Origin of the sequence: Salinicola avicenniae, from assembly GCF_023736115.1 — a bacterium.
GTDB lineage: Bacteria > Pseudomonadota > Gammaproteobacteria > Pseudomonadales > Halomonadaceae > Salinicola > Salinicola avicenniae.
Map to the genome: position 1 here is coordinate 459,365 of NZ_JAKQZC010000005.1, position 115,168 is coordinate 574,532.

The 115,168-nt window shown below is 63.7% G+C and carries 88 protein-coding genes and 4 tRNA genes (1 of these 92 only partly in view); 53 read left to right on the plus strand and 39 right to left on the minus strand.

The window, feature by feature from the left end; all coding sequences use genetic code 11:
• From MC381_RS14145 to MC381_RS14155, 3 genes are all read left to right on the plus strand, one after another.
• Window positions 1–54, plus strand: partial view of an ABC transporter permease gene (locus MC381_RS14145; protein ID WP_251978391.1) — the final stretch only. 1,062 nt of this gene lie to the left of the window's left edge; only the last 54 of its 1,116 coding nucleotides appear in the window; its start codon lies beyond the left edge, outside the window; the stop codon is at window positions 52–54.
• Window positions 55–264: 210 nt separating this feature from the next.
• A complete protein-coding gene (locus MC381_RS14150; protein WP_251978392.1) occupies window positions 265–870 on the plus strand; it encodes a TetR/AcrR family transcriptional regulator in 606 nt (201 codons plus the stop codon).
• A gap of 91 nt (window positions 871–961) precedes the next feature.
• Window positions 962–1,648 (plus strand): type 1 glutamine amidotransferase domain-containing protein, encoded by a 687-nt coding sequence (locus MC381_RS14155; RefSeq protein ID WP_251978393.1) that lies wholly within the window; start codon window positions 962–964, stop codon window positions 1,646–1,648.
• Between the two features lie 435 nt (window positions 1,649–2,083).
• Here the strand turns inward: MC381_RS14155 and MC381_RS14160 are convergent, their stop codons facing one another.
• From MC381_RS14160 to MC381_RS14210, 11 genes are all read right to left on the minus strand, one after another.
• Window positions 2,084–2,800, minus strand: coding sequence for an IucA/IucC family C-terminal-domain containing protein (locus MC381_RS14160; RefSeq protein ID WP_251978394.1), 717 nt, complete (start codon window positions 2,798–2,800; stop codon window positions 2,084–2,086).
• 71 nt (window positions 2,801–2,871) lie between these two features.
• Window positions 2,872–3,663 (minus strand): ABC transporter ATP-binding protein, encoded by a 792-nt coding sequence (locus tag MC381_RS14165; protein WP_251978395.1) that lies wholly within the window; start codon window positions 3,661–3,663, stop codon window positions 2,872–2,874.
• 3 nt (window positions 3,664–3,666) lie between these two features.
• The gene (locus MC381_RS14170) at window positions 3,667–4,695 is read right to left on the minus strand and encodes a FecCD family ABC transporter permease (protein ID WP_251978396.1); all 1,029 of its coding nucleotides are present in this window, start codon (window positions 4,693–4,695) and stop codon (window positions 3,667–3,669) included.
• Window positions 4,688–5,686: a FecCD family ABC transporter permease gene (locus MC381_RS14175; protein ID WP_251978397.1), complete on the minus strand. Its 999-nt coding sequence runs from the start codon at window positions 5,684–5,686 to the stop codon at window positions 4,688–4,690. The genes MC381_RS14170 and MC381_RS14175 overlap by 8 nt, the downstream gene beginning before the upstream one ends.
• Window positions 5,683–6,630, minus strand: a complete 948-nt coding sequence (locus MC381_RS14180) for an ABC transporter substrate-binding protein (RefSeq protein WP_251978398.1) — start codon at window positions 6,628–6,630, stop codon at window positions 5,683–5,685. The genes MC381_RS14175 and MC381_RS14180 overlap by 4 nt, the downstream gene beginning before the upstream one ends.
• 3 nt (window positions 6,631–6,633) lie before the next feature.
• Window positions 6,634–8,769 (minus strand): TonB-dependent receptor, encoded by a 2,136-nt coding sequence (locus MC381_RS14185; RefSeq protein ID WP_251978399.1) that lies wholly within the window; start codon window positions 8,767–8,769, stop codon window positions 6,634–6,636.
• A 407-nt stretch (window positions 8,770–9,176) separates the two neighbouring features.
• Window positions 9,177–9,252 (minus strand) — tRNA-Asn (locus tag MC381_RS14190).
• Between the two features lie 28 nt (window positions 9,253–9,280).
• Window positions 9,281–9,356: transfer RNA gene (locus MC381_RS14195), tRNA-Asn, on the minus strand.
• Between the two features lie 31 nt (window positions 9,357–9,387).
• Window positions 9,388–9,463: transfer RNA gene (locus tag MC381_RS14200), tRNA-Asn, on the minus strand.
• A 322-nt stretch (window positions 9,464–9,785) separates the two neighbouring features.
• Window positions 9,786–9,862, minus strand: a tRNA-Met gene (locus MC381_RS14205).
• Between the two features lie 175 nt (window positions 9,863–10,037).
• Window positions 10,038–10,982 carry a choline ABC transporter substrate-binding protein gene (locus tag MC381_RS14210; protein WP_374708177.1) on the minus strand — a complete coding sequence of 315 codons (945 nt, stop codon included), beginning with the start codon at window positions 10,980–10,982 and terminating at the stop codon, window positions 10,038–10,040.
• A 331-nt stretch (window positions 10,983–11,313) separates the two neighbouring features.
• Here MC381_RS14210 and betI point away from each other — a divergent pair, with 331 nt between their 5' ends.
• From betI to MC381_RS14240, 6 genes are all read left to right on the plus strand, one after another.
• On the plus strand, window positions 11,314–11,937 hold the full coding sequence (betI, locus tag MC381_RS14215) for a transcriptional regulator BetI (protein WP_251978400.1): 624 nt from the start codon (window positions 11,314–11,316) through the stop codon (window positions 11,935–11,937).
• A 56-nt stretch (window positions 11,938–11,993) separates the two neighbouring features.
• The gene (gene betB, locus MC381_RS14220; protein WP_251978401.1) at window positions 11,994–13,463 is read left to right on the plus strand and encodes a betaine-aldehyde dehydrogenase; all 1,470 of its coding nucleotides are present in this window, start codon (window positions 11,994–11,996) and stop codon (window positions 13,461–13,463) included.
• Window positions 13,464–13,660: 197 nt separating this feature from the next.
• On the plus strand, window positions 13,661–15,349 hold the full coding sequence (gene betA / locus MC381_RS14225) for a choline dehydrogenase (RefSeq protein ID WP_251978402.1): 1,689 nt from the start codon (window positions 13,661–13,663) through the stop codon (window positions 15,347–15,349).
• 411 nt (window positions 15,350–15,760) lie between these two features.
• Window positions 15,761–17,020 (plus strand): efflux RND transporter periplasmic adaptor subunit, encoded by a 1,260-nt coding sequence (locus MC381_RS14230; RefSeq protein ID WP_251978403.1) that lies wholly within the window; start codon window positions 15,761–15,763, stop codon window positions 17,018–17,020.
• Window positions 17,017–20,130: a multidrug efflux RND transporter permease subunit gene (locus tag MC381_RS14235; RefSeq protein ID WP_251978404.1), complete on the plus strand. Its 3,114-nt coding sequence runs from the start codon at window positions 17,017–17,019 to the stop codon at window positions 20,128–20,130. Before MC381_RS14230 ends, MC381_RS14235 begins: the two co-directional genes overlap by 4 nt.
• A complete protein-coding gene (locus tag MC381_RS14240) occupies window positions 20,127–23,240 on the plus strand; it encodes an efflux RND transporter permease subunit (RefSeq protein WP_251978405.1) in 3,114 nt (1,037 codons plus the stop codon). Before MC381_RS14235 ends, MC381_RS14240 begins: the two co-directional genes overlap by 4 nt.
• Window positions 23,241–23,355: 115 nt before the next feature.
• Here MC381_RS14240 and grxD read toward each other — a convergent pair whose 3' ends face one another.
• Entirely contained in the window at window positions 23,356–23,697 is a 342-nt protein-coding gene (gene grxD, locus MC381_RS14245; RefSeq protein WP_251978406.1) for a Grx4 family monothiol glutaredoxin, read from the minus strand.
• Window positions 23,698–24,121: 424 nt separating this feature from the next.
• Here grxD and argF point away from each other — a divergent pair, with 424 nt between their 5' ends.
• Complete coding sequence (gene argF, locus MC381_RS14250; protein WP_251978407.1) at window positions 24,122–25,039, plus strand: ornithine carbamoyltransferase; 918 nt, start codon at window positions 24,122–24,124, stop codon at window positions 25,037–25,039.
• 91 nt (window positions 25,040–25,130) lie between these two features.
• Here argF and MC381_RS14255 read toward each other — a convergent pair whose 3' ends face one another.
• From MC381_RS14255 to MC381_RS14265, 3 genes are all read right to left on the minus strand, one after another.
• Window positions 25,131–25,667: a TVP38/TMEM64 family protein gene (locus tag MC381_RS14255; protein ID WP_251978408.1), complete on the minus strand. Its 537-nt coding sequence runs from the start codon at window positions 25,665–25,667 to the stop codon at window positions 25,131–25,133.
• A gap of 329 nt (window positions 25,668–25,996) precedes the next feature.
• Window positions 25,997–27,496 carry an anthranilate synthase component I gene (gene trpE, locus MC381_RS14260; protein WP_251978409.1) on the minus strand — a complete coding sequence of 500 codons (1,500 nt, stop codon included), beginning with the start codon at window positions 27,494–27,496 and terminating at the stop codon, window positions 25,997–25,999.
• Between the two features lie 222 nt (window positions 27,497–27,718).
• Window positions 27,719–28,384 (minus strand): phosphoglycolate phosphatase, encoded by a 666-nt coding sequence (locus tag MC381_RS14265; RefSeq protein WP_251978410.1) that lies wholly within the window; start codon window positions 28,382–28,384, stop codon window positions 27,719–27,721.
• A gap of 421 nt (window positions 28,385–28,805) precedes the next feature.
• Between MC381_RS14265 and MC381_RS14270 the strand changes: the two genes are divergently transcribed.
• Both MC381_RS14270 and MC381_RS14275 read left to right on the plus strand, forming a co-directional pair.
• On the plus strand, window positions 28,806–30,104 hold the full coding sequence (locus MC381_RS14270; protein ID WP_251978411.1) for an NAD(P)/FAD-dependent oxidoreductase: 1,299 nt from the start codon (window positions 28,806–28,808) through the stop codon (window positions 30,102–30,104).
• Window positions 30,105–30,147: 43 nt separating this feature from the next.
• The gene (locus MC381_RS14275) at window positions 30,148–31,800 is read left to right on the plus strand and encodes a dihydroxyacetone kinase subunit DhaK (protein WP_251978412.1); all 1,653 of its coding nucleotides are present in this window, start codon (window positions 30,148–30,150) and stop codon (window positions 31,798–31,800) included.
• 88 nt (window positions 31,801–31,888) lie between these two features.
• Here the strand turns inward: MC381_RS14275 and MC381_RS14280 are convergent, their stop codons facing one another.
• From MC381_RS14280 to MC381_RS14315, 8 genes are all read right to left on the minus strand, one after another.
• Window positions 31,889–34,186 (minus strand): ATP-dependent DNA helicase, encoded by a 2,298-nt coding sequence (locus tag MC381_RS14280; RefSeq protein WP_251978413.1) that lies wholly within the window; start codon window positions 34,184–34,186, stop codon window positions 31,889–31,891.
• Complete coding sequence (locus tag MC381_RS14285) at window positions 34,183–35,889, minus strand: VRR-NUC domain-containing protein (protein WP_251978414.1); 1,707 nt, start codon at window positions 35,887–35,889, stop codon at window positions 34,183–34,185. The genes MC381_RS14280 and MC381_RS14285 overlap by 4 nt, the downstream gene beginning before the upstream one ends.
• 98 nt (window positions 35,890–35,987) lie before the next feature.
• Window positions 35,988–36,740 (minus strand): ParA family protein, encoded by a 753-nt coding sequence (locus MC381_RS14290; RefSeq protein ID WP_251978415.1) that lies wholly within the window; start codon window positions 36,738–36,740, stop codon window positions 35,988–35,990.
• A 37-nt stretch (window positions 36,741–36,777) separates the two neighbouring features.
• Entirely contained in the window at window positions 36,778–37,176 is a 399-nt protein-coding gene (locus MC381_RS14295; protein ID WP_374708178.1) for a GIY-YIG nuclease family protein, read from the minus strand.
• A 43-nt stretch (window positions 37,177–37,219) separates the two neighbouring features.
• Window positions 37,220–37,906 (minus strand): ribulose-phosphate 3-epimerase, encoded by a 687-nt coding sequence (gene rpe / locus MC381_RS14300; RefSeq protein WP_251978416.1) that lies wholly within the window; start codon window positions 37,904–37,906, stop codon window positions 37,220–37,222.
• Window positions 37,907–38,049: 143 nt separating this feature from the next.
• Window positions 38,050–39,384 carry a c-type cytochrome gene (locus MC381_RS14305; protein WP_251978417.1) on the minus strand — a complete coding sequence of 445 codons (1,335 nt, stop codon included), beginning with the start codon at window positions 39,382–39,384 and terminating at the stop codon, window positions 38,050–38,052.
• An 11-nt stretch (window positions 39,385–39,395) separates the two neighbouring features.
• Window positions 39,396–41,168 carry a GMC family oxidoreductase gene (locus MC381_RS14310; protein WP_251978418.1) on the minus strand — a complete coding sequence of 591 codons (1,773 nt, stop codon included), beginning with the start codon at window positions 41,166–41,168 and terminating at the stop codon, window positions 39,396–39,398.
• Between the two features lie 3 nt (window positions 41,169–41,171).
• Window positions 41,172–41,882, minus strand: a complete 711-nt coding sequence (locus MC381_RS14315) for a gluconate 2-dehydrogenase subunit 3 family protein (protein WP_251978419.1) — start codon at window positions 41,880–41,882, stop codon at window positions 41,172–41,174.
• A gap of 585 nt (window positions 41,883–42,467) precedes the next feature.
• Between MC381_RS14315 and ggt the strand changes: the two genes are divergently transcribed.
• The 8 genes from ggt (at window position 42,468) to MC381_RS14355 (ending at window position 51,134) form a co-directional block, all read left to right on the plus strand.
• Window positions 42,468–44,165 carry a gamma-glutamyltransferase gene (gene ggt / locus MC381_RS14320; RefSeq protein WP_251978492.1) on the plus strand — a complete coding sequence of 566 codons (1,698 nt, stop codon included), beginning with the start codon at window positions 42,468–42,470 and terminating at the stop codon, window positions 44,163–44,165.
• Between the two features lie 39 nt (window positions 44,166–44,204).
• Window positions 44,205–45,191 carry an SH3 domain-containing protein gene (locus MC381_RS14325; RefSeq protein ID WP_251978420.1) on the plus strand — a complete coding sequence of 329 codons (987 nt, stop codon included), beginning with the start codon at window positions 44,205–44,207 and terminating at the stop codon, window positions 45,189–45,191.
• Between the two features lie 87 nt (window positions 45,192–45,278).
• Entirely contained in the window at window positions 45,279–46,448 is a 1,170-nt protein-coding gene (locus tag MC381_RS14330) for an MFS transporter (protein ID WP_251978421.1), read from the plus strand.
• Window positions 46,449–46,707: 259 nt separating this feature from the next.
• The gene (gene cysP, locus MC381_RS14335; RefSeq protein ID WP_251978493.1) at window positions 46,708–47,676 is read left to right on the plus strand and encodes a thiosulfate ABC transporter substrate-binding protein CysP; all 969 of its coding nucleotides are present in this window, start codon (window positions 46,708–46,710) and stop codon (window positions 47,674–47,676) included.
• The gene (gene cysT, locus MC381_RS14340) at window positions 47,673–48,527 is read left to right on the plus strand and encodes a sulfate/thiosulfate ABC transporter permease CysT (protein ID WP_251978422.1); all 855 of its coding nucleotides are present in this window, start codon (window positions 47,673–47,675) and stop codon (window positions 48,525–48,527) included. Before cysP ends, cysT begins: the two co-directional genes overlap by 4 nt.
• Entirely contained in the window at window positions 48,527–49,354 is an 828-nt protein-coding gene (cysW, locus tag MC381_RS14345; RefSeq protein ID WP_251978423.1) for a sulfate ABC transporter permease subunit CysW, read from the plus strand. The genes cysT and cysW overlap by 1 nt, the downstream gene beginning before the upstream one ends.
• On the plus strand, window positions 49,351–50,451 hold the full coding sequence (locus tag MC381_RS14350; protein WP_251978424.1) for a sulfate/molybdate ABC transporter ATP-binding protein: 1,101 nt from the start codon (window positions 49,351–49,353) through the stop codon (window positions 50,449–50,451). Before cysW ends, MC381_RS14350 begins: the two co-directional genes overlap by 4 nt.
• Window positions 50,452–50,540: 89 nt before the next feature.
• Entirely contained in the window at window positions 50,541–51,134 is a 594-nt protein-coding gene (locus MC381_RS14355) for a YajG family lipoprotein (RefSeq protein ID WP_251978425.1), read from the plus strand.
• Between the two features lie 125 nt (window positions 51,135–51,259).
• Here the strand turns inward: MC381_RS14355 and MC381_RS14360 are convergent, their stop codons facing one another.
• From MC381_RS14360 to MC381_RS14370, 3 genes are all read right to left on the minus strand, one after another.
• A complete protein-coding gene (locus MC381_RS14360; protein WP_251978426.1) occupies window positions 51,260–51,907 on the minus strand; it encodes a class I SAM-dependent methyltransferase in 648 nt (215 codons plus the stop codon).
• Window positions 51,908–51,947: 40 nt separating this feature from the next.
• Window positions 51,948–52,565 (minus strand): TIGR04211 family SH3 domain-containing protein, encoded by a 618-nt coding sequence (locus MC381_RS14365; RefSeq protein ID WP_251978427.1) that lies wholly within the window; start codon window positions 52,563–52,565, stop codon window positions 51,948–51,950.
• A gap of 237 nt (window positions 52,566–52,802) precedes the next feature.
• Entirely contained in the window at window positions 52,803–53,132 is a 330-nt protein-coding gene (locus tag MC381_RS14370; protein ID WP_251978428.1) for a DUF1820 family protein, read from the minus strand.
• A 251-nt stretch (window positions 53,133–53,383) separates the two neighbouring features.
• Between MC381_RS14370 and miaB the strand changes: the two genes are divergently transcribed.
• From miaB to MC381_RS14405, 7 genes are all read left to right on the plus strand, one after another.
• A complete protein-coding gene (miaB, locus tag MC381_RS14375) occupies window positions 53,384–54,733 on the plus strand; it encodes a tRNA (N6-isopentenyl adenosine(37)-C2)-methylthiotransferase MiaB (protein WP_251978494.1) in 1,350 nt (449 codons plus the stop codon).
• A 192-nt stretch (window positions 54,734–54,925) separates the two neighbouring features.
• Entirely contained in the window at window positions 54,926–55,963 is a 1,038-nt protein-coding gene (locus MC381_RS14380; RefSeq protein WP_251978429.1) for a PhoH family protein, read from the plus strand.
• Window positions 55,960–56,439: an rRNA maturation RNase YbeY gene (gene ybeY / locus MC381_RS14385; protein ID WP_251978430.1), complete on the plus strand. Its 480-nt coding sequence runs from the start codon at window positions 55,960–55,962 to the stop codon at window positions 56,437–56,439. The genes MC381_RS14380 and ybeY overlap by 4 nt, the downstream gene beginning before the upstream one ends.
• A 288-nt stretch (window positions 56,440–56,727) precedes the next feature.
• Window positions 56,728–57,621 carry a CorC family transporter gene (locus MC381_RS14390; protein ID WP_251978431.1) on the plus strand — a complete coding sequence of 298 codons (894 nt, stop codon included), beginning with the start codon at window positions 56,728–56,730 and terminating at the stop codon, window positions 57,619–57,621.
• Window positions 57,622–57,689: 68 nt separating this feature from the next.
• Window positions 57,690–59,168 (plus strand): apolipoprotein N-acyltransferase, encoded by a 1,479-nt coding sequence (gene lnt / locus MC381_RS14395; RefSeq protein WP_251978432.1) that lies wholly within the window; start codon window positions 57,690–57,692, stop codon window positions 59,166–59,168.
• Between the two features lie 214 nt (window positions 59,169–59,382).
• Window positions 59,383–60,801, plus strand: coding sequence for a 2-oxoadipate dioxygenase/decarboxylase HglS (hglS, locus tag MC381_RS14400; protein ID WP_251978433.1), 1,419 nt, complete (start codon window positions 59,383–59,385; stop codon window positions 60,799–60,801).
• Window positions 60,802–60,941: 140 nt separating this feature from the next.
• Complete coding sequence (locus MC381_RS14405; RefSeq protein ID WP_251978434.1) at window positions 60,942–62,315, plus strand: MFS transporter; 1,374 nt, start codon at window positions 60,942–60,944, stop codon at window positions 62,313–62,315.
• A gap of 18 nt (window positions 62,316–62,333) precedes the next feature.
• On the opposite strand, the gene MC381_RS14410 is transcribed toward MC381_RS14405, so the two are convergent.
• Both MC381_RS14410 and MC381_RS14415 read right to left on the minus strand, forming a co-directional pair.
• Window positions 62,334–63,731: an alpha/beta hydrolase family protein gene (locus tag MC381_RS14410; RefSeq protein WP_251978435.1), complete on the minus strand. Its 1,398-nt coding sequence runs from the start codon at window positions 63,729–63,731 to the stop codon at window positions 62,334–62,336.
• Window positions 63,732–63,854: 123 nt separating this feature from the next.
• On the minus strand, window positions 63,855–64,403 hold the full coding sequence (locus MC381_RS14415) for a zinc ribbon-containing protein (protein WP_251978436.1): 549 nt from the start codon (window positions 64,401–64,403) through the stop codon (window positions 63,855–63,857).
• 212 nt (window positions 64,404–64,615) lie between these two features.
• Between MC381_RS14415 and leuS the strand changes: the two genes are divergently transcribed.
• The 4 genes from leuS (at window position 64,616) to MC381_RS14435 (ending at window position 70,142) form a co-directional block, all read left to right on the plus strand.
• Entirely contained in the window at window positions 64,616–67,186 is a 2,571-nt protein-coding gene (leuS, locus tag MC381_RS14420; protein WP_251978495.1) for a leucine--tRNA ligase, read from the plus strand.
• A gap of 106 nt (window positions 67,187–67,292) precedes the next feature.
• A complete protein-coding gene (locus MC381_RS14425; RefSeq protein WP_251978437.1) occupies window positions 67,293–67,781 on the plus strand; it encodes an LPS-assembly lipoprotein LptE in 489 nt (162 codons plus the stop codon).
• Window positions 67,778–68,836 (plus strand): DNA polymerase III subunit delta, encoded by a 1,059-nt coding sequence (gene holA / locus MC381_RS14430; protein ID WP_251978438.1) that lies wholly within the window; start codon window positions 67,778–67,780, stop codon window positions 68,834–68,836. Before MC381_RS14425 ends, holA begins: the two co-directional genes overlap by 4 nt.
• A 109-nt stretch (window positions 68,837–68,945) precedes the next feature.
• A complete protein-coding gene (locus tag MC381_RS14435) occupies window positions 68,946–70,142 on the plus strand; it encodes a multidrug effflux MFS transporter (protein WP_251978439.1) in 1,197 nt (398 codons plus the stop codon).
• 63 nt (window positions 70,143–70,205) lie between these two features.
• On the opposite strand, the gene MC381_RS14440 is transcribed toward MC381_RS14435, so the two are convergent.
• Window positions 70,206–77,750 (minus strand): carbohydrate-binding protein, encoded by a 7,545-nt coding sequence (locus MC381_RS14440; protein WP_251978440.1) that lies wholly within the window; start codon window positions 77,748–77,750, stop codon window positions 70,206–70,208.
• A 668-nt stretch (window positions 77,751–78,418) separates the two neighbouring features.
• Here MC381_RS14440 and MC381_RS14445 point away from each other — a divergent pair.
• The 5 genes from MC381_RS14445 to MC381_RS14465 all read left to right on the plus strand — a co-directional run bounded on the left by MC381_RS14445 (window position 78,419) and on the right by MC381_RS14465 (window position 86,134).
• Window positions 78,419–80,203 (plus strand): type I secretion system permease/ATPase, encoded by a 1,785-nt coding sequence (locus MC381_RS14445; protein ID WP_251978441.1) that lies wholly within the window; start codon window positions 78,419–78,421, stop codon window positions 80,201–80,203.
• Window positions 80,200–81,552, plus strand: coding sequence for an HlyD family type I secretion periplasmic adaptor subunit (locus tag MC381_RS14450; protein WP_251978442.1), 1,353 nt, complete (start codon window positions 80,200–80,202; stop codon window positions 81,550–81,552). Before MC381_RS14445 ends, MC381_RS14450 begins: the two co-directional genes overlap by 4 nt.
• A complete protein-coding gene (locus MC381_RS14455; RefSeq protein WP_251978443.1) occupies window positions 81,552–82,985 on the plus strand; it encodes a TolC family protein in 1,434 nt (477 codons plus the stop codon). The genes MC381_RS14450 and MC381_RS14455 overlap by 1 nt, the downstream gene beginning before the upstream one ends.
• Window positions 82,986–83,116: 131 nt before the next feature.
• Window positions 83,117–84,019, plus strand: a complete 903-nt coding sequence (locus MC381_RS14460) for a glycine betaine ABC transporter substrate-binding protein (RefSeq protein ID WP_251978444.1) — start codon at window positions 83,117–83,119, stop codon at window positions 84,017–84,019.
• Window positions 84,020–84,097: 78 nt separating this feature from the next.
• Window positions 84,098–86,134: a CocE/NonD family hydrolase gene (locus tag MC381_RS14465; RefSeq protein ID WP_251978445.1), complete on the plus strand. Its 2,037-nt coding sequence runs from the start codon at window positions 84,098–84,100 to the stop codon at window positions 86,132–86,134.
• A 105-nt stretch (window positions 86,135–86,239) separates the two neighbouring features.
• Here MC381_RS14465 and MC381_RS14470 read toward each other — a convergent pair whose 3' ends face one another.
• Window positions 86,240–87,109 carry a nitrilase-related carbon-nitrogen hydrolase gene (locus MC381_RS14470; protein ID WP_251978446.1) on the minus strand — a complete coding sequence of 290 codons (870 nt, stop codon included), beginning with the start codon at window positions 87,107–87,109 and terminating at the stop codon, window positions 86,240–86,242.
• Window positions 87,110–87,381: 272 nt separating this feature from the next.
• On the opposite strand from MC381_RS14470, the gene MC381_RS14475 reads away from it, so the two are divergent.
• The 8 genes from MC381_RS14475 (at window position 87,382) to MC381_RS14510 (ending at window position 95,981) form a co-directional block, all read left to right on the plus strand.
• Window positions 87,382–88,047, plus strand: a complete 666-nt coding sequence (locus MC381_RS14475) for an ABC transporter permease (protein ID WP_251978447.1) — start codon at window positions 87,382–87,384, stop codon at window positions 88,045–88,047.
• 100 nt (window positions 88,048–88,147) lie between these two features.
• Window positions 88,148–89,305: an ABC transporter ATP-binding protein gene (locus MC381_RS14480; protein WP_251978448.1), complete on the plus strand. Its 1,158-nt coding sequence runs from the start codon at window positions 88,148–88,150 to the stop codon at window positions 89,303–89,305.
• Window positions 89,306–89,308: 3 nt separating this feature from the next.
• Window positions 89,309–90,043, plus strand: coding sequence for an ABC transporter permease (locus tag MC381_RS14485; RefSeq protein ID WP_251978449.1), 735 nt, complete (start codon window positions 89,309–89,311; stop codon window positions 90,041–90,043).
• A gap of 109 nt (window positions 90,044–90,152) precedes the next feature.
• Window positions 90,153–91,028, plus strand: coding sequence for a glycine betaine ABC transporter substrate-binding protein (locus tag MC381_RS14490; RefSeq protein WP_251978450.1), 876 nt, complete (start codon window positions 90,153–90,155; stop codon window positions 91,026–91,028).
• Between the two features lie 99 nt (window positions 91,029–91,127).
• Window positions 91,128–91,964 carry a nitrilase-related carbon-nitrogen hydrolase gene (locus tag MC381_RS14495; RefSeq protein WP_251978451.1) on the plus strand — a complete coding sequence of 279 codons (837 nt, stop codon included), beginning with the start codon at window positions 91,128–91,130 and terminating at the stop codon, window positions 91,962–91,964.
• Window positions 91,965–92,020: 56 nt separating this feature from the next.
• Entirely contained in the window at window positions 92,021–93,322 is a 1,302-nt protein-coding gene (locus MC381_RS14500; RefSeq protein ID WP_251978452.1) for an MmgE/PrpD family protein, read from the plus strand.
• Window positions 93,323–93,363: 41 nt separating this feature from the next.
• A complete protein-coding gene (locus MC381_RS14505; protein WP_251978453.1) occupies window positions 93,364–93,750 on the plus strand; it encodes an MAPEG family protein in 387 nt (128 codons plus the stop codon).
• Window positions 93,751–93,875: 125 nt separating this feature from the next.
• The gene (locus MC381_RS14510) at window positions 93,876–95,981 is read left to right on the plus strand and encodes a putative bifunctional diguanylate cyclase/phosphodiesterase (protein ID WP_251978454.1); all 2,106 of its coding nucleotides are present in this window, start codon (window positions 93,876–93,878) and stop codon (window positions 95,979–95,981) included.
• 94 nt (window positions 95,982–96,075) lie between these two features.
• On the opposite strand, the gene MC381_RS14515 is transcribed toward MC381_RS14510, so the two are convergent.
• Together MC381_RS14515 and MC381_RS14520 are read right to left on the minus strand one after the other, a co-directional pair.
• Entirely contained in the window at window positions 96,076–97,359 is a 1,284-nt protein-coding gene (locus tag MC381_RS14515; RefSeq protein ID WP_251978455.1) for a M24 family metallopeptidase, read from the minus strand.
• A gap of 108 nt (window positions 97,360–97,467) precedes the next feature.
• A complete protein-coding gene (locus tag MC381_RS14520) occupies window positions 97,468–98,352 on the minus strand; it encodes a HalD/BesD family halogenase (RefSeq protein WP_251978456.1) in 885 nt (294 codons plus the stop codon).
• Window positions 98,353–98,461: 109 nt separating this feature from the next.
• Between MC381_RS14520 and MC381_RS14525 the strand changes: the two genes are divergently transcribed.
• Entirely contained in the window at window positions 98,462–99,355 is an 894-nt protein-coding gene (locus tag MC381_RS14525; protein WP_251978457.1) for a LysR family transcriptional regulator, read from the plus strand.
• Window positions 99,356–99,403: 48 nt separating this feature from the next.
• Entirely contained in the window at window positions 99,404–100,285 is an 882-nt protein-coding gene (locus MC381_RS14530) for a S66 peptidase family protein (RefSeq protein ID WP_251978458.1), read from the plus strand.
• 191 nt (window positions 100,286–100,476) lie between these two features.
• Here MC381_RS14530 and fadA read toward each other — a convergent pair whose 3' ends face one another.
• Window positions 100,477–101,652, minus strand: coding sequence for an acetyl-CoA C-acyltransferase FadA (fadA, locus tag MC381_RS14535; RefSeq protein WP_251978459.1), 1,176 nt, complete (start codon window positions 101,650–101,652; stop codon window positions 100,477–100,479).
• A 40-nt stretch (window positions 101,653–101,692) separates the two neighbouring features.
• Window positions 101,693–103,876, minus strand: coding sequence for a fatty acid oxidation complex subunit alpha FadB (gene fadB, locus MC381_RS14540; protein ID WP_251978460.1), 2,184 nt, complete (start codon window positions 103,874–103,876; stop codon window positions 101,693–101,695).
• 310 nt (window positions 103,877–104,186) lie between these two features.
• Here fadB and MC381_RS14545 point away from each other — a divergent pair, with 310 nt between their 5' ends.
• Both MC381_RS14545 and slyA read left to right on the plus strand, forming a co-directional pair.
• Entirely contained in the window at window positions 104,187–105,314 is a 1,128-nt protein-coding gene (locus MC381_RS14545) for a DUF5924 family protein (RefSeq protein WP_251978461.1), read from the plus strand.
• 77 nt (window positions 105,315–105,391) lie between these two features.
• On the plus strand, window positions 105,392–105,844 hold the full coding sequence (gene slyA / locus MC381_RS14550; protein WP_251978462.1) for a transcriptional regulator SlyA: 453 nt from the start codon (window positions 105,392–105,394) through the stop codon (window positions 105,842–105,844).
• Window positions 105,845–105,903: 59 nt separating this feature from the next.
• On the opposite strand, the gene MC381_RS14555 is transcribed toward slyA, so the two are convergent.
• On the minus strand, window positions 105,904–106,428 hold the full coding sequence (locus tag MC381_RS14555) for a preprotein translocase subunit YajC (protein ID WP_251978463.1): 525 nt from the start codon (window positions 106,426–106,428) through the stop codon (window positions 105,904–105,906).
• A gap of 190 nt (window positions 106,429–106,618) precedes the next feature.
• Between MC381_RS14555 and MC381_RS14560 the strand changes: the two genes are divergently transcribed.
• The gene (locus tag MC381_RS14560) at window positions 106,619–107,074 is read left to right on the plus strand and encodes a universal stress protein (RefSeq protein ID WP_251978464.1); all 456 of its coding nucleotides are present in this window, start codon (window positions 106,619–106,621) and stop codon (window positions 107,072–107,074) included.
• Window positions 107,075–107,119: 45 nt separating this feature from the next.
• Here MC381_RS14560 and MC381_RS14565 read toward each other — a convergent pair whose 3' ends face one another.
• Window positions 107,120–109,057 (minus strand): ATP-binding cassette domain-containing protein, encoded by a 1,938-nt coding sequence (locus MC381_RS14565; protein ID WP_251978465.1) that lies wholly within the window; start codon window positions 109,055–109,057, stop codon window positions 107,120–107,122.
• Between the two features lie 126 nt (window positions 109,058–109,183).
• Here MC381_RS14565 and MC381_RS14570 point away from each other — a divergent pair, with 126 nt between their 5' ends.
• Both MC381_RS14570 and MC381_RS14575 read left to right on the plus strand, forming a co-directional pair.
• Window positions 109,184–110,083: a TatD family hydrolase gene (locus tag MC381_RS14570; RefSeq protein WP_374708179.1), complete on the plus strand. Its 900-nt coding sequence runs from the start codon at window positions 109,184–109,186 to the stop codon at window positions 110,081–110,083.
• Window positions 110,080–110,562 carry a hypothetical protein gene (locus MC381_RS14575; RefSeq protein WP_251978467.1) on the plus strand — a complete coding sequence of 161 codons (483 nt, stop codon included), beginning with the start codon at window positions 110,080–110,082 and terminating at the stop codon, window positions 110,560–110,562. Before MC381_RS14570 ends, MC381_RS14575 begins: the two co-directional genes overlap by 4 nt.
• Here the strand turns inward: MC381_RS14575 and MC381_RS14580 are convergent.
• Window positions 110,559–111,137, minus strand: coding sequence for an elongation factor P hydroxylase (locus MC381_RS14580; RefSeq protein WP_251978468.1), 579 nt, complete (start codon window positions 111,135–111,137; stop codon window positions 110,559–110,561). The genes MC381_RS14575 and MC381_RS14580 overlap by 4 nt on opposite strands.
• Before the next feature lie 110 nt (window positions 111,138–111,247).
• Here MC381_RS14580 and MC381_RS14585 point away from each other — a divergent pair, with 110 nt between their 5' ends.
• Both MC381_RS14585 and MC381_RS14590 read left to right on the plus strand, forming a co-directional pair.
• Window positions 111,248–112,714 carry an MATE family efflux transporter gene (locus MC381_RS14585; RefSeq protein WP_251978469.1) on the plus strand — a complete coding sequence of 489 codons (1,467 nt, stop codon included), beginning with the start codon at window positions 111,248–111,250 and terminating at the stop codon, window positions 112,712–112,714.
• A gap of 71 nt (window positions 112,715–112,785) precedes the next feature.
• Window positions 112,786–113,484 carry a hypothetical protein gene (locus MC381_RS14590; RefSeq protein WP_251978470.1) on the plus strand — a complete coding sequence of 233 codons (699 nt, stop codon included), beginning with the start codon at window positions 112,786–112,788 and terminating at the stop codon, window positions 113,482–113,484.
• A gap of 59 nt (window positions 113,485–113,543) precedes the next feature.
• Here the strand turns inward: MC381_RS14590 and tusA are convergent, their stop codons facing one another.
• Together tusA and rlmM are read right to left on the minus strand one after the other, a co-directional pair.
• Complete coding sequence (gene tusA, locus MC381_RS14595) at window positions 113,544–113,789, minus strand: sulfurtransferase TusA (protein WP_251978471.1); 246 nt, start codon at window positions 113,787–113,789, stop codon at window positions 113,544–113,546.
• A gap of 23 nt (window positions 113,790–113,812) precedes the next feature.
• The gene (gene rlmM / locus MC381_RS14600) at window positions 113,813–114,886 is read right to left on the minus strand and encodes a 23S rRNA (cytidine(2498)-2'-O)-methyltransferase RlmM (protein WP_251978472.1); all 1,074 of its coding nucleotides are present in this window, start codon (window positions 114,884–114,886) and stop codon (window positions 113,813–113,815) included.
• Window positions 114,887–115,168 lie beyond the last annotated feature (282 nt).

The window sequence follows — 115,168 nt, forward strand, 5'->3', positions numbered from 1 at the left end:
GGCAGCGTCTTTTTCACCTTCGCGCTCTTCCGGCTCCGACAGTCGATGGTCTAGGCGCGCTCGGTGCATGGCATCGTACTTGCCCTATCGCAACTCGCCAGCCCTGATGTTAGGCATGCTCTCTCCCATCGCACTGTTCCATTCGACGCGGGTATTGGCGCCTGTTCTGTCGCCCACGGAGAAAAGCGGTGGCCCGGGAGACGATAGAAACCATTGCGCAGGAGGGACTAGACGACCGGTCTATTGGTGTCTATCATAAGATGAATGAATACTTCACACCCTCCTAAAACCACAGATGTTCGAGAGAGCATTCTTGCCGAAGGCCAGCGAATCGTTGCCGGCAAGGGCTTCTCAGCAGTGGGCATCAACGAGGTCCTAGCCGCCGCTGGTGTGCCGAAGGGATCGTTCTACCATTATTTCGGTTCCAAGGACGCCTTCGGCGAAGCGCTACTGGATCAGTACTTTGTGGAGTATCTGGCCGACATCGACACCATTCTGCGTACACCGGGTATGGATATGGCCCAGCGCCTGATGCGCTACTGGCAGTCTTGGCAGGACAACCAGTCGTTCCAAGACTGCCAAGGCAAGTGCTTGGCGGTGAAGCTCGGAGCCGAGGTGGCCGATTTGTCTGAGGCCATGCGCCTGGCGCTCAAACGCGGCACGGCAGCGATCATCGAGAAGCTATCACGCGCAATCGAGGCCGGCTCAAAGGAAGGTTCGCTGTCGATCGACGGCACGCCCCGTGATGCCGCAGAAAGCCTGTACCAATTGTGGCTGGGAGCCAGCGTGATGGTGAAGATCGTGCGCGATGTCGGCCCATTCGAGACAGCCCTAAAGCGCACGTACCAGACGCTACACCTGTCGTCGTGACGGCAGAGGCATTCCCGCACGCCCGCTGGGCGTGCGAATTCTACGGTCAAATTATAGACGACCGGTCTAATCGCAATACGGAGACGTAAACATGAAGGTTCTCATCGTTCTGACTTCGCACGATCAACTTGGCAACACCGGCCACAAGACCGGCTTCTGGCTGGAAGAGCTGGCTGCGCCCTATTACGTGTTCAAGGATGCTGGCACCGAAATCGTGCTGGCTTCTCCCAAAGGGGGGCAGCCGCCGCTCGATCCCAAGAGCAACGAGCCGGGCTTCCAGACCGACGACACCCGTCGTTTTGAAGCCGATCCGCAGGCCCAGGCGCAACTGGCATCCACTGTGCGTCTGGACAGCGTGGACCAGGCCAATTTCGACACGGTGTTCTACCCCGGTGGCCATGGCCCGATGTGGGATCTGGCTGAGGACCGCGACTCGATCGCTCTGATCGAAGCCTTCCAGGCCGCCGGCAAGCCGATCGCACTGGTATGCCATGCACCGGGAGTTCTGCGCCATGCGAAGACGCCCGAAGGCCATCCGCTGGTGGAAGGCAAGCAGGTCACCGGTTTCACCAACACCGAAGAAGACGCCGTGCAACTGACCGACGTGGTGCCGTTCCTAGTCGAAGACGAACTTAAAGCCAAGGGTGGCGAGTTCACAAGCGGCGCGGACTGGGGGCCCTACGTGGTGGAGGATGGTCTGCTGATTACCGGCCAAAACCCGGCTTCTTCGGCACCGGCTGCAGAATTGCTGATCAAGCGGTTGGGCAGCGCCAGCTGAACGGCACACCGAACTCCTCAAGCCGACCATCGGTCGGCTATACCGGGATACGGTATCCGGTGCGATTTCGACCCGCTGACCCTGCTCGAAAATTGGCAGAACAGTGGCGACGCCCCCGAAAGCATGCCCGCCTCGGCGCCTTCGATGCCGGGGCACGAGATGCCGATCTGCACCTATCCTGCCTATGCCGAATACACCGGCGGCGATGAAACCCGCGCGGAGAACTTCCGCTGCACACAACCTTGATGTTGCTCAGGCCGCCGATTCAAGCAATCGGCGGCCCCTGCCTCTCGCGGCTCGACGGGGCGAAGATGGACCTCGATAACGCCCCGGCGGCATCCTTGGCGCCATGGCAACCGGGGTAGTGGAAAACCTGGACTCGGCCGATGCCTCACGCAATCGGACACGGACAAACACCTCACGACCTGACCGCGCTCACTCCCGTGGTCCGCGATGTTTCAATAGAGGGCATGTCTCGCAATATCGTCCGGGATATTTCGTCTTGTAGTAAAGACAACACGTCCGCCGATAACGGATGCTGCTACCGTCTGGCAGGGCCGTCCGATCGAACAGAAAACGCCCCAACGGATTGAAATCGAGACCAAACAGGTCGGGCTCGGCCGCAAGCAGCCAACGGAAGTCTTCATCGCATTGGCGTATCACCCCTGGATCGTCAAGCGCTGACAGGCGTCGCTCGTAGAGCGAGTAGACGCGCACGGCGAGGTTTTCCCACAGAATTCTGGGGGCGACACCGCCTTCCGACTGCAGAACGCCCCAGAGCGGCGAGATCAACTCGGCAAACAGCTGGCGGATCGACTCGCGTCGCGCCTCTCTACGCACCGATGGCGACATAGGCGTGCCGGCCAAGGAATGAAGCGGCAGCGACGAACGCCACGATTCGCCGTCGTGAGTGAATTCGATCAGGCAGTTCACCGGCGAGACATCAAGCCTTCGGTCACAGACCGACAGCGCGTACAGCGGAGCACCGGTCAGCAAAAAAGCCAGCCGCTTCGACAGCAGCGAAGCGGTGGTGCGACGGTCGCTGGCGCCAATGGTCGGACCGAGCTCGTCCAGCAGTTCGCGACAGCGCGAAGCCTTCAGGAACTCGGCCACCGTCAGAGCCGCGGGATCAGCAGCCTCGGCGGACTTCAATCTCAGATTCTGGCTCAGGTAGCGCCAGTGTGTCGCCGGAAAGCCAGTCGAGACGGTTCGCGTGCCCGGCATTATTCCGGCGCCTCCCGGCCAAAGGGGATACAGAGCGGCACCTGAAAAAAGGGGTCCTCGATCACTCGACACTCGAGCTGAAAGACAGCCTTGACCTGCTCGCGGGTAATCACCTCGTGTGGCGTCCCCTGCGCATGCAGGCTGCCGTTTCGAACGGCCACGATGTGGTCCGCGTAGCGACAGGCCAGGTTGAGGTCATGCAGAACCATGATGATGGTCCTGCCGGACTCCACGTTGAGTCGCTTGAGCAGGTCCAGTACCTCCATCTGATGCGCCATATCGAGAAACGACGTGGGCTCGTCGAGCAGCATCAACGGCGTATCCTGCGCCACGGCCATGGCGATCCACGCGCGTTGGCGTTGCCCCCCGGACAGCGTTTCGACACGGCGCTCGGCCATGTCGGTCAGGTCGGTAAGCGCTAGCGCGTGCTCGACCACCGCCTCGTCTCTCTCGGACCACTGGGAAAGCCAACTTTGATGCGGATGCCGGCCCAGGCGAACGAGCCCCCGCACGCTGATCCCCTCCGGCGCCACCGGGTGCTGCGGTAGCAACGACAGCGTCCTGGCCACGTGCCGGGTGGGTTGCCGGTCGATGTCCTTGCCATCCAGGAGGACACGTCCCTGCCAAGGTGCCAACAGCCGAGCCATCGCTTTCAGGAGCGTGCTCTTGCCACACCCATTGCTGCCCACCAGTACTGACATTTTTCCCTCAGGCAACGAGAGCGACAGCTCGCGGAGGATGATCTGGCGCTGATATCCCAGCGTCAGTCGATCAGCGGAAATTCTCGCCATGCGCTAGCTCGCCTGTCGGATAAGAAGAGTCAGAAAGAAAGGCGCACCCACCGCCGCCACGAAGATACCCGCCGGCAGATCCAGCGGCGAGAACAGGGTTCGACCGGCCAGGTCTGCCATCATGACCATGATGGCGCCAACCAGAACCGCCATGACCGGCTGAGCAGCCCCCGGATCGCGAATCAGACGCCGCGCCAGGTGCGGTGCCACGAGGCCGACAAATGCCATGGCGCCTCCCCACGCCACCGCGATACCGGCAAGCCCCGCGGCCAACAGCGTCAACAACGCTCTCGTTAACTGGACACGCACGCCAATGCCGGTGGCAAGCGCGTCATCCAACGGTGCCAACAACGCGAAACGTAGCAGCGGTACGATGGCGATGCCGCCGAGGAAACAGCAGAGCGCCATCCGCGAGACATCGGACCAGTTGCCACCATAGACACTACCGGTCAGCCAGACATAGGCCGATAGTGTCGTCGAGAGCGGACTGGAGGCGAGAACAAAAGTGGTGATAGCCGCCATCAGAACCGACAGCCCGATTCCGGTCAATATCAGCCGCACCGGCGTCGCCCCCTGCTGCCAGGCCATCAAGTAGACGATAGCCACCGCGACGATGGCGCCTGAGGCAGCAGCCAGGGGCACGCCCCCGGTGCCGAAATCTGCGGCCAGGAACGCAAAATAACTCACCGCCGCGGCACTGGCGCCACTGGTCACCCCCAGCGTATCGGGCGACGCCAGAGCATTGCGCATGATCTGCTGCAACAGCCAGCCGGAGAGTGCCAAAGCCCCTCCTACCAAGGCTCCCAGCAGCGTCCGGGGCAACCGGAGCTGCCACACGATCAGGCCGAGATCACTCGTCGGGGCAATCAGCGCCGCTGTCAGCTTGCCGGGCGACAACGGCACGCTTCCCCAGCCGAGACAGATCATCAGGACGAGAGCCGCGACCATCCAAGCGAGGATCACCCACCACCAGGAGCGCCAGACGATGGCCCGAGACCACCCGATCAACCGTATCGCTCGCCATTCACCCACCGCGACTTCCTTCTCGCCGAATCAATCCTATGAAGAACGGCACGCCGATCAGCGCCGTCATGACGCCGATAGGCACTTCCCGAGGGGCGATCAATGTTCGCGCAGCCACATCGGCCAGGATCAGCAGTGTCGCACCGATCAGCCCGGCCATCGGCAACCAGCGTCGGTGGTCGGCGCCTGCCAGGCGACGGGCCAGATGGGGCACGATCAGCCCCACGAAAGCGATATTGCCCGCCATCGCGACCGCGGCCCCTGCCAGCGACACGACCAACAGGATCGACACCCCCTGCAGCCGTCTGATCGCGACACCGGCACCCACCGCCACCGCCTCGCCCGCTGCGAGTACGTTCCATTGCCGCAGACAAGGCCCGCACCCCAGTACCGCGGCCACGATCAGCAGCATCAATGGCCAGGTCTGCGCCAGCGGTCTGGCGCTTACCGACCCCGCAAGCCAGAAAAGCACAGAGTCGAGCCCTTGCTGATCGATCACCAACAGCGCCTGGCTGAACGCATTAAACAGTGCCGTTAGCGCTGCCCCGGCCAGGATCAAACGCAGGGGACCAGCCTCATCCCGCCGACGCATGGCAATCCCCCACACGACAGCTGCCGCGACAGCCGCACCACCGATGGCGCCGAAGCTGCCGACCCAGCCCGGCAAGCTGCCGGCTAGCGTCGTCAGCGACACCACCACGAACAATCCGCCCGCGTTGATGCCCAGCAAGCCTGGAGATGCCAGCGAATTGCGCGTCAGAGTCTGCATGATGCCCCCTGCCACACCCAGGCTGGCGCCGACAGCCATTGCCGTCAGCGCTCGTGGCAGACGCGTGGTCCGAATCAGCAACTCATTGATGTCACCCGGTGACGACGACCAGAGCGCATGCCAGACCGTAAGCGGGCCAGACCATTGAGGGCCCGCCATCAGGCTGATCCCGAACGCGACCAGCAGTCCGAACAACCAGACAAGTACCGGCCAGAATCGATAGGGTGTCATCTCGGCTCAGCAACCTCGTCCAGCCAGGTATCGATCGCTTCGAGCATATCGAAAACGCCGAGCATGCCACCGGAGAGGCTCCAAGCCACCGGGTCCACGGTTCGCACCGCTCCATGACGCACTGCCGTCAGCTGCTGCCATAAGGGGTGCGTGCGCAATCGCCGATAATGATCTCGTGCCACCTGACTGCGTTGGCGCAGTACGAATAGCACGTCCGCGTCGATCACCGGCACGCTCTCGACGCCACCCAGTTGCAGCATGGCCCCATTCGCTTCACGGGATTGTCGATTCCAGACGAAGCCGAGCGACGCCAGCACGGAACCGCCGAAACTCGGCGCCAGGTAGCTACGAATCTCGTCGGCACGGACGTCTACCAGCGACACCGTCAGCGGCCACCGGTTACCGAACTGTCGGCGCAGACGCAGGCGAAGTGCGCTCGTGCGTGCAGTCAGCGCCCAATGCAGTCGGGCCGCGTGAGCCTCGCGCCCCAAGGCGCCGGCCATGACGTCCAGGGTTTGTCGATAGCGATAGATATCGTCGAGCATCAGCACCGGCGCGAGCGCAGACAGCAGTGGCTGAATACGCTGGTGACGAAACCGCGACGCGACGATCAGGTCCGGCTTGAGCAAGGCGATCGTCTCGAGGTCTGGTTGCGTTTCCAGTCCCACCAGCGTGACGTCGGCAAGCGCGCTCCGCAGATAGGGATAGATCGGCTTGTCCTGCCATGACTCCACACAACCGATTGGCACGACGCCGAGCGCGACCGCCGTATCGGTAGCGCCCTGGAAGAGGGTGACGACTCTCCCTGGCGAATTGACCTGCCGCCGCGTATCGGCCCAGCCCAACGCGGGCAGCAGACTCAGCGACAGCAACAAACCCGCCATCGTGCGCCGTGACAGGCCATGAGGATCGGCGGCAGTGCGCCTCGTAGTCAGTCGCTGCACGCCTCAGAAATCCAGGCTGTAGCCGAGCGTCAACGTCCGCCCACGCCCGGCGAAGTATCGCTCGTTCATGTACGTGGCGTTCGGGCTATCCAGCGCGCTTTGGGAATAATAGGTGATGTACTGTTTGTCGAAGAGATTGGCCACGGCCACGCTAAGTTCACCTATCGGCAACTGATAGCCGACGGCCGCATCAACCAGCGTATATCCCTCGAAGTCGGTCTCCCAGCCGTTCGCACTGTCGTCGAAACCCTTGTCGAAGGCATGATTGACCTGCACGAAAGACGACCAGCTCGGCGACCATTGCGCGCTCCAGCTCGCGACAAGGCGGTCCGGGGCGACGTTGAGGCCATTGAGCCTGGCATCCAGCGTACCGTTGTTGTCGCTGTCGTAACGTCCCCGCATGTGCGAGTAGGCAAGGCGTCCGGCGTGGCGTTCGGTGAAGTCGTAGCTGGCCGACGCCTCGATACCCTCGATCTCGGTTTCTTCACGCTGCATGACGAACGCATCGTCGCGGGTGGTCAGGCGCGTACCGAAATCGGAAGACGATACGTAGTAGCTCAGCTCGGCATTCAGACGACCATTTTCATAGCGTACGCCGGTCTCGATATTGTCGGTCACGATGGGGCGAAGATTTTCAAAGTTATCGACGGATTGGCCCGATTCATCGATGCCTCTCAGTACGCGCCCCACATCCGGAATCGAGAACCCTTCGGAATAATTGGCGAACAGGCTCCAGTTGGTCACCGGCCGCCAGACCAGCCCGGCATTGTAGAGCGTCTCGTTGAAATCGGGAGAGCCTCCCTCCACGTCGACGCCATTGTTGGCGGCCACCGTCTGGTAGCCATCGATATCGAGCTTGGCATACTCGTAGCGTGCCCCGGCCGAGAATGTCAGCGACTCGACGGGCGTAAAATCCACCTGCAGGTAAGGTGAAAGGTCGAGATATTCGACCTTCGGCACGTAAGTGCGGTTGGTGCGCCACAGATACTGCTCGGTGTCGTCACGCATGACATCGAAGCCGAAGGTCAGCTTGAGGCGGTCATTCCATAGACCATCCTTGGTCAGTGACGTCTTGACGCCGTACTTTCGGGTCTCCGCCATTGTCTGATCGTAGAGTTCGCCGTCGGGTGCGATCTCGGGATCCTGAAAAGTCCCTGAATTGGTAGCGCCGAACAACGACTCGTAATCCTGGTAGAACCCGAGGACATTGAGGTGCATACCGGCAAGATCGTAGTCATCCCAGGTGACCCCGGTCGTCCAGACCTCATTGTAGGGTGCGGCCCCCTCAGGATCGCGTCGCTCAGAACGAGTAGGAACGCCTGCGGCGCGGTCACCCAGCACATCGGCATAATGGTCCTGCCCTTTCAGCCGGTAGTGATTGAGGCTGAACTGCAGCCGCCGATCGTCGTCCAGCCAGTAGGTGACCTTGCCGAAAACGTCGTACGCCCGGGAATCCATTAGATCGCCTTGGGTATTGTCGACCCCCACGGGATCGTCATCGCCATCGAGGAACAATCCCTGGTCCTCGTAGCTCAGCGAAAAGAGATAGTCGACCTGGCCCTGATTTCCACTAACGCCGTAATTGGCGCGATAGCTAAGCGTCTCGTCGTCCAGCTCGGATGTCGGCGTAGTGATCTGGGCATCGACATGCTGATTGAATGATCCTGGATCAGGCCGTTTGGTAATCAGGTTGATGACGCCACCGGCTGCGCCAAGGCCATTGGTGGCGTTGGCCCCTTTGATCACCTCGATATGGTCGATCATCGAAAAGTCGATGGTGTGTAGTTCACGCCCCGTCGGGCGCAGCGGGTTGGATTGAGGAATACCGTCGATCATGACCAGCGGTGCCCGGCCGCGCAGAGTTTCGCCGCTACCGCTCATTTTCTGTCGTGACGGTGAATAGCTGGGCAACAGGTTGCTCAGTATCTCGGAAGAATCAGACGTGATATGCCGCTGCTGGTCGAGCTCTTCCCGCGTGATGACGCGAACCACCTGGGGCGTCCCTTGTGGTTCCGCTCCCGTTCTCGTGGCAGTGATGACCATCGGCTCGGCGACGCTACTTTCCTGCGCCTGAGCCAGCCCCCCTTGCATGGCCAGACCTACCCCTATCAGGACCCCCACTTCATTTGCCTTGCGCATGCCCCGCCTCGCTAACGTCATTTTTTTAATAGCAGCACGCCGGAATCGATCCGGTCGAACAGGCGGGGATTCTTGCAAATAAAAATCAAAAACGCTAGCAAATGTGAATTATTATCATATAAAGAGCGGTTTGGCCGGAGGATATCAGCGGTGCCTTGTTCCGCAGACACCACCTCGAGAACAAGAGCACGAGACGAACACCGGCTAGACAGACACGTACTAGACAGACATGTATTAGATAAGAACGAACTAACGGATAGGGAGAGGATTCAGCGATCCAATAGAGAACCGGGGGGAAGCGCGAACGGATCAGCGCAACAGGCTCACATCAACAATTTGCTGTCGAGATGGATGACGAAACAGAGATCGGGCAAAACGCGGGACTTCGGATTACTGGCGGTAATCGCTGGCTCCCCGAACAGGACTCGAACCTGTGACCCAATGATTAACAGTCATTTGCTCTACCAACTGAGCTATCGGGGATCGATGCAGCGACAAATTGTGGCGGTGATGGCTCCCCGAACAGGACTCGAACCTGTGACCCAATGATTAACAGTCATTTGCTCTACCAACTGAGCTATCGGGGATCGGATTGTCACCGCGTGCTGTGATGGCTGTTGGCTCCCCGAACAGGACTCGAACCTGTGACCCAATGATTAACAGTCATTTGCTCTACCAACTGAGCTATCGGGGACCATCCTTAAGCACGCGGCGTAGTATACCCGCTGAGACTTTTGCGTCAAGCCAAGCATGCCAGGAATTTCAAAATCGCCGCGAGAAATTCTTTCGAACAATCAAAGTGCTGCGATCAGCGGAGCTGTAAGGTACACCAGCCGGGGCGTACCATGCCAAGCTTCCGGCAACGAGGCTCTGTCAACGACGAGATGATGACTCGCACCCGCCAGGCATCCGGACAGAAAAGACGGAAAAGACGGAAAAGCCAACAGACAAATCTTGGCGATAGGCGTTGGAATAAATAGACAGGAAAATCAAAAGAAGGACCACCGAATCGGTGGTGGTGGCTACGCCCTGATTCGAACAGGGGACCCCATCATTATGAGTGATGTGCTCTAACCAGCTGAGCTACGTAGCCATAAGACGTGCATTGCCATGCGGCAACGGAGGCGCACTATACCCGCGCCTTTGTCGGAGGGCAACCCCTGTAAGGGCATTCTCACCTTCCACCAGGGCAGGACCTCGGACCCTGCCCTGTTCGCGGCGCTGCCGGCGCGCGCCATGCCGCCGGGCAGCGCGGACAACCCTTATTGTCAGACGCCCAGGCCGGCCTTCACCGCCGCCAGTCCAGGCTCTCCGTCAGCGGTCTGGACACCCTCCAGCCACGCATCGAGGGTTTCGGGATGTGCCTGTAGCCAGTCACGCGCGGCCGCCTTGGCATCTTCGCCGTCATCCATGATGCTGCCCATGACTTCGTTCTCCATGTCGAGCGTGAAGACAAGATTCTCGAGCAGTTGGCCCACGTTGCCGCATTCATCGACATAGCCGGCGCGGGTATTGGTATAGACCGTCGCACCGCCGAAATCGGGACCGAAATAATCGTCCGCGCCTGACAGATAACCGATGTCGAAGTTGGTATTCATCGGGTGCGGTGCCCAGCCGAGAAACACCATCCACTCGTCGTTTCGGCTGCGTGCGCGTACCTCGGCGAGCATGCCGGCTTCGCTCGAGTCGACCAACGTCCAGTCACCCAGACCGAAGGCATCGTCATCGATCATTTGCTGGATGATCATGTTGCCGTCGTTGCCGGCCTCGATACCGAACAGGTTGTGGCCGAACTGGTCAGCGTGCGCATCGAGATCGGCCACCGAGGTGACGCCGGCGTCGATGACGTACTGCGGCACCGCCAGCGTGTACTTGGCGCCCTCCAGGTTGGCGCGCGGCCGATCGACCTGCCCTTTCTCGATATACGGATCGCTGATCGACTGCATCGACGGCATCCAGTTGCCAAGAAAGACGTCGAAGTCCCCGTTGGTCATGCCGGCATAGGCGACCGGCACGGATACCGTGTCGGAGGTCGCTTCATAGCCGAGTTCCTCGAGCACCACGCTGACCAGCGCGGTGGTAGCCTGGATATCGGTCCAGCCCACTTCCGCGAAATGTACGCGCTGGCAGCTCTCGGACGACTGCGCTTGTGCCAGCGGCGCCACGATCAGGCCCATGCCGGCCAGTGTCCATAGCAGCGAATGATGTTTCATGATGCTTGAACTCCCTCTTGCTGTTGTACGTTGTGTCTAGAGGCTTCGTCTGTGAATGCATCGTGTGACGTTGCGTCGAGCGGAAGCCTCGACCCAGGGTCCTCGTGTGATCGACCACCCACGATAACTCTGAGTTATTGAATATCGAACGTTTCATTCGACACCACAATAGACTAATTTTTATTGATTGACCGTTCAATAAAAAATATCCATACTGCTCTCATTGACCGGGTCGTGAACCAATCAAAGCGGGCCTTTCCCCGCCAACCAATGGTAAAAAAACCATCAGTAAAGATTTTCACGATCTCAGTCTCGATTAGGAGGAAAGTCCGTGCCGAAACTTGGTATGCAGCCCATTCGTCGTCGCCAACTGATTCAGGCGACACTGGAAGCGATCGACGAACTCGGTCTGGCGGATGCCACGATCGCGCGCATCGCCAAACGAGCGGGAGTTTCCACGGGCATCATCAGCCACTATTTCAACGGCAAGGACGGGTTGCTGGAAGCCACGATGCGTCAGGTCCTGGCCGATCTCGGAAAAGCGGTGCAGGAACGACGCAGTGCTCTGGGCGATGCACCGGCAAAGGCTCACCTGCACGCCATCATCGATGGCAACTTCGACCGCAGTCAGACCAGTCGCTCGGTCATGAAGACCTGGCTGGCGTTCTGGGCCAGCAGCATGCATCACGCGCCGCTACAACGACTGCAGCGGGTCAATGACCGCCGGCTCTACTCCAACCTGAGCAGCCAATTCCGACGCGTTCTGCCCAAGCGGCAGGCGCGGGATGCCGCGCGAGGCCTGGCCGCCATGATCGATGGCCTCTGGCTGCGCGGCGCTCTGGCCCCGGAAGGGTTGAACGTCGACCGCGCTCGTCAACTCGCCTACGACTACGTTCGCGAGCAGCTGGAAGGCGGAACCCAGCGTCATCAGCCCCGGGCCAGCGACTACGCCTGATCGCCACCGGCTTGCCGAATCTGACATTTCATTCGCCATTCGAGGGAGAGCGCACCATGGCAGTACGCGATACACAGACACTCTACATCGACGGCCGCCACGTTCCGGCAAGCGGCGAGCAGACCTTCGATGCCATCAATCCGGCTAACGGCGAACGCCTGGCCAGCGTACAGCAGGCGACGCAGGCGGATGTCGACAAGGCGGTCGAAAGCGCCCGGCGTGCCCAGCGTGAATGGGCGGCCCTGAGCGGTATGGAACGCTCACGCATTCTGCTGAAAGCCGTCGCCCTGCTGCGCGAGCGCAATGACGCACTGGCCGAGCTCGAGACGCTCAACACCGGCAAGCCGATCAGCGAAACCGCCAGCGTCGACGTCGTGACCGGCGCGGATGCGCTCGAATACTTCGCGGGCCTGGCCCCCGCCGTCGAGGGCACGCAGATCCCGCTGCGCGAAGACTCCTTCGTCTATACCCGCCGCGAGCCGCTGGGAGTGATCGGCGCCATCGGTGCCTGGAACTATCCGATTCAGATCGCCTGCTGGAAAGCGGCACCGGCACTGGCAGCGGGCAACGCCGTCGTCTTCAAGCCGAGCGAGGTCACGCCGCTGACCGCCATGAAGCTGGCGGAAATCTTTACCGAGGCCGGACTACCCGACGGGCTGTTCAATGTCGTCCACGGCGACGGCAGCGTCGGCGCGATGCTGACCGAACACCCGGGGCTGGCCAAGATCAGCTTCACCGGCGAGGTCGGTACCGGCAAGAAAGTGATGTCGGCCGCCGCCGGCTCCACGCTGAAGGAAGTCACAATGGAACTCGGCGGCAAGTCACCGCTGATCGTGTTCGACGACGCCGATCTCGACCGCGCCGCCGATGGCGCGATGATGGCCAACTTCTACTCCAGCGGCCAGGTCTGCACCAACGGGACGCGCGTTTTCGTGCATCGTTCGGTCAAGGAGGCGTTCGAGGCAAAGATCGTCGAACGCGTCGCGCGTATCCAGGCCGGCGACCCGCTCGCCCCGGCAACCAACTTCGGTCCGCTGGTCAGCTTCGAGCATCTCGACAAGGTCACAAGCTACCTGGAGATCGCCAAGCAGGACGGCGCGCGGCTGCTCGCCGGCGGTCATCGCCTGACCGACGGCGACTTCGCTAAAGGCGCCTGGGTCGCACCGACCGTCTATACCGACTGCCGGGATGACATGCGCATCGTCAGGGAAGAGATCTTCGGCCCGGTGATGTCGATTCTGGTCTTCGATGACGAAGAGGAGGTGGTGCGCCGCGCCAACGACACCGAATACGGCCTGGCCGCCGGACTGTTCACCGAAGGCCTGAATCGCGCTCATCGCGTGATCCATCAGCTCGAAGCCGGTATCTGCTGGATCAATACCTGGGGCGACTCCCCCGCCGAAATGCCGGTGGGCGGCTACAAGCAGTCCGGGATCGGCCGCGAAAACGGGATGGAAACGCTCGCACACTACACCCAGACGAAATCGGTGCAGATCGAAATGGGGCCGTTCGCCTCGGTGTTCTGACGACACCGGACCCGCATGCCATCGCGTCGGCGTCGTGCAGCGATCCGGTTACAGGCTGCAATGACCGGCAGCCGAGACGCCACCAGCGCAGGGAGATTCACTCTCCCTGCGGGATGCCGGCCTCCATATGTCGTCGACCGGGCCCTCCGCCCGCCTTTTGATCTGCCCTTTTCCTTTCGTCTCAACCAGGAGCGTGTATGCAACAGGCTCGCGAATTCGATTACATCATCATCGGTGCCGGGTCTGCCGGTAACGTACTGGCAACCCGCCTGACCGAAGATCTCGATGTCAGCGTTCTGCTGCTGGAGGCCGGCGGCCCGGACTACCGTGCCGACTTCCGTACGCAAATGCCGGCGGCGCTGGCCTATCCGCTACAGGGCAAGCGCTACAACTGGGCGTTCGAGACCGATCCCGAACCGCACATGGACAATCGCCGCATGGAGTGCGGGCGCGGCAAGGGGCTCGGCGGCTCCTCGCTGATCAACGGCATGTGCTACATCCGTGGCAACGCCATGGATCTCGACAACTGGGCCAGCCAGCCCGGACTCGAGACCTGGCGCTATGTCGACTGCCTGCCCTACTACAAGAAGGCCGAGACTCGCGACATCGGGCCGAACGATTACCACGGCGGCGACGGTCCCCTGAGCGTCGCCACGCCCAAGGCCGATAACAACCCGCTCTACCAGGCCTTCATCGACGCCGGTGTCGAGGCGGGCTATCCGCGCACCGAGGATCTCAACGGCTACCAGCAGGAAGGGTTCGGACCGATGGACCGGACCACGACCCCCAACGGCCGACGTGCCGCCACGGGCCGTGGCTATCTGGATATCGCCAAGCAGCGCGACAACCTGACGATCGTCACCCACGCGACCACCGACCGGATTCTGTTTGAAGATCAACGGGCGGTCGGCGTCAACTACCTGCACAAGCAACTGCCGAGGCAAGCGCTGGCGCGGCGTGAGGTGCTGCTATGCGGCGGCGCCATTGCCTCGCCGCAGATCCTGCAGCGCTCAGGCGTGGGCGACCCGGCACTGCTCGAGTCCCTCGACATCCCGCTGGTGCATGCGCTCAAGGGGGTCGGGCAGAACCTGCAGGATCACCTAGAGATGTACATCCAGTACGAGTGCAAGACGCCGATTTCACTCTATCCGGCGCTCAAGTGGTACAACCAGCCGAAGATCGGCGCCGAGTGGATGCTGCTTGGCAAAGGGATCGGTGCCAGCAACCAGTTCGAGGCCGGTGGCTTCATCCGCACCGATGACCGCGAGCCCTGGCCCAATCTGCAATACCACTTTCTGCCGATCGCGATCAGCTATAACGGCAAGAGCGCCGTGCAGGCGCACGGTTTTCAGGCTCATGTCGGCTCGATGCGCTCGGAGAGCCGTGGCCGAGTGCAGCTCAAGGATCGCAATCCGCGCAGCGCGCCCAGCATCCTGTTCAACTACATGTCGACCGAGCGTGACTGGCAGGAGTTTCGTGCCGCGATTCGACTGACGCGCGAGATCATCCAGCAGCCGGCGATGGACGCCTATCGTGGCCGCGAGATCTCCCCCGGCGCTGAGGTACAGTCCGACGCGGAACTCGATGCTTTCGTGCGCGAGCATGCCGAGACCGCGTACCACCCCTGCGGCACCTGTCGAATGGGCACCGACGAGGACGCCGTGGTCGACAGCGAAGGCCGCGTGCACGGTATCGAAGCCCTGCGCGTGATCGACGCCTCGATCATGCCGCAGATCGTCACCGGGAATCTCAATGCGACCACGATCATGATCGCCGAAAAGCTGGCCGACCGGGTCCGCGGGCGCGAGCCATTGGCACCCGCCGAGGTCGACTATTTTTGCGCCAACGGCGCCTCCGCCCGCACGGCGCCTGCGCGTTCGGCGTAAGCCTGTTGCCGCGCCCGGTACCGGGCGCGGCCCCCTCGCGGCGATGTTCCGCGCCCGCTTCCACAAGTTGGTCGTCTTTCCGCCCGGCGGTCGGCGGCTATCCGAGGCATCGTGGCCAATTCCTCCGAAAACCCCTGCGCCTGTTATCCTGCCGGCTAACATTTGCGTGCTAATTGCGCATTCCGCGAACGCTGTTCCGTTACACTGCAATCGCGTCTACGCTGTGGCGACCCAAGTCGTTCCTCTCTCGTGCCGAGCGCAATAACGCCGCGACTCCGGCGTATTGCGGCCCGAGTGGCCGAGCCTCCCGCAGACGCGAGGCGCTGCCGGTTCGGCATTTTGTCACGACCGCGTTACATCGCGACGTTATTGAGTCACGTTACCTAGACACTACAGGGAAAGTTTACCGCCATGCCTGCTGCCCCGTCTCCGAATCGCTCCCGTCGCACCACCAGATGGGTGTGGCTGCTGTTGCTGATTGTCGTCGCGGGCGGCGCGGCCTACTACTTTTTGGCCGACGACAACTCGGCAAGCGAAGAGGAAGTTGGCACCTCGGAAAGCGCCGGCGGCCAGGCCGGCATGCCAGCCACGGCCGTGGCCGCCATCGCCGCCAGCCAGGGCGACCTGCCGCTGGAGCTGACCGCCCTGGGAACGGTAAGGCCACTGCAGAGCGTCGCCGTGCGCCCCCGCGTCGAGGGCGAGCTGCTCAGCGTCAACTTCGAGGAGGGCGAGGAGGTCCAACAGGGGCAACGGCTCGCGCGTATCGACCCGCGCGACTACCAGGCACAGCTCGACCAGGCGCAGGGACAGCTAGCACAGGACCAGGCCCAGCTAGCCTCCGCGCGTGAGGATCTGGCCCGCTACGAGAAACTGATCGAGACCAACTATGTCTCGCGTCAGGAGTTGGAGCAGCAGCGCCAACTGGTACGGCAGTACGAAGGCACCGTCGCCAGCGATCGCGCCAGCGTGCAGAGCGCCCAGGTGCAGCTCGACTATACCGATATCAGCGCGCCGATCAGCGGCATCGTGGGTATTCGCAACGTCGATCCCGGCAACATCGTACAGCTCGGTGACGACGACCCGATCGTCACGATCACCCAGCTCGACCCCATTTCCGTCATCTTTTCCCTGCCCAGCCGCTACGTCGACACCGTGCGCCAGCGGCTTACCAACGGTGACCGTCCCAGCGTCAGAGTGACCGGCACCGACGGCGAGACCTACCGCGGCCAGCTCTCCAGCATCGATAGCAACATCAATAGCGGCACCGGCACGATTCGCCTTCGCGCCACGCTGGAGAATCCCGACGGCGGGCTCTATCCCAACGCCTATGTCGACGTCAGCCTGGTCTCGCAGATTCTGCGTGATCGCGTCATCGTGCCGGAGCCCGCGGTGCAGACCGGTCAGGACGGCAACTACGTCTATGTCGTCGGCGATGACGATACGGTGAGCCGCCGTGACGTCACGCTGGAAGCGACTCAGGATGGCCGCAGCGCACTCACCAGCGGGGTCGAAGCGGGCGAACGCGTCGTCGTCGATGGGGTCGACAACCTGCGCGAGGGCGCCAGCGTGCGCGTGGTCAGCGACGCGCTCCCGGGCGAGTCGAGTGACGCGGTCGCCGACGAAAACGACGCGATCGCCGACGAGCGTGACGGGGACGACGCGGCGTCATGAACCCCTCCCGCCTCTTCATCCTGCGTCCGGTCGCGACCTCGCTGGTCATGCTGGCGATCCTGATCGCTGGCGCCATGGCCTATCGCCTGCTGACGATCTCCTCGCTGCCGGAAGTCGATTTCCCGACCATTCAGGTCACCACGCTCTACCCCGGCGCCGGGCCGGACGTGATGCTGTCCCACGTTACCTCGCCGCTCGAAGACGAGCTGGGCGAGATCTCCGGGCTCGAGGACATGAGCTCGACCAGCACCGGTGGCGCTTCGTTGATCACCTTGCGCTTCTCGCTCGACTCCGACCTGGGCGTAGCAGAGCAGGAGGTGCAGGCCGCGCTGAACCAGGCCGAGACGCTGCTGCCGGACGATCTGCCTCGCCCGCCCAGCTACAGCAAGGTCAATCCCGCGGACACCCCGATCATGACGCTCGCCGTCAGTTCGGACACGCTCCCGCTGACCGATGTTTACGATCTGGTCGATACCCGCATGGCGCAGAAGATCGCGCAGATCAGCGGGGTCGGTCAGGTCAAGCTCGCCGGTGGCCATGAACCGGCGGTGCGCATCCGCGCGGACTCGCGCCAGCTGGCGGCTTATGGGCTCGATCTCGCCGCCGTGCGCAGCGCCGTGGCCGCGGCCAACGTCAATCAGGCCAAGGGCACGCTCTATGGGCCCTATCGTGCCTATACCATCGACGCCAACGATCAGCTGCTGTCGGCAGCGGCCTATCGGGATCTGATTCTCAAGCACGACAACGGTAGCGTGCTCCGCCTCTCGGATGTCGCCACCATCGAGGACGGCGCCGAGAACGCCTACCTCTCGGCCTGGGCCAATCGCGATGGCGCGATTCTGATCGACGTCCTGCGCCAGCCCGGCGCCAACGTGGTCGGGGTCGCCGACAGTATCAAACGCAGCCTGCCGAATCTGCAAAACACGCTGCCGGCAGCCGTGAATGTCGAGGTGCTCACCGACCGCACAACTACTATCCGCGCCGCGGTCGAAGACGTGCAGTTCGAACTGGTATTGGCGATCGGGCTGGTGATCCTGGTCACCTTCCTGTTCCTGCGCAATCTTCCGGCCACGCTGATTCCCAGCCTGGCCGTGCCACTCTCGCTGGTGGGTACCTTCGGCGCCATGTACCTGGCCGGCTTCAGCCTCAACAACCTGACCCTGATGGCGCTGACCATCGCCACGGGCTTCGTCATCGACGACGCCATTGTCGTGCTCGAGAACATCACTCGCTTCATCGAGAAAGGCGAGAAGCCTCTCGCGGCGGCACTCAAGGGTTCGCGACAGATCGGCTTCACCATCGTCTCGCTGACGGTCTCGCTGCTGGCGGTGCTGATACCGCTGGTCTTCATGAGCGGCGTGGTCGGCGTGCTTTTCCGTGAATTCGCCCTCACGTTGGCGATCTCCATCCTGATATCCGCCTTCGTCTCGCTGACGCTAACGCCAATGCTCTGCGCACGCTGGCTGAAGCACCGCCCGCAGGCCACCGAGGAGAGCGACGATGAAGCGTTGGTGCGCGGCCGCAGCGGCCTATTCGGCCGCGTCACGCGCGGCTACGAGCACGCGCTGAATGCCGTGCTGCGCCACCAGACGCTGACCCTGCTGGTCGCCGTGGCGACCCTTGGCGTCACCGCCCTGCTGTTCCTGGCCACGCCCAAGGGGCTTTTTCCTGTGCAGGACACCGGCGTCATCCGTGGCATGACCACCGCCACGCAGTCGACGTCGTTCGCGGCCATGAGCGCCCGCCAGCAGCAGCTGGTCGATCGCCTGCTGAAAGATCCCGCGGTGGAAAGCCTGTCCTCCAGCATCGGCATCGACGGCACCAACACCACGCTCAACAGCGGGCGCCTGCAGATCAACCTGGCGCCGCTGGCGGAGCGCGATGGCCTGGATCAGGTATTGAACCGACTCCGCGGCCTGGATGACGATATTCCCGGCCTCTCCCTCGCGCTGCAGCCGGTTCAGGACCTGACACTCGAAGACACCATCAGCCGCTATCCCTATCAATTCTCGCTCACCCAGGGTGACCGCCAGCGCCTGAATGACGATGTCGAGCGCCTACTTGAGCGTCTACGCCAGTCGCCGGCGATCGCCAACGTCGCAAGCGACGTACAGAACCAGGGTCGCAAGCTGGCCGTGACCATCGACCGGGCCCGCGCCGGCCGCCTGGGCATCAGCGTCGCCGACATCGACGACGCGCTCTACGACGCGTTCGGCCAGCGCCTGATCTCGACCATTTTCACCCAGGCAAGCCAGTACCGAGTGGTGCTCTCCGCCAACGATACCGACAGCGCCGGCCCCGACGCGCTCTCTCGTCTCTATGTCACCAGCGAGGATGACGAGCTCGTACCACTATCGACGCTGGTCACGCTGGCCGAGCGCACCACGCCACTCTCGCTGCAGCGCCAGAACCAGTTTCCCTCGGCGCTGCTGTCGTTCGCGGTCGCCGACGGCCACTCCCTGTCGGACGCCTTTGCCGCCGTGGACGCAGCCGCCAAGGAAACGCTCAGCGCGCAGACCCAGCTCGACTACCGCGGCTCGGCCCTGGCCTACACCAACTCGACCAGCGATACCCTGTGGCTGATTCTCGCGGCCATCGTCACCATGTACATCGTGCTCGGGGTGCTCTACGAGAGCTATATCCATCCGCTGACGATCCTCTCGACCCTGCCTTCGGCCGCCATCGGCGCCCTGCTCGCCCTGCAGATCAGTGGCTATTCGCTGGGGCTCGTGGCGGTCATCGGCATCATTCTGCTGATCGGCATCGTCAAGAAGAACGCCATCATGATGATCGACTTCGCCCTCGAGGCGCAGCGGGAGCGCGGTATGCCGGCCACCCAGGCGATCCATACCGCCGCCCTGCTGCGTTTCCGGCCGATCATGATGACCACCTTTGCCGCGCTGCTCGGCGCCATGCCGCTGATGTTCGCCAGCGGCCACGGCGCCGAGCTGCGCCAGCCGCTCGGACTGACGATGGTCGGCGGCCTGCTCTTCAGCCAGCTGCTGACGCTGTTCACCACGCCAGTGGTCTATCTGTTCTTCGATCGCTTGGCCGCGCGCTGGCGGCGTGATGATCAGACGGTGAACGCGGCCGACGAGGTGACGCCGTGAGTCTGTCGGCGCCCTTTGTCCGACGTCCCGTCGCCACCGTGCTGTTGGCAATGGCGATCGTGCTCCTCGGCTCGCTGGCCTACGACCGCCTGCCGGTCGCGCCGCTGCCCAACGTCTCCTTTCCGACGATTCTCGTCAGCGCCAGCCTGAGCGGCGCCAACCCGGAGACCATGGCCTCGACCGTCGCTACGCCGCTGGAGCGCTCCCTCGGACGAATTCCCGGCATCACCCAGATGACCTCGACCAGCTCGGACAGCTCGACCAGCGTCATCATCCAGTTCGATCTCGAGAAGGATATCAACGTCGCGGCGCAGGAGGTCCAGGCCGCGATCAACGACGCCCAACCGCTGCTGCCCAGCGCCATGACCAGCCGGCCGCGCTATCGCAAACTGAATCCGGCATCGGCGCCGGTGATGATTCTCTCGCTCACCTCCGACACCGTCCCCACCAGCGAACTCTATCGGCTGGCCGACAGCCAGATTGCGCCGCCTATCGCGCAGGTGCCCGGCGTCGGCGACGTCAACGTCGGCGGCAGCTCCTCCCCCGCGGTGCGCGTCTCGCTCGACCCGCGCAAGCTCAACCATGCGGGCATCACGCTGGATGCCGTGGCCGGCGCGCTACGCACCGCGACGACCCAGTCTCCCACCGGCTTCGTCCAGAACGTCGAGCACCGCTGGGAGGTCGACAGCGACTCCCAGCTGCTCGAGGCGAGCGACTACAGCCAGATCGTCATCGCCCGAGGCGACAACGGCTCGCTGATGCGACTCGGCGACGTCGCCACGGTCTTCGACGGCGTCGAGGATCGCTACAACGTCGGCTTCCAGAACGACCTGCCGGCGGTGCTGCTGGTCATCAGCAGCGCCAGCGGGGCCAACATCATCGACACCATCGGCGGCATCCGCGATCGCCTGAGCGAAATCGAGAGCCTGCTGCCGCGCAACGTCAACCTCAGCGTACAGCTCGACCGTGCCCCCGGCATCCAGGCGTCGCTGCACGAGACCCAACTCACGCTGATCCTGGCCATCGTGCTCGTGGTCCTGGTCGTCTTTCTGTTCCTGCGCAACCTGCGGGCCACCATCATCCCCAGCGTCGCGATCCCGGTCTCGCTGGTCGGCACCTTCGCCATGATGTGGGCGTTCGGTTTCTCGCTGGATACGCTGTCGCTGATGGCGTTGATCGTCTCGATCGGCTTCCTGGTCGACGACGCCATCGTCGTGGTCGAGAACATCGCACGCCATATCGAGCGCGGCGAGAAGCCCTTTGCCGCCGCGCTGCAGGGCGCCCGCGAAGTCGGCTTCACGGTCACCTCGATGAGCGTATCGCTGGTCGCCGTGTTCATTCCGCTACTGCTGCTCGGCGGCTTCATCGGCCGCATGTTTCACGAGTTCGCGGTCACGCTCTCGCTCGCCATCGGCGTCTCTCTGCTGGTCTCGCTGACCCTGACGCCGATGCTCTGCGCGCGCTGGCTCAAACCGCATGCGCCACGCCAGCGGCAGCCACGCTGGGAGCGTGCGCTGGTCGCCTTCGGCCGCGGCTGTCTGGACGTTTACGCCAAGACACTGGACATTGCGCTCAAGCATCGGCGCCTCACGCTGCTGTCGCTGATTGCGGTCATCGTGCTCAACGGCTATCTCTACACCGCCGTCGACAAGGGCTTCATCCCGGATCAGGACACCGGCCGACTGCTCGGCACCATGCGCGGCGACCAGTCGCTGTCGTTCGATGCCGTGTCGGACAAGCTGCGCCAGGTACGGGAACGACTTACCGCGGACCCGGCGGTCGACAGTGTGCTCGGCTTCATGGGCAGCGGCGGGCCAGGGCGAGGCGGCTCGTCGGCAACGCTCTTTATCACGCTCAAGGCCGATCGCGAGGGCTCGACACAGGCGATCGGCAATCGCCTCACGGCCAAGCTGGGCGATCTCACCGGCGTCAGCACCTTCATGTTTCCGCTGCAGGACATTCGTGTCGGCGGCCGCTCGAGCAGCGGCTCCCAGTATGAAATCACGCTCAAGAGCGACAGCCTGGCGCTGCTGGGCGAGTGGTCGCGCAAGGTGCAGCAGGCCATGGAACAGGTCGATGGCATCACGGGTGTCGACAGCGACAACCGCGGCGAGGGGCTATCGGCGATGCTGGTGGTTGACCGCGATACCGCCTCGCGCCTCGGCGTCGACATGACCACAGTGGATACCGCCCTCGGCAATGCCTTTGCCCAGAGCCGAGTCACCAGCCTTTACGACGCCGATGAGCAGCGCTACGTGGTCATGGAAGTCAAGGCGCCCTACCGTCAGGCGCCGGAAGCGATCGGCAACCTCTACGTCAGCGGTCGCGACGGCGAGATGGTGCCGATCTCGGCGTTCAGCCATATCGAGCGCAGCACGACGCCGGTCACGGTCAACCACCAGGGCCAGTTCGCCGCCTCCACGGTCTCGTTCAATCTCGAGGATGGCGTGTCGCTCGGCGAGGCAACGGCGCGGATTCGCCAGGCGGTCGACGAACTGCATTTACCGACCGCCGTTCAGGTCGATTTCGAAGGCAGCGCGGGCACCTTCCAGAGCGGTGTCGAAGCCATGCCATGGCTGATCCTGGCCGCGTTGATCACCGTCTATCTGGTCCTGGGAATCCTCTACGAGAGCTACATCCACCCGCTGACCATTCTGTCGACCCTCCCCTCGGCCGGGGTGGGCGCACTGCTGGCGCTGATGGCACTGGATACGCCGTTCACGCTGATCGCCTTGATCGGCATCATTCTGCTGATCGGCGTCGTCAAGAAGAACGCCATCATGCTGGTGGACTTCGCCGTCATCTGCGAGCGCGATCAGGGAATGACACCGATGGAGGCGATTCGCCAGGCCGCGCTGGTCCGCTTCCGGCCGATCATGATGACCACGCTGGCCGCCCTGCTGGGCGCTGTCCCGTTGCTGCTGGGCACCGACGAGAACGCCGCCCTGCGCGCGCCGCTGGGGATCACGATCATCGGCGGCCTGATCGTCAGCCAGCTGCTGACGCTCTACACCACGCCGGTCGTCTATCTCTATCTCGATCGCCTTCACCGCCGCCTGCGCCCGCGTCATCTGACGCGAGATGACGCCGCGGAAACCAGCGCCGGCTGAGCGGGTCGACATAACGACGTGAGCCGGCACCGCCAACCTCCCAGACAGCAAAAGGCCCGAACCCCGCCAACGGGATTCGGGCCTTCGAGCCTGCGGGCGCCGATGCGCCCGAGAATCAGCTGTCGCTGGAAGTCTCGGCCTTGGCCGCAGCTTCCTTGATCATCGGCTCCAGCTCACCGTTCTGGTACATCTCGACGATGATGTCGCAGCCGCCGACCAGCTCACCGTTGACCCACAACTGCGGGAACGTCGGCCAGCTGGCGTACTTCGGCAGTTCGGCGCGAATATCCGGGTTATCCAGAATATTGACGAACGCGAAGCGTTCGCCACAGGCCATCAGTGCCTGAACCGCCTGCGCGGAGAATCCGCACTGCGGCAGCTGCGGAGAGCCCTTCATGTAAAGCAGGATCGTGTTGTCGCTGATCTGCTGCTTGATCGCTTCGATGGTATCGCTCATGAGACGTCCTTTGACGGGAGGGCGCGGTCGACCACCGTCGAGACCGGAAGCCGCCGCCCTCGCGTGCGCGCGAAGAAAAATTAACAGAATGACCGTACCGCCATTCTACTGATGACGTGGCCTGAAAACACCCCCGCGGTCATGCCACCCTGTCGCCCGTTGCACCGCCTGCCGGCGCTGGTTAGGATAATTGGCTTTCGCACGGACCGGTCGACCCTGAAGGGGGCTTTCGAGAACGGTCACGGCGCCGCGCACCGGATGCCTCCAGGCCTGTCCGGCGCACGGCGCTTTTTTGCTTTTCAGGTATGGCTGCATCGTTTTCACGTCGGTCCCGATAGCGGGCAACCGACAAGACCTTACTGGCCGCGCGGCGCGTGCACTCTGCCGCAGGCTTTGGCTTCGACGTCACGACAGGAACTCGCTCATGAGCGCACGCCACTTTCTGACCCTGCTGGATCTCTCCGCCGACGAACTGTCCTATCTGATCCAGCGCGGCATCACCATCAAGAACCGGCTGAAAACGCACGGCCCGACCTACACGCCCTTCTCGAATCGCACCTTGGCGATGATCTTCGAGAAGTCATCGACGCGCACACGCGTGTCGTTCGAGACGGCCATGGCGCAGTTCGGCGGGCATGCGCTCTTCCTCTCCCCGCGCGATACCCAGCTCGGCCGCGGTGAGCCGATCGGCGACACGGCTCGCGTGCTTTCCGAAATGGTCGACGCGGTGATGATCCGTACGTTCTCCCACGAGGGACTGGAAACCTTCGCTGCCGCCAGCAGCGTACCGGTGATCAATGCGCTGACGGACGACTATCATCCCTGTCAGCTGCTGGCCGACGTGATGACCTGGACCGAGCAGCGCGGCCCGGTACAGGGCAAGACCGCGGTGTGGATCGGCGACGGCAATAACATGTGCCACTCGTGGATCAACGCCGCCCGCCAGTTCGATTTCAACCTGCGCGTCTGCTGCCCGGAAGGCTACGACCCGCGAGCGGATATTCTTGAAGCGGCGGGCGATCGCGTCAGCATCGTGCGCGACCCGGCCGACGCTTGCACCGGCGCCGACCTGATCACGACCGATGTCTGGGCCTCCATGGGGCAGGAAGAAGAGCAGGCCAAGCGCGAGCAGGCATTTGCCGGCTTCCAGGTCACCGAAGCGCTGCTCGACCTCGCATCCAAGGACGCCATCTTCCTGCATTGCCTGCCGGCGCACCGGGGCGAGGAGATCAGCACCACGCTGCTCGACGACCCGCGTGCCGTGGTCTGGCAGGAAGCCGGCAACCGACTGCACGCGCAGAAGGCGCTGATCGAGTTCCTGCTGCTCGGCCAGGTCGAGTAACCCCAGCGGGCGCGCCGTCGCGGCGGCGCGCCCTAGCAACGATCGCAAAGATCGGCCTCAAGGCGCGCTATCGAAATCCTGCCACCCGACGCTATCGTTGCGCGCGATTGCGGCGCCAGAACGTGGTCGCGAGTAGCGCCAGCAGCAGCAGGCTCGCCGCCATCAACGCCTGCCCGCTATCTCCCTCCAGCGCCGACTCTCCCAACGTCACGAAGGCCACGCTGTATGGCCCCGTCGTCAGCAGCGCCGCCCCCAGATAGACCGTCAGCGGCACGCCGACCACGCCCAGCGCGTAATGCTTGAGAAACATTGGAACGCCCGGCACCAGCTTGACCATCATGGCGAGGCGCCAGGCATCGTTGCGTTGCGTCTCGACCGTTGCCAGCAGCGGCATCCGGCGCACGAGCCGTGCCTGCAGGTGCGGCCGTAGCGGCCCGCGGGCGATCCAGAAACAGAGCAGCAGGTTGAACAGGGTCGCCGTGACCGACAGCAACAGACCGAGCGGGACGCCGTAGCCGATGCCGGCCACCACATAGAATGGCGTCATGGGCAGACCAATGGCGGGCAGTGTTGCCATGATCAGCAGAAAGAGCAGCGGATGTAGCGTCGATAGCGTTTCGGCTGACATCGTGCCGCCAGGGAGGAGCACACTCGCCATAAGCGCGAGTCCCGCGACGACCACAAAGACCGAGCGGCCTCGCACGGCCAAGCGAGCCATTCGGCGGGAGATGGCTCGCGAGCAAGACGGGTGTCGACCACCGGGGAAAGAGCGCATGCCGCCAACATACGCCTCGGCGGATGACGCTTTGATGACAGCCTAGACCAGCGTGGATGACAGCCCAGACCAGCCTGACCGATGGCGGAGCATTGGCGGGCATGCAGGACGAGGACGTCGACTCGGGAACCGACCGACGCCCTCGCGCTACGCGTTACGCGTTACGCGTTACGCGTTACGCGTTACTCGAGATTATCCAATCCCTTTTCGGCCATGGCGACGGCGCGGAACAGCGCACGTCGCTTGTTCAGCGTCTCGTGCCATTCGGCGTCCGGATCGGAGTCGGCGACGATGCCGCCACCCGCCTGCACGTGCAGCTCGCCATCCTTGAGCACCGCCGTGCGAATGGCGATCGCCATGTCCATGTTGCCATGCCAGGAGAGATACCCGACCGCACCGGAATAGACGCCGCGTTTGACCGGTTCCAGCTCGTCGATAACCTCCAGCGCACGTATCTTGGGTGCGCCCGAGAGCGTGCCGGCCGGAAAGGTCGCGCGCAGCACGTCCATCGCCGACATCCCCTGGCGCAGCTTGCCGGTCACGTTGGAAACGATATGCATGACGTGCGAATAGCGCTCGATCGACATGTTGTCGGTAACCTCGACCGTCCCCGTCTGGCTGATGCGGCCAATATCGTTGCGCCCGAGATCGATCAGCATCAGGTGTTCGGCTATCTCCTTGGGATCGCCGAGCAGGTCGGCCTCGAGCGCCTTGTCCTCCTCCGCCGTCGCCCCGCGATGACGCGTTCCCGCGATCGGTCGCACGGTCACTTCCTCCCCTTCGAGCCGGGTCAGAATCTCCGGCGAGGAACCGATGACGTGATGATCGTCCAGGTTGAGGAAGAACATGTAGGGCGACGGATTGAGACTGCGCAGGGCGCGATAGAGATCCAGCGGCGGTGCCTGGTAGGGGATCGACATGCGCTGCGACGGCACGCACTGCATCAGATCGCCCGCCAGTACGTACTCCTTGATACGCCCGACCGCGTCCTTGTAGCCCTGCTCGCTGAAGCTGGCATGGAAATCTTCCTCGCCCACGTCGGCGCGCCCGGTGCCCGGGCTCAGCGTATTGAAGGTCGCACTGCGCAGCTTGAGCTCCAGCACTTCGAGCCGCTCGACCGCGTTGGCGTAAGCGTCTACCTGCTGCGGGTCGGCATGCGTCCAGAGCTGCAGACGCCCGGAGAGATTGTCGAACACCACCAGGTCATCGCAGACCATCAGCAGAATATCCGGCACCCCGATCGGGTCCGGCTTGTCGGCCGCCGCCGCGCTGCGCAGCCGCGGCTCGATATAGCGAATCGTGTCATAACCGAAGTAGCCGACCAGGCCACCGTCGAAGCGCGGCTGGTCGTCGAGATCCGGCACCTTGAAGCGAGCGTGGAACTGTTCGATCCAGGCCAGCGGATCTTCGACCTCCGTCGCGCCCTGCTGCTCTCCGTCGACGATATGACGCACGGTGAAGCCGCGCACTTCGATACGCTCGCGACAAGGCAAGCCGATAATCGAATAGCGGCCCCACTTTTCGCCTCCCTGCACGGACTCGAGCAGAAAGGTCCAGGGCGCGTCGGCCAGCTTGAGGTAGGTCGACAGCGGCGTATCGAGATCCGCAAGCACCTCGCGCGTAACGGGAATGCGGTTATAGCCGGCCTGCGCCAGCTCGTTGAAGCGTTCTTGGGTGATCATGAAACCGGGCTCCGGGGATGACGTTCAGCAGGTATCGATGGCGGACCATCGGGGGCTTTCTGGCGTTCGCTGAAGTTCACCATCGCCAACGCTTGACGTGACGCATCAAGGCGCAGGAACAGAAACGACGAAGGCTATCCGGTGACATGTCAGGGCTCGATCTGAAGTGGAAACGGCTCGGCACGAGCGGGGAAAACGGCGCCGTGGCGCCGTTCGGAAACCCTAAACGAGTTCCCCCAGCGATTCAACTACGCCATCCGGCTGACTCGACGCCACCGGTTCTCCGTGATTGTAGCCGTACGGCACCGCCAACGTGCGGAATCCGGCGCGCTTGCCGGCCTCCACATCGTGGCGCGAATCCCCCACCATGAGGCAGTTGACGGGCGCGACGTCGAACCGGGCCGCCAGGTGCAAAAGTGGCGCCGGATGCGGCTTTTTCTCCGCCAGCGAATCGCCGCCCAGCGTCGCGCGGAAGTAGTCGTCCAGCGACAGCGCCGTGAGGATCGGGGCGATGAAGGCCTGCGGCTTGTTGGTGACCAGCGTGACGATGACACTGCGGCTACACAGCGCCGAGAGCGCCTCGACCACGCCCGGATAGACCCGGGTTCGCACGCACGGTGCCTGATGATAGTGATACAGGAAGCGTTCGTGGGCCCTCTCCAGCATCGCGGGATCAGGCGTGGTGCCCAGGCCCGCCTGCAACGCCCGCGCCACCAGTTGGTGCGAACCGTTGCCGACCCAATCTCGCACCGCTGTCTCACCGGCCGGTGCCAGCGACAGATCGGCGAGCATCGCATCGACCGCCGCCGCCAGATCAGGGACCGAATCGATCAGCGTGCCGTCGAGATCGAAGGCGACAAGACGAATGTCATTCAACAGCGGGTGCATGCCATCTCCTGTGACCATGGGCGAAGCGGCCTGTTTTCAATGGATAAAGCGACCTGTCTTGAGTGGGTGACGTGGCCTGTCTTGAATAGATGACATGGCCCCTCTCGAGGCAAGCGAGACGCGCTGGCGGATTACCCCACAGGCGCGCCAGTTTACGCAACCGGCAGATGCCAATGTCGACGCATCCGCGTATCCTGTCGCCTCATTGATTCGTCGACCGATAGGTGCCCCCACACGTGATCGTGCCGTGCCCACCGCCAACACCGCCGCGCCCTGTTACCCTGCTTTCCTGCGGTAGGCTGCGTCCGGCTCCCCGGTGCCGACCGCCTCGACCTCGTCACCTGTTTTCGACCTTCCCCATTTTCCCCGCGTTTCTTCTACGCTTTCTGATTCGACTTTCGTCTTACGAGTGGAGACCGTCATGACCCAACCGCGCATCGTCGTGGTCGGTGGCGGCGCCGGCGGACTCGAGCTAGTGACCCGACTGGGTCGCAAGCTCGGCAAACGCCAACGCGCCGACATCGTTCTTGTGGACCGCAACCCCACGCACATCTGGAAGCCGCTCCTGCACGAGATTGCCACCGGCACGCTGGATTCCGGCCTGGATGAAGTCTCCTACCAGGGACACTCCAAGCACAACGGCTACCGCTTTCAGCGCGGCACGCTCAACGGCATCGATCGTGAAGCGCGCACCATTACCCTGGAGGCGATCGTCGACGACGATGGCACCGTGGTACTGCCCGCCCGCCAGATCGAGTACGACTATCTGGTGCTGTCGGTCGGCAGCGTCTCCAACGACTTCGGCACCCCCGGCGTCGCCGATCACTGCCACTTCATCGACAGCCCGCATCAGGCGGAAGCCTTCCGTCAGGACATGCTCAACACCTTCCTGCGCTACAGCGACCCGGAACGCCGTACGCACCCCAAGCTGACCGTGGGCCTGGTCGGGGCTGGCGCGACGGGTGTCGAGCTCGCCGCAGAGCTGTTTGGCGCCTCACGCATGCTTCACAGCTATGGTTTTACCGCGCTCGACAGCGGCAAGCTGGAAGTCCACCTGATCGAAGCGGCACCGCGGGTTCTTCCTGCGCTGCCGGAGCGCATCAGCCGCGCGGTACACGGGGAGCTGGAGCGTCTCGGCGTCAAGATACACGTCGACACGCGCGTCACCGAAGCCAACGAACACGGTTTCATTACCGCCGACGGCGAGCCGCTGGAGACCGATCTCAGCGTCTGGGCGGCCGGCATTCGCGCGCCGGCCTTCCTCTCCGAACTTGGCATCGCGACCGAGCGCAATCATCAGGTCAAGGTCAATCAGACGCTCACCAGCGTCGACGACGACCGCATCTTCGCCTTCGGCGACTGCGCCGCCTGCCCACAGCCCGACGACAAGCGTGTCCCGCCGCGGGCCCAGGCCGCGCACCAGCAGGCCACCCAGTGCTATCACAACCTGCGCGCGGCCATGGATGGCAAGCCGCTCAAGCCATTCGTCTTCCACGATCGCGGCTCGCTGATTTCATTGGCCCACTTCGAAGCGGTCGGCAGCCTGATGCGAGGCGCCTCCGCCCGCAGCCTGTTCATCGAAGGGCGTCTGGCGAAGTTGTTCTACGCTTCTCTCTACCGGATGCACCAGATGGCGATCCACGGTCTCTTCAAGACCGCCATGACCGTCGTGGTCGACGGCCTGAACCGCTATCTGCGACCCAAGATGAAATTGCACTGAGGACCCCGCCAAGGCGTGTCGGCCGGGCCCGGGAGGAGAAGACATGGAACGTTTCTACAATGCCCCTGACCAGGTCGTCGACGCCGTGCTCGCGGCGACGGCCGCCACGAGCGACCTGCGCATCGCGGCGCCGGAAAGCGGCCTGCGGATTCTGATCCGCGAAGACTGGGATCGCACGGACCAGGGTCGACAGCAGGTGGCGATTCTCTCCGGCGGGGGTGCGGGCCACGAACCGGCTCACGCCGGCTATATCGGCGACGGCATGCTCACCGGCGCCATCTCCGGCAGCCTGTTCGCCTCCCCCAGCGTCGAAGCGGTCCTGGCCGCGATTCGTGACGTGTGCGGTGAGGCAGGCTGTCTACTGGTGGTGAAAAACTATACCGGCGACCGACTCAACTTCGGATTGGCCGCCGAGCGCGCCCGCCGCGAGGGGCTGGCTGTCGAGATGGTCATCGTCGCCGACGACGTGTCAATCCAGGATGCACCGCAGCCGCGTGGCATCGCCGGCACGGTGCTGGTACACAAGCTAGCCGGCTACCTCGCCAGCCAGAAGACACCGCTGACAGAGATCAAGGCCGCAACCGAATCGCTCTGTCGATCCCTGGCATCGCTTGGCATGGCGCTGAGCCCAGCGGCGCAGCCTGGCCAGCGACCAGCCGCGCGCGCGCCGGAGCTCGGGCTCGGCATCCATAACGAGAGCGGCACGCGGGAAGTCGATCCGCAGAGCGCCGACGAGGCCATGGCGCTGGTGCTGGCACCGCTGCGTGACGCCCTGACGAATCGACACCTGTCCGGGCCGTGGATCGCGGTGATCAACGATCTCGGCGGCTGTTCGACGCAGGAGCTTGGCGTGCTGGCCGATGTCCTGTTGCGCCAGCTCGGTCCGTCGCAGGTCTCGCACCTCCTCGGGCCGGCACCGTTGATGACCTCGCTCGACATGCACGGCTTCTCCGTGACGCTGTTGCCGGCAGCAGCCGAGTTTGTCGACGCGCTTAGCGCGCCGACGTCAGCCCCAGCCTGGCCAGGGCTTCGCCCCTGCCGCGCGCCGACGACCTTTGCGCCCGACACGCATCAGGCTCACGACGCTCTCAGCGAAGACGCCCCCCAGGACACCAGGATCACGAACCAGCTCAAGCGCATCGTCGCAACCCTGCGCGACGCGCGTCAGGATCTGGACGCCCTCGATGCCAAAAGCGGCGACGGCGACGCCGGTGCCAGCCTGCAGAGCGGCGCCGACGCCATCGCGGCGGCACTCGAGGCCGGCCGCTTGAATACCCAGGCGATGGCCCCGCTGTTTGCCGGCATCGGCCAGCTACTGTCGCGCGACATGGGGGGCTCCAGCGGCGTATTGCTGTCGATCCTGTTTACCGCCGCCGGCGCGTCACTGGACCAGCGCGGCGACCTCGTGGAGTCTCTCGCCGACGGTATCGAGAAGATGCAGACCTACGGCGGTGCCAAGCCCGGCGACCGCACCATGCTCGATGCCCTGGTGCCCGCCATCGAGTCGCTGCAGCGAGGGGAGTCGCTATCCCAGGCAGCACAGGCCGCCCGCGATGGCGCCCAGGCCACGGCGACGCTCACGCGCGCCAATGCCGGCCGCTCCGCCTACGTGCCCGAAAGTGCGCTCCAGGGCGTCGTCGACCCGGGTGCCGAGGCCGTGGCGAGGGTATTCGAGACATTGGCAAGCACGACATAGACGAGACAGCGCGACCTAGATCAGACAGCGCGACATCGACGAGAATCGCGGCCGCCCACCCACTGAGCACGACAGGCCGCGGGCTCGGTCAGTCGAACGCCGGCGCGGGCCACCACGCCGGTAGCAGCGCCCGCGCTTCGTGGCGGGCAAAACGGTCATCGAGCAGGTGAATGACGCCCTCGTCGCTGCCGGAGCGAATCACGCGGCCGGCAGCCTGGACCACTTTCTGCATGCCGGGAAAGAAGTAGGCGTAGTCATAGCCTCGGCCGTAGAGTGCCTGCAGCCGCGCCCGCATCTGCTCGTTGACCGGATTGACCTGCGGCAGGCCCAGGGTCGCGACGAAAGCCCCGATGAGTCGCTCACCCGGCAGATCGATCCCCTCGCCGAAAATGCCGCCGAGCACGGCGAACCCCACGCCCCGGCCACCCGGCTCGAAACGTGCTAGAAAATCGGCTCGCGCCGCGTCGTCCATGCGTGTCGCCTGACACCACTGGCGGGCCTGCGGATGCCGTTCGGCCAGGCGCGCGGCCACGCGCTCGAGATAAGCGAAACTCGAGAAGAAAGCCAGATAGTTACCGGGGCGGGCCTCGAGCTGCTCGGCAATGCGATCGGCGATCGGCGTCAGCGACGCGTCACGATCGGCATAACGGGTCGACAGCCGGTGCGCGATATGGACCTTGAGCTGCGAATGGCAGAACGGCGACTCCAGCGTTAGCCAGGGCGCATCTCCTGGCACCCCGAGCAGGTCGCGATAGTACGCTTCCGGGGTCAACGTGGCGGAAAAGAGCGTGCCACCGTGGGCGGCCGCGAAGCGCGGCGCCAGAAACGACGCCGGCACCACGTTGCGCAGTGTCAGCGCGGCTCCGGCTTTCCGTTGTCGGCCGCGCGGCGCCTGACGCGTGATGTCGAACAGCGAGTGCGCACCGAACGTCTCGGCGACACGACAGAAATGCTGGGCGTCGAAGGCAAAACGCTGCAGTTCGCTGTCCAGTGCGATCGGCTGCTCGCTCTGATACTCCACGATGGCGGAAACCGCCTGCTGCAGCGCGCCGATCAGCTTGCCGGGCAACGTCTCGACGACCCGATAGTCCTGCCCCTCGCCGGGCCCGCTCTCTTCATCCAGCCTCTGCCAAGCCGACGCGACGCGTCCCAGCGGCCGCGTGAGCGGTTTGGGCAGCGTCGCCTTGAGCCGGCGGAAGGCGACATGATCCAGCGACGCGCTGTACATGCCACGACCGCGCTCCACCAGGTTGTGCGCCTCGTCGACCAGCACGCCGACCCGCCACGAGAGCTGCTGGCTCAGGGCATAAAGCATGGCGTGGAAGTCGAACCAGTAGTTGACGTCGCCGACGATCACGTCGGCCCAGCGCGCCATCTCCTGCCCCAGATAATAGGGACAGACCGCGTGCGTCAGCGCGATCTCCCGCAGCCCGTCTCGATCAAGCCAACCCCGCTGGACTGCCGCAGCGCGGGCCACTGGCAGCTTGTCGTAGAAGCCGGCAGCCAGTGGGCAGGCATCGCCGTGGCACGCCTTGTCAGGATGCTCGCACGCCTTGTCGCGTGCGGTCAGTGTCAGCACGCGCAGCGGCAGTGCCGCAGAGGCGCCCGCCGACGGCTTTGCGCCGAGCTGGTCCAGCGCCTCCCCCGCCAAGGCCTGACCGGTATTGCGCGCGGTCAGAAAGAGCAGCTTGTCGAGCGGCTCTCCCGGCATCGCCTTCAACATCGGGAACAGCGTGCCTAGCGTCTTGCCGATGCCGGTCGGCGCCTGCAGCATCAGCCAGCGCTCGGTGTGGATCGCCTTGTAGACCGACTCCGCCAGCGGTCGCTGCCCTTGGCGAAAATCCGCGAACGGGAACGCCAGTGTCTTGAGTGACTCGTCCCGCCACCGCCGATGCGCCAGTTCCTGCTGCGCCCAAGCCAGAAAGGCGCGGCAATGCGTCTCGAAACTGTCGCGCAGCTCGTCCGCCGAACAGTGCTCGCTCAGCGGCGTCTCGCGCTGGCTGACGATATCGAAGTAGACCAGCGTCACGGTAAGCGCATCCAGCCCACGCTCGAGGCACAGCAGATGGCCGTAGACCTTGGCCTGCGCCCAGTGCAGCGCGCGCTGGTTGGCGGGCTGGCGAGAGAGCTCGCCACGGTGCGTCTTGATCTCTTCCAGCCGGTTGGCCTTCGGATCGTAGCCGTCGGCACGGCCGCGCACCTCAAGCTGGCAATAACACCCGCTCAGCGCGATCTCGCGCTCGTAATCCGCGCCGCGCCGTTCACCAACCACCTGGTGGCCGACGATGCCCTCCTGCGCCGAAGGCGACGGGGTAAAGCGCAGGTCGAGATCGCCGGTCTTGGCGGCAAATTCACACAGGGCCCGCACGGCGATGCGATAGCTCAAGCGCCAGTCCCGGGCGAGGCGGTCTCGCTGTGACCTTCCGGGGCATCGGCCCGCCAGGTGACATAGCAGACATTCACCGGCATCTCATGCAAGGCGCAGAACTCGAGCCAGCGCTTCTGGTTGTCCTGCAGACGGTCGCCCGGGCCCTTCACTTCGATCATGCGGTAGCCGATCTCTCCATCGCCAGCCTCGGGCATGAACTGGATCAGGTCCGGCATGCCGGCGCGATTGGCACGAATATCCCCGAGCAGGCGCTCGAACCAGAGGCGCAGATGCGCCGGAGGAATGCAGGTCAGGGCCAGCTCCAGCGCCGTGTCGTCGAGTGCTTCCCAGACCACGAACGGCGACTGGATACCGCACTTTTCCTGCCGGTGCCGGCGAATGATCTCGCCATGTTCGCCGCGTTCCAGCGCGACGAGACAGCGCTGGAAAAGCTCACGACGGCGCGCGTGAAAGTCGACATCGAACAGATCCGCCGGCCCGCTGTGAAAGGGATGAAAGAAAGCGCCGGGCAACGGCGCGAAGATCGCTTCCCAACAGAGCAGGCCGAACAGGGTATTGATCAGCGTGTTCTCGACGTAGAAGACCGGGGCACCTGGCTGCGACAGATGCCGTGCCACGGCGCGCTCGACACTGCTAGATGGCGGCAATTCAAGGTCAAACCGGCCAGGCTCGGCCGTTTTCCGCCGTCGAACCGGGGCGCCGCCGAGCTTGCGTCGCAGCCGCGGCAGGATACGCGCGAGCGCCTGCTGTTCCGCATCGTAGCCCGGCGACGCCAACGCCTGCTCGCCCAGGGCAAGGGCGTCGGCAATCCGGTCCTGCGCCTCCAGCACACGTACCCGCCGCAATCGCGACTCCGGTGCCGAGCTGGCCTCGTAGAGCCGCCGTGCCTGATCCAGATCGCCCTGACGTTCGCACCGGTAGGCAATCTTGTGGACCAGACGCCCGCGCCGACGCTCCAGCCAGGCGTTATCGAACGCGTCGAGCGGCACGTCCGGCAGCAGCGTGGCCAACGGCTCGTCAGCGTCGAGACGTTCACGGCAGGCGTGCAGATGATGGTAGGCCTCCAGCTCCTCTCGGCGCGAAAAGGCCCGCGAGTCCGCCTCCAGCGCCACACGCTCGAAGCGGTAGATGCCGAGTTCGGCGAGCACGAATTCGGACCACTGCTGGCGTAGATTGCCGAAAAACATCAGGCGGAAGCGCTCGCACAGAGCATCGATGGTCAGGCGCAGATGGCGATCGCCCAGGCTCGGCAACCACTGCGCCAAGGGGCGAGGCGATGGCGACTCCACCTGCAGCGCGTTCAGCCAGGCGCCCTTGCCGGACGAGCGTCCTAACCCGAGCCCGGCCAGCCAAGCGCGCAGATCGACGTCGAGCTCCGGGCGAGTCGTTAGCGCGAACAACGCTTCGAGCGTGAGCGGCACCCCCTCTTCGACCCACCCTTGTTCGATCAAGGGTTCGACCGCCACCGCCGTCTCGCCGATTTCGGCATACTGCAGACGACCGAGACGAAAATCGATCCCCTTGCGCATCACCAGGCGCACCAGCAATGCCTGCGACGTCCAAGGTAGCGTGTCGAACCGTTCGATGAAGTCCCGCTCGTGCGCCGTCAGCAGGTCGGCGTAGCGCGCCGTTAGCCAGTCGAGAACGCGGCGAAAGTTGGCCAGGTAATAGAAAGGGTCGTCGAGTGTAGGAAGCGCCATGAGCACAAGTCGCGAGCCGGAAATGACTGGCTAAGCATACAGCTCGAGCCGCGACACCGAAATGCTCTGCATCAACCTCGAGGCGAGGTCTTCTACCGTCAACGGGTAAGCTCGAGATCGTTTTTCAGCTCTCGCCATAGCGCGCGGTAGGCCAATGTCGCGCGACTACGCGGGACGATATCCGCCAGCGGCTGGCACGCCAGGCTCATGCGTTCGACATCGCTGGCATAAGGAATCCAGCTCTGCATCGGCGTCCCGAGCGCCGCCGGTGCGGACGCCAGCCACTCGCGATGCAGCTTGCGGCGACGGTCGACCAGGTTAAAAAACGGGGCGAGTCGCTCGCGCTGACGTTTCTTGAGATCAAGATGCTCGACCATACGCGTGAAGGCCTGGACCGATAGCGGACTGGGGATGGTAGGCACCAGAATGCGGTCGGCGGCACGGATCAGTTGATCGGCAAGCGTGGAGAGCCCCGGCGGGCAGTCGAGGATCATCAGCGCGTATTCTTCACTGAACGGCTCGATCAGCCGCTTCAGGTGCTTGTCACCACTGGCCTTCTCCTCGAGCAGGCGATCCAGATCACGCAGCCGGATATCCGAGGGTAGCAGGTCGAAGCGTTCCCAGTGAGTATGCTGAACCTGCTCCCCCAACGGCGACTTGCCGGCCAGGAGCTTCGAGACTTTCTTGCCCAGCCCCCCCTTGCCCCCCAGCACCCAGGTCGAGGCGCCCTGGGCATCGAGATCCCAGAGCAAAACCGGCAGGCCATCGCGCTGGGCTTCCCGCGCCAGATTGACCGCGGCCGACGTCTTGCCCACGCCCCCCTTGAGGTTGTGCAGCGCCACCACTTTCATGTTGTTGATTCCTTTATGGTTTGAACATCAAGGAATACTACGTGTTGGCCTCGCGTCGGCGGATGACAAGTGCGTGACAATCGCCCGCTCGGGCGCCGACCGCCGCTTGTCGCTGTGATACCCAACGCCATTTCTGCGCCGCCCGCAGCCGCTTGACCGCCGCCTCGCGCCTCAGCGCCTCGCCGTGATCACCGACCCACTCGGCGTGCACCAGCGTCAACGGCCCCTTACCGCGCAGGGCCCGTGCGCCCTTGCCCGCCTCATGCTGGGCAAAGCGACGCGCCACATCGGTGGTAATACCGGTATACAGCGCGCCCCGCGCGGTCTCTATCAGATAGAGATACCAGCGCTGCGTCTCGACGGCCAGCATTGCCGCGTTATCGGTCGACGCCCCGTCGCCGGTCACCGGCGGTTCGCCATCTACCGGCGATGTCATCGCCCGAGGCTCGGCGTCAGCGTTCGCGCCGTGTCGGCACGGTTCAACACGCGGCCAGCGCCGAGCGCATCTGGCCGATGACACCGTCATAGCGGTTCGGATCCTCGAGGCTACGGGCCTTGAAGATCGAGGAGCCAGAGACAAACGTATCCGCCCCCGCCCGGGCGATGTCGGCGATATTGTCGGCACTCACGCCGCCATCCACCTCGAGGCGGATCGGACGGCCGCTGGCGTCGATGCGCCGGCGCGCCTCGCGCAGCTTGTCGAGCGCGGCGGGAATGAACGACTGCCCACCGAAACCAGGGTTCACGCTCATGATCAGGATCATGTCGATCTTGTCCATGACGTAGTCGAGATGCGCCAGCGAGGTTGCCGGGTTGAACACCAGCCCCGCCTTGCAGCCGCGACTCTTGATCAGCTGCAGCGACCGATCGATATGTTCGGAGGCTTCCGGATGGAAGGTGACATAGTCGGCCCCGGCATCGATGAAGTCGCCGATCAGCTGATCCACCGGCTTGACCATGAGGTGGCAGTCGATCGGCGCCGTCACGCCATGCTTGCGCAGCGCCTCGCAGACCATCGGCCCGATGGTCAGGTTGGGGACGTAGTGGTTGTCCATGACGTCGAAATGGATCATGTCGGCGCCGGCCGCCAGTACATCGTCGACCTCCTGCCCCAGGCAGGCGAAGTTGGCGGAGAGAATCGAGGGAGCAATCTTGAAGTCGCGCATGAATGACGGATCCTTGAAGAACGCGGAAAGACTCTCCGCATTCTAACGCAAGCGAGCGCTCTGTCGCGGCAGGCCATGCAGACGACAACGCCCGCCGGATCGACCGGCGGGCGTTGCGGGGAACACGAACCTGCGGCGGTAGGCTACTTTTCGAAGTCCGGCGCGCTGGTCTCGCGATCCTCGGGTAGCGTCTCGCGCACCTCGGCCACCTGCTCGGCGCTGACCGCGTCCCCGTGATTGCCCCAGGCGCCACGCACGAAGGTCGCCAGCTGCGCGGCTTCGTCGTCCGATAGACGCCAGCCGAAATCGGGCATCGCCAGCGCTTCGGGTTTGCCCGGTGTCGACGGCAGCCGCGCACCCGCCAGGATCACATGAACCAGTCCGGTAGGGTCATCGGCGTTGACCAACTCGTTGCCGACCAGCGACGGAAAGACCTTCGCCGCGCCCTCGCCGTTGGCGAAGTGGCAAGCATTGCAGTTGTCGAGATAAAGCCGCGCGCCCGGCTTGCCGTCGACGTCCGCCGCCGTGAGCATCTGCTCGGTCTGCGCTGGCGTCGTCTCGCTCTGCCGGTTCTCGTCATCGCGCGACTGGCGCGGCAGCGACTTCAGATAAGCGGCAATCGCCTGCAGATCGTCATTGGTCAGATGCGAGGTGCTGTTGGCGACCACCGAGGTCATTTCCCCGACCACCGCATCGTGGTCGTTGCGCCCCGTCGCCAGGTATTCGACGATGTCATCGGCGCTCCAGCCCTGTAGGCCGGCGTCGCCCTCCCCGCCTCCGCGCAGGCTGGGCGCCCACCAGCCACCCAGGGTTTCACCGCTCAGATAGGCCTCGTCGCTGTCGTCCAGCGCCTTCTCCTGGAACAGCAGGCCGCGCGGCGTGTGGCAACTGCCGCAGTGACCGAGCCCCTGGACCAGATAGGCGCCACGGGCCAGCTGCTCGCTCTGGCCGGATGCCGGCTCGAACGCCTCGGCGTCGGCAAACAGCCAGTTCCACAGACTGATGCCCCAGCGCTGGTTGAACGGGAAACTGACGTCGCTCTCCGCCGGTTGCTCGGCGACCGGCTCGACGCCCTGCATGAAATAGGCGTAGAGCGCATCGATGTCCTCGTCGCTCAGCTTGGCGTAGGACGGATACGGCATCGCGGGGTAGAGATTGGCGCCATCGGCGCGCTCGCCCTCTCGCAGCGCGTCGGCAAACTGCTCCCTCGTGTAGTTGCCGATCCCGGCTTCCGGATCCGGGGTGATATTGGTCGAGACGATGGTGCCGAAGGGGCTGTCGATCTCGAGACCGCCAGCGAACGGCTTGCCACCTTCCGCGGTATGGCAGGCGACGCAGTCGCCCGCCCGCGCCAGATAGGCGCCACGCTCGACCTGACTCGGGTCGGCACCACGCTGGCCCTCGGCCGCCATCACCGCTCCCGTCACGCTCGCCAGGCCGCAGCCCAGGAGCGTTGTGAACCAAACTCGATAGGTCATGTTCACGCTCCTCAGGCTTGGACCAGCGGTCCGGGGTTGGGTAGATACTGCTCGCGAATCGCCTTGGCCGCCCAATAGGTCAGGCCACCGACCAGGCCGGTCGGGTTGTACTGCAGATTCTGCGGGAAGGCACTCGCGCCCATCACGAAGACGTTGTGCACGTCCCAGCTCTGCAGATAGCGATTGAGCACGCTGGATTTGGGGTCGGTGCCCATGATCGCGCCGCCCACGTTGTGGGTCGTCTGATACGGCCGCACGTCGTAGCGAGAGTCGAAGTCCTTGAACGACAGCTTGTAGTCGTCCGGCCTCAGCGCCTTGGAGAGCGTATCGATCTTCTGCTTCATGAACTGGGTCATGCGCACGTCGTTGTCCTTCCAGTTGAAGGTCATGCGCATCAGCGGACGGCCGTGATCGTCGGTGTAGGTCGGGTCGAGATCCAGATAGCAGTCACGGTAGGCCATGTTGCTGCCGTGGGAGCCGATGGTCATGGTATGGCCATAGGTCTCCTGGACCGCCTGCTTCCACTCGGCCCCCCAGCTCGGCGCGCCTTTTGGCAACGGCATGTTGCGGATCGGCTGGCCATTGGTCATCGCCGCATTGAAGTAGGACCCGCCGATGAATCCAGCTTCAGCAAAATCGATCTGCTCGACGCCGAAGTCATTGAGGGTTTCGCCGTTGGCACCGGCGCCGATGAACGGATTGAACTGCTTGTCCTTGAAATAGAGCGTGGAGCCACCGTTCATCTGATAGGCGTAGTTCTTGCCGACCACGCCCTCGCCACTGATCGGATCGTAAGGCTTGCCGATGCCCGACAGCAGCAGCAGATGTACGTTGTGCAGCGAGTAGGCACCCATGATGACCAGATCGGCGGGTTGGATCACCTCGTCGCCGTTCTCATCGATATAGGTCACGCCGGTGGCGGTCTTGCCATCACTGGCCAGATTGACCTTCATCACCTCGCAGTTGGCGCGATAGGCGAAGTTGTCGCGCTGTTTGAGCGCGCCCAGCACGCAGGTCTGCGGCGAAGACTTGGAGTAGTTGAGGCAGCCGTAGCGTTCGCAGAAGCCACAGTAGTTGCAGGGTGCCAGCTGCATGCCATAGGGATTGGTGTAGGCTTCCGAGGCATTTGCCGCCGGCAGCGGAAACGGATTCAGCCCCTGGCTCTTGGCGACTTCCTCGAACATCGTATCGTTGAGCGTGCGCTTCATCGGCGGCAGCGGATACTCGCTGGAGCGCCAGCCCTCGAACGGGTTGCCGCCCTCCTGGATCTCGCCGTTGAGATTGCCCGCCTTGCCCGCAATACCCGCGACTTTTTCGAAGCGATCGAAATGCGGCTCCAGCTCATCGTAGCTGACGCCGTAATCCTGAATCGTCATCTCCTCGGGGATGATATCGGCGCCGAAATTCTCCTCGACGTAGCTCTTCAGGCGCAGCTCATTGGGCTGCGGACGCCAGGTATGGCCGTTCCAGTGGGTGCCGGCGCCGCCAACGCCGTTACCCGGCAGGAAAGAACCCAGGCTACGGTAGGGTACCGCCGTATCGCGAACGCCATGGCGCACGGTCAGAGTGCTCTTGGCCGGGCGCTGCATCAGCTGATAGCGCACGCCGTAGGTCAGTTCGTCAGCCATCTTGGGGTAGGCGAAATCGGGCACGGTATCCTGATCCGGGCCGCGCTCCAGCGCCAGCACGTTCAAGCCTTCATCGGTCAGTTCCATGCCCATGATCGAACTGGTCCAGCCGAGTCCGATCATGACGACATCGACGTGCGGGTTGGTCTTGGCCATGGTTTATCCCCTCTCTCCGTTAAGGCTGACCGGACCGAGCGGATAGGCCTTGTCATGTTGATCGACCCACTCCAGGTAGGATGCCCGTGCGCCGGGGAAGCCAATAAATTTCCACGCCGCCATGTGCTTGTTGCCGCCGTGAATCGGGTCGGCGAAATAGCCTTCCTTGGTGTTCTGCAGCAGGAAGGCGAAAAACTGATCCGAGGAGACGTCGTCGAATTCGATCGCGCCCTTTTCGAGCTGGGTCAGCACCTGGATCTGGGTGTCGGCGTCGAGCCCGGCGAAGTCCTTGCCGTGATGCGTCTGGCAGTACTGGCGGGTCGCCGCGATGCCTTTGCGATAGACCTCGCGCGGCGTCAACGGCGATTGATAGCCGAATAGCGGCGAGACGTCTTCGTGAAACGGCCCCTTCATGTACCAGTCCGCCGCATGACCGAACTTGCCCTCCATCTGCCCGTCGATGAAGATCGGCACGTTGGTTTCCAGCGCTCCCGGTCCCTCGCCATCGGCGGGAATCAGGCGATCGCAGGCAGCCAGCAGGAACTGCCACTCATCGGCGTCGAAAAAGGTGGGCTGGTAATCGGCGAGGTCGGGGGGAGGCTCTGCGGCGGCGGCGGTCAGCGAGACACCGCTGCCGACAGTCACTGCCGGAATCATCATCAGGGAACCCTTGATGAACCCGCGACGTGACGCGTTCTCGAGCTTGGCGCTCATGGTTATCTCCTTCACGGTCCAGGTGAAGCACAGCATGGAAGCCTGATTCGGGGCAGGCTTTGTTATTGATCGGAACGAAGCGATGGGTCGCCGCCAAGCGAGCCTCGCCTCGAGCGCGTCGTCGCCAAACGACGCGATCATTGATCCAGGTCCTGTCGATCCGAGTTGGGTCGATCCGGTTATGTGGAGCCGGATGTGTCGAGCCCGGCCTTCTATACGGGCCTTATTGATCTACATGACCCGCGACAAATTACCACACCCCAAACTGCTTAGCACGCCAACGAACGACTTTTCCTGCGCGAGTGGCGACCACGATTCCTATACTGGTCAAGATCTTGGCGGCAATCTGGTGACCGCCAAGGCTGACGGAACGTCTCGACACGACGACCGGCGGTGGCGAATTGCGCGATACCACCTTCCGGTCGAGCTGCAGCGTCCCGTCGGTCCTTCAAGACCGTTCAAGACCGTCCACGACCGTTTACGACAACAACACGAGGCACTGGCATGACCCCACTCTCGCGACGCGCCCGCTTCGACGGGCATCGTTCCCGCTACCGACATGAGCTACAGCAGACGCTCGGGGCCATGCTGTTTACGGCCTGCTCGCTGATTTCGGTTTCAGCCGGTGCCCAATCGGCAATTCTTGAGGGCGAGCGATTTCACCCCACCACGGGCGAACACGGCATGGTTGCCACCAGCCACTATCTCGCCTCGCAGATCGCTCATGACGTGATGGAAAACGGCGGTAACGCAGTCGATGCCGCCGTCACCGCCGGGTTTGCGCTGGCGGTGGCCCAGCCCCGCTCCGGCAACATCGGCGGTGGCGGTTTCATGCTGATCTCGGACGAGAACAGCGGCGACGTTGTCGCCATCGACTATCGCGAGAAAGCGCCCGCCGCCGCCACGGAGACGATGTTCCAGAACGCCGACGGCGAGGTGGTGCCGGAACGCTCGCGCTTTACCCACAACGCGGCCGGCGTGCCGGGCACGGTGGCTGGCCTTTCTCTTGCGCTCGAGCGCTATGGCACGCTGACGCTCGCCGACGCCTTGGCGCCGGCGATCAAGCTGGCCGATGATGGCTTCATCATTCCGCCGCGATTCGCCGAGGGGCTGGAGCAGTCTCAGGATCGGCTCAAGCAGTGGGATTCGACGCGCAAGGTGTTCTACAAGCCGGATGGTTCGCTATATCACGCCGGAGAGCGCTTTCGTCAGCCCGAGCTCGCCGCCACGCTCCGGCGTATCGCCGAGCTGGGGCCGCGCGAGTTCTACGAGGGCGAGACCGCACAGCTGATCGCGGACGAAATGGCGGCTCATGGCGGGCTGATGAGCGCCGAGGACCTGGCCGCCTATCACCCGTCGATACGCGAGCCGGTTCACGGCCGCTATCGTGGCTACGACGTCTACGCCATGAGCCCGCCCTCCTCCGGCGGCGCGCATATTGTGCAGATACTCAATATTCTCGAGGGCTACGACATCCACGCCATGGGTTTCAACTCGGCAAGAACGATCCACCTCATGAGCGAGGCGATGAAGCGCGCCTACGCCGACCGTGCCGAATACCTGGGCGATACCGATTTCGTCGACGTGCCTCTCGAGGGCATCGTCTCGAAAGACTATGCCAACGAACTGCGTGACGGGATCGATCTCGAGCGTGCCACGCCGAGTCAGGAAATCGCCGCCGGCGATCCGCTGCCGTATGAATCCAACGAGACGACCCATTTCTCGATCGCCGACGACAGTGGCCTGGCGGTCTCCAACACCTACACGCTAAATTTCAGCTACGGGTCGGGGATCGTGGTCGACGGCGCGGGCTTCCTGCTCAACAACGAAATGGATGACTTCTCGGCCAAAACCGGTACCCCCAATGCTTACGGTCTGATCGGTGGCGAGGCCAACAGGATCGAACCCGAGAAGCGCATGCTCTCCTCGATGACGCCGACCATCGTCCAGAAAGACGGCAAGAACTTTCTGGTCACCGGTAGCCCCGGCGGGTCGCGCATCATCACGACGACGCTTCAGGTGGTGATGAATGTGATCGATCACGGCATGAACATCCAGAGCGCCGTCAGCGCGCCTCGCATTCATCACCAGTGGTTGCCGGACGAGATCCGCGTCGAGGACGGCATCAGCCCGGATACCTTGGCACTGCTCGAGGCGATGGGCCATACGGTCAGCCAACAGGACGCCATGGGCGCGGCCCAGTCGATACGCATCGAGGACGACGGCACCTTTACCGGTGGTGCCGATCCGCGACGTTCGACCTCTTCGGCGCTCGGCCTCTAGGATCGCGGCTATCTCGGCCGCCGGATCGGAGATATCGCCATGACCGCTCTCCGCCTTGTCCGACGCGACGGTATCCCGAGTCTCGGATTCGCGGCCATCTTCGCGCTACTCGTGCCGACGACCCTGGCAGACACCGTGACGCGGCTTGACGCCACGACCCGCACACTGGTCCGCGAGCAGCTGACGGGCGACGAAACCGACCGTTTTCAGGTCACCGCCCGGGGCGGCCAGACACTCTCGGTCGATCTGTACGCCGACAACGCCAGCGCCTCCTTCACGATCTGGTCAGAGGAGGCGGACACGGCGCTGTTCGCCGGGATGCAAAAGGGCAATGTCGCCGATGTGCCCCTACCGACGGACGGGGACTACCGCATCGAGGTCTTCCTGGTCCGTGCAGCGGCGCGACGCGGCGAAATGGCCCATTACAGCCTGGCCGTGGCATTGGGCCCGCCGGACTATGCCGACAGCCTGGCCGGTGGCCCAGACGCCTGGCGCGTTGCATTGAAGGACACCGACAGCCGCCTCAACGTCCGCCGCGGGCCGGATGCCCGTTACCCGACGCTTAACGCCCTCGCCAATGGCGAGATTCTCGAAAACCGGGGGTGCCGCCTGAGCGGCGACATCCGCTGGTGTCGCATCCGTGCCGCCGGTTCCGGCCAGCGCGGCTGGGTAGCCGGACGCTATCTGGTAGAAGCGCCGCCGATTTCCTACCCGCGGATGCCGAATGACGCCCACCTTGATAACAGCCGGCCTTTCGATGCCGTCACCGAGATCGCCTGCCAGCTCGGTGACATGACGGCTGCCTGTCCGCTCGGCGTGATTCGCGACGGCCCGGGCAATGCCGGTCTCTGGATCGTGCTACCGGACGATCGAACGCGCCATGTCCTGATCGAGAACGGTGCCGTCGTCGATGTCAGCGGTGGCGAAAGCCATGACTATCGCATCACGCAGGACACGGAAGGCTACGAAATCCATCTGGGAGATGAGTACTACCGGATTCCTCGGGCTATCGTCGACGGCGGCTGACGTCATCCGGTCGACGACGATGCCGGTGACACGCCACAATCGCCCCGTTTACGACACTCGCCTTGTGTCCCTCGCGCTGGAAACCCCATGCCCATTCTGACTATCGCCGTCGCCGAATGGTTTGGCACGGCACTCTGGTTCACACCCAATGCCATCATCCCCGAGTTGACCGCTGCCTGGTCGCTCGTCCCCGGCGATATCGCCTGGCTCACCGGTGCCGTGCAGCTAGGTTTCCTGCTGGGGACGCTCTTCATTGGTCTGAGCGGGGTCGCCGATCGCCACGATGCCAGCCGTTTGTTCGCAGGCGCCTGCCTGCTTGGCGCCGTGGCCAATGGCCTGCTTGTGGTTGCCGGCGGGCTGTGGCCAGCGCTGTTCCTGCGCCTCATCACCGGCCTGGCTCTGGCCGGCATCTATCCGATCGGCATGAAGCTGATGGTCGGCTGGGCACCCGGTCGTGCGGGTCTGGGGCTTGCCTGGCTGGTCGGCATGCTGGTGCTCGGCACCGCCACGCCCCACCTCCTGACGGCCTTCGACTGGCAGGGTGACTGGCGCCCGACGCTATGGACCGCCTCCGGACTGGCCCTGCTCGCCGGCGTCATGGTCCACCGTCTCGGCGAGGCAACACCGGCAACGACGACAACGACGGCAACGAGCCAGGAGCCACCCGCGACCGCGATCTCGCGCTTCGGCGGGCTGGCCGCATTCCGCCTGGCCGAATTTCGCCGCGCGGCCCTCGCCTATTTCGGCCACATGTGGGAGCTCTACACGCTGTGGGCGCTGATTCCCCTCCTGCTGAGCCTTGCCGTGCCTGCGCTGTCGTCGACGCAGCTCGCAATAGGGGCCTTTGTCCTGATCGCGGTCGGTGCGCCGGGCTGCTGGCTTGGCGGGCTGCTGAGCCTGCGCTTCGGCAGCCGCGCGATCGCCACCGCAGGTCTCGCTGGCTCCGCCCTGTGCGCGGCACTCTATCCGCTGCTGGCGACTCGGCTCGACCCGACTGGCCTGATAGCCCTGCTGGCCATCTGGAGCCTGCTGGCGGTCATCGATTCGCCGCATTTCTCGGCGCTCGCCGCCCGCGCCTGCCCGGCGCCGCTACTGGGCAGCGCGCTGACGCTGCAGAACGCGATCGGCTTCGGCATCTCGGCGCTATCCATCGCCCTGCTGGTGCCTCTACTACCGCACGTTGGTGTCGAGCTGGCCTGGTGGCTCCTGCCCGGGCCGCTGGTCGGCCTGCTCGCGTTGTATCGTCGCCAGGCTTGAAGCGTCCGCGTCAGCTTACGCCGTCGCCAGCTATGTGATCTGGTCATGGCCGGGCTTTAGCCATGTAGATGACCGGGCTGTATCCATATAGAAAGAGCCTGCAAGAATATTCATAAATGATCTAAGCAACGAGATTGTCATTCCATATGGCTTTATTTAGCCTTGTCGACATCGCTAATAATTTGCAGGGAATCGCTTCATGATCCGGCTATCCTCACCTCGTCCGCTGTTCGCCGCCTCCGCTGTCGGTCTAACCCTCATGCTGGGTGCTCTATCGTCGGCTCAGGCGCAGGAAGAACCCCGCGAGCTGCTCAACTCGTCCTATGACATAGCCCGTGAACTCTTTGCGGCGGTGAATCCGCAGTTCATCGCTTGGTGGGAACAGCAACACGACGAAAGCGTCACGGTGAAACAGTCCCACGGCGGCTCCTCCACCCAGGCGCGCTCGATCATGCAGGGGCTGCGCGCCGACGTGGTGACCTTCAATCAGGTGACCGACGTCAACGTACTGGCTGACGCCGGGCTAGTCGCCGAGGACTGGCAGGATCAGTATCCGAATAACGCCTCGCCCTACTATTCGACCACCGCCTTCCTGGTGCGCAAGGGGAATCCGAAAGGCATCGAAAGCTGGGATGACCTGACCCGCGACGGCGTCTCGCTCGTCTTTCCCAACCCGAAAACCTCGGGCAATGGGCGCTACACCTACCTGGCGGCCTGGGGCTACGCGGACCAAGCTTTCGATGGCGACGAGGACGATATCGAGTCGTTCATGCAACGCTTCCTCGGCAACGTCGAGGTGTTCGATACCGGTGGGCGGGGTGCCACGACCACCTTTGTCGAGCGTGGCATCGGCGACGTGCTGATCACCTTCGAGTCCGAGGTGAACAACATTCGTGACGAGTACGGCAGCGACGACTACGAGGTCGTTGTGCCGCCGGTCAGCATCCTGGCGGAGTTCCCGGTCGCCGTCGTGCAAGAGTACGCCGAGCGCAACGCCAACGAGGATCTCGCCAAGGGTTATCTCGACTATCTCTACACCGAGGAAGCCCAGCGCCTGCTGGCCGGGTTCAACTATCGCGTCAATGATGAAGGCGTAGCCGCCGAGTTCAGCGACCGCTTCCCGCAGACCGAACTGCTGCGCGTCGAGGATATCTTCGGCAGCTGGCCTGACGCGATGGAGACCCATTTCTCCAGCGGCGGTGAACTGGATCAACTGCAACGCCGATGATAGTTTCCGCTTTCGGACTGGGTCGCCAGCGTCGCGTATTGCCAGGCTTCGGCCTATCGCTCGGCGTCTCGCTGACCTTCGTCTCGCTGATTCTGCTGCTGCCCTTGACCAGTCTGGTGGGGCAGCTGTCGCAGCTGAGCTGGTCACAGTACTGGTTCCTGATCACCGACCCGCGCCTGCTGGCAAGCTACGGCGTGACCCTGCTGGGGGCCGGCGTAGCCGCGCTTTTCAACGCCGCCTTCGGCCTGTTGATGGCGTGGGTACTGGTGCGCTACGACTTCCCCGGTAAACGCCTGGTCGACGCGCTGATGGATCTGCCCTTCGCCCTGCCGACGGCGGTGGCCGGCGTAACGCTGGCCACGCTCTACTCGAGTAACGGCTGGATCGGGCGCCTGCTCGATCCATTGGGGCTCTCGGTCGCCTATACCTGGGTCGGCATCGCGCTCGCCATGGCCTTCACCAGCATTCCGTTCGTGGTGCGCACGGTGCAACCGGTACTCGAAGACCTGCCGGCGGAGGTCGATGAAGCCGCGGTCACACTCGGCGCCCGCGATGGCCACGCGTTTCGCCGCGTGATCCTGCCCTACCTGTGGCCAGCGCTGGTCACCGGCACGGGGCTTGCCTTCGTACGCTCGCTGGGCGAGTTCGGAGCGGTCATCTTTATCGCCGGCGGCAAGCCCTACGAGACCGAGATCACCTCGCTGATGATCTTCGTCAAGCTGCAGGAGTACGACTACGCCGGTGCTTCGGCTGTCGCCTCGATCGTGCTGGCGACCTCTCTCGCGCTGCTGCTCGCGATCAACCTGTGGCAGGGACGCTTTATCAAACGGCTGCACGGAGGGCGCCCCTGATGGTTCGTATCGGTGATGCCCCCGGCGTACGCCGCCTACTGATCGGTACTGCGCTCGCGCTGAGCGCGCTCTTCCTGCTGCTGCCGCTGGTCGCCATCTTCGCCCAGGCGCTGATGAGCGGGCTCGACGTCTACTGGCAGAACCTGCGCGATGAGTACACGCTCGCCGCGATCGGGCTGACGCTACTGGTCGCGCTGCTGACGGTACCGATCAACCTGATCTTCGGCGTCTTTCTGGCATGGCTGGTGACGCGCTTTGATTTCCCCGGCCGGCGCCTGCTGCAGACACTGATCGACATACCGTTCGCGGTCTCGCCGGTGGTCGCCGGTCTGGTCTACCTGCTGCTGTATGGCCGCAACGGCTGGCTGGGCGGCTGGCTCGATGCCCACGACATCCAGATCATGTTCGCCTGGCCCGGAATTGTGCTGGTGACGATCTTCGTCACCTGCCCGTTCATCGCCCGCGAACTGATCCCGCTGATGCAGGCACAAGGGTCCCGCGAGGAGGAAGCCGCCGTAACGCTGGGCGCCTCGGGCTGGACAATATTCCGCCGCGTGACACTGCCCAAGATCCGCCATGCCCTGCTCTACGGCGTGATCCTGACCAACGCTCGCGCCGTCGGCGAGTTCGGCGCCGTCTCGGTGGTCGCCGGCGCCATTCGCGGAGAGACCAATACGCTGCCGTTGCAGGTCGAGCAGCTCTATCAGGACTACAACACCGTTGGCGCCTTTACCAGCGCATCGCTGCTGGCCTTGCTGGCTTTGCTGACGCTGGCCGCCAAGGCGGCTCTGGAATGGCGCGCCGCGCGCCGGGAGACTGCGACATGAGCATCCGCATCGCACGGATCGACAAAACCTATGGTGCCAAGGGCCCGGGCCAGACACGCGCCCTCGAGCCGATCGATCTCGATATCCACGACGGCGAGCTGATCGGCCTGCTTGGCCCCTCCGGCTCCGGCAAGACGACACTATTGCGCATCGTTGCGGGACTCGAGCAAGCCGACAGCGGCAGCATTCATTTCGGCGAGCGCGATGTCACCCGCGTGCATGTTCGCGACCGCCGCATCGGGTTCGTCTTCCAGCATTACGCGCTCTTTCGCCACATGAGCGTCTACGACAATGTCGCCTTTGGCCTCAACGCCCTGCCGCGTCGCGAACGCCCCTCCACGGAGGAGATCCGGTCGCGGGTCATGCAGCTATTGGAGATGGTCCGCCTGCAGGCCTTCGCCAAGCGCTTTCCGGCCCAACTCTCCGGCGGTCAGCAGCAGCGCGTGGCGCTGGCCAGGGCGCTGGCGCTGAAACCGGACGTGTTGCTGCTCGATGAGCCCTTCGGGGCGCTGGATGCCAAGGTGCGCCAGGAACTGCGCCGCTGGCTGCGTCATCTGCACGAGGAACTTCACTTCACCAGTCTGTTCGTCACCCACGACCAGGAAGAAGCCCTGGAACTCTCGGATCGCGTGGTGGTGATGAGCAATGGCCGCATCGAGCAGATCGCCACGCCGGACACGCTCTACCGTCAGCCGGCAAACCGTTTCGTGTTCGAGTTTCTGGGCGACATCAATCGCCTCGAGGGGGATGTCGAGCGGGAAGTGCTGACCTGTGGCAATGCCCGTATCGCCGTGCCCGGCATCGCTTCGGGCCGTCATGAGCTGCTGCTGCGTCCGCACGAGATATCGCTGGCTACGCAGGCATCCGACCGTGCACACCTGCCGGTAACCGTGAGTGCGATCGTCCCCGTCGGCGCCGAGGTGCGACTGGAGCTGGAAGCGGACTGGCTGGGAGAGCCGTGGCTCGCAACCATCGGCCACGAAGCCTTCGAGCGGCTGGACATCACGCGTGGCAAGCGGCTGTTTGCCCTGCCCAGCCAGCTGCATCGCTTCGACGCAGCGCAACCGACGACACTGATACCGGCGACCGCCAGTTGAGCCGGCGTCGAGATCCGACATACCGCGCCCTCGCGAACCCTGTCTATAATGGACGCCGCCCGTTATCAGGAAACGAGAGGTTAGCTTTTATGCGTCAATGGTTTGCGCTCAAGTGCATCGTCGCCGCCGGGGTGCTCGGCGTACTCGCCGCCTGCGCTCAGAGCCCGCAGATTCTGTCGGTCAATCCCAAGGTCAGTGGCGGTTTTCCTCAGACCGGCAACGGCCAGGCGGTGACCCTGGAAGTCGTCGACGGCCGCAGTGACAGCGTGATCGGCACCCGTTCCGGCACGGCGTCATCGACCTCGACGATCACCGTGGAAGCGAACGACGTGATCCCCAAGCTGCAGGCGCAGGCGGAAGGCGCGCTACGCAGCATGGGCTTCAATCCGACGCGGCAGGCGAGCGGCGGGCCGACGCTGACCCTGACGCTTAGCCAACTCGACTACGCCCGAGCCAACGCGGACCAGCCCATGCTCGACGCCACCCAGTTGCAGGCTGTCATCGAGGCCAAGGTCGACAATGGCGGCGACACCTACAGCGGCCGCTACACCTCGAAGCGCAAGCAGAGCTATGCCTTCAAGCCGGATTGGGATACCAACAACCGCATGGTCAGCGATCTGCTGGGCGACGCGCTGGATCGCACGTTCCGCGACCCGCAGCTGGGCAACTTGCTGGCGCGCTAAGCCCCACGACGGTCGTCCCCGACCTGCCATGAAGACCGCCCGCCGTGCCATCGCGTCGGGCGGTCAGAGGGTCAATAGCGTGCCCGGCCGCCCCGGTCATCGCGATACGGTTGCCATAATACCGCTTAGCCTGCCACCGCTTGACGCGCCGGGCCCCGGCGCGTCAGCTGCCAGACCTGCTCCTGCAAGCCATCCTCGGCTCTGCCCGTCTCGCACAGTTCGAGCTCGAAATTGGGCGCCAACAACCGCTCTACCTCGGCCTCGGTGACGCTGAACGGCGGCCCGGCGTCTCCCTCGGCGTGGGTCAACGTCACCAGCAGACCTTGCGCCCCCGGCAACAGCAGTTGCGCCAGATGGTGCGCATAGCGCTGACGCGCGGGCGACGGCAGCGCGATCAGCGCGGCCCGGTCGTAAAAGCCCGCCAACGCTGTCGCCGGCTCACCACGGAAGTGGAAGAAGTCCCCACACCAGAGCTCGACACGGCCTTGGCGTACGCACGCGAAGTCGCCGCGACGATAGCGCGTGGCCGGCGCATCGCCCTCGGCCACGAACTGCTCGAGCGCCAGTGGCGACAGCTCGATACCGAGGACCGGGTGGCCTCGCGCGGCCAGCCAGCGCATGTCCTCGCTCTTGCCGCACAGCGGCACCAGCACCTGACCGCTTGCGGGCAACGCGAGTCGTGACCAATGGCGCACCAGCGCCGGATGCGGCGTGGCCCGGTGAAAGCCGATTCGCCCCTCGCGCCAGCGCGCTAGCCAATCCGGCTGTGTCATGCGTCGTGCCTCCCTCGCTCGGCGCCGCGAATCCGCGCCATCAGAACCAGCGGTCGCGCTTGCGACGACGACGCGGCAGATGCGGCACGATCAAGCCGAGGATCAGCCCGGCACCGGCCACGCCGCCGCCGTACATGAAGTAGCGCAGCAGCAGATCCTCTTCCTGGGTATCCAGACGCGCCTGCATCTCGCGCATCTTGCCCTCGGCCTCTGAGTACGCCTGATTGAGCTGGTTGTTGGTGGCTTGAAGGTCATCCACCTGCGCTTGGCGACTCTCGAGTTCCTGGCGCATATCGGCCACGCGCTGGTTCCACTCGTCGTCGATGCCGTCGAGCCGCGAGGTGAGCGATTCGACCTTTTCCTGCAGCGCCGGCAGTTGATCCTGAGCGCTGGGCTCCTGCTGCACGAACTGCGACTGGATCCAGACGGCATCGCCATCGGGCCCGCGCACCTGGGTGTAATCGCCCTGGGTCTGCAACACGGTGATCGGGTCGCCGCTGGTCAGCGTGCCGACGATGCGATAGCCGTCGGTGGGGCCGCTACGCACATACGTGGGTAGCTCATCGCTGACCCAATGCCCCTCCTGCGCGGCGGCCGGAAGAGAAAACAGGGCTACGCCGAGCGCACAACCCACTGCAACGTTTCGGATTTTCAACATATCGTCGTGATCTTGATGGCTAATCGATGAAGGTTAGGCGTTACGGGCAAACCACTTGCTGGCGACCGCCCCGCCCACGCGACGATGAGATCGGCCTTCGCATCCTGCTCGGGCCTCGAGCACTCATCCACACATTCTGTGGATAACCGTTGGGACAACCTGCGCAGCATGGGTCTCATCCACCGGCTGCCCCGGCATTGACGACAAATTGGTGAAAATCTGACCAGACCTCACCGCTCAGCTGTCGTCCTTCGGCGGCCAGGCCATGGGCCGCGGAAATTCCGCAACATTGCCTTCGGCCTTGACCGCCTTGGCAGCGCCCTCGCGCTCCACTTCGTCGATACGCACGATGGCGCTATAGGGAATGTAGCTGCGATTGACGCCGTCGAAGGTACGGCGCAGTTTCTCCGCACCGGGGTCCACGACCACCTTGGACTGATCCTCGAAGACGAAGGCCTCGACTTCGATGAACCCCCATAGCTCACTCTGAAAGATTTCCCGGGCGTAGAGTTCCCACACTTCTCCTTGATTGTGAAATACGACCCGGTAGATCGGCTTGCTGGGCATATGACGAATGACTCTCCCGACGTTGTCGGCCTGCCTCGCGGCGCTGGCATGGCCCGGCAAATAGGCGCAAGGGTACCACAGCCGCCCGCGCATGCGAGCGCAGCGGGTTGGCTGTTGGCCGGCAGCGGCCGTATAATGTGGCGCTTTCCGAGCGGCGTCGCCCAGCTTTCGACAGCGGCAAGCCGTCTCGGTCATTCCCATCTTCATCCACGGGGACCGGTGACCCGCGCATGGCCACAGCAACGCAACCAGTGACCAAGAAACTCTTCATCAAGACGCACGGCTGTCAGATGAACGAGTACGACTCCGCTCGCATGGCGGATCTGCTCGGTGAATCCCACCGCCTCGAGCTGACCGATGACGAGAATCAGGCGGACGTGATCCTGCTAAACACCTGCTCGATTCGCGAGAAGGCCCAGGAGAAAGTCTTCCACCAGCTCGGGCGCTGGAAAAAGCTCAAGGCCTCGAACCCCGATCTGGTGATCGGCGTCGGCGGCTGTGTCGCCAGTCAGGAAGGTGACAACATCCGCAAGCGGGCGCCACACGTCGACATGGTCTTCGGCCCGCAGACTCTGCATCGTCTGCCGACCATGCTCGACGCCCGTAACAGCAGCGCCATGCCGATCCAGGCGGTGGACGTGACCTTTCCCGAGATCGAAAAATTCGATCACCTGCCCAAGCCGAAATCCGATGGCGCCACGGCTTTCGTCTCGGTGATGGAAGGCTGCTCCAAGTACTGCACTTTCTGCGTGGTGCCCTACACCCGCGGCGAAGAGGTCTCGCGCCCGTTCGAGTCGGTCATGGAAGAGGTCGTGCACCTCGCCGAACAAGGCGTACGCGAGATCAACCTGCTGGGCCAGAACGTCAACGCCTACCGCGGTCCCGATGCGAGTGGCGACGAGATCGATCTGGCCGAGCTGATTGCCTGCGTGGCCGCTGTCGACGGTATCGATCGCATCCGCTTCACCACCTCGCATCCGGTGGAGTTCACGGACAGTCTGATCGAGGCCTACGGCGAGATTCCCGAACTGGTCAGCCACCTGCATCTGCCGGTGCAGTCCGGCTCCGACCGCATTCTGGCCGCCATGAAACGCGGCCACGGCCGCGACATGTATATCGAGAAACTCGAGCGCATTCGCGCGCTGCGACCGGAGATCAGCTTCTCCTCGGACTTCATTATCGGCTTCCCCGGCGAGACCGACGAAGACTTCGAACAGACCATGGATCTGATCCATCGTATCGGTTTCGACGCGTCGTTCAGCTTCATCTACTCCAAGCGCCCCGGCACGCCTGCGTCGTCGCTGGAGGACGACACGCCGGAAGCGACCAAGAAGCAGCGCCTGGCAGTGCTGCAGGATCGGCTCAATCAGCAGACCCAGCAGATCAGCCGCCGCATGGTCGGCAACGTCGAGCGGATTCTGGTCACCGGCTTCTCGCCCAAGGACCCGGGGCAGCTCTCCGGTCGCACAGAGAACAACCGCGTGGTCAACTTCCGCGCCGAGAACCCGACCGCGCTGATCGGCTATTTCGTCGATGTCAGCATTACCGAGGCGCTCCCCAACTCGCTGCGCGGCGAGCTGGTCTCCGACGAACGCCATTGAAACAGCGCCCGGGAGGCGTCGATGTCACGACGCTCGCCGGGCGCCGCCATCGCCCGACATTCGACCATCGCGCCATAACCCGTATCATTGCCCCGGACGGAATCGGCGCAGTAAGCTGATGGCCTCTTTTTCATACCAACGGATTTCTCTGCGTTGACCCAAGACCAACAGCCTGCCAATCGCGTCATTTCGATGACGCTCGAACCAAACGATCCCATGCGCCTGGCCAACCTGTGCGGCCAGCGCGACGAACACCTGAGGCTGATCGAGGATCGTCTGGGCGTGACGCTGCGCAATCGCGGCAACACTTTCCAGCTCGCCGGCGCCGACTCCGGTGTCAAGGCAGCGGCCAACGTGCTCGAGCATCTCTACCGCGAGACCGAGGCCGAGCAGCTCGACCCGGACACCGTGCACCTGTTCCTGCAGGAGTCGGGCGTGGAAGCGCTGGAAGAGGAGACCGGAGAGCTCGAGGGCGGCATCGTGATCCGCACGCCGCGCGCCCTGATCAAGCCGCGCGGCATCAATCAGCAGGGCTACGTCGCCAGCATCCGCCGGCACGACATCAACTTCGGCATCGGCCCGGCGGGCACCGGCAAGACCTATCTTGCCGTCGCCGCGGCGGTGGAGGCGCTCAATCGTCAGGAAGTCCGACGTATCCTGCTGGTCAGACCGGCGGTGGAAGCCGGCGAGAAGCTTGGCTTTCTACCCGGCGACCTGGCCCAGAAGATCGACCCCTACCTGCGCCCGCTCTACGACGCCCTTTACGAAATGCTCGGCTTCGAGCAGGTCAACAAGCTGATCGAGCGCCAGATCATCGAGATCGCCCCGCTCGCCTACATGCGCGGCCGAACGCTCAACAATGCCTTCATTATTCTCGACGAGAGTCAGAACACCACGCGTGAGCAGATGAAGATGTTCCTGACGCGTATCGGCTTCGGCTCGACCGCCGTGATCACCGGCGATGCGACTCAGGTCGACCTGCCGCGCGGCTCAAGCTCCGGGCTGATCCATGTGCTCGAGGTCCTGCGCGACACCGCCGGCATCGGCATTACCCAGTTTGCCCCGAAGGACGTGGTGCGCCATCCGCTGGTGCAACGCATCATCGAAGCCTACGACCATCACGAGGCCAGCGAGGAAGCGGCCATGCGCCAGCGACGCGAGGAGCGCCAACAGGCGCGTCGCGATGCCGAAGCCAGCCGCAGCGGCGACGCCGGCGGCAGCGACGCATGAGCATCGAGATCGACCGCCAGATCGCCGTACCGGCAGAGGCCGAAGCCGAGCTGCCCACGCAGGCGGCGCTGGAAAGCTGGGTCGCCGCCGTGCTCGTCGCCGAGGGCGACGACCGGCACGAGCTGACGATCCGTTTCGTCGAGCCCGAAGAGAGCCAGCAGCTCAACCGCGACTACCGGGGCAAGGACAAGCCGACCAACGTGCTCTCCTTTCCTTTCGAAGCGCCCCCGGGTCTGGCGCTGCCACTACTCGGCGATCTGGTGATCTGCCATGCCGTGGTCGCTCGCGAGGCGGCGGAACAGGGCAAGACCTTACACGCCCACTACGCCCATCTGGTAATCCATGGCTGCTTGCATTTGCTCGGCCATGACCATATAGATGATGAGGAAGCCGAGCAGATGGAAGCCTTGGAGCGGACACTGCTGGCGCCATTCGGTATCGCCGACCCCTACCGGGGCGATGAGCCCGGCGCCTAGGCCACGATCGGATGACAACCCGACCTCCGCCCAGACGGCAAGGGTGTTGTGCTCCCGATCCCGCCCCGGCATTCACCATGTCTAACTACATTCGAGCCTTATGCCGACGCCGACGAGAGTTTCCCGCCGTCTTTGGGGACGTTCGAGCGAGACCCGCACCATGACGGCCGATCATCCCGACGAGCCTCCGCCTAGCCGATCCCGGATGGCGGAACCCTTTCTGTGGCCCGCGCCTGTCGCGTGCCCCCCTTCCTTCCGTGCGTCATCCGAGGACAAGAGACCCCTGTCATGAGTGAAGACCGATCGAGTAGCCAGAGCAGTCGATCCTGGCTGGAAAAACTGATCAGTACCTTCTCGAGCGATTTCGACGAACCCAGTTCCCGCGAGGAGCTGCTCACCTTTCTGCGCGAGGCGGGCCCGCGCCTTAATCTGGATCAGGATGCGCTGACCATCATCGAAGGCGCCTTCCAGATCAGCGACCAGCAGGTCAGGGAGGTGATGATTCCGCGCTCCCAGGTGACCGCCATCAGCGTCGAGCAGCGCCCGGAGGATTGCCTGCCGATCATTCTGGAAACCGCACACTCCCGCTATCCGGTCATCGATGACAACCTTGACGACGTTCTCGGCATTCTGCTGGTCAAGGATCTGCTGCCGCTGCTCAAGCGCAACCGCGAGGAACGCGACGCCTTTTCGCTACGCGATGTGCTGCGTCCCGCCATGTTCGTGCCCGAATCCAAGCGTCTCAACACCTTGCTCAAGGAATTCCGCGACACGCATAACCACATGGCCATCGTCGTCGATGAGTACGGCGGCACCGCCGGTATCGTGACCATCGAGGATATCCTCGAGCAGATCGTCGGCGACATCGAGGACGAGCACGACACCGACGAAGAGGAAGACATCCGCGATCTCGGGGACAACACCTTCGCGGTCCGCGCCCTGACCCCGATCGAGGACTTCAACGAACAGTTCGACACTGCCTTCTCCGACGATGAGTTCGATACGGTCGGTGGCCTGATCATGCAGCGCTTCGGCCATCTGCCGCGGCGCAACGAGTACACCGACCTGGGTGACTGGCGCTTCACCGTGCTCAATGCCGACAACCGGCGGATCCGACTGCTGCAGGCACAGCCCGTGCCCGCCGAGGCCGAACGCACCGACTCGTCGCGTATGGAAGGCTGAACCGCACGTGGCAGGCGCATTGCGCCGACAACTTTGATATAAGGGGCACTTTTGCAAGGAGTGCCCCCATGCCGTCCGCCAAGCCGTTGATTTCCGCCAGTCGTCCCTGGCCCGGCTATCTTGCCGCACTGGTCGCCGGCGGGTTCTCCACGCTGAGTTTCGCCCCTTTCCATCTGTGGTGGCTGGGCCCCCTCGCCGTGGCGCTAATGTTCGTCGGTCAACACCGGCTGACGGTGGCGCAGGCGACACTACGCGGCTGGTTATTCGGCGTCGGCCTTTTCGCCAGCGGCACTTCCTGGGTCTACGTGTCGATCCACGACTACGGCTACACCGGCGTTCCCCTGGCAGTGTTCCTGACCGTGCTGTTCGTGGCGACGCTGGCCCTCTTCCACGCATTCATCTTCGGTCTCTACCGTCGTTTCACGACGCCAAGGCTGGCCTTTCTCAGCTTCGCCGGCGCCTGGGTACTGGGCGAAGCCTTCCGTAGCTGGGCCTTCACCGGCTTCCCCTGGCTGCTGCTGGGTAGCGCCCATGTGGACTCGCCCCTGGCCGCCTGGGCGCCGATCGGCGGAGTCTATCTGCTGTCATTGATCACCGCGCTCTCCGGCACCCTGCTGGTCGAGTTCTGCCGTCGCCGCTGGTGGGCCGCAGCGCCGATCGCCGCCCTCTGGCTTGTGCCGCTGGCGCTGCCGACGCAGTGGACAAGTCAGGCCGCGGACCCCGTGCGCATGGCGCTGCTGCAGGGCAATCTGCCACAGCTGGCCAAGTGGAGCGCCGGCGGTCAGCGCGAGGCGGTCAACACCTACACGCGCATGACTCGGGAGCTGCCGGACGACGTCGACATGGTAGTCTGGCCGGAGACCGCCCTGCCCATGTTCGAAAGCCAGGCACGCCCCTATCTCGAGCGTCTTCAGGCTACGCTGCCCAACGAAAGCGCGCTGCTGACGGGTATCGTCCAGCGCGACGAGGCCGACCGCTACTACAACGCCATCATCGGCGTCGGCGCCACGCGCGGCGAGTACCGCAAGAATCACCTGGTGCCGTTCGGCGAATTCCTGCCGCTGGACTTCCTGCTACGCGGTATCATCAATTTCTTTAACCTGCCGATGTCGGACTTCGCCGCCGGTGCCGATTCCCAGCCGCCGATGTTGAGTCACGGCATCGCCATCGGCAGCGCGATCTGCTACGAAATCGTCTATCCCGACCTCGTCGCCGAGCGTGCTCGCGATGCCAACGTGCTGCTGACGGTTTCCAACGACACCTGGTTCGGACGCTCCATCGGCCCGCTGCAGCACCTGCAGATGGCCAGACTGCGCGCGCTGGAGAATGGCCGCTACGTAGTGCGTGCGACCAGCAATGGGGTGACCGCGATCATCGACGACCAAGGTCGTTTGCACGAACGCGCGCCCCAGTTCGCCACCGCCGGCGTGGTTGGCGATGTCATACCGATGACCGGTCTCACCCCGTTCACCCGCACCGGCAGCTGGCCAGCCTGGGCGCTCGCGTTGCTGCTGTTGCTGCCAGGCCTGACGCGGCGCAAGGTCTAGTCGGCTCACCCTAAGTCTAGTCGGCTCGCCCCAAGGCAAACGCGCTCCACAGCCGCCGATGCCCCCAAGCACCCGGCAGAACCCTGCCGGGTGCCGAATTTCCGAGGATGCGACCCAGCTTTGCGAATTGCGCGCCTTACCACATGAAGAGGCTTGCCAGCAGACCTTCGATGACGTTGCATGGGACTTCCCACTGCCGAACATCGAGGGCTTCATGACATACGCGCCGATCTCTTCCGACGCTGCGACGACGAGCGGCGACGCGCTGGTCTCCGCCGACGACGTACGCAGCGCGTTCGCTCAGGCGATGTCGGAGATGTACCGCCAGGAGGTCCCCCAGTACGGCGATCTGATCGCGCTGGTGGCTGACATCAATCGGCGCACGCTGGAACAGGATCCGGCGCTTGCCGAGCGACTCGAAGCCCAGCACGAGACCGCCAGACTCGACGTCGAGCGACACGGCGCCATCCGTGTCGGCACCGCTGAGGAGCTGGCCACCCTACGTCGCGTATTCGCGCTGATGGGCATGCACCCGGTGAGCTACTATGACCTGTCCACGGCGGGGGTGCCGGTCCATTCCACCGCTTTTCGCCCGGTGGACGAGGATGCCCTGTCACGAAACCCATTTCGGGTCTTCACCTCCCTACTGCGCCTGGAGTTGATCGAGGACGACGCCCTTCGCCGGCAGGCCGCATCGATCCTCGCCGAACGCGATATCTTCACGCCGGGCGCACGCGAACTGATTGCGCTGGGCGAGCGCCAGGGCGGGTTCGATCCCAGCCAGGCACAGCGCTTCGTCGCCGAGATTCTGGAAACGTTCCGCTGGCACCATGAGGCAACCGTTGACCGGACCACCTATCAGTCGCTGCACGACGCTCACCGTCTGATCGCCGACGTGGTCTGCTTTCGCGGGCCACACATTAACCATCTGACACCGCGCACGCTGGATATCGACGCCGCCCAGGCCGCCATGCCCGAACGCGACATCACGCCCAAGGCGGTGATCGAAGGCCCCCCGAAGCGGCGCTGGCCGATCCTGCTGCGCCAGACCAGCTTCAAGGCCCTGGAGGAGCCGGTGCGCTTCGCGGGCCAAGAGGACGGCAGCCACACCGCCCGCTTCGGCGAGATCGAGCAGCGAGGCATGGCGCTGACGCCCAAAGGGCGAGCGCTCTACGACACGCTGCTGAGCCGCTCGCGAGAACAGCCGAGCGCCGGCGACAACGCCACGCATCAGCGCCAGTTGGAGGACGTGTTCGCCGAATTCCCCGACGACCTCGAAACGCTGCGACGCGAAGCCCTCGCCTACTTCCGCTACCGTATCAGCGACACCGGACGTGAACGTCTCGCCGCCGGCGCCACGCCGCCGGAAACCCTCGACGCCCTGGTGACCGAGGCCTGGGTCGAAGTGATGCCGATCACCTACGAAGATTTCTTGCCGGTGAGCGCCGCAGGCATCTTCCAGTCGAATCTTGGCGATGCCTCCCACGCCGCGTACGCAAACGGGTCGAGCCGCGCCGCCTTCGAGCTGGCGCTGGGACGCCCGGTGTTCGACGAATTCGCCCTCTACGCACGCCTACAGGACGACAGCCGAGCTCAGATACAGCGCCAGCTCGGATTGTGTGCACTGCGCTGATCAGGGCCCCTGCCGCCGGCAAGAAAGGCCTGACAAGCGTCGCGTCAGGAACACTTATCGTCGTCCCGGCGGCGACCCGATGATGGCGATCTCCCTAGTCTGGGGAGGGTATTTTCCCGCAGACTCATGGAGACAACGCGATGCCATCGGCCCACAACAACAACCGTGCCGAGTCGACGTCCGAAGTGGTCGAGCTATCGACGCTGCGCAAGGTGATCGCCGCCTCGGCCATCGGCAACTTCGTCGAGTGGTTCGACTTTGCCGTCTACGGCTTTCTCGCCGTGATCATCTCTCACCACTTCTTCCCGCCAGGCGATGACTCACTGGCCCTGCTGCAAACCTTTGCGGTGTTCGCAGTGTCCTTCGCGCTACGCCCACTCGGTGGCATCTTCTTTGGCATGCTTGGCGACAGAATCGGCCGCAAGCGAATTCTCGCCGTGACGGTGCTGCTGATGGCCGGCGCCACCACCGTGATCGGCCTGCTGCCGACCTATGACAGTGTCGGCCTGCTGGCGCCCCTGGGGCTGGCACTGGCGCGCTGCGTTCAGGGTTTCTCGGCGGGCGGCGAGTACGCCGGCGCCTGCGCCTTCGTGATGGAACACGCCCCGCGCACCCGCAAGGCGCGCTATGGCAGCTTCGTGCCCGTCTCGACCTTTCTCGCGTTCGCCACCGCCGCGGCGCTGGCCTACGTGGTCGGCCTGGTTCTGTCAGACGAGGCGCTGAGCGCCTGGGGTTGGCGCATTCCATTTCTGATCGCGGCGCCGCTGGGGCTGGTCGGGCTTTACATGCGCCTGCGGTTGGACGAGTCGCCGGCATTCCAGGCGCTCAAGGCGCAGCATGCCGAGCCGCAGGCACCACTGGGCGAGACATTGCGCGGCCATGGCCCCACCATTGTCTGCCTGAGCGCGTTCATCTCGGTGACAGCCTTGTCTTTCTACATGTTCACCACCTACTTCACGACCTACATGCAGGTGGTCGGCGGCGCCACGCAGACAACCGCGCTATTGGCCAGCCTGGGGGCGCTGATCTTCGCCGGCCTGCTGTGCCCGTTCGTCGGCCGCTACGCCGACCGAGTAGGTCGCCGCCGCACCGTTCTCAGCGCCGGTGTCAGCCTGATCGTGGCGGTGTTTCCCGCTTACCTGCTTGCCGGCAGCGGTGACTGGCTGCCATCGATGCTCGGTGCCGCGCTGATGGCCGTCGGCGCGGTGATCTGCGGCGTGGTCACGGCGGTGCTGCTCTCGGAGCAGTTTCCGACCCGTGTGCGCTATACCGCCTCGGCGCTCTGCTACAACGTCTCCTACACGATCTTCGGCGGCACCGCACCGCTGGTCGCCACCTGGCTGATCGATCAGACCGGCAACAACCTGTCGCCGGCCATCTACCTGATCGCGATCACCCTGCTGGCCATGTGGGGCGGCCTGAAGCTGCCGGAATCTTCACATCGCGCGCTGGACACCGACGAGTCGGAATGGCGACGTGGCGGCAGCAACGCCACGGCACAGCCGGCACTCTAGTCCGGCCGCGCTGGCCACCTAGGGCTGGCGGGCGTAGACGCGCGTCTGCCAGTCCGCGACTTCATAGTCGGTATCGAAGTGGCAGCCGCCGTCATAGCGGCTGGCCTCGCGCGACTGACAATCCCCGGCAATACTGGCGGGTGTCGGTTTTTCCTGCCGCTCCACCCAGCGATCCAGCGCTTCCAGCGCCGCCGCGTACTGCGGTGTCGAGAGTTTGCTGTGTTCGGCTTCGTCGGTGTAGATCTGCACCAGAGAATCCGCCGTACCGCTGTCCTGACGCGCACGCCGATAAAGCCACTCGTTCTCGACGAAGATGATGGGATCGTCGATGGCATGCATGGTCACGGTGGGAATGTCTGCCGCACCGCTCAACTCCGCATCGTCGCCCAGCTGCTCTACCGCTTTGGCATCCTCGTCGAAGCGTGAGATACCACGATTGAGCGCATCGTCGTTGCTGGAACCACGATAGCGAACCTGGCGATTGGAGAATGGGCTGGCGCCGCCAAGCCGCTCCTCGACCATGTCCCGGAACAAGAAAGTGGACCAGCGCATGTGCGCCTTGAGCGTCGCGGCGGGGATTCGTATCACACCGACGATATTGTCGAGTGTCTGCTGCTGCAGGACGCTGCGCTGCTCGGGCGGGCGGTCGACTCCCGTGCAGGCTTCCACCCGCGCGTTGAGCTGATCCGGCGTCATATCGCTGCCTTCGGGCAACCCTTCCCATAACGGGTACTGGGGTTCATCGGGATAGGGATGATTGGCGCAGTAGTACTGATAGACGGCCCGCAAATCGGCGCGGAACTGATACGCCTGGGTACCACCGCCCAGCACACCGCTGGTCAACAGCGCGCCGTCATAGCGCCGACGACCATCCGGCGCCTCGCCGTAAAGCTCCATCGCTTTGGCCGCCACGTTGCCCCCCCAGGATTGGCCATGCAGGTAGATCCGATCCGGCCGGCCAAATCGCGCAACGAACAGTTGCCGCAGGTAGTCGGTATCTTCCGCCGCCATGCGCACCCCATAGCCACCGCGCCGGTAGCTGGAACCGGCCCAGGCATATCCCTCGCGCACCATCACTTCGTACTGTCGCAGATCGATGTCGAGCGGATCGTCAGGCCTTGGCGCGTTAGGGCGCGGCCCGCCGTGACTGTGCAGCACCAGCTTGTGGTTCCAGTCAGCGGGAATGGCGATCCAATAGTAGGCCCCGTGGGTATCCTGGCCGGCAAAACAGCGCGTGGCATCGGGCAGCCAGGAGGGGCAACCCGCCGAGGCCATCGCTTCAGCATCGTCTTCGAGTTGGCGGGATGGATCGTGATCGGAATCGTTGTTGGCGTCGGCCGCAGCCGGCAATCCACTGCCGGCCAGACCGGCCGTCAATAGCGCACCGCACAAGCGCGCCCAGGCAGGATATTGCACGTTCACTCCCTCGTTAGCGTCAGTCGGTCATATCGGTTACGACTAACGTCGACAACGAAGGTTCCCGCGTGGCGTGGCGCGCCGACACGCGAGACCGTTCAGCTCAACTGCTTAGCTCGGCGTTCAGCTCGACGGGGAAGAGGCCTCGCCGTTGCTGCCGGAAGCGCGCTGGAAATAGCGATGCCCGCAGGCATGGCAGGCCTCGAGGCGGGCGACGTGATCCAGCATCACCCCAGCGCCACAGTGCACGCAACTCATACGGCCAGGCAGCGCCACTTCTCCGGCGGTATAGTCGGCCCGAGCCGCCTCGAGATCGTCGTCGAAGCGTTCACGATCGATCGCCGTGCGATCGGCGATCGAGAACAGTGCATCCGAGACCCGGCGAGACAACACGCCAAGGTCGATGCCCAGCCAAGCGGCGACGCCCTCTCCGCCTTTGGCCAGAAACTGGCGAAAATCGCGCATGTCCCGCTCGACCCAGGCGCGCAACAGCGCGGCCTCGTCCTTGGTGAACTCCTCGAATTCGGACTCGAAGGCGACCGCTTCGTCGAGTTCGCGCTGAAAACTCTCCCAGGAGAGCTCGCCGCTGCCCTCCTTCAACCGCGCTAGAACCCGTTCGTAAGCGTCGCCGAGTCGGGACCGTTCGCTATCCGGTGAGTGCTGTTCTGCCATGCTTACCCCCCTGTCTTCCTACGGACTCTCTACCGACGGCCTGTCATCACGCCGTGGTCTCGCGCCAGGCCCCTACCTGAGGCAACGGGTCTGGGGTATGCTTGGGGCCTGAAAATGACGCCGCCCCGCTCTTCAATCTACTCGTCAAGTATAGCCATACGCGGGGACTCTGGCGCTTCCACATGCCGAACGCAAGGTGCCTGACCGAACCGATGGACGCACAGTACAACCCGCAAGCTATTGAAAACGCCGCGCAGCACTACTGGAACGCGCATCAGAGCTTCAAGGCCGTCGAAGATGCGACGCGCGAAAAGTTCTACTGCCTGTCGATGTTCCCCTACCCCAGCGGCAAGCTGCACATGGGGCACGTGCGCAACTACACCATCGGCGACGTGGTCACGCGTTTCCAGCGCATGCAAGGCAAGAACGTGCTGCAGCCGATGGGCTGGGACGCTTTCGGCATGCCGGCGGAGAACGCCGCGATCAAGAATCGCGTGCCGCCAGGCGAGTGGACCTACGCCAACATCGACTACATGCGCGGCCAGCTCAAAGCGCTCGGCTTTGCCTACGACTGGGACCGCGAATTCGCCACCTGCGATATCGACTACTACCGCTGGGAACAGTGGTTCTTCGCCAAGCTGGTGGAAAAAGGTGTCGTCTACAAGAAGATGTCCACGGTCAACTGGGATCCGGTCGACCAGACCGTGCTGGCCAACGAGCAGGTGATCGACGGCCGCGGCTGGCGCTCCGGTGCGCGCGTCGAGCGCAAGGAGATCCCGCTGTGGTTCTTGAAGATCACCGACTATGCCGATGAGCTGCTCGCCGACCTGGACAAGGTTCAGTGGCCTGAGCAGGTCAAGACCATGCAGCGCAACTGGATCGGCCGCTCCCGCGGCGTCGAGCTCTCCTTCGATGTCGCCGACGACGATGCACGACTCGATGTCTACACAACGCGCCCGGATACGCTCTACGGGGTCACCTACGTGGCCGTCGCCGCCGGCCATCCGCTGGCCAAGCGCGCCGCCGAGAACGATCCAGCGCTCGCCGAATTCCTCGTCGAGTGTCAACAGGGCGGCAATTCCGAGGCGGAGCTTGCCACCATGGAGAAGCGCGGCCATGACACGGGCTTCCGCGCCATTCATCCGCTGACCGGTCAGGAAGTCCCCGTCTTCGCCGCCAACTTCGTGTTGATGGAGTACGGCACCGGCGCGGTGATGGCGGTACCGGCCCACGACCAGCGCGACTGGGAGTTCGCCACCAAGTACGATCTGCCATTGCTGCCGGTGATCGCGGATGCCGAGGGCAACGCGCCGGATGTTGGCGCCGGCGCCTACGTCGAGCATGGTTGCCTGATCAACTCCGGCGAGTTCGATGGCCTCGACTTCGACGCGGCCTTCGACGCCATTGCCGACCGCCTGGCCTCGCAAGGCCGCGGCCGGGTCAAGGTCAACTTCCGACTGCGCGACTGGGGCGTGGCGCGTCAGCGCTACTGGGGCGCACCGATCCCGGTCAAGTACGGTCCGGAAGGCCAGACCGTCCCGCTGACCGACGACGAGCTGCCGGTAGCGTTGCCACAGGAGGTCGAAGTCGACGCCTCCGGCTCGCCGCTGAAGAAGATGCCGGAGTTCTACGATCTCGGCGACGGCTGGACGCGTGAAACCGACACCTTCGACACCTTCATGGAATCTTCCTGGTACTACGCGCGCTTCTGCTGCGCCGATAACCCGGAAGCGATGCTTGATGAGCGTGCCAACTACTGGCTGCCGGTAGATCTTTATATCGGCGGTATCGAGCACGCGATCCTGCACCTGCTCTATGCGCGTTTCTTCCACAAGCTGATGCGAGACGAGGGCCTAGTCAACGGCGATGAGCCGTTCCAGCAACTGCTGACCCAGGGCATGGTGATCGCGGAGACCTTCTATCGCGAGGAGGCCAACGGCGGCAAGGAGTGGTTCAACCCGGCCGACGTCGAGGTTCAGCGCGACGACAAGGGACGCCCCGTCAGTGCGACACTGCTTGCCGACGGGCTACCGGTCGAGATGGGCGGCATCGAGAAGATGTCCAAGTCGAAGAACAACGGCGTCGATCCGCAGGCCATGATCGACCGCTTCGGCGCCGATACCGTGCGTCTGTTCATGATGTTCGCCGCCCCGCCGGAGCAATCGCTCGAGTGGTCGGATTCCGGCGTCGAGGGGGCGCACCGCTTCCTCAAGCGTCTGTGGAAACTGGTCGCCGATCATCTCGACGCGGGCAAGCCCGCCGAGCTCGATGTCGCCGCGCTGGACGACGCGCAGAAAGACCTGCGGCGCAAGACTCACGAAACGATCGCCAAGGCGGGCGACGACATCGGTCGCCGCACCACCTTCAACACCGCGATTGCCGCGGTCATGGAGCTGACCAACGCCCTTGGCCGTTTCGACGACACCAGCCCGCAGGGCCAGGCCGTGGCACGCGAAGCGATCGAGGCCAGCGTGCTGCTGCTGGCACCGATCACGCCCCACGCCTGCCATGCGCTGTGGGAAGCGCTCGGCCACGCGGAGCCGGTGATCGACGCGACCTGGCCGCAGGTCGACGAGAGTGCCTTGGTGAAGGCGACCATCGAGCTGGCGGTGCAGGTCAACGGCAAGCTGCGTGCGCGCCTCGACGTCCCGGCCGACGCCGACAAGGCAGCGGTCGAGCAGCAGGCGATGGCGGCCGAGAACGTGCAACGTCACGTCGAGGGCAAGACGATCCGCAAGGTCATCGTGGTGCCTGGCAAGCTGGTCAATATCGTCGCCAACTGATGCCGGTCGGGCACCACCGACCGCAACATCGTCAATCACGCCGCCGCGCCAGCGTGATTTCCAGGGTCGTCGCCACGGCGACCCTTTCTCGACAAGGAGTCTTTTCATGATGCGTCGCCTCGTGCCGACCGCAACGCTGGCACTGACCGTGGTCCTGCTGGCCGGCTGCGGTTTTCATCTGCGTGGCCTCAACCAGCCGGCGCTGAGCCTGCCCGAGATTGGCCTGACCGCAGGCGACACGCCGCTGGCCCAAGCCGTACAGGATGCCCTGGAAGGCGCCGGCACGCGCGTCACCGACAGCGCCGACCTGCGCGTCAACCTGGGTGACGAGCGAATTCAAGAGACCCGTCTGACGCGCTCAGACTCCGGCAGCCGCGAGACGGAACTGACGCTGACTGCACCGTTCTCCGTGCAGCGCCGCGACGACGACGCCTATGTGCTCAACCAGCGGCAGCTCGAGACCTCAACCACCGTGCTGATATCGACCGACAACCTCTACTCGATGGATCAGGTACGCCTGGAAGCCGAGCAGAACCTGCGTCGCGAAGCAGCCCGGCAACTGGTCGATCGCCTCGAGGCGCTGCAAGCGCCATGAAGGTGTTTCCCGACAAGCTCGAGGCCTCGCTGGAGAAGCGCCTGCCACCGGTGATCGTAGTCGCCGGTGACGAACCGCTGATTCACATGGAAGCCTGCGATGCGGTTCGCCGTGTCGCCCGCGAGCGCGGGATCGAGGAGCGCGAGGTCCTGCACGTCGAGTCCGGTTTTCAATGGGGCCAGCTGCTGGAATCCGCCTCCAGCCTGTCACTCTTCGCCTCCAGCAAGCTGATCGAGGTTCGTCTCGGCGGGCAATCGCCAGGGCAGGAAGGCAGCAAGGCGCTGGAGGCCTATGCCGATCAGGCTGCCGACAGCGACAACGTGCTACTGCTGTCGAGCCAGCGACTTGACCGCAAGGCGCAGTCGAGCAAGTGGTTCAAGACACTCGACAAGATCGGTCTGTTCGTGCCGGTGTGGCCGGTGGATCACCAGCGGCTGGGCTTCTGGATGCGCGACCGCGCCAGCCGCCACGGGCTCTCTCTCGATATGGAAGCGGCTCGCCTGCTCGGCGAACGCACCGAAGGCAATCTGCTGGCCGCCGACCAGGAGCTGCAGAAGCTGGCCCTGCTGTTGCCGCCGAATGCTCGACTCGACGTCAGCGCCATCGCCAACGGTGTCGAAAGCAGCGCCCGCTATGATGTCTTCACGCTCTGCGACGCCTGTCTGCGCGGCGAACGCGAGCGCGTCACGCGAATCGTCCGGGGCCTGCGGCAGGAAGGTATCGAACCGCCGGTCGTCCTGTGGGCGCTGACGCGCGAGCTGCGTACGCTGCTGTCGATCTTTCAGCATCTCGACCAGGGCCAGAGCCTCGACCATGCCTGCAAGGCCCAGCGGCCGATGATTCCCGAGAAGCGCCGCCCCGGCTATCAGCAGGCGCTGAACCGGCTCCCCCAGCGACGCCTGCACAAGCTGCTGATGTTCGCCCAGCGCATCGATCTGTCGATCAAGGGCGGTGGCAGCCTGCCGGTCTGGGATGGCCTGCTCGATCTCTCGCTGACGCTGGCCGGCGGCCGCGGCATGCTCGCCGAGATGGCCTACGCCTACCGTACGGCCTAGGCGCGCCTCTCTCCCTTCCCCGCTGGTTTGATCGCCACCCGCCTGTGTGTATCGACGGCCATCGGACACGCCGATGGAAGCGACGCACCGTCTGACCAAACAGGAACCTATGTCTCGACCCATCTCCTTTACCTTGCCGCTGGTCCTCGCCATCACCATGGCCCTCGGACCGCTCTCCATCGACGCCTACCTGCCCGCGTTTCCTGCGATGGCACAAGATCTCGGCGTCCCTATCGACGACATCGCGCGCAGCTTGTCGATCTATATCTTCGGCCTCGCCCTCGGGCAACTGGTCGGCGGGCCGCTCTCGGATCGCCTCGGCCGACCTGCAGTGATGTATTCCGGCCTGGCCATCTTCATCGTGGCCTGTGTCGGTATCGCGCTGACCGATTCCCTCCCCCTGCTGCTGGCACTACGGGCGCTGCAGGCTTTCGGGGGTGGCTGGATCATGGTGCTGATTCCGGCGCTGGTGCGTGACCGCGTCAAGGGTCGCGAGGCGGCCAAGCTGTTCAGCATGATCGGGCTGATCATGGTCGTCGCCCCCGGCGTGGCCCCCAGTGTCGGCAGTGCCCTGCTGGCGGTAGGCGGCTGGCATGCCATCTTCGCCTTTCTGGCCCTCTATGCACTCGGTGTCGTCCTGCTGCAGTGGCGGGTGGTACTGCGATCCGTATCCTCCGCCGGGACGCGACACTCGGACAATCTGCTGGCCCGTTATCGCTTCGTGCTCGGCACGCGTGCGGCGCTCCCCTTCATTGCGCTGCAGGCCTTCGGCTTTTCAGTGATGATGCTCTTCATTACCCATTCGTCTTTCATCTATCAGCAGCATTATGGGCAATCGGAGAGCGTCTTCGCGCTGCTCTTCGGCGCCAATATCGTGATGATGCTGGTGGCAAACCTGATCAATCGCGCCCTGCTCAACCGCTTCTCGTCGCGCCAGATCCTGATGACCTGCCTGACGATCCAGTTCGTCGGCACCCTGGTGCTCTGCGCGCTGGCCTGGACCGAGGCTTCGGTGTGGCTCTTCCTGCCGGCGATGATGATGACCATCGGTGCGCAGGGCGCCGTCGTGCCCAACAGCCAGGCCTGCTATATGGAACATTTCGAGCAGCATGGCGGTACCGCAGCTTCACTGCTGGGGACCTGCCAATTTGGACTCGCCGGCACGCTCAGCGCGCTGTCGACCCTGCTGCCGGAAACCCTGCCGGCCGTGGTCGTGGCCATGGCGGGCTGTTCGCTGGTCTGCATGAGCGTGATCGTTCTGGGGCTCAAGCCGCGACTGCCCGGCCTGCGCAACGCCCGCACCTGAACGAAAAAAGCCGGGCGGATGCCCGGCTTGAAACCCTCCTGTCCCCACCGTCACGGAACGCGATCAGGCGATCGTGACGCTGTCCGGATTGTCGTCGACCCCGGCCAAGGTGACATCGTCGCTTGGCGAGAAGATCTCCTCCATCTGCTGCAGCATCGACGTACCGTCCTCTTCCATGCCCAGCATCGAGGCCAGCGAGAAGGACGATGTCGTCGCGCTCCCAGCCGACTCGGCGCTTAGCGTAAACGATTCGACGTTCATCGCCCCGCCGTTGAACGTCAGGCGCAGGACCTGTTCGCCTGCCGCCAGGTCCAGCTCGATACCGTCATTCGCCTGGTAGTTGTTCCACCCGCCGGTGTTGGTCACCGGCTGCGGCGCGGCACTGGTGTAGACCTCGTCATCCTGCTCCACACTGGCCGTGACGGTGCGACCGTTGGCGTTCGTGGCGGCGGCAAACGAGAGCAGGTAGGTGCCGGCTTCTTCCACGTTGAGGGTGTATTCGACCCACTCGCCATCCGCAATCCAGCCGATCGCATCGCCCTCGCCGCGGATATCGACACCTTCGCCGCGGAAGTCGGTGCCGAGCTGCTCCTCGCTGCTGTCGCTGTAGGCGATGCCCGCGCCACCGACATCGTACAACGCCGCATCGAGCGTCAGGCCATCACCGTCGACTGCCCAGGGCGTGCCGGTCTCGTTGAAGGCGGTCTGGCTGGACGGCGATAGCGTGAAGGACTCCAGGTTCTGCGCACCGCCATTGAAGGTCAGCCGCAGCGTCTGGACGCCGGCTTCCAGTTCGACGTTCTGGCTGCCGGTCTCGTTAAAGGTACTCCAGCCCCCGGTGTAGCCGACATCCACGGTCGCGGTCTCGTACGCCCCGCTAGCGCTGTAGAACGCGGCGGTGATGGAGCGTGGGTTACCCGTCTGCTCGCCCAGCGATGACAGGAAGGAGAGGCTGTAGACGCCGGCCTCCTCGATATCGAGGGTGTACTCCACCCACTCGCCGTTGGCTATCCAGCCGATGGCATCACCGTTGCCCATGATATCGACGCCCCCCTCACGGAAGTTGCTGCCGAGCTGGGTCTCGCTGGAGTCTTCGTAGGTGACGTAGGGGGCCCCTTCATCGTAGAGCGCCGCATCCAGCGTCAGGCCGTTATCGCCGACCGACCATGGCGTCCCCGACTCGTTGAACGGCGTGCGCGTTGCCGGCTCGATACCTTCGATCAGGTAGACGTTGTCGTTGTAGTCATAGTTGATGCCCGCGTAATCGGTAGCCAGGAAATAGGTATTGGGTATCGCGTTGCCGTTGCTGTCGAGTGCCTGGTAAAGGCGCAGCATGTAGCCGCGCTCGAGCCCCGCATCATCGCCGGTGGGATTCCCCGTGCCCGCGCCGTTCAACGCGGGGTCGCTCGAGTAGACGGCATTGCCGAAACCGAAGATACCGCTGCCCAGCCAGCTTTCGGGAATCTGATCCTGCGTGAAGCTCGCGGTGACGAAGTTGCCGCTGGCCGTCATCGGCAGCAAGGTCTGGCTCTGGGCGCTGGCATGGTTCATCAGCGTGACACTCGAGGTCCTGTCACCGACCTCATGTAACGTGAACGGCGCACCACCGTAGCCATGCCACGCGCCCAGTTGCGTTACCGTGACACTCTCGACGCCCTCGGCGATCTGCCAGTAGCGCGATAGCACCTCGTGATCGCTCACGGCTCGATAGATCCCCGCATCGGAGAGCACCGAGCTACCACCGCCATCGAAAGTCGAAAGCCCCTCGATACGATTGCCGAAGCCAAATACTTCCCACATCTCGTTGAGGTTAGGCTCCCACCCGCCTTCGTCACGCGCCTGCCAGAAGCCGGAGAGCTGAATCTCGGTCTGTGGCTGATCGGCGTCATCCGAGAGGATCGTCAGGACACCATTGAAGACGCCGCTATCGAGATTGCTGGCCGGCGGGGTATAGGCCTCCCGGTTGAACAGCACCTCGACCTCGACCGATTCCCCCGGCGCCAGCGTCAGACCGTCGAAGGCATCCGGATCGGCCAGCATGAAGGGCCCGCTGACCGTGATGCTAGCGACATCCAGATCGCCGCTGCCGTTGTTGCTGATGATCACCGAACCGCTGTCCTTGTATTCGCGCGCGCCGGCACCTGGCGTGGCGTCGTCATCATCGAGATAGTTGAAGGCGATACGATCATCGAAGTAGGCGGGGTCGGTGCTGATGACGCTGATGTCGCCGCCGGGCGCCGTGGCGGACGGCGTATTGGCGACCAGCAGCGAATCGAGATCCGGACCCACGGCGTTGGGTGCGGTGAGGGCTATCGCATTGGCGCCCGCGCCCAGCGTCACGCTGACGGTCCGTGTGACCCAGTCGCTGACCGTCTGACTCAGGGCCGGGAAGTCTACCGTCGGATACTCGACGCCGTTGACCGTAAGCGCCATCGGCCGATCAGCCTTGCCAGTGGTCAACGAGTAGCGGAAGGTGACTTCGTAGACACCGCTCTGCGCGACATCGACGCTCCAGGTCACTGTCTGGTCCCCGCTGCCGACGAAGTCCACGAAGCCGGTACCGTTGGCACCGCGATCGTCGTCCGTCTCGGGGATCACCACCGCGCCACCCTCCAGCGTGGCGGTCTCGGCCTGGTACTCGCTATATTCAGACGTGCCATCACCCGGCGTGCCATCATCCGCCGTGGTGTCCTCGATCAGCACCTCCAGTTGATCGATATTCGGCCCACCCGAGTTGTTGGTCGCCTGCAAGCGTACCGTATTCGCCCCCGCGAGCAGCGCCGCCGGGATATCCAGCGTCTGCCAGGTATTCCAGGCCGCATTGCCGCTGACGCCGGTCGGGGGCGCAAAGGCAAAGACGCCGACACTGACATCGTTGACGAAGACCTCCAGCGGCCGATTCGCTGTACCGCCGTTGGCGTAGCGCACACGCAGGACGGCTTCACCCGCTTCGTCGGCATCGACATTCACGTCGAAGGTGATGAAATCGGCCACGCTGGCCCCGAAGTCGGCATAGCCGCCGACCACACCATCACTGTCGACGGTGTTGCCGTCCATGCCATAGGCGCCGGGACGCACGCCATAAGCCGACCCGACATCGGTGGGTTCCGGGTTGTCGCCGTCTCGGATGGCAATCTGCGCACCGGAAGCGATAACCGCCAGCGCGTCGTCCTCGGCCTGGATCGTCGCGATCGATGTCAGATCCGCATTGTCCCCGATCGGTACGATGATATCGCCCGGCACCGGGTCGAGACGAATGACCTGACTCTGCCCGTTGCTGCGATTCAGCGTCATCAGATAAAGCTGGCCGGTATTCGGGTTCTCGATGATATCGAGCGGGTCGACATAGCTGATCACGTTGCCGTCAACGTCACGCAGCACGGTGTCCGAGGAGACGTTGCCGTTGGCGTCCAGCGAGATCCAGCGGATATCATCGCCGCCGGAATACTCGACGAACAGCAGACTGCCCGCCAGGGTGGCGCCGAAGATGTTGCTGGTGTATTCGATGACCCCGTTGGGGGAACGGTTGGTCCCCAGCGAGTAGATATCCTCTTCCCGATAGTTGCTGTCCGGCGACGTGCCAACCGCATACTCGTCGGTTTCGTTCTCGTCGACCCCGGACGTCGGATTGCCGCCGTTCAGGATATATTCGTCATGCAGCGGATTGGGATGGCCGTAGTAACCGCCCTCCTCGACCCGGAACAGCCAGTCATCCTCGATGCCAACGTTGATCAGCCCTTCATTGATCGCCGTGGCAGGATCGTCTGGCGTGCTGCCGCCGGCGGCAGACCCATTGGTCGGCACATAGAGACTCCCGTTGGAGTGCCAGGTCAGGTCGTAGCCATTGCGAATACCGGTGGCGAAGATCTTGAGCACCGCGTCCTCGGCAAAGGGGTCGTAGTACTCGATCAGCACGTTGCCATTGGCATCCTGCATGGTCGCCGTGCCATCCGCTGCGAAGACCAGATACTGGCCGCCCCCCATGTCGATCGGACCGTTCTTGAGGTCGTTATCGTCATCCTCGTAGCGCGTGTTGGAGCCGTCGGTGGGTAGCGGCTCCGTCGAGACATCGAAGCCGCCGGCCGGCGGCTCGCGAGACGGGTCGATCTCGAGAATGGCGGCGTTCAGCAGACGCTCGGGGCGGTTGCCCCAGGCGCTGTCGTCTCCCCCCATGGCCGTATTGGCCCCCTGCGAGACGTACATCAGATACGGTGGCACATCCGGGTTGGTCTGGGCGTCGTACTCCGGATTGGCGCGGAAGGTCAGGCTATTGGTGACATGGTCACCGTTCGAGCGCGGCAGCCCAGTGATATAGGTTTCGGCCGTGCCGGTGAACACGCTGTCGCTGCTGCCCAGTGTGATCTTGGTCACCTGACCACTGAAATCGGGTACGCCGTTGTCACGCCCGGTCAGCGGGATCGGGTAGTTATCGGTCACCCATAGCACGTTGGGGTCCACCGGGTCGAACACCAGCCCGACAATGCCGCGAGCCCCTTCCGCACCCTGGAAGTAGTCGAGCGCCAGCGTCTGGCCGTTGGAGAGCGAGCCGGTCAGCGGGTCGATATCGTAGCGCTTGATCTCGCCATTCATCGTCGAGACGTAAATCTGCGTGTTGTCCGGCGACATGGTGATCGAGGTGAACTGGTAGGCACCATCTTCGGCACCGTTGAGTTCGACGTTGGCGTCGAACGCCACTTCGCTGTCCGGAATTTCGGGATCGGCACCGGTCACGAAGGTAGACGTGAATTTCTGGAACTCCCGCGTCGGTGCGCTGGGGTCGTCGTTGTCGCCCCGGTCCTGGAAGCCGTCGATCACCAAGGTATAGCTGGTAAATTCATCCAGCGTCCCGACCGGAGAGATTGTCAGTGAGTCGAAGCCGCCAGTGGTGTTGATATTGAACGCTACGTCTTCACCGGTCACGGTATTGAAAAGCCGGACGGACCCGTCGTTCAGGCTCTCCAGCAGCGCGCCACCGCGACCATCAACGACCGAGATACCGATAAAGAAGTCGGAGGTCGGATCGACGCCGACCGGCTGCGACCCATCCTCTGCCTGCAGTTGAATTTCTACCTGGCTCTCGCCCACGCCGGCGACCGCACGCGGATCGGTAAAGAACGGATAGTCTTCTGGCGCCTCGCGATCATCCCCCGGTGTCAGATCCGGCAGGGACTGGATTTCGATGTACTGAATTTCGGTATTGGCGCTGTTGACGCCGATCGAATCCAGAGTCAGGCGCCCGTCCGTTACCTGAACGATTTGGGTAACCAGCGTCGAACGATAGCCTTCGCTGTCGTTGGTGGGATTGCCATCCGCCGGGAAGTCCGACGGCCGGCCCGGCGTAAACGGCGTGTTGAACTGCTCGCCCTCGGCGTTGATCACGTTGACGCTGTCGTAGGCACCGCCGCTGTCGCCGATGGAGATCGTCACCTCGTAGTAGCCATCCTCAAGTTCGATCTCCCACCCCGCACTCTGGCTATAGCCGGGTTTGTCGAAACCCGCGTAGGTCGCCTGCAGCGGATCGACCCCCGACAAGGAACCACTGCGGTCCCCCAAGGCGTCTCCGTCCTGTCCGGCAATTGCCATCGGCGTCGTGCCATTGGCGGTGCCATCGGCGATCGATGCCGCGGTCACCCAACCGTATTGATGGGACTGGCCGTCGACCTGCAGGGACTGCTGTCCGAAGGCAAGCCCAGTGTCGGCGAAGTAGTCATCCGGCGTCTCCGCGTCCGCCGGCTGGAAGTTGATACGAATGACGGTGCGCTCGACGGGCTCGGTCGGCGGCTCATCGATCGGGCCGGCCCCTGTGTTCAGCGTCAGGCTGTCGATGTTCGGGCCGATATTGCCGACATTGGCCAGGCGCACCTCGTTGTTGCCGGCCTGCAGATCGATCTGGACCGTGGTTTCGGTCCAGTTTTCCCAGCCGGCCGTGCCGGTGCCGGTCGAGGCAAACGGAATCGTCCCCTGCGCTTGTCCGTCGACGGACAACGCCATCGGGCGGTCATTGCTGCCGCTGGCCGCATAGCGAATGGTCAGCAGATACGTCCCCGACTCCGCGACGCTGACATTGAAGAAGGCCGCATCGCCCGCCTGACCGCCCATATCCAGATAACCGCTACCGCTGAAGTCGCCCCACAGCCCGTCGGCGCCACCGCCGGTGGTCTCCGGATTGGAGGCATCGCGCACCACCGTATCGGCGGCCGAGCTACCGTCATCGATGCTCAGCTCCTCACCCTCGATCGAGAAGATCTGGGTCGGATCATCGGGTAGATCGTCAGCGAACTCGAAGCTGATCTGATCGATATTAGGACCGTTCGCCACGCCGCCTTGAGCCGCCGATGGCAGCGTCAGCGTCACGGCGTTGCTGGTCGCCGGTAGCGGAACGGTAATGCTGACTTCGCCCCAGCTGCTCCAGGACCCCGTCGGCGGGAAGGAGACCAGCGTCGGGGTCTCGCCGTTGACCGTGAGTAACAACGGGCGATCCCCCGTGCCACCGTTGGCATAGCGAATCGTTGCCGTATAGAGACCGGTCTCGTCGGGCGTCACCTGAAAGGTCACGGCATCACCGGCGTTGGTGCCGAAATCGATGTAGCCATCGCCGATGGCACCCGGCAGCACATCACCCAGCGCATCGGGATTGTCCGCGTCCACGACGCGGGTGAGTCCGTTGCTTCCCGGCGCACTATCGTCGTCGATCGAGACCAGTGTCGTGTCCTCGGCCTGGATGACCAGCGTATCGGGTTCCGGCGTCGGCTCGGGCGGAGGCTCCGGCGTTGGCGTGCCGCCGCCCGCCGGTGCCGTCAGCGTCAGGCTGTCGATATTCGGACCGCCACCGATCAGGTTTTCCAGCCGAATCTCATTGGTGCCGCTCTCCAGCTCCAGCGTGATCGTCGCATGCGACCAGGTTTGCCAGCCCTGCGTACCGGAGCCCGTGGCGGCGAAGAACATCGTCTCCTGCTGGTTGCCATCCACCAGCACCGCCATGGGCCGGGAGGCTCCGGACGCACTGCTGCTGGCATAGCGAATATCCAGCTCGTAGGTGCCGGCCACGTCAGCATCGACTGAAAACGAGACGGCATCGCCCACCTGCCCGCCCATGTCCACATAACTACCGCCGCTGGCGCCATCCCAAAGGCCATCGGTACCCGCTGCAGGGCTGGTCTCCGGATTGGTGGCGCTGCGAATGACCGTGTCCGCTGCGGAAGTGCCGTCGTCGACCATCATCGAGCTGGCCTGTAGCGTAAAGACGTCGCCCGCCCACCCCTCGGTATTGATAATTTCGAGGTCTAACGTCTGTGCGCTGTTCGCCAGCGGCTGTCCGGCGGCATCCATCGCGGTGAGCGTCAGCGCGCTGGTGCCACTGGCAAGCGACGCCGGGAGATCGAAGCGATAGGGTGTCTCGCTCGCCAACAACTCAGTGGTGGTGCCGTCGGCATCGGTCAGACTCAGCGACACACTCGCGGTATCGCTCGCCACGAATCCGGCGCTGTCGACCGGCAGTACCTCGAGCACATAGGGTGCCTCGAGCCAGTCGCGTGTTATCGCCCCGCCCGTCGAAAGCGTGCCCTCGACCGCTTCGCTCTGCGTATCGATGATGGAAAGCGTGAACATGAGTAAAGCCCCTACGCATTGTGTGGGTATTGAGTCAGGCTGAGGTGGAAATGTGATTACCTACCCGGCCCGGCGCTGGTGGAAACGACACGAGACTGACCTAGCTGTCGACGGTTCGACGGCCACCTTCCGTGGTGTGGTCATCGGAAACGTAAGGCCAATAACTAAAGTCTTACCAGTCGCAAATTAGCGCGTCTCATTCTTGGGGCAAAGTTGAAACTTCTCCCACCCGAAAAACGAATTTAACGAATCTTCAGTTATCACAAAGAATGGAGGTTTAAGTTTTTGACGGCATATCATTACCTTACTCAATGATCTTTTTGCAGCGCTATTGCACACCGTTTTACAAAAAGCATCACGACTGGAAAAAATGCTCCTTTCAACCCCAACTAGAAAACAATAAATTCATAAAAGGTATGAAAAAAACTTCATACCTGCCACCGGTTTTCCTCGTGACATCAGGCGTAAGTGCCTGAAAGATGTTGATGACAAGAACTTTTAATGACTTTCAAATCAACAATTTGAAAGCGACGTTACGGCCTAAAAACGTGACACCCCATTTTTCCTGAAGGCAAAAGGTGCTTGTAAAATTATTCACACTTTACGCATGCTGCCTTGAGCAGTGATTCCGATCAATTCTCACACCCCACCATTCAAGAGACGCCGCCATGATCGGAGACAACGATAAAACCGATTTGCAGAAAGCGCTTTCCACTAGCCGGCGCGCTTTCTTTTTTATTTTATTATTTAGCCTCTTCATCAACCTGATGATGCTGGCCCCCTCCATTTATATGCTTCAGGTCTACGACCGCGTGATTACCACCCGCAGTACGGAAACCCTGCTGATGCTGACGATGGTGGTCCTGTTTCTGTTTCTGGTCATGGGCGCCCTGGAGATGGTGCGCTCCCGCATTCTGGTACGCGTCGGCAACCGTCTCGACATGCAGATCAACGAGCGTCTGTATCAAGCCACTTTCAAGAAGGCCCTGCTGATGCCCGGCAAGCCATCGGCGCAAGCGCTCAACGACTTGACCACATTGCGTCAGTTCACCAGTGGCAATGGCCTTTTCGCCTTTTTCGATGCGCCATGGATACCGGTCTATATCGCGATTCTGACGCTGTTCCACCCGTGGTTCGGGGTATTCGCCGCCAGCGCCGGCGGCGTGCTGATGGCACTCGCCTGGATCAACGAACGCAGTACCCAGGGGCTATTGAACGAGGCCAACCGCGAGCATGTCGCCGCCCAGGATCTCGCCCAGAGCAATCTGCGCAACGCCGAGGTTCTGCATGCGATGGGCATGCTGCCCAACCTGCTGGGACGATGGAAGCAGAAGCACTACGACTATCTGTTGCACCAGTCCCGGGCGAGCGATCGCGCCGGCACGCTGAGCAATCTGTCGAAGACGCTGCGTGTCACCTTCCAGTCCTTGATTCTGGGGCTGGGCGCCTATCTGGTGATCGAGGGCAGTCTAACCGGCGGCATGATGATCGCCGGCTCGATCCTGATGGGGCGCGCGCTGGCGCCTATCGACCAGATGATCGGCGGCTGGAAAGGCTTCGTTGCCGCCCGAACGGCCTACGCCAGACTCAACGGTTTGCTCGACGCCATCCCCGCGGAGCCGATGCGCATGCCGCTGCCACCGCCGGTCGGCCGGCTGGTGATGGAGTCGGTCAGTGCCGCGCCGCCTGGCACGGCACGTCCCACGCTGCTGGAAATCGACCTGTACTGCGATCCTGGCGAGCATATCGCGGTCGTGGGTCCCAGCGCGGCGGGCAAATCGACCCTGGCCAGGGTGATTCTCGGGATCTGGCCGGCACTGGACGGCTGCGTCCGCCTTGGCGGGACCGATATCGGTCAGTGGCCACGCGAACGGCTAGGTCCCCACGTGGGCTATCTGCCACAGGATATCGAACTGTTCGACGGCTCGATCAGCGACAACATCGCTCGGTTCGGCGAGGTCGATCCCGCCAAGGTCATCCAGGCCGCGCGCCAGGCGGGGGTCCACGACATGATTCTACGCCAGCCCGAGGGTTACGACACGCAGATCTGTGGTGCCGGCGGCGTGCTCTCGGGCGGCCAGCGTCAGCGTCTCGGCCTGGCGCGAGCACTCTACGGCGCCCCTGTGCTGATCGTGCTGGATGAACCGGATGCCAATCTCGATGCCAGCGGCGAGCGGGCGTTGCAGCACTGCCTGCGCCAGCTCAAGCAACAGGGCACCACGGTCGTCGTGATCACCCACGCACCGGCGATTCTCGAGCAGGTCGACCGCGTTCTGGCCCTGCAGGACGGTCGCGTTATCTCCTGCGCACCGGTACGCCGAGCGGGCACCAGGCCGGCGGCCGGCAAACGCGAGCCGACAAGATCCCCCCCGGCGATGCGCCTGCGCAGCCGCGGCATGCTGGATGAAACGGGACGCAACCCGCCTCTCACACCGGAGCCTCCGACCCAATGAATCCTGCCGCCTCACTGCCCTCTCCAATGCCCTCTCCAGTGGCCGGGCCACCCGCACCGCGACTGCCGACCAGCGACCTTGCCAGCCGCCGCTGGGGCCTCGGCATCCTGCTGATCGCCCTGGGCGGCTTCTCGCTCTGGGCCATGACGGCGGAACTCGCCGTCGCGGTCGTGGCACCGGGCTCGGTGGCGGTGGAAACCTCGACCAAGCGCGTTCAGCACTTCGAGGGCGGCATCGTCAAACAGATACGGGTGGAGGATGGCGACGCTGTCTCCCAGGGCGATACGCTCATCGTGCTCGATAACACGCAGCCATTGGCGCAGCTCTCGATCGCCCAGTCCGAATATCGCATTGCCATGGCGAGCGAGGTCCGCCTGCTGGCAGAACAGAGCGATCTGGATACTCTGACCTTCCCCGATGTACTGCTCTCGGATCCCTCGCCCCGAGTGCAGTCGGTGATCGATGTGCAAAGACGCTTGTTCCAAGTCCGCCGCCAATCCCTTCAGGGGGCGCTGTCGGCGCTGGACGAGAAGGCGCGACAGATGGAAGAGCAGATCGCCGGGCTGGAGCGCCTGCAACAGGTCAACCGTTCCCGGATCGCCTCGCTCTCCGGCGAGGCCGACGACTTCCGCACGCTGTTCAAGGAAGGGCTGGGCGATAACCAGCGAATGCGCGAGCTCGAACGGCAGATACTGCAGTTCCGTGGCGAGAATGCCCAGCACAGCGCCGAAGTCGCCCAGCTACGCTCGCAGATCAGCGAAAACGGCTTCCAGAAGGAGGTGCGACGCCAGGAATACCATCAGGGCGTGGGCGAGGAACTCAAGGAAGTGCAGTCGCAGGTGACCGATGCGCAAGAAAGAGTCACAGCACTGCAGGACCAGGTTCGGCGCACCGACATCGTGGCCCCGGTGGCGGGTACCGTGGTCGGCCTGCAGGTTCACACGCAGGGCGCCGTGGTGCAATCCGGCGATACGGTGATGGAGATCGTGCCGGCCAATGACGCCTTCATTGTCGAAGCCAGGGTGCCCGACCGCGACATCGACAACGTTCACGCCGGACAGCACGCCGAGATCCGCTTCAGCGCCTTTAACCAGCGACTCTCCAACGTGATCGAGGGCGAAGTCGTTCATGTCTCGGCCGACAGCTTCGAGGACGAGGCGACACGGACGCACTACTACAAGGCGAGAATCCGGGTCACCGATGCGGGACTCGACCAGATGACCACCTCCATGCAGCTCCTCGCGGGCATGCCGGCCGAGGTGATGCTGCAGACCGGCGAACGCACCTTCGCCAGCTATCTGTTCAAACCGTTCAGCGACATGCTGGCCCGGGCAATGCGAGAAGAGTAATGGCACGACTTTCCCGATGGATCCTGGCCGGATATCTGGTCGGGCTGGTACCGGACGTGCTCGCACAGCCGCTCGCGATCGAGGCGCCGGTTGCGGTCCCCTCTGATGAGAGGATCGCGCCGTTGCCATCGCTCGCCGGACTGGTGGCGCTGGCGCTAGCCAACGACAGCGGTCTGCGTAGCCAGCGCTTCGACAGTCAGGCCACGGCCCAGGAGCTGGAACTGGCGCGTGCCGGCCTGCGCCCTCGGCTGGATGCCAGTGCCAGCTACCGCTATCAGGACGCGGACAATATCTATACCAACAACCCGGCCGACTATCCGGATGAAGTCTACGACGACCGGGTCTCCGGAGAGACGCACGAGAACAGCTGGGAGCTGCGGCTCACCCAACCCCTGTTCAGCCTGGAACGCTGGCGCCGAATCGACATGGCCGAGGCACAGGCGGATGCCGCGACCCTGCAGGTCGCGGTGGCCGAGCGCGACCTGGCGATCACTGTGGTCGAAACCTACCTGGATGCCTATCAGGCTTCCCGCACACTGGGCCTGCTGAACGCCCAGCGGGAGTCGCTGGTACTGCAGCAACGTCAGGCGAGTCGCGCCTACGATCTCGGCATCGGCGACCGACTCAACCTGCTCGAATCGCAGTCGCGGCTCGATCAGGCCATTGCCGACCAAACTGCGTCGGAGAATGATCTCGCCAACGCGCTCAGCGACCTCGAGCGTCTGACCGGCGCGCCGCTGGCGATGCTTCCCGCGCTGGTGGGCACCCCCGAGGCCCTCTCTATCGCGGCCGAACCCCGACCGCTGGAGACCTGGCTCGCCGCAACACGCGACAACGTCAGCGTGCGTCTCGCCGCCGAGCAGGAACAGGTAGCCCAGCGCGATACCGAGGTACGCCGCGCCGGTCATTACCCCGAAGTCGATCTGGTAGTGGGCTACAGCGATCTGGACAGTGACGACGAGCTGCGCACCAGCCAGGACTTCACGGCCAGTGTCGAAGTGACCCTACCGATCTACCAGGGCGGCTATACCTCGGCCAGTATCCGACAGGGAGAGCTCGCGGCCCTGGCCGGCGCCGCCTCGCTGGACAATGAGTGGCGTCTGGCGCAGCAGGAAGTACGCAAGCGCCTGCGCAGCATGCAGGGCGATTTGCGCCAGCTGGAGGCGCTGCAGCGCTCCATCGAGTCAGGCGCCCTCTTCCTGCAGGCCGCCACTCGCGGTCAGTCGCTCGGTCTGCGCGATCTGGTCGATGTTCTCGACGCCCGCTCTTCCCTCTATGACCTGAGAATCCGGTTCGTCGAGACGGTCTGCGTCTATCTCCGCGACCGAACTCACTTGGCCGCGGCGGTCGGAGAACTCGACACCCCGTCACTCGGCGCCATCGGCGACGTGCTCGAGCGCGTGGAGCAGACACCAATCGACGAGACGAGCTGACCAGCCTGACGTCGATACCGGCCAGGTTCGGCAATCGTACCTATGAGGGAATATCATCAATCCGGGACGTCCGTTGCGATAGGATCATGGGTCACCTGACAGCCGACGACAACGACAAAGCGACCCAAGACATGAACAGACGTATCAAGGCGGGACTCTGCGGACTGAGCCTGGCGAGTGCGACCCTGATGACCCCCGCCCAGGCCGATGACACCCTGGTGGTCGGCGGGCTCAATTATACCGAGCACCTGATTCTGACCACGGCGACCAGCGAGCTGCTGGAGGCCAATGGCTACGATATCCAGCAGCGCGATGGCATGGGGACCAGCGTGCTACGCCGCGCCCAGGAGAACGGTCAGGTCGACCTCTACTGGGAGTACACCGGCAACTCGGTCATTCTGTTTCACAAGCAGGCACAACCTGCCGACGCAGACGCCACCTATGCGCAGGCAAAACAGCTTGATGCCGAGGAGGGCCTGACCTGGCTGGCACCCTCCGATACCAACAATACTTATGCGCTGGCGATGCGCGCCGACGATGCCGAAGCCAGGGACATTCATAGCCTCTCCGACATGGCGGCGGCGATGAACGATGGCGCCGAGCTGACACTGGCTTCCAACGCCGAGTTCTACGCTCGTGACGACGGCCTTCGCCCGCTGCAGGAAGCCTATGGCTTCCGCTTTCCGCGTGACCGGGTCAAGCGCATGGACACCGGCCTCACGTACGATGCCCTGAGAAGCGGTAACGTCGACGTCGCGCTGGTATTCGCCACCGACGGCCGCAACGGCGCCTTCGATTTCGAAGTGCTCGACGACGACCAGAGCTTCTTCCCCGTCTATCAGCTCGCGCCGGTCGTGCGGCAGTCGGTGCTGGACGCGCACCCTGACCTGGCTCCCCTGCTGAACCGCATGTCGGCCCAGCTCAATGACGCGGTGCTGATCGACCTGAATCGGCGTGTCGATGTCGACGAGCAGTCCATCGACGAGGTCGCCCACGAGTTTCTGGTCGAGCAGGATCTGCTGCAGACCCCCTGAACCTTTCCAAATCCGCCGGCTACCGCCACGCACGCTGCCCGACTGGCGTGTGTGGCGGCGTCGTATCGAGGAGCCGAGATGTTTCCCAGTGGCGCACGCCCCGATTCCCGTGAAGTCAGAGACTTTCCCCACGCGATTACCGAACATCCGCTCGTGTGGATTCCATTGCCGAACGGCGTTCGACTGGCGGCCAGGCTTTGGCTGCCGGAAAACGCCGACGACCATCCGGTACCGGCCGTGATCGAGTGCATACCCTATCGCCGTCGCGATGCCACCAGCGCCGACGACGAACGCATGCACCCCTATTTCGCCGGACACGGCTACGCCGCCCTGCGGATCGATCTACGCGGCAGCGGCGACTCCGATGGCGTGCTGGAAGACGAATATCTCGCTGGCGAGCAGGATGACATCGTCGCCGCGATCGACTGGATCGCCCGCCAAACCTGGTGCGACGGCAACGTCGGCATGATGGGCATCTCCTGGGGCGGCTTCAATTCGCTGCAGGTCTCGGCCCGTCAACCGCCGGCGCTCAAGGCGATCATCGCAGTCGGCGCCACGGTCGATCGCTACCACGACGACGTCCACTACAAGGGCGGGGCAATCCTCAACGAGCATTTCGGCTGGGCAGCCTCTTCGCTCTCCTTCATGTCACGCCCGCCGGATAGCGAACTCCGTCCCGATTGGCGCGAATGCTGGCGTCAACGGCTGGAGCGACAGCCTTTTGTTGCCGAGAACTGGTTTACGCACCAGGCCCGAGACGACTACTGGCGCCAGGGTTCGGTATGCGAGGACTATACGCGCCTGCGCACGCCGATCCTGGCCGTCACCGGCTGGGCCGACGCCTATGTCAACTTCGTTGCCGAGCTGCTCGAGCACGCCGACTGCCCGCGACGCGGCATCGTCGGTCCGTGGCCGCACGCCTATCCCCATGTCGCCATGCCGGGTCCAACCATCGGCTTCCTGCAGGAAGCCGTGCGCTGGTGGGACCACTGGCTGAAGGGCATCGACCGGGGCGTCATGCAGGAACCCCTATATCGGGTCTACTGCCAGCAGTTCGCCGGTGCCGACAACCGCGCCCTGTCGATGCCGGGCGAATGGCTGGCGGAAGCCGAATGGCCGAGCGCAACCGTCACGCCCGAGCGTTGGCATCTGCGCGACGGCCGTCTCACCCGGGACCCGGCGGCGATAGCCAGACATGTCGTGTCGCTGCGCGCGCCACAGGACACCGGCTGGCAAGGGGGTGAATACATCCCCCATTGCAGTGGGCCGGAAATCGCCGGCGACCAGCGACTCGACGACGCCCGTTCGCTCTGCTTCGACACGACAATTCCCGAGGCGGGGTTGGTGCTGCTCGGTCGGCCCGTGCTGAACCTGCGTGTCAGCGTCGACCAACCCCAGGCCAATCTGATCGTGCGGCTCTGCGATGTCGCGCCCGATGGCACCTCGCAGCGCGTCTCCTATGGCGTACTCAACCTATGTCATCGCCGTAGCCACTCGACACCGGAAGCGGTACCGGTCGACACCCCGCTCGATGTCGCCATCCCTCTCAACCAGCTCTGCCACCGTTTTCTGCCGGGGCAGCGGCTACGCGTCTCGGTGACTACCGATTACTGGCCTCTAGTCTGGCCAAGCCCACGAGCGGTCCGACTCACTATCGACGAGCGCGCCAGCTGGCTTGATCTGCCACATCGAGGCAGCAACGGACTGCCGGCGCCGATCTTCGAGCCTGCCGTGTACGCAGGCCCCGTGCAGCATCAGGTCACGCGCACCGGCGACAACCAGCGCACGCTGACCCAGGCGCTGGAAGATGACTGGAGTCGACTGGAAATCATCGACGACTTCGGGGAAGTCAGCTATGACCACGGCCTGGTCAATAGTGCCAGCGCCCATGAGCGCTACGGTATCGATCCACGAGACCCGGCGACGGCACGCATGAGCAAGAACTGGACTCAGCATTTTCGGCGTGATGGGTGGAACGCGCATACCGAGACCCAAGCCAGTCTGCTTTGCGATACCGAGTTCTTCTATCTCGAGGCAACGCTAAAAGCCTTCGCCGGCGACGAGTGCCTCGTGGAACGACACTGGAAACAGCGCATCCCTCGCCATTACGTCTGAGGCGTCGTGCCCTGCCACCCCGGGAGCTGGGACAGCGTCACGTCCCGGGGTGAGCGAACCAGCACCGCCGGCGATTTCCTGTCACGCGCTCGGCGGTTCAACCCGTCAGTCGTGGCGCGGTGGCGAGGCGTCTTCGCGTAGCTGTGCCGCCAGCAGTGACGCCACCAGCGGCGTATCGGCATCACGATGTGTGGGCATGGCGAAGCGCGCACGCGCGATGTCCGCCCGATCGATGACGGCACTGACGATCCCGCTCCCCGCCGCCGCACGGGCCAGCGGATGGCCGTCGACACCGACGATACAGCTGCCTCCCCAAAAACGTCCGCCCTTCTCCTCTCCGTCACGATGTGCCATGACGATCGGCGTGCCGTAGACCATCGCGTAGAAGCGCAGACAGGCCAGCCAGTTGGCCTCATCGTCGAACTCGCCCTCGACCATACCCAGCGCCGAGTTGATCGGCGTGACGATCAGATCCGGCCGCCTGAGCATCGCGGCGTGAGCCAGTCCAGGATTCCAGAGATCGGCGCAGATCATGACGCCGCAGGCGAGCCCTCCGGCTTCGGCCTGCGTCAGTTGCCGTCCGGGCCGGAACAGTTTGCCCTCCTCGTGGCCGCCGTAGGTACACAGGTTCATCTTGCGATGTACGGCAACCACGCGACCGTCGCGCAAGCACGCAGCCGCATTGGCGTACTCGCCAGGCGCCACGCTTTCGACGAAGCCGACGACGCTGAGCATCTCGCCGCTCGCACGCGCCAACGCCAGCAATCGAGGATCATCGGGCTTCATGGCGACCTCCCTCACGGTGGCGCCAAGGTCGTAGCCGGTCAGCGAAAGCTCGGGAAATGCCAGCAGCGCAAGGCGACGCTCGCGGCCCTCGCGAATCAACTCGTGATGAATGGCGAGGTTGGCATCGACATCACCCAGACAGCAATTCATCTGGGCGGCACCGACAAGAGCGGATCGAGTCTCGTCCATGGGGGCTCCGCGAATACAGGGGGAGCCTTAACATACGCCATACGACGATTGCATTGCACAATAGGTCTATGAGCATCAGCCATCGATCGCATTGCACATTACAATGCCGGCTCCCGATGGCAGGCGCCGCTAGCGTGTTATTATCATTTTCATAACGTGGATTTATAAAAACGTTCGGATTTACAAACGCATTCACAACAATAACGGTGAGATCAGACAACTTCTCGCAAGAATCCCCACTGCCGTAACAGCAGAAGACAGAGGAATTGCCTGTGGAATTATTGCAGTACGCCCTTGATAACCTGGGGCTGCTCGGCACCCGTACGCTCGAGCACATCTCGCTGGTCGGCGTGGCCGTCGGCATCGCCACCCTGACAGGCGTTCCCATCGGCATCGCCATCACCCAGAACGAGCGCGTCGCCCGCGCCGTGCTCTACGTGGCCTCGATCATCGTCACGATCCCCTCGGTCGCCCTGTTCGGCGTGATGATCCCGATCCTGTCGCTGATCGGCCAGGGTATCGGCTACCTGCCAGCGGTGATTGCGGTGCTGCTTTATTCGCAGCTGCCGATCATCCGCAATACCTATACGGCGATCCACAACGTCGATCCCGCCCTACGCGAGGCGGCACGCGGTGTGGGCATGAGTCAACGCCAGCGTCTACGCATGGTCGAGATTCCGCTGGCCGTACCAGTGATCATGGCCGGTGTTCGCACGGCAGTGGTGCTCAACATCGGCGTCATGGCAATTGCCGCCTATATCGGCGCCGGCGGGCTTGGCACCTTCATCAGCCGTGGCATCTCGCAATCCGACCCTCGCCAACTCATTCTCGGCGCCGTCGCCGTCAGCCTGCTGGCGATCATCGCCGACTACGCCCTGCTGGCACTCCAGAAGCGTCTGACGCCCAAGGGCATGGCTGTCTCCAGCGCCACCGCCTGAGCCGGATGTCGCAAGCCACGAGCCATTTCGACATCGACGTCACACCCGTTACCGCGCTTCGTGGTACCGGCACCGGCCGGGCCACCCACAAGGATAACTCATGATTCGATTGGACAATCTGACCAAGGTTTTCGACACCCCGGACGGGGCCGTGGTTGCCGCCGACCATATCAGCATGGAAGTTCCCCGGGGGGAAATCTGCGTCCTCCTGGGCCCTTCCGGCTGCGGCAAGACCACCACATTGAAGATGATCAACCGCATCGTGCGCTCGACCTCCGGCAAGGTCTTTCTCGACGGCGAGGACACCAGCGGCCTCGATACCGAGGCACTGCGGCGCAACATTGGCTATGTCATCCAGCAGATCGGCCTGTTTCCGAACATGACGATCGAGGAGAACATTACCGTGGTGCCGAAGCTGCTGGGGTGGGACAAGCAGCGCTACAAGACCCGTGCCCGCGAGCTGATGGATATGATCGCCATGGATGCCGAGGCCTTCCTCAAGCGCTATCCCAGCGAACTTTCCGGCGGCCAACAGCAACGTATCGGCGTGGCTCGTGCTCTGGCGGCGGACCCGCCGGTCATGCTGATGGACGAGCCGTTCGGCGCCATCGACCCGATCAACCGCGCCGTGATCCAGGACGAGTTCCTCAAGATGCAGGCGGAACTCCAGAAGACGATCATGTTCGTCAGCCACGATATCGACGAGGCGATCAAGATGGGCGACCGCATCGCCATCTTCCGCGAAGGCAAGCTGGTGCAGTATTCGGAGCCGGACGAGCTGCTTTCCGCGCCGAAGAATACCTTCGTCGAATCCTTTCTCGGCGAAGATCGCGCCCTCAAGCGGCTCAATCTGGTCCGCGTGCGCGATGTCATCAGCGACGAGATCGGCACGGTCGTCGGCAACGACACCCTGACCACCGCACGCGAGCGTATCGATGCCCACGGCTATCGCGACGCGATTCTGCTGGTCGACGACCGGCGCCGGCCGATCGGTGTGATCTCGCGCGACACAACCGGTAGCCACCAGGGCTACTGTCGCGATCACATGCGTGGGCTGCCGGCCGTGGTCAATCTCGGTGACGACCTGCGCAAGGTGGCCTCGCTGATGTTCGCCCACGACACCACCTGGCTGCCGTGCGTCGATGACAACGGCACGCTATGCGGTCAAATCACCCAGCGCGATATGACCCATCACCTCGGCTCCCGCTACCGCGCACGTCGCAGCGCGGCGGACAGCGAAAAGCCGGTGGGGAGTTGAGCCATGCCGATCCGATCGCTATCCAGCGCTCTCAAGCTCGGCGCCGCGATACTCCTGTTCTTGGCCGGGGTCTGGGCCCAGGCCAGCGGCCTGGTCGATGAATTCCGCTTCTACTGGCCCGATATCCGATATCTATCGGTGCAGCACCTATGGCTGACCGCGATCTCTGGCGGGCTGGCTGTCGTCGTTGCAGTGCCGCTGGGCGTTCTGCTGTCTCGGCCGAGCGTCTCCCGCTGGGCGGAGTCGCTGATGCAGTTGCTCAATGTGGGCACGACGATACCGACACTAGCGGTACTCGCGCTCTCGATGAGCTTTCTCGGCATCGGCACGGCCCCGGCGATCTTCGGGTTGTTCGTGGCGACGCTGCTACCGATCGCCCGCAACACCTATGTCGGGCTGCGCAGTGTCTCCCCCGCGCTGATGGAAGCCGCTGCGGGCATCGGCATGTCCCCGCTGCAACGCCTGCTGCGCGTCGAACTGCCCAATGCGCTCTATGTCATCTTCGCCGGCATCCGCACGGCGCTGGCGATCAACATCGGTACCGTCCCGTTGGCATTCCTGATCGGTGCCGGGGGCCTGGGCGAGCTGATCTTCACTGGTATCGATCTCTACGACACGGTGATGATGCTATCGGGGGCGATACCGACTGCGCTGCTCGCCGTGCTGGTCGACGTGATGATCGCCTTGATTACGTTCCTGGTGGTACCGCGCGGGGTGAACCCGGCCCGCCAGCGCTGAGAAGCCGCTCTGACGCAGAGACGGCATGAGACGACAAGACGTCTGACCGACGACAACACGGGATATCGACAACGACTGTGGATATCCGAGACAACCTGGGAGATGACTCATGAAACACCTGATGACCGGATTTCTGACCGCCGCCCTCTTTGCGACCGGCAGCGCCAGCGCCGACATTACCGTTGGTGGCAAGAACTTCACGGAGCAACAGATTCTCGCCAGCATGACGACACAGTATCTGGAAGCGCTCGGCTACGATGTCGACACGCGGGCCGGCATGGGATCTGCCGTGTTGCGCCGCGCTCAGGAGAACGGACAGATCGATCTCTACTGGGAATACACGGGCACCTCGCTGATCACCTACAACAAGGTGACCGAGAAGCTGTCGCCCGAGGAGACCTACGCACGGGTCAAGCAGCTCGACGCCGAAAAAGGTCTGGTATGGCTCGAACCGTCCGAGGCCAACAACACCTATGCGCTGGCCATGCGTCGTGACGATGCCGAGGCTCGCGACATCGATTCGATCGCGGACCTGGCCGATACGATCAACGGCGGCGAGGCTTTGACCTTTGCCTCCAATGCCGAATTCTATGCCCGCGATGATGGTCTGCGGCCGCTACAGGAGACCTACGGTTTCGAATTCGGTCGTCCCAACATCAAGCGTATGGATTTCGGCCTCACGCTGCCGGCACTGCGCGACGAGCAGGTCGATGTCTCCATCGCCTACTCCACGGACGGGCGCATTCCCGCGTACGACCTGGTCGTTCTGGACGATAACGAGCAGTTCTTTCCCAACTACGCGCTGACACCGGTCGCACGCCAGGAGACGCTCGACGAGAACCCCGAACTGGCCGAGCAGATGAACGCCATTTCGGCGCTACTGGATGACGAAATCATGGCGTCTCTCAATGCCAGCGTCGACGTCGAGGGCGATAACATCGAAGACGTTGCCCATGATTTCCTGGTCGAGCACGACCTGATCTAAGCCCCGTTCCCCAGCTCGCTCACGGCCCCGCGATGACGGGGCCGCTCCTGTCCTATCTCCGGAACCGCCCCGGCGGCTCCTTGCCGCGGAGACAACATCATGCAGGCGACCAGGCCTCCCCTTCATGTCGGCGCCGTGCAGCTCAACAGCACGTTGGGCGAGATTGAGCGCAATACCGAAGCCCATCGTCAATGGATCGCCGAGGCCCGTCGCCGCGACATCGAACTGCTGGTGTTTCCCGAGCTTTCGCTGACCGGCTACGCCCTTGGCCTGAGCACCCCGCGGGTAGCTTGCGCACGCAACGATCCGCGACTCGTCGACCTGGCGTCCAGCACAGGCGAGATGCAAGTGATGGTCGGGTTCGTCGAGGCCGCCGGCCCCGGCGAATACTACAACGCCATGGCGATCCTCCAGCATGGGCGGGTCGTCGACGTGCACCGCAAGCTCAATCTGCCGACTTACGGCGGCCTCGAAGAGGGAAAGTGGTTCCATCGCGGACGCCACCTGACGCCGACCCGGCCGCGGCAGGATTGGTGTGCGACGACGCTGATCTGTGCAGACCTATGGAATCCCGCACTGGTCCACGCCGCCCTGCTGGCGCGTCCCGACATCCTGTGCGCCCCAATCAACTCCGCTTCTCACATCGTCAGCCAGGGGTTCTCGAACGAAGAGAACTGGCCACTCAATCTACGTTTCTACGCCATGACCTACGGCACGCCGGTGATCATGGCCAACCGCTTCGGCCCCGAGGGCGAGCACCATTTCTGGGGTGGCAGCCAAATTCTCGGCCCACGAGGGGAAAGGCTCGCGGAAGCGGCGGCGGGCGAAACCTTGATCGACGCCGAGCTCGATCCTCAGGCCATCGAGATCGCCCGCTTCGAGCTGCCGACGCTGCGGGATGCCGATACGCCCTTGATTCGCGAACTGCTGACCTGAACGCCGCCCCTTCTCGGTGCGCACTTTATTATCCAGCCCCCTCAGGATTTGCCACCATGTCCGATTTCGACCCGATTGACTGGATCGCACGTTTCGACCCCGACACGCTCGATGACGCCAACCTGCACGCCGCCAAGCGCTGCCTGCTGGATCTGCTTGGGGTAGCCGCGGCGGCCACGGATACCGAACTGGCGAAGATTGCCACGCGCTATGTGAGCGTTCAGCACGCGGGCGCCCGGCCCCTGCTGTTCGCCCGCGGAAGTGCCTCGGAAACCGGCGTGGCGCTACACGGCGCCTGGCTGATCGATGCCCTGGATGCCCACGATGGCCAGGTGCTGACCAAAGGTCACGCTGGCGTCGCCCTCTTGCCGGGCCTGCTGGCGTATGCCGAAGCCGAGTCACTCTCCGGACGCGCTTTTCTCGGCCTGCTCGCCCTCGGCTACGAAATTGCCACTCGCGCGGGCATTGCCCTGCACGCGACAGCCTGCGACTACCACACCTCGGGAGCCTGGAACGCACTGGCCGTGGCGGCCCTAGGCGGCAAGCTGATCGGACTCGACCGGGACCAGCTACGCGAAGCGCTGGGAATCGCCGAGTTCTACGGCCCGCGTAGTCAAATGATGCGCTGTATCGAACATCCGACGATGGTCAAGGACGGCTCCGGCTGGGGTGCCATGGCCGGGGTAGCGGCAAGCCTGCTCGCTCGCGAAGGCTTCACCGGCGCCCCTGCCATCACCGTGACGGGTAACGATGTCGACGATATCTGGCAAGATCTCGGTCAGCGCTGGTATCTGCAGGAGCAGTATTTCAAGGCCTATCCGGTCTGCCGATGGGCACAGCCCGCCGTCGAGGCCGCCCTGTCACTACGCGACGCGGTCGGGGATGCCGCGCGCATCGTCCAGATCGACGTCCACACCTTTCACGAGGGGGTCTGTCTGGCTACCGCCAATCCCGAGACCACCGAAGCGGCACAATACAGCCTGCCCTGGCCCGTCGCCTGTGCCGTGGCCACCGGGCAGGTCAATGCCTCCAGCGTCACCGACTCGCTGACAGACCCAGCGCTGCAGGCGCTCGCCCGCCGCATCGTCATGCACCGACACGCCGACTACGATGCCCGCTTCCCTGCCGAGCGCTGGGCCCACGTCAACATGACGCTGACCGATGGGAGCGTTCTCGAGAGCCTACCCTGCGAGGCACGTGGCAACCCCTCCAACCCCTTGTCGGATCAAGAGCTCGAACACAAGTACCAGCGCCTCGCCGAGCCGGTACTCGGCGAGGCGGCATCTGGCCTGCGTGACACGGTCATGCGGCTCGAGCATGGTTCGGTGCGCGATCTGCTACGCTATCTGCGTCAATAAATCTGACACGGCCAGCGAGATCAACCGAACGAGGTCAACGGATGAACCTGCCACTTTGGTGCCTGCTGATAACGGCACTGCTGCCCTTCTGGCTCGCGTTCTGGGGCAGCCATGTCCGTCGCCGCGAGCTCGGTCACATGGACAACCACCACCCGCGGCAACAGTATGCGCAAATGACGGGAATGGGGGCTCGCCTCTGGGCCGCACAACAGAATGCGTGGGAGGCTCTGGCGCTATTTACTGCCGCGGTCGTGGCCGTGCAAACGACGGGGGGTGGGTGGCTGGCCGACGTGGCCAGCGTTGTCTTCGTGCTGGCGCGTATCGCGCATGCACTCTGCTACGCGTTCGATCGGGCAACACTGCGCTCGTCCGTCTTCATTGTCGCCTTCCTCGCGGTACTCTGTCTGTTTTTCACGGCCCTTGTCTGATCGCGTTCGCCATGGCTGACGCCGCGTCGATACGTACAACATCATCAAGTTGAAGGGTGAACGGCCGATAAGATTCGAGTTCCCGCGGACGGCAACTCCGCTCCGCCTTGCGAGAGACGCTATCGATGTCGACGAACGACGAAGCCAGTGAGTGCGCCCCGGAAGGCCCACTTGGCTACCGGTTGCAGACGAACAACCGCCCCGACGATCAGCCATCGTTGCCCGATGTCGATAAACGCGCGACCGCCGCCTTGGCCGCGACCGGTCAGTCGATCTGGCACTGGTCGCTGTCGGATCGCCTACGCCTGAGCACCAGCCCGGCCACCCTGCCTCGGCATCAGCGTCCCGGTGCAATGCCATCGGCACAGCCGCTGGCACTCGCCATACCAGACCTGCGGCGCCTGGCCCGCGCCCGCCGCCGCCTGATCGACAACACCGAAGACTCACTGGACCTCGTCGTCAAGCTCGAGTCAGACGCGACGCGACGCCTGCGCATTCGCGGCCGCATCACTGCACGTGACACCGCGGGCCAGCCGGTCAGCGCGACTGGCACTTGGGAGGCACTCCCCGCCCCCCTTGATGCCGACCACGAAACGCGCGTGCGGGCGCATGCTTTTGCGGCCTCGCGCGACCCGATGCTGGTGGTCGATGACAAATGGCGAATTCTCGAGAGCAATCATGCCTTCATGACGCTGAGCGGTTGCGCCCCAAAAGCGCTGGGTAACGAATCGCTGGCGTCTTACCTGGATGCCTCCGCGCTCGAACAAGCGCCGGCCGCACTGGCACGACTGAGCCATCTGCAGCCTCACGAAGGCACCCTGACGGCCTGCGACGGCAACGAGATCCCGGTCGAGCTGACGCTCAGCGACTTCCGCCTCGACGAGCGAGATCACGTGCACTATATCGCTGCCCTGCGCGACATTTCTGCGCGTAAGCGCTCCGAGCGTGAACTGGAGCACCTGGCCAGCATCGATACCCTGACCCAACTGCCTAATCGGGCAACGCTGCAGTACCGGCTGCGTCAGGCGCTGGAGCACGGCCCGGCGAGCGAGCCGTTGGCGATCCTGTTCATCGATCTCGACGGGTTCAAGCACATCAACGATTCGCTCGGCCACCAGGCCGGCGACAGGCTGCTGCGCGTGATGGTCAAACGCCTGCGGGCCACATTACGCAACCGGGACCTGATCGCCCGCTGGGGCGGCGACGAATTCGTGGTCGTGATCGATATCGACGACGACGCACAACTGGCCGACAGGATTGCCCATCGTCTGCTTGAAGCGCTCTCCCAGCCGATGGTGATCGGCGGCCATCAAATCAGCGTAACCGCGAGCATCGGCATCGTGCATGCCCCCGCGGATGGCAGCGATAGTGACACCCTGCTCAAGCACGCGGATGTAGCGATGTATGCGGCCAAGGACAAGGGCAAGAACGCGATCGTCGCTTATCACAACCAGCTGGAGCACCATAACCTCGAGCAGATGTCGATGCTGTCGCAACTGCGCGAGGCGATCACGCGGGAAACCCTGGATTTCGTGGTCCAGCCCAAGTTCGACGGCGACAACCGGATGATCGGCGCGGAACTGCTGGCCCGCTGGCAGACCGAGGATTACGGCCAGGTGCCGCCCAGCACCTTTGTGCCGCTCGCGGAGCACAATGGCATGGCGTCCGCCCTGGGGGCATTGGCGATCGAACACGCTGCACGCTACGCCGCCATGCTGGCCGCTACCGGCCATCCGCTGCCGGTGGCCGTCAATATCTCGGCGCTACATGTGATGGACGACGCCCTGGGCGAGACCCTGAGTGAGGCCTGCCGCCGCCACGACATTTCGACCGATCAGATCGAGCTGGAGGTCACCGAATCGGTCTTTCTGGAGAACACGCGTGCGCCCGAGGCCCGCATCGAGATGCTGCGTCAGGCGGGTTATCGCGTGGCCATGGATGATTTCGGTGCCGGCTACTCGTCGCTGGGTTATCTCAAGCGACTGCCGTTCGACACGATCAAGATCGACCGCAGTTTCATGCACGACCTCGAAGCGGACCCGCGATCGCGTCACCTGCTCGCGGGTATCGTCGGGCTATGCAACCTGCTTGGCATGGAGACCGTGGCGGAAGGCGTGGAAACCGAGGCGCAGTGGGCCCTGCTGCAGGAGCTAGGGATTACGCACTATCAAGGCTTCTACCTCGGCCGTCCCATGCCGATGTCGCAGCTGGTCGCCCTGCTGGACAAATAGCGTAACGCCGGCAGGCGATGCGGGGGGCGCATCATCTACCGGCGTTCGACGCGGCATGTACCGGCGTTCGACGCGGCATGGTGATGGCTCGGCGTCAGACTTCCTGCGCCAGCAACCGATCGTCGAACGGGTAGCGAGACAGCTTTTCGATGCCGCTATCGGTGATCAACACCTCTTCCTCGAGCTTGACGCCGTCGGCAGCGCCTACCTCACCGATATAACTCTCCACCGAAACGACCATGCCGGGCTCGAGAATGCCATCTTTCGAGAAGGCGTCGAAGTCCATGTGGTGGGCGACCAGCGGCGTCTCGCCGTGCATGCCGACGCCATGGATGATCGATGGATAGCGGCGATCGAGGAATCGCGCCGGAATCTTCCACGCCCGCTCGGCGAGTTCACGATAGCTGACGCCGGGTCCCAGCAACCCCATATTGTGGTGAACCTGGTCGTACGCCATGCGATAGAGATGGCGCTGATAGTCCGAGGGCTTGCCCGGGCCGACGTGGAAGGTCCGCGAAAAGTCCGAGTAGTAGCCGTGACAACCAATGGTATCGGTGTCGAGGGCGACCAGCTCGCCGGGGCGGATGACCCGGTCGCTGGCTTCGTTGAACCAGGGGTTGGTGCGCGGTCCGGAAGAGAGCAGACGAGTCTCGATGAACTCCCCCCCCTGCTCGATCACGTTACCGTACATGATCGCGAACAGCTCGTTCTCCGTGATCCCAGGGCGAATCGCCTCCTCGACCCGAGCCACGGCGGCTTCGCTGCCTGCCATCGACTGCGCCAGGCAGGCAATTTCTTCCGGCGTCTTGATGCGCCGGCAGTGGAGCGTGTCCTGCATGCAGTCGTAGACGTCGAGTCCCTGGGCCTCCAGCGAACGCGCCAGGTTCAGTGCACAGCGATCCAGTCCCACCTTGCGGTTGCCACCACCGTGCGCGTTGACCAGTTCGGCGATTTCGATGCCGAAAGGGTCGCTCGAGAGATTGTCGCGCTGATTGACCGCCGACCAGACCACTTTGGAAGTGCGTGATTCGTCGATTGTCTCGAGCCACGTCGACACATGAGCGCTGCCCGGATACTCGAACAGGATCACCGGCCCCTCGAGTGGGACGTAGATATAGCGCGTCGAGTTGCGCAGAAAGTAGCCGAACATGTTACGCGACCCGGTCGCGTAGCGTTGGTTATTGGGATCGAAGAGTACCAGCGCGGCGTACTCCTGCTCTCGCATCATGTCGCGTAAACGCGCCAGGCGACCACCGCGCAGCTGCACGGGGTCGAAGGCGGTGGGAATACTGTCGCCGTTGGCCATGGGCGCAGAGGGCACGACGGGGATGCGATCCGGTTCGTGATCGGAAAGCGATTCGAATTCGATAGTGCTCATGCAAGGTTCCTGACAGTGGCGGCGGAGTGCCGGCCGAGGGCGCGACCTCCTGAAGAGCGGGCGACGGCAGTCGGACGACTACCGCCGGAAGACGAAGAGATGCCGTGATTAGTCGGCCAGGCTGTCGCTGCGTCGAGTCTGGCCTTCGCGCAACATGCGCTCGTGAACCGGCGCCATGCGCCCAAAGATCCGTTGTGCCCGTTCGGGTCGGCCGATGAAGCCCGGCTCCTTGGCGTAGGCGAAGATAACGGTATGCCGTTCACGGTCGCCCCTGACCGGCGTGACCCGATGCAGCGAGTAGCGGCCGAAGAATATCTGCAAGTCGCCGAGCTGCAGGTCGAGTGACTTGAGCCCCTGCGATTCGCCGTCGAGCACGCGCTCGACACCGTCATAGTTCTCGCCCTCGGGGCTACGAATGCCGGGGGCATATTCGAAGCGTCCGCCGTCCTCCGGCTTGCGCGTCAGCAGCGTGACGATGAACTCGTTGGTATCGTAATGCCAAGGGTGCTGGCATCCCTCCCGCAGCACGTTGACGACGAGATCGGCCAGCGGGTCGGCATACTCGTGGATCGTCTCCATCCCGACCACGCTAGCAATGAAGCGCTGGAACTGGGCGTTGCCGTAGAGCTGGCGAATGATCGTCGATTGATCGATGCGGTCCCCCGCCACGAAACCGTTGGTACGGTCATCGAAACGGTTCTTCGGGTGACGCGCGGGTAGCGTGGCATCGCCCTCGGAGTTGTAGGGATTTGTCTCGTTCTGATTGTAGTGCGCCGCCGGCGAGAGTCGCTCGGTCTCGCGCTCCAGTCGTGCCAAGGCTTCTTCCGACACGAAGCGCTTGAGCACTACGCAGCCATCTTCCGCCAGCTGCGCCCGACAGGTAGCGAGCAGGTCGCGGCCGACATCGCTGTCGAGGTCATCGAGCGGGTAGCGTTCGAGATTGACCAAACCCTCGAGAGCGCGTGTGGGCACGGCGGCGTTGGAACCAGACATGGAAACTCCTGCATACGTTCGAATCAGGGTGCCTGGACAGACTAGGGTCGAGCGTTCAACAATAAAAATGAATAGTTCGCATGAAATCTATTTTTAGGAGTCATCGATCATGGATCCCGATCTGCTGAGAGCCTTCGTCGCGGTGGCCGAATGCGAAGGCTTCAGTGCCGCCGGCCGCATTCTCAATCGCACCCAGTCTGCGGTCAGCCTGCAGATCAAACGGCTCGAGGATCGCGTGCGCGAGCCACTGTTCGAGCGCACCAGTCGTAGCGTCACGCTCACCCCCGCCGGAGGGCGGCTCCTGCCCTACGCACGCCAGATACTCAAGCTGCAGGACGAAGCCAAGCGCGTGATGTCGAGCGAGCGTGAGGGTCGGTTGATCCGCCTGGGTATCTCAGACGAACAGGCCACCGCCTACCTGCCAGACCTGCTGCCTCGCTTTGCCGAACGCTTCCCGCATGTGCGAATCGAAGTTAACTGCGATATCAGCAGCAGCCTGATCCAGCGCTTTCAGGAAGGGCTGCTCGACGTGGTGCTGGCCGTGCGCCACGGCCCGACCCAGACCGGACAGCTGTTGGGGCGGGAACAGATGGTATGGGCAATTGCCGAGCATCGCGACATCGATGACTGGGAAACGCTACCCTTGGCACTCAATCCAGAGGGCTGCATCTTCCGTGCGCACGCCTTCGCCGCCCTGGGCCGCGAGGAGCGCCAATGGGACGTGCGCTATACCAGCCCTTCGCCGACCGGCGTCAACGTCGCCGTACAGGCAGGCCTGGCGCTGACGGTCAAAACGCCTCGAAGCTTACCGCCGGGCTGTCGGACCATCGATGCCGCCGGCCGGTTGCCGGAGCTGGGCTACGTCGAGATCGAGCTGCATCGTTCACCGGGCGAACTGAGTGAAGAGTTCGAGGCATTCTGTCAGGCGTTGATGGAGATCGTCGTGCAGGCTGACAGCGTCGAGGGCCTGGAGCCGGTAGCGCCGGCCGGCGCGCTCACGTAACGTCTGCGCTTCGATCTCGTTTTCCGATCTCGCTCAGGATCTTGTTGCATGGCTTTGACCTTCAGTCTAATCGCCCCGGCCTCGTTTACCGACCCGACGCTTCTCGAACGCGCCGCCGCGGCGCTTGAGGATTTCGGCTTCGGGGTGCGTTTTCCGACCCGCCTGCAGGCCCGGACCCGATATCTGGCCGGCGACCTCGAACATCGTCTGGAGACACTGTACGCCGCCTACGCGACCTCCGATACCGACGCTGTATGGGCGGTTCGCGGCGGCTACGGCTGCGCGCATCTCGCCTCCGAACTCGACTGGTCACGCCTCGCGCCCAAGCCGCTGATCGGCTACTCGGATCTCAGCGTGCTGCTGGACCAGTGCCACCATCACGGCTTGCCGGCGATACACGGTCCGGTGATGAAGGAAGGCGTCAAGCTGACGGCGGACGACGAGGCTGTCCGCCTGGCCAGTCGGCGGGACCTCGAGGGGCTGCGCTCGCTATTGCAGGGCGAGCGACTCTCGGCGCAGCCTCTGCAGCCGGTCATCCCCTCGACAAGGGCGATCGAGGGAGCACTGGTCGGCGGCAATCTGGCAACCCTGGCGAGCGTCGCTGGCACGCCGCTCGCCTTCCGTGCTCCGCCGCGCAGCATCGTGATACTCGAGGATGTCGGTGAGCCCTACTATCGGCTTGAACGAGACCTGTGGCAGCTCGTCTACTCGGGAGCACTGGACGACGCCGGCGCCGTCTGCCTGGGGACGTTCGAGAACTGCACGCCGTATGGCGACCTCCAGATCGAAACGCTCTTCGAGACCTGGCTCGCCCCGCGCCGGATTCCCCTCTACACCGGGCTGCCCATGGGTCACGGCCGCGACAATCTGCCGTGGCGCTACGGCGCCAGCGCGCGCATCGTCAATGACCAGTTACAGTTTCTGGCGTGAGACTCGCACGTCATTGTGTAAACGCCGGCGCCCCTGAAGGAGAGCCGGCGCACAATATTCCGTAAAAGGTCTCAGTCGAAGTCCGGAGCGCATTAAGGTGAGCGAGAGAGGCATCAGTCGCGCTCCGGATAGCGCTCGACAGACTACCGCATCCGCTGACGCGACCTAACGCAGCGCTGCCGCGGCCACGCTCATAGACGCTCGAAGACGGTCGCCACCCCCTGACCCATACCGATGCACATGGTCGCCAAGCCAAGCGTCGTCTCCTGCTGGCGCATGACATTGAGCAGCGTGGTGCAGATGCGAGCACCCGAACAACCAAGCGGGTGCCCCAGCGCGATCGCGCCACCGTGCAGATTGACCGCCTCGTCGAGACGATCCAGCAGCTCGAGATCCTTGAGCACTGGAATCGACTGTGCCGCGAATGCCTCGTTGAGTTCCACGGTCTGGATATCGCCGATCTTGAGCCCGGCAGCCGCGAGCGCTTTCTGCGACGCCGGCACGGGCCCATAGCCCATGATCGACGCATCGCAGCCCGCGACACCGGTCGAGACGACCTTGGCCAGCGGTTTCAGGCCCAATGATTTTGCCCGTTCGTAGCTCATGACCATAAGCGCCGAGGCACCGACCGACAGCGCCGACGAGGTCGCGGCGGTAACGGTACCGCTCTTCGGGTCGAAGACCGGCTTCAGTGCCGCCATCTGCTCGAGGCTTGCATCCTCGCGGACCACCTCGTCGTGGCGAATCCGGGCTGGTACCCCTTCCTGATCGTGTCCTTCGATCGGCACGATCTCGTTGTCGAAGTAACCGAGGCGATTGGCCTCGCTCGCACGGCGATGGGAGCGCAGCCCAAAGGCGTCCTGCTGTTCCCGGGTAACGTTATGCATCTTGCCCAGCAGCTCGGCAGTGAGCCCCATCATCATCGCCGCCTTGGCGGCGTGACGGCTGGCCGCCGGATTGACGTCAACGCCGTGAGTCATCGGCACGTGCTCCATATGCTCGACACCGCCAATCAGATAGCACTCCCCCATGCCAGCACGAATATTCGCCACCGCAATGTGCAGCGCACTCATCGAGGAACCGCATAGGCGATTGACGGTCTGCGCCGGCACCGACCGCGGAATGCCGGTCAGGATGGCGGCATTCCGCGCAATGTTCATCGACTGCTCCAGGGTCTGGTTGACGCAGCCCCAGATGATGTCGTCGACCCCGGCCGGGTCCAGCCCATCATTGCGCTGGAACAACGCCTGCATGACCGCGGCGGAGAGGTTTTCGGCGCGCACGTTGCGAAAGGCTCCGTGCTTGGCTTTGGCCATGGGGGAGCGGACGGCATCGACCACCACGGCATCTCTGGCATTCAAACTCATGAGTAGGACTCCACTGACCTGAGTGAGATTGGAGGTGGATTCAATCCGTCGAACCGGCCGCTGCCACATCTGATGACGTCGCGTAGAAACGCTCGCCGCTCGCGGCCATCTCGCGCAATCGCGGTGTGGGCGCGTAGAGCGCGCCAAGCTCTTCGGCCAGTCGCTCGGCCTGCGCGACGAACGCCGCCACGCCCATGGCATCGATATAACGCAGCGCGCCACCGCGAAACGGCGGGAAGCCGATGCCGTAGATCAACGCCATGTCAGCCTCGGCCGGTGTCCCCACGATCCCGTCCTCGAGGCAGCGAACCGTCTCCAGGCAAAGCGGCACCATCAGCCGAGCGATGATGTCGTCATCGGTGAGCTCGCGACGCTCGGCGACGACGCTTTCGACCAGCCGGTGCGCCCCTTCGTCATGCTGCTTGCGCGGCTTGCCCTTCTTGTCCTCTTCGTATATGTAGAACCCCTTGCCGTTCTTCTGGCCCAGGCGTTCGTTGTCCAGCATGACCTGAATCGCCGACTTGCCATCGTGCGCCATGCGATCGGGGAACCCCTCGGCCATCACCTGGCTGGCGTGTACCGCGGTATCGATACCGACGACATCCAGCAGATAAGCCGGCCCCATCGGCCAGCCGAAGCGCTCCATGAGGCGATCGACGCGCTCGAAGTCGGCACCGTGCTCGACCAGACCGCTGAAACCGCCGAAGTAAGGGAACAGGATACGATTGACAAGGAAGCCGGGGCAGTCGTTGACCACCACCGGCGTCTTGCCCATCTTGCGTGCATAGGCCACGGTCGCCGCCACCGCGGCATCCGAGGTCTGCGCCCCGCGAATCACCTCCACCAGAGGCATGCGGTGCACCGGGTTGAAAAAGTGCATGCCGCAGAAGTTCTGCGGCCGCTGAAGGTCGGCGGCCAGCCGATCGATCGAGATGGTCGAGGTGTTGGAAGCGAGGATCGTCTGCTCGCCAACCGCGGACTCGACCTCCTTCAGCACCGAAGCCTTGATCTTCGGATTTTCGACGACGGCCTCGACCACCAGGTCGACGTGGCCGAAGTCGCCATAGGAGAGCGTCGGTCGAATGTTGCCGAGTATCTCCGCCAGGCGCGCCTGCGTAAGCTTGCCGCGCTCCAGCTGTTTGACGAGCAGCTTGCGCGCTTCCTTGAGACCAAGCTCGATAGCCTCCTCGCGAATATCCTTCATCAGGATCGGCGTGCCCTTGTAGGCACTCTGGTAGGCAATCCCGCCTCCCATGATTCCCGCCCCGAGCACCGCGGTCTGCTCGACCGTCCGGGCGTCGCGCTCATACTGCTTGGCCTTTTTCTTGACCGTCTGGTCGTTCATGAACAACCCGACCAGGTTGTAGCAGACCTCGGTCTTGGCCAGCTTGGCGAAAGCTTGCGCCTCGATCGCCTGGGCGCGCTCTCGGCTCTCGCCGGCGCCCTTCTGAATCACCCGAATCGCCTCGATGGGTGCCGGGTAGTGCGGACCGGCTTTACCGGCGACATACCCCTTGGCCGTCTCGAAAGCCATCATCTGTTCGACGGCATTGAGACCAAGCGGCGCACACTTGCGCGCCCGGCGCTCACGGTAATCGAAGTCACCGGCCACGGCACGCGCCAACAGCTCGCGAGCGGCGCTCATCAACGCCGTGGCGGGCACCACGGCATCGACCGCGCCGACCTTGAATGCGCTGTCCGCATCGTTCTGGGTACCGCCGGCAATCCATTCGACCGCGTTATCGGCACCGATCAGCCGCGGCAGCCGCACACAGCCGCCCCACCCCGGCAGAATGCCGAGCTTGGTTTCCGGCAGACCGATCTGGGCGGAATCCGCCATGACGCGGAAATCGGTGGTCAGACTCAGCTCGCAGCCACCGCCCAGCGCCAGTCCGTTGAGCGCGGTCACCGTAGGAAATGGCAGATCCTCGAGCCGATTGAACAGGGCGTGCACGCGCTGGTTCATATCGATCAGGAAGGCTTCGTCCTTGGCGAACATGGCGTGAAATTCGGTGATATCGGCACCGACGATGAACGCCTCTTTGGCACTGGTCACGATCAGACCGTCGAGCCCGCGCTCGTTTTCGATCGCCGCGACGGCCTCCTGCAACTCGCCGATCACCGCCGAAGAGAGTTTGTTGACCGATTCCCCTTTCAAATCGAGCGTCAGGAGTGCGATCTCGCCCTCGCGCTCGACCCGAATGGCATCGCCTTCGTAGAGCATGGGATGTCTCCGTGCATGGCTACAGGATTCGCCCGACGGTCGTCGACAAGACGGAATCATACGGGCGTTTGAATACTGTCCAGCTTGGGCTCAGCCGACGGCAGCGTCAAGCTCAACCAAAGTCTTGCCACCGGCGGTTGGGGGCGACTCCCGACGCCCGCAGGCGACACCCTGTCGTGGAGAACGTCGTCACCGGGAGACTGGCGATTCGCGCCTCGTTCCAGCGTAGAATGGGCCCGCGCTCGATGCCGCGACTGTTTTTGACGCAGCTTCCGGCGGCCGCACCCCGCAGACGTACAGGATCACCGCGATGAACGCAGCATCCCACCCCCGCCTGGCTCGGCTGGAACCCCTCATTGCTCGCGTTCGTCGATTCCTCTGGCTCTGGCCGCCGATCGCGTTCGTGCTTGGGCTTCTGGGCTTCTTCCTCGTCGATCGCCAACAGTGGTTGGGTGCCGTGCTGGCCATCGGTCTACTGCTGACCTGGGTGCTGCTGATCGCCGAGAGCCTCGTCAGCAAATGGCTCTCCCGGCGCGGTCGCGATGCCGGGCTACCCCGGACACTGGCCACATTCATTGCCCAGATGGTGCACCAGGAAACCCTGTTTTTCTGTCTGCCTTTCTTTCTCGCGACTACCATCTGGACGAGCGGGCAGGCACTGTTCACCGGGCTACTGATCCTTTGTGCCCTGCTGGCGATCCTCGATCCGCTCTACTTCGGGCTTTCGAACCGGCACCGCTGGCTCTACTTTCTGCTGCACGCCCTCTGCGTCTTCGTCGTCATGCTGGTGACACTGCCGATCATGCTGAGCCTGACCACCGGCGAGAGCCTGGTGCTGTCGATTCTCGCCATGACGTTCTTCAGCCTGCCGAGTCTCGTCGGGCTACTGAAACCGGCCGGTGCGATGCGCTGGCTAGCCATGCTGGGCTTGCTGGTCGTTCTCGGCGGTATCGCCTGGGCCGGGCGCGGCTGGATACCGCCGGCCTCCCTGTGGCTATCGGGCAGCGCGCTTTCCCCCGGCTTCGATACGTCCGCCAGGACACCGCGCGGTGAAATGACACTGACGCCAGCCAACCTGCAGGCGCGCGGCCTTTACGTCTACACCGCGATTCGGGCGCCGCGCGGCCTGCGCGAAAAGGTGTATCACGTCTGGCGCCATGACGGCGACGTGGTCGAACGGATCGCGCTCATCATTCACGGCGGCCGTGATCAGGGATATCGTGCCTGGACTCACAAGCAGAACTTCGCCGCCAATCCCGCCGGCAGCTGGCAGGTCGATGTGGTAACGGCGACCGGGCAGCGGATCGGTAGCGTGCGCTTCCGCGTGGCCGATGGCGATGACGCGTCGGCTGCCGATGGACGGATTCAACGCCCGCCAGGCATCCCCGGTTGGAACATTCGCCACCTTCTCGCAGGCCGGAAGTCACCTTCAGACTAATCGTTGACCGGATCGACTTGCATTATCCTGCGGTGCTTTGGAGAATGTTAGGACGTTCACGATCCAGGTGATCCGCTATGGGACAACATATCGGCTTTAAACTCGCACGCCTTCCGAGGCTCTGGCGTGCCGTCATCGATGAACGCTTGGCGCCGCTGGGCTTGACCCAAACTCGCTGGGTGACACTGTGGAATCTGCGCAACATGGGCGGCGGACAGGCGCAATGCGACCTGGCTCGTGCCATCGGCGTGGAGGCGCCATCGCTGGTACGTACGCTGGACCAGCTGGCCGAACAGAATCTGATCGAGCGCCGGCCCTGCGCCGACGACCGTCGGACCAAGCGTCTTTACCTGACGGATGACGCCACACCGCTGCTCGAGAAGATCGAGACCATCGTCAACGAGACGCGCAGCGAAATGCTTCGCGGGTTCTCGCAGGCGGAGATGGACGAATTCGAGAGCATGCTCGATCGCATCGAGAAGAATGGCCTCGACCTGCAGCGTCAATCCGAGGAGGCCAAGGCGAGCTAGCCTGAAAGCCGAAAGACCTCGCGTGATCGCACTTCACGAGCCACCAGGGACGGGGCTCGTTATCCTGCCGGGTTGACCGGCACGGCCTTTTTCCTGCCACTGCCCGCCAGGGTATCCCGCATTGCCAACCACGTTGCCCAATCCTGCTGGAATCTGGCCAACTCCATCCCCTCCTGCCACCAGACGCACAACGTGTGTTCGTGCGACTCAACGACCAGCGCATCGGCCGGCAAGGAATCCAGCCAGGCCTCGAGCGCCTCGAGCCGCGAGGCATCCAGTGCAGGCAGCGGCGGCTGACGCCAGCGCCACTGGTCCGTCGCGGATGACAGCGCCTCGTTGGCGACACGATCGCGTACCAGCGTGAAGTCAGTGCCGGGCGCCGTCCCGGGATAGCGCAGCCGATAACCCACGAGAGGCACATCCGGCAGGGCCAGTGGCGGCTTGGTAAAGTTCAGCTCACCGCCGTGGCGCTTGACGTGATGACGAAGCTTGCCTCGCAGCGACTCGCCGCGGCTGGGGCGCAGCCACATCATCGGCGACAACATCAGCAAGACTGCCAACAGCATGAACAGCAGGACTTTCATCAACTCTCCTAAGCAAGCCAGAGTAGGCGCCGCACTATAAGCGCGGCAGTCTAGCGGTAACGGCGCGTTGCGTCGCGCGATCCGATCACCGATTATCGACTGCGGCAGCATGTCGCTCGACAGAGCATTGTGCCGCCCTGGGCCCGGGCCTACAGTTATCAATGTCACTCGCCGGACGGGGGATTACCCGATGAGCAACGAATATCATCATGTGCTGGTTGCCGTGGATCTGACCAAGGATTCGCACAAGGTACTGGAACGGGCGATACCCATCGCACGCCGCAATCAGGCGAAGCTTTCGATCATGCATACGCTGGAACCGCTGGGGTTTGCCTATGGCGGCGATATCCCGATGGATCTCACCAGCATCCAGGATCAGCTCGACGAGCATGCCACACAGCGCCTGGCGGACATCGCTGACCCTTACGACATCCCCCGCGAGGATCAACATATTGTCGTCGGGATGCCGGATACCGAGATCCAGCGCTTCGCCAAGGAGCACGATATCGATCTGATCGTGGTCGGTTCCCACGGTCGCCACGGCTTTGCACTGCTGCTCGGTTCCACATCCACCGGCGTGCTGCACGGCGCCGAGTGCGATGTCCTGGCCGTCCGCGTCGGCAAGGATGGCGAAACCGAGGAGTAGCCGCCCGGCCCCGCCTGCCGGACCAAACCGGCAGGCGTCAACGCTTTAGCCTTCGGCCATCGCCTCGAGCTCCATCCAGCGCTCCATCGCCTGATCCAGCGAAGCCTGGGTGTCCGACAGAGCCTCGAGCGTGGCCGTCACCGTTGCGCTCTCCTGCTGATAAAAGCCGGGATCGCTCATCTGCGCTTCGAACTCGCCGATCTTTGCCTCGAGCGATTCGATGGTTGCCGGTAGCGTGTCCAGCTCTCGCTGCAGCTTGTAGGAGAGTTTCTGCCGACGCTTCTCGCTGCCCTGCACTTCGCCGCCCGCACGCTTCTGATCGCTTGCCTTCCCTTCGGCATCGCCAGCAGCCTTGCGTTCGGCTTTCTGCGCCTCGCTGACTTCCCACGGCGCCGGCGGCAGTCTACCGCCCTGACGCACCCAGTCGGTATAACCGCCGACATAGTCTCGCACCACGCCATCGCCTTCGAACGCCAGCACGCCGGTCACGACATTGTCCATGAAGGCACGGTCGTGAGAGACGAGGAGCAATGTGCCCTCGAAGTCCAGCAGCAGCTCCTCCAGAAGCTCGAGTGTCTCGACATCGAGATCGTTGGTCGGCTCGTCAAGCACCAGCACGTTGGCCGGCTGGGTAAAGAGCTTGGCCAGCAGCAAGCGGTTGGACTCCCCCCCGGAAAGTGCCTTGACGGGCTGACGCGCCCGCTCCGGCGTGAACAGGAAGTCCTGCAGATAGCTGATGACGTGCTTGTCCTTGCCCCCGACCGTGACCTTGTCGCTCCCCTGGGCAACGTTATCGTAGACGCTCTTGTCGAGTTCCAGCCCGGCTCGCAACTGGTCGAAATAGGCCACTGAGAGATTCGTTCCCATGCGCACGCTGCCCTCGTCCGGCGTCAGCTCGCCCAGCAGGATCTTCAGCAGCGTCGTCTTGCCGGCACCGTTGCGCCCAATCAGCCCCAGGCGATCGCCGCGCTGCACTTCAAGGGACAGGTCACGGATGATGCACTCGCCATCGTAATAGTGGCTGACCCGGTCGAGCTCGACGACCCGCTTGCCACTGCGTTCGCCACTCTCGACCTGGAACGACGCCTTGCCCTGTCGCTCGCGGCGCTGCGAGCGCTCGCTGCGCATCTGTTCCAGCGCACGCACGCGGCCTTCGTTACGGGTCCGGCGAGCCTTGATCCCCTGCCGAATCCAGGACTCCTCCTGGGCCAGCTTCTTGTCGAACTCCGCACGTTCGCGCGCTTCGACCTCCAGTTCATGCGCCTTCTGCGCCTGATAGGTGGCGTAATCTCCGGGATAGCGCCCGAGCCGGCCGCGATCGAGCTCGAGGATCGCGGTGGCCAATTTGGACAGGAACGCACGGTCGTGGGTGATGAACAGCACCGCGCCCTCGAAGGCCTGGAGCTGCTCTTCGAGCCAGGCGATCGTGTCGATGTCGAGATGGTTGGTCGGCTCGTCCAGCAGCAGCAGATCCGGGTCCGCGACCAATGCCCGCGCCAGCGCAACGCGTCGACGCCAGCCACCGGAGAGACCACTCATGAGCGTCTCGGCAGGCAGTCCGAGTCGCGTCAGCACGGTATCGATACGCTGGTGGAACGACCAACCATCGAGCGCTTCGAGCCGTGTCTGCAGTGACTCCAGGCGACGCATATCCGGCGCGTCCATGGCGATCAGCCGATGGTATTCGGCCAGCAGGGCACCGGTCTCCGGCAGTCCCTGAGCGACGATTTCGAAGATGGTCGCCTCGTCGGCATCCGGCAGGCTCTGCTCCAGCACGCCGACCTTGAGCCCCGGGGCCCGCCAGATATGGCCGTCGTCCGCCTGGCTCTCTCCGGCAATCAATTTCAGCAGCGTCGACTTGCCAGTGCCGTTACGGCCGACGAGCGCCAGGCGCTCTCCTTTGTCGATTACCAGATCGGCGCCATCCAGCAGGACATGATGCCCGTAGGCGAGTTGCAATTGTTCAAGGCGTAGCAGAGCCACGGAAAACCTCACGATCGTCGGATGTGCGAATACCCCCTATTGTACCGCGCTCTTCAAGCCCCGTACCGCGTCCTTCAAGTTCCACCGCAGTCGCTTGCTGCACCGCCCCGTCATCCCTCTTACAATATGGCCTTTCCGTTTTCCGCCATTGCGATAGAGGAGTGCCGCTTGAGCGACACGCCAACTCAGGATTCCCCACTGCCGGATGCGCTGCGTATCTCGGCCCCGGCACCGCTGATCGATATCGGTGCCAACCTGACACATGACAGTTTCGCCGCCGATCTCGACGCCACCCTCGAGCGGGCACGACAGGCCAACGTCGCCGCACTGATCGTGACCGGCGCTGATCGCGACGGCTCCCTGCGCGCGCATGAGCTGTCCGAACGGCACGACGGCCTCTACGCCACCGCCGGCTTGCATCCGCATCATGCCGCCGACTGGGACCCAGCAATGGAGACGACAATGCGCGAGCTCCATCAGCAGCCTCGGGTGGTCGCCGTCGGCGAATGCGGCCTCGATTTTCACCGCGATTTCTCGTCACGCGCTGACCAGCAGCGCGCCTTCGAGGCCCAACTGGCGCTCGCGGCGGAATCCGGCCTGCCGTTATTCCTTCACGAGCGCGAGGCGGGGGAGCGAATGCTCGAGATCCTGCGCGAGTGGCGCGACCACCTCTCGGATGCCGTGGTGCACTGCTTCACCGGCGAGCGCGACACGCTCTATGGCTACCTCGACCTCGACCTGCACATCGGTCAGACCGGCTGGCTGAGCGACGAGCGTCGCGGACACCACCTGCGCGAGTTCGTCCGCGACATTCCGAGCGAACGCCTGATGGTCGAAACCGACTGCCCCTATCTGCTGCCTCGCAATCTGCCAGCCAAGATCAAAGGGCGCCGACACGAACCGGCTCTGCTACCTTGGATAGTCAAGGAGCTGGCGCATTGGCGAGGCGAATCGGAAACCGAGGTCGCGCAAAGCACGACCCGAACGGCCAGACGTTTCTTTCGACTGGAGGGCACGGGCGAATGACGGAATATCCCGGTTTCATCGCGGTAGAGACGGGCGAGGACAACGCCCTGCCGGTGGCCATCGCCTGGGCGCTACCCAACGGACAGATCAAGCACACCCTGATCCAGCCCGACGACGAGTGGCTCGACGAGGAGTTGTTGTCTCTGGGCGGTTACGACCTCGACGAACTGCGCCAGTTTGGCGTCAGCCCACTGGATGTCCTGCGCGAGCTGGAGAACGACCATTTCAGCCAGACCCTTTATACTGCCGGCGTACAGGATGACGAGGCCGCCCTGTCGCGCATGTTCGACGACTTTGGCGTCGACCCGTTCGTCGAGCTGACCTCCGCCGATATCCTCTATCCTGATCTCGATCCCGGCGAATGGTCGCGTGCGCGCAACGATCTCTTCGGCGAACTGGGGCTCGAGCCTCTGCGACCCGAGCATGAGGTGCAGGTGATGCTGTATCTGCATCGCCGCCTGGCGGAAACGGCCGCTTAGCCGCCCGCCGGGACAGACGCCACTGACAGCGCAGACGGGAGCCGCTGGCGCCCGATCGCGATGGCTTCCGCCTGCGCCCTTCCCTTCACGTAGAACGCTTCCAGCGTCGCGAAAAACGCATCCGCACGTGCCGGCAATCTCGTGTCGCGATAGTGCTGGGCGCGCGCTGCCACCTTGGCCGCGAACGCCTCACGATCAACCGGCACACCCTCGAGATTGTCCACGCTGACGCGAAAGGGCTTCACACAGGCCGCGCTGAATATCGATTCCAGCGCCTGGGGAGCCACTTCCACACGTTCGAATTCGGCCTGCTGACGCATGTCGCGACCGTCAGGCTCGTACCAATAGCCATAGTCCTCGAGTTGCCGCCGCGCTTCCCCGGCGATGCACCAGTGGCTGACCTCGTGGAGCGCACTAGCAAAGAAACCGTGCGCGAAGAGGATCCGGTGACAGGGATGGTCATCGTCCGCCGGCAGGTAGATAGGCTCATCGTCGCCCCGCACCAGTCGCGTAGCATAGGTCTCGACAAAAACGCCGTCGAAGAGTGCGATCAGGTCATCGATATCGTGGTTCATGCAGCCTCCCGGAATGGTCGCGAGTATACGCAAATCGACCGCCGGCGCCGAGCGCGGCCCGTCGACTCCTGCTAGACTCGCCGTCTCGTCCATCCGGTCAAGAGTCGACAATGACCTCAAGCGTTTCCCGCTTTCGCCGCTGCCGCCAGGAGACATTCAGCCTGCTGCGTCTCGGACTGCCGATCTGGGGCGCGCAATTGGCGCAGTCCGGCATGAGTGCGGCGGATGTCATCATGTCGGGCCGCTCCGGCGCCACCGACCTGGCTGCGGTCTCGGTCGGGGCCAGTCTCTGGGTACCGCTGATGCTGTTGATGACCGGCACTCTGATGGGCCTCACGCCGATCGTCGCTTATCAGGTCGGCGCTCAGGCCTTGGACAGGGTCAAGGCAAAGGTACATCAAACGTTGTGGGTCGCCCTGGCGCTGGGATTTATCAGCATGCTGGCATTGTTGGCCGGCGCGCCGGCGGTGTTCCGGCTGATGGAGATCCCCACGGATGTCGCCGGCCCGGCGTCCCGGTATCTGAGCGCCGTGGCCTGCGGCATTCCGGCCGTCGCCATCTACCAGGCCCTACGCGCCTTCTCGGATGGCATGCGACTGACCCGGCCAACCCTCTGGATCAGCCTGTTGGGCCTGGCGGTGAACATCCCCAGCAACTTCGTGCTGATCTACGGCGGCCCGGGGCTGGAGACGCTATTGGGCAGCGCCTTGCCGGCACCGCTGCGACAGCTTCCCGCAATGGGCGCTACCGGCTGTGGTGTCGCCACTGCGATCTCGATGTGGGTCATGTGCCTGGGCATGATGTTCTACACATGGCGCAGTCGGCGTTATGCCGGTATCGCGCTGTGGACACGCCCCGACCTCCCCCGCTGGCGGGAAGTCGGCGAACTGCTCTATCTCGGCCTGCCGATCGGTTTGGCGATCTTCTTCGAGGTCACGTTATTCACGGTCGTCACCCTGCTGGTGGCCTATCTTGGCGAAGTCACCGTTGCCGCCCACCAGATCGCGCTCAACGTGACGTCCATCCTGTTCATGCTGCCGCTGTCGCTAAGCATGGCGCTAACGGTCAGGGTGGGAAACCGACTGGGCGCCGAAGATCCTCGCGGGGCCGCCTTCGTTGCCTGGAACGGCGTGTTCGTCGGACTCCTGCTGGCTCTGCTCAACAGCCTGCTGATCTGGCTGCTGGCCGCCCCGGTCGTGTCGTTCTATACCGACGATACGACGGTGAGCTCGCTGGCGATGTCCCTGATCCTGCTGGCGATGCTGTTCCAAATATCCGATTCGCTACAGGTCAATCTCGCCGGCGCCCTGCGTGGCTACAAGGACACACGGATGGTGATGGGCATCACGCTGGTTGCCTATTGGATCATCGGCCTGGGTAGTGGCCACCTGCTCGGACGCGGCATGGATGGACTGCTGGCCCCGCTGGGGGTGCATGGCTACTGGATCGGACTCAACGCCGGGCTCACCAGTGCCGCGCTATTGTTGGGCTGGCGACTTTGGCACTGTAGCCGAACACGCGCACGCAACCTCGGTCGATCGGGGCGGATAGCCGCGGCAACGCAGGAAGGGGCTTAACAGGCCCTTCATGCCTGTGCTAATACTGGCGGCAGGTCCAAGCCTAGACATTGCCGATCAGGAGGGTAGCCATGGGTGTCCCACTTTCCCCCCGCTCCGCGCAGATCATCGATCTGGAAACAATGCGGCACCGTCTGAGGGCCAGAAAACGACTGCTGCGGCTGTCGCCCGAACTGGACCGGCTGGAGATGCTTTACTATCTCGCGTCCGACCCCGATACGCTCTATGGCATGCCATTGCTGGCCTGGGGGTTGCGGGAGGATAGCGAGGTCGTGGGGCTGGTGCCGTGGATGGAAACGCTGGCCCCGTGTCATGAACTGGATGACCCGGAGTATGGTCACTTTGTCGGCTATCGCGATCCTGAAACCCAGGAGATCTTTCACACGGCGCCCGAGCACAAGATCGCGGAGCTCCAGCACGCGGCTGCGTACTTCGACTACGAGGAAACCTCGGACATCACGCTGACCCAGCAGCTGCCGGAGACGCAGGGCACCCATGCGCTCTGCATGGACGAAGCTGGCAAGCCTTGGCAGCTAAAGCAGATTTTCGGCTGGCACCTCTACAGCAACGGTGAGGTCGACGCCATGCTGGTCGATGACGGACGCGTCAAATCCCAGCCTATCCTTGCCGGCGACGACTGCCTCTACCCCGGTAGGTCCCGCCATCGAACGCTCTACTTCTTCCAGCGCAGCATCGCCAACCGTATCCGCAATGAGGACCCGGAGACGCTCGAGGCGCTGGCGCTGATGGTGATGCCCGGCGGCGGTTAGGCGAAGGCTGTCATGTCACCGACCTCGTGTCTCACAAGGTCGGTGACTTACCCAGCATCCTACCCTAGGCGAATACGATAGCGGTATTCGTCGCCATCCTGCCGCTGATCGACCAACTCATGGCCGAGAAAGCTGCAAAACTTGGGGATGTCCCGGGTCGTCGCCGGATCGGTTGCGATCACTAGCAGATGATCGCCCGAGCGCATGTCACGCACCTGGTTGTGCATGAGCATGATCGGCTCGGGGCAATAGAGTCCCCGCGTATCGAGCGTCGCTGTCTGCTCGGTAGGTTCGCTATCCTTCATGACACGGCTTCTCCGTTGGGGTCTCAGTCGCCCAGATGAACATGCACGGTGACCTCTTCACGGTCATGGTACAGATGCCGACACGTGATGGTCGCGCTGACGTGCTGATCAGCCAGCGCCGTTTCCAGACGCGTCAGGCACCGTTTAACTTCCGCCCAGCGCCGTTTCATCGGCAGTTTCAAATTGAAGATCGCCTCTCGGCACCAACGTTTGACGAGCCACCGCTCCACCATGTCAATCACGCGCATCGGCTTGTCGACGATATCGCAAACCAGCCAGTCAAGGCGATACGGTGGCTCCCAGACGAAACCATCCTCACGCAGGTGCTCGACCTGGCCGGTTGCCATCAATGCCTTGTCCATGGGCCCGTTGTCGATGGCATAGACGAACATACCGCGACGCACGAGCTGGTAGGTCCAGCCACCTGGAGCCGCGCCCAGGTCGACGGCCTGCATGCCGTCGGTGAGCCGTGTAGCCCAGGCGTCCTTGGGCACAAAGGTATGCCAGGCCTCTTCCAGCTTCAGCGTCGACCGGCTCGGTGCGTCTGACGGATGACGTAATCGCAGCACGCCACCGGCATGATCGCTGCGATTCCCGGGGAAACTCATCGCAACCTGAACCTGATCACCGGCCAGCCAGAAGAGATGCAGGCGCCGCCCACCCGCCTTGCGGCGCAGAGCACCGGCGCGTTTCAGCGTGCTTTCCAGCGGGCGAGAGAGCGACTTCGCCAGCCGCCCGAGGCGTTTTCCCTCGTTGGTATCCGGCGTTTCGTGATACACCGAGTCGAAGTTCCAGCCGCTGTCCGCCACGAGACCCGCGATAGCTGAGAGGCGATCCTCGCGATCCAGCAGGATGGGCGCAAACGCGACCAGCGACTGCCGTGCGAACACCAGCGAGTGCAGTGGCAGCGCACGATGTATCCGGTTGGCCGGCTCATTGTCCGCCGCCTGCCAGCGCACGAAGCCGCTATTGGCCTCGGCCATCGCGACATCGCCCTGCTCACCTAGCGCCGCCGCACGATCCGAAATCTCGGCGGCCAGGTCGTTTTCGAAGCCGGCGCGACAATATAGCAGCCACTCGTTGGGCAATCGACTCAAGTTCGCCTCGTCTTTTTCAATCAGAATTCATTACGCGCGTCGAAAGATACCATGTCGCGCTGCCGAATGCGGGCCTCGAGACGAGCGATACAAAGAATAACTGCTGCGTCGTCTGCCGGCACGGAAGCCGCTTGAGCTTTCTCGCTTATAGGGTTTTCGCGGCCCGGAGACGCGAACACCCCGGCCTCTGGCGAGACCGGGGTGCCCAAAAAGAAGAACCCCAGCCGGTTGGCTGGGGTTCGGTATAGATGCCTGACGATGACCTACTCTCGCATGGGGAGG

Excerpts from the sequence above, each read along its gene's own strand:
- MC381_RS14150 (WP_251978392.1), top strand. The coding sequence starts at position 265 with ATGAATACTTCACACCCTCCTAAAACCACAGATGTTCGAGAGAGCATT.
- trpE (WP_251978409.1), bottom strand. The coding sequence starts at position 27,496 with ATGATCACCCAAGAACGCTTCAACGAGCTGGCGCAGGCCGGCTATAAC.
- MC381_RS14365 (WP_251978427.1), bottom strand. The coding sequence starts at position 52,565 with ATGTTGAAAATCCGAAACGTTGCAGTGGGTTGTGCGCTCGGCGTAGCC.
- MC381_RS14255 (WP_251978408.1), bottom strand. The coding sequence starts at position 25,667 with ATGTCAGCCGAAACGCTATCGACGCTACATCCGCTGCTCTTTCTGCTG.
- MC381_RS14570 (WP_374708179.1), top strand. The coding sequence starts at position 109,184 with ATGGCCTTTCCGTTTTCCGCCATTGCGATAGAGGAGTGCCGCTTGAGC.
- MC381_RS14500 (WP_251978452.1), top strand. The coding sequence starts at position 92,021 with ATGTCCGATTTCGACCCGATTGACTGGATCGCACGTTTCGACCCCGAC.
- MC381_RS14460 (WP_251978444.1), top strand. The coding sequence starts at position 83,117 with ATGAACAGACGTATCAAGGCGGGACTCTGCGGACTGAGCCTGGCGAGT.
- MC381_RS14435 (WP_251978439.1), top strand. The coding sequence starts at position 68,946 with ATGTCTCGACCCATCTCCTTTACCTTGCCGCTGGTCCTCGCCATCACC.
- MC381_RS14580 (WP_251978468.1), bottom strand. The coding sequence starts at position 111,137 with ATGAACCACGATATCGATGACCTGATCGCACTCTTCGACGGCGTTTTT.
- MC381_RS14210 (WP_374708177.1), bottom strand. The coding sequence starts at position 10,982 with ATGAAACATCATTCGCTGCTATGGACACTGGCCGGCATGGGCCTGATC.
- MC381_RS14485 (WP_251978449.1), top strand. The coding sequence starts at position 89,309 with ATGCCGATCCGATCGCTATCCAGCGCTCTCAAGCTCGGCGCCGCGATA.
- MC381_RS14390 (WP_251978431.1), top strand. The coding sequence starts at position 56,728 with ATGAGTGAAGACCGATCGAGTAGCCAGAGCAGTCGATCCTGGCTGGAA.
- rpe (WP_251978416.1), bottom strand. The coding sequence starts at position 37,906 with ATGCGCGACTTCAAGATTGCTCCCTCGATTCTCTCCGCCAACTTCGCC.
- MC381_RS14505 (WP_251978453.1), top strand. The coding sequence starts at position 93,364 with ATGAACCTGCCACTTTGGTGCCTGCTGATAACGGCACTGCTGCCCTTC.
- holA (WP_251978438.1), top strand. The coding sequence starts at position 67,778 with ATGAAGGTGTTTCCCGACAAGCTCGAGGCCTCGCTGGAGAAGCGCCTG.
- cysW (WP_251978423.1), top strand. The coding sequence starts at position 48,527 with ATGGTTCGTATCGGTGATGCCCCCGGCGTACGCCGCCTACTGATCGGT.
- MC381_RS14590 (WP_251978470.1), top strand. The coding sequence starts at position 112,786 with ATGGGTGTCCCACTTTCCCCCCGCTCCGCGCAGATCATCGATCTGGAA.
- MC381_RS14425 (WP_251978437.1), top strand. The coding sequence starts at position 67,293 with ATGATGCGTCGCCTCGTGCCGACCGCAACGCTGGCACTGACCGTGGTC.
- MC381_RS14325 (WP_251978420.1), top strand. The coding sequence starts at position 44,205 with ATGACCGCTCTCCGCCTTGTCCGACGCGACGGTATCCCGAGTCTCGGA.
- MC381_RS14290 (WP_251978415.1), bottom strand. The coding sequence starts at position 36,740 with ATGAAAGTGGTGGCGCTGCACAACCTCAAGGGGGGCGTGGGCAAGACG.
- MC381_RS14275 (WP_251978412.1), top strand. The coding sequence starts at position 30,148 with ATGGAACGTTTCTACAATGCCCCTGACCAGGTCGTCGACGCCGTGCTC.
- MC381_RS14175 (WP_251978397.1), bottom strand. The coding sequence starts at position 5,686 with ATGACACCCTATCGATTCTGGCCGGTACTTGTCTGGTTGTTCGGACTG.
- MC381_RS14185 (WP_251978399.1), bottom strand. The coding sequence starts at position 8,769 with ATGCGCAAGGCAAATGAAGTGGGGGTCCTGATAGGGGTAGGTCTGGCC.
- MC381_RS14305 (WP_251978417.1), bottom strand. The coding sequence starts at position 39,384 with ATGACCTATCGAGTTTGGTTCACAACGCTCCTGGGCTGCGGCCTGGCG.
- MC381_RS14355 (WP_251978425.1), top strand. The coding sequence starts at position 50,541 with ATGCGTCAATGGTTTGCGCTCAAGTGCATCGTCGCCGCCGGGGTGCTC.
- MC381_RS14405 (WP_251978434.1), top strand. The coding sequence starts at position 60,942 with ATGCCATCGGCCCACAACAACAACCGTGCCGAGTCGACGTCCGAAGTG.
- cysT (WP_251978422.1), top strand. The coding sequence starts at position 47,673 with ATGATAGTTTCCGCTTTCGGACTGGGTCGCCAGCGTCGCGTATTGCCA.
- MC381_RS14490 (WP_251978450.1), top strand. The coding sequence starts at position 90,153 with ATGAAACACCTGATGACCGGATTTCTGACCGCCGCCCTCTTTGCGACC.
- MC381_RS14575 (WP_251978467.1), top strand. The coding sequence starts at position 110,080 with ATGACGGAATATCCCGGTTTCATCGCGGTAGAGACGGGCGAGGACAAC.
- MC381_RS14350 (WP_251978424.1), top strand. The coding sequence starts at position 49,351 with ATGAGCATCCGCATCGCACGGATCGACAAAACCTATGGTGCCAAGGGC.
- MC381_RS14295 (WP_374708178.1), bottom strand. The coding sequence starts at position 37,176 with ATGACATCGCCGGTAGATGGCGAACCGCCGGTGACCGGCGACGGGGCG.
- MC381_RS14360 (WP_251978426.1), bottom strand. The coding sequence starts at position 51,907 with ATGACACAGCCGGATTGGCTAGCGCGCTGGCGCGAGGGGCGAATCGGC.
- MC381_RS14165 (WP_251978395.1), bottom strand. The coding sequence starts at position 3,663 with ATGGCGAGAATTTCCGCTGATCGACTGACGCTGGGATATCAGCGCCAG.
- MC381_RS14480 (WP_251978448.1), top strand. The coding sequence starts at position 88,148 with ATGATTCGATTGGACAATCTGACCAAGGTTTTCGACACCCCGGACGGG.
- MC381_RS14495 (WP_251978451.1), top strand. The coding sequence starts at position 91,128 with ATGCAGGCGACCAGGCCTCCCCTTCATGTCGGCGCCGTGCAGCTCAAC.
- leuS (WP_251978495.1), top strand. The coding sequence starts at position 64,616 with ATGGACGCACAGTACAACCCGCAAGCTATTGAAAACGCCGCGCAGCAC.
- MC381_RS14230 (WP_251978403.1), top strand. The coding sequence starts at position 15,761 with ATGCCTGCTGCCCCGTCTCCGAATCGCTCCCGTCGCACCACCAGATGG.
- MC381_RS14270 (WP_251978411.1), top strand. The coding sequence starts at position 28,806 with ATGACCCAACCGCGCATCGTCGTGGTCGGTGGCGGCGCCGGCGGACTC.
- tusA (WP_251978471.1), bottom strand. The coding sequence starts at position 113,789 with ATGAAGGATAGCGAACCTACCGAGCAGACAGCGACGCTCGATACGCGG.
- MC381_RS14155 (WP_251978393.1), top strand. The coding sequence starts at position 962 with ATGAAGGTTCTCATCGTTCTGACTTCGCACGATCAACTTGGCAACACC.
- hglS (WP_251978433.1), top strand. The coding sequence starts at position 59,383 with ATGACATACGCGCCGATCTCTTCCGACGCTGCGACGACGAGCGGCGAC.
- MC381_RS14285 (WP_251978414.1), bottom strand. The coding sequence starts at position 35,889 with ATGGCGCTTCCTACACTCGACGACCCTTTCTATTACCTGGCCAACTTT.
- MC381_RS14520 (WP_251978456.1), bottom strand. The coding sequence starts at position 98,352 with ATGTCTGGTTCCAACGCCGCCGTGCCCACACGCGCTCTCGAGGGTTTG.
- grxD (WP_251978406.1), bottom strand. The coding sequence starts at position 23,697 with ATGAGCGATACCATCGAAGCGATCAAGCAGCAGATCAGCGACAACACG.
- betB (WP_251978401.1), top strand. The coding sequence starts at position 11,994 with ATGGCAGTACGCGATACACAGACACTCTACATCGACGGCCGCCACGTT.
- MC381_RS14450 (WP_251978442.1), top strand. The coding sequence starts at position 80,200 with ATGAATCCTGCCGCCTCACTGCCCTCTCCAATGCCCTCTCCAGTGGCC.
- MC381_RS14455 (WP_251978443.1), top strand. The coding sequence starts at position 81,552 with ATGGCACGACTTTCCCGATGGATCCTGGCCGGATATCTGGTCGGGCTG.
- MC381_RS14380 (WP_251978429.1), top strand. The coding sequence starts at position 54,926 with ATGACGCTCGAACCAAACGATCCCATGCGCCTGGCCAACCTGTGCGGC.
- fadB (WP_251978460.1), bottom strand. The coding sequence starts at position 103,876 with ATGCTCTACGAAGGCGATGCCATTCGGGTCGAGCGCGAGGGCGAGATC.
- MC381_RS14445 (WP_251978441.1), top strand. The coding sequence starts at position 78,419 with ATGATCGGAGACAACGATAAAACCGATTTGCAGAAAGCGCTTTCCACT.
- MC381_RS14235 (WP_251978404.1), top strand. The coding sequence starts at position 17,017 with ATGAACCCCTCCCGCCTCTTCATCCTGCGTCCGGTCGCGACCTCGCTG.
- MC381_RS14525 (WP_251978457.1), top strand. The coding sequence starts at position 98,462 with ATGGATCCCGATCTGCTGAGAGCCTTCGTCGCGGTGGCCGAATGCGAA.
- MC381_RS14585 (WP_251978469.1), top strand. The coding sequence starts at position 111,248 with ATGACCTCAAGCGTTTCCCGCTTTCGCCGCTGCCGCCAGGAGACATTC.
- MC381_RS14415 (WP_251978436.1), bottom strand. The coding sequence starts at position 64,403 with ATGGCAGAACAGCACTCACCGGATAGCGAACGGTCCCGACTCGGCGAC.
- argF (WP_251978407.1), top strand. The coding sequence starts at position 24,122 with ATGAGCGCACGCCACTTTCTGACCCTGCTGGATCTCTCCGCCGACGAA.
- MC381_RS14265 (WP_251978410.1), bottom strand. The coding sequence starts at position 28,384 with ATGCACCCGCTGTTGAATGACATTCGTCTTGTCGCCTTCGATCTCGAC.
- MC381_RS14560 (WP_251978464.1), top strand. The coding sequence starts at position 106,619 with ATGAGCAACGAATATCATCATGTGCTGGTTGCCGTGGATCTGACCAAG.
- MC381_RS14370 (WP_251978428.1), bottom strand. The coding sequence starts at position 53,132 with ATGCCCAGCAAGCCGATCTACCGGGTCGTATTTCACAATCAAGGAGAA.
- MC381_RS14530 (WP_251978458.1), top strand. The coding sequence starts at position 99,404 with ATGGCTTTGACCTTCAGTCTAATCGCCCCGGCCTCGTTTACCGACCCG.
- MC381_RS14465 (WP_251978445.1), top strand. The coding sequence starts at position 84,098 with ATGTTTCCCAGTGGCGCACGCCCCGATTCCCGTGAAGTCAGAGACTTT.
- fadA (WP_251978459.1), bottom strand. The coding sequence starts at position 101,652 with ATGAGTTTGAATGCCAGAGATGCCGTGGTGGTCGATGCCGTCCGCTCC.
- MC381_RS14470 (WP_251978446.1), bottom strand. The coding sequence starts at position 87,109 with ATGGACGAGACTCGATCCGCTCTTGTCGGTGCCGCCCAGATGAATTGC.
- cysP (WP_251978493.1), top strand. The coding sequence starts at position 46,708 with ATGCTGGGTGCTCTATCGTCGGCTCAGGCGCAGGAAGAACCCCGCGAG.
- MC381_RS14315 (WP_251978419.1), bottom strand. The coding sequence starts at position 41,882 with ATGAGCGCCAAGCTCGAGAACGCGTCACGTCGCGGGTTCATCAAGGGT.
- ybeY (WP_251978430.1), top strand. The coding sequence starts at position 55,960 with ATGAGCATCGAGATCGACCGCCAGATCGCCGTACCGGCAGAGGCCGAA.
- MC381_RS14310 (WP_251978418.1), bottom strand. The coding sequence starts at position 41,168 with ATGGCCAAGACCAACCCGCACGTCGATGTCGTCATGATCGGACTCGGC.
- slyA (WP_251978462.1), top strand. The coding sequence starts at position 105,392 with ATGGGACAACATATCGGCTTTAAACTCGCACGCCTTCCGAGGCTCTGG.
- MC381_RS14440 (WP_251978440.1), bottom strand. The coding sequence starts at position 77,750 with ATGTTCACGCTTTCCATCATCGATACGCAGAGCGAAGCGGTCGAGGGC.
- MC381_RS14515 (WP_251978455.1), bottom strand. The coding sequence starts at position 97,359 with ATGAGCACTATCGAATTCGAATCGCTTTCCGATCACGAACCGGATCGC.
- MC381_RS14510 (WP_251978454.1), top strand. The coding sequence starts at position 93,876 with ATGTCGACGAACGACGAAGCCAGTGAGTGCGCCCCGGAAGGCCCACTT.
- MC381_RS14555 (WP_251978463.1), bottom strand. The coding sequence starts at position 106,428 with ATGAAAGTCCTGCTGTTCATGCTGTTGGCAGTCTTGCTGATGTTGTCG.
- MC381_RS14545 (WP_251978461.1), top strand. The coding sequence starts at position 104,187 with ATGAACGCAGCATCCCACCCCCGCCTGGCTCGGCTGGAACCCCTCATT.
- betA (WP_251978402.1), top strand. The coding sequence starts at position 13,661 with ATGCAACAGGCTCGCGAATTCGATTACATCATCATCGGTGCCGGGTCT.
- ggt (WP_251978492.1), top strand. The coding sequence starts at position 42,468 with ATGCTGTTTACGGCCTGCTCGCTGATTTCGGTTTCAGCCGGTGCCCAA.
- MC381_RS14330 (WP_251978421.1), top strand. The coding sequence starts at position 45,279 with ATGCCCATTCTGACTATCGCCGTCGCCGAATGGTTTGGCACGGCACTC.
- lnt (WP_251978432.1), top strand. The coding sequence starts at position 57,690 with ATGCCGTCCGCCAAGCCGTTGATTTCCGCCAGTCGTCCCTGGCCCGGC.